A 112,076-nucleotide genomic window follows, 5' to 3' on the forward strand; every position below is an offset into this window, starting at 1 on the left:
GAAGAAGACGGTATCGGCGCCGAAGGCGTGCTGGACCACAGCCAGATGCTGACCGACCCGGAAGAAGCCGCCGACTTCGTCAAGAAGACCCAGGTCGACGCCCTGGCCATTGCCATCGGTACCAGCCACGGTGCCTACAAGTTCACCAAGCCGCCTACCGGTGACGTGCTGGCAATCGACCGCATCAAGGAAATCCACAAGCGTATCCCCAACACCCACCTGGTGATGCACGGTTCTTCCTCGGTACCACAAGAGTGGCTGGCGATCATCAACCAGTACGGCGGTGACATCAAAGAGACCTACGGCGTACCGGTTGAAGAAATCGTCGAAGGCATCAAGCACGGCGTGCGCAAGGTCAACATCGACACCGACCTGCGCCTGGCCTCCACCGGCGCCATGCGCCGCCTGATGGCGCAGAACCCGAGCGAGTTCGACCCGCGCAAGTTCTTCGGTGAAACCGTAAAAGCCATGCGTGACGTGTGCATCGCCCGTTACGAAGCCTTCGGCACCGCCGGCAATGCCTCGAAGATCAAGCCGATCTCCCTGGAAGGCATGTTCCAGCGTTACCTGAAAGGTGAGCTGGCCGCCAAGGTCAACTGAGCCACTGGCAGTTCTGAAAACCCGCAGAAATGCGGGTTTTTTTATGGCCGCCGGAACAGTACACGACCGCTGGTCGACTATCCTGGATTAATCCATTGATAGCGTTCTGATTGCATTGCGTGTTGCAACCTCGAGTCTAGAGTGTTAATCGGATTCACCTGCAAGTTGAAGTTGGTCACACAAGAGAAGCAGCATGGATGGCGCTTACCCTCAACCACCAGATGGCCACTCGGTTCTTTTGGTGGTAGACGATTACCCCGAAAACCTCATTAGTATGCGCGCCTTGCTGGCGCGCGAAAATTGGCAGGTGCTAACGGCCAGCTCTGGGAAGGAAGCCTTGGCCGCTTTGCTCGCACACGATGTCGACCTGGTCCTGCTGGACGTGCAGATGCCCGAGATGGATGGCTTCGAGGTCGCCCGGCTGATGCGCGGCAGCCAACGTACACGGCTGACCCCGATCATCTTTCTCACTGCCAACGAACAGTCAGACGCCGCCGTGCTGAAGGGGTATGCCAGTGGCGCGGTGGACTACCTGTTCAAGCCTTTCGATCCGCACATCCTCAAGCCCAAGGTGCAAGCCCAGCTGGATCAGCAGCGTAACCGGCGCATGCTGCAGCAACTCACTGGCGAGCTTGAGGCTGCCAGGGCCTTCAATGCCTCGATCCTGGAGAATGCCGCCGAAGGCATCCTGGTGATCGACGCGTGCGGTACCATCAGCTTTGCCAACCCAGCCATCTCACGGCTACTGGAAGCGCCGGTCGAGTTGCTGCAGGGCGTTGATCTGCTCGAGCTGGTGCAACTGCCCAACGCAACCCTGTGGAACGAATCCGACTTTTATCAGGCGTACCTCGGGCGGCGAATCTTCCGGGTACACGATGCTCATCTACGCACCAAGGGCGGCCATCTGGTGCCGGTGGCACTGTCCTGCGCGCCTCTGCCCGCCGATCAGAAGGCCATGGTGGTGACCGTGCTGGACATGTCGGTGGTGCGCAACCTGCACCAGCAGCTCGAATACCAGGCGGTGACCGACCCTCTTACCGGCTTGCTGAACCGGCGCGGTTTCTATCAGGCAGCAGAAGGCGTGCTGCTGCGCAACGAACGCTCGGACAAGGCCCAGGCCTTGATGTACATGGACCTGGACGGGTTCAAACGGATCAACGACTCGTTGGGTCACGAGGCGGGTGACCGCGTGTTGCGATGGGTGGCCGAACAGATCAAGGACTGCCTTGGCAATGAGGCGTTGCTTGCACGCATGGGCGGTGACGAGTTCACCGCACTGTTCGACAGCCTGCCTTACCCTGAGCAAGCCGGGCGCTTTGCCGAGCAGTTGCTCGAGCGCGTGTCTGTCCAGCAACAGGTGGAGGGCCTGGATATCTGCCTGGGCGTCAGCATTGGTATTGCCACCTACCCGGACTGCGGCGCCACGGTCGAAGGCATGCTGCGAGCGGCTGATGCGGCCATGTATGCCGCCAAACAGGCCGGGCGCCAGCAATACCGTTTCTATGATCAGGAGCTCAACGGCCGGGCGCGTTCGCGCTTGATGCTCGAAGACAGCGTACGCAATGCTGTCGCGGCCAACGACTTCAGCCTGGTCTATCAACCCCAGGTCGGCATTGCCGACGGGCAACTGCGGGGCTTTGAGGCGTTGCTGCGCTGGCAGCACCCCAGCGTCGGTGATGTGCCCCCAGGGTTGTTCATTCCGTTGCTGGAGGAGGCACGGCTGATCAATCGCCTGGCCGGCTGGATCTATCGCCAGAGTGCGGCGCAGCGCCAGGCCTGGCGGCAGCGCTTTCCCCCATCTCTGGTAGTCGCCATCAGCCTGAGCCGTGCGCAATTCACCCTGCCTGGCCTGGCCGAGGAGCTGCAGCGGGTGATTCATGACTACCAGCTCGACCCGGCGCAACTGGAGGTCGAAGTGGCAGAGACGTCGCTGATGTACAACATCGACGCGGCGATCAAGCAGGTCCACCGCCTGCGTGCGCTGGGTGTGCGCGTAGCGCTGGACGATTTTGGCGCTGGCGACTGCTCGCTACGCATGCTGCGCGACCTGCCGATCGACACCTTGAAGCTGGACCGGCACCTGGTGGCGCGCCTGCCCAGCTCGGCGGCGGACGCTGCGTTGGTGCGCAGTGTCATGGGCCTGTGTGAGGCCTATGGCATAACGGTCATCGCCGAGGGGGTTGAGACCCAGGCTCAGGCGGCCTGGCTCAAGGCCAATGGGTGTACCTATGTGCAGGGGTTTCTGGTCGCCCACCCGATGACCGCTGCCGACGCCAGCGGCTTTCCGGCATTTTTTTCCTGGCCGCGTCCGTGATTGGCTAGAATCGGCTTTTGTTACGCCGACCGCCGTGCCATGACCGTATTACGCTATTTGCAAGCCTACCCGCCGCATCTGCAGGAACAGGTGCGCCAGATGATCTACAGCGACCGCCTGGGCGACTATCTGCAGCGTCGATACCCCGGGCGACATGACGTGCAGAGCGACAAGGCGCTGTACAGCTATGCCCAGGCGCTGCGCCAGCAATACCTGCGCAGTGCGCCAAGCCTGGACAAGGTGCTGTTCGACAACCGCCTGGACCTCACTCACCGAGCACTGGGGCTCAACACTGTGGTGTCGCGGGTGCAGGGTGGCAACCTCAAGGCGAAGAAGGAAATCCGCATCGCGTCATTGTTCAAGGACGCGGCGCCGCAGTTTCTACGCATGATCGTGGTGCACGAACTGGCACACCTGCGTGAGCGCGATCACAACAAAGCGTTCTACCAGCTCTGCCAGCACATGGAGCCGGACTACCACCAACTGGAATTCGACCTGCGCGTGTACCTGACCTATCGGGAGCTGCCAGGTAATCTGTAAGGACCAAGCAGCATGGATGTGAGCAAGACCAAGAGCAGTTTCTATCGCCGCCTGTATGTGGCCTGGCTGATCGACAGCCAGACTGCCACCAGCGTGCCCGCGTTGATGGAGGCCACCGGCATGCCACGGCGCACGGCGCAGGACACCATTGCCGCCCTGGCAGACCTGGACATCGTCTGCGAGTTCGAGCAACAGGAAGGTGCGCGTAACCATGCCGGGCATTATCGCATCCATGACTGGGGCGCTATCGACAAGCAGTGGATCATCCAGAATCTGCGGCGGATACGGGAAGTACTGGGGTATCCGTGAACAATCGGGTGTCGCGAAAGGGGCGCAACGCGCTCCCGGCGCGCTCAGCCCTTACGCATTCCAATGTGCGCAATGTCGTCTTCCAGGTATTGCTCACCCACCACTTCAAACCCATGACGGGCATAGAACCCTTGCAGATGCGCCTGAGCCGACAAGTAAACTGGCACCCCCGGCCAGCAATGTTGTGCAGCTTCCAGCCCTTTGAGCAGCAACGGATGCCCCAGCTTCAGCCCGCGCGCCGCGGGTGAGGTCACCACGCGCCCGATGACCACCTCACCCCCTTGGGATTGCGGGTCGAGCAGGCGCAGGTAAGCCACCAGCTTGTCATCCTGCCAGGCCATCAGATGCAGGGTATCGCCCTTCAAGTCCTGGCCATCCACTTCCTGGTACGCGCAGCGCTGCTCGACCACGAAGACCTCGGTGCGCAATTGCAAAATGGCGTAGAGCTGGTCCTTGCTGAGGTCGGTGTGGTGTTTGCATAGCCAGTCGATGGACATGGGTGAACTCCTTGAATGGGACGTCGATCATCGCATGAGGTAGGCGCCTCGGCCAAAATAGAGGCTAAATGACACTATTGGCCGCTGCCCTGCACAAGCGCTTTGTGTAATCTCATCGGCAGTTGCAGACAAGACCACTTCACAGTGTGCGCCCTCCATCGCAGAAGGACTCGAGCATGCGGCCAGTGCTTTGTGTACTGGGTTTACTGGCAATGATGCTGGCAACGCCCGCCCCTGGGCGCGACAGGCTACGGTTGGTAGCGGACAGCTGGCCACCGTTCACCGATGTCAGTATGCCGGGCGGCGGCCTGGCAACCAGCATCGTCACCACGGCGCTGGCGCGCGCCGGCTACACGAGTGTCTTCGAAGAGGCGCCCTGGGCACGGGCGCTGCAGGGCGTGAGCAAAGGGCGCTACGACGTGCTGATCAACGCCTGGTACAACGATTCGCGGGCCAGCATCGGTCAGTTTTCCAACGCCTACCTGAGTAACCGCATTCGCCTGCTGCAGCGCAAGGGCGACACGGTGCGCTACAGGCGCCAGTCGGACTTGTATCCCTACAGCATTGCCGTGGTGCGGGATTACGCCTACTCCCCTGAGTTCGATGGCGACAACCGCCTGCACAAGGTGCCGGTGCGCAACTTTTCGTCGGCAGTACGCATGCTGGCGGCAGGCCGGGTGAACCTGGCGGTGGAGGATGAATACGTGGCGCTTTACAACCTGCAGCGCGAGCCCGAGCAGGTGCGCGAGGCGGTGGTGTTGGTCGAGCCACCCCTGAGTGAAAACACCTTGCATATCATGGTGAGCCTCAAGCACCCGGAACATCAGCAGATCGTCGAGCGGTTCGAGCGCAGCATCGCGGCCATGAAGGCAGACGGCAGCTATCAACGGCTACTGCGTCAGCATGGCTTCTGAGCGTCGTTGCCCGCCAAATGCCCGTGCAGCAACGCAGTGTCTCAGGCCGGCGCCGGCTCTTTGATCAAATGCCCAGCCAATGTCCGCAGTGGCCCTAACTGCCTGCAGATCAGCGCCAACTGGGTCTGTACCAAGCGCTGGTGCTCATCCAGCTCTTCAGGCATCTGCTCCAGGGCAGCGGCCAGGGCTTCTTCGGCGTCACTGTGGATCGCCACCGGCAGCCGCGCGGCCAAGCCGTTGGCGATTTCATCAAGGCTGGCAGCCAGTGTCTGCCCGGCACCCTCGATCAACTGTTCATGCACTTCGGCTGGCAGTGCCGTGTCCCGGTGTGCCCCCAGCCCTGAGAGATAGCTGAGCAAGGTGTGCGACAACACCAGGAAGCGGAAGCCCACGTCGGCTTCCTTACGGAAGTGCCCTGGCTCCATGAGCATGTTGGCCAGCGTAGTGGATAGCGCGGCGTCGGCGTTGTGCGCGTTGCGTCGGGCCAGCCGGTAGGCCAGGTCATCACGCTTGCCGTGGGCATACTGTTGCATGATCTGGCGCAGGTACTCGCTGGCGCAGGCCAGGGTGTTGGCCAGAACTTTGTTCAGCCGCCGCCCCTGCCAGTCGGGCAAGAACAGGAATACCGCCAGGATGGCGATCAGGCTACCTACCAGGGTATCGAACAGCCGCGGCAGGAACAGGCCATAGCCATCGCCGATCTGGTTGAAGCAGAACAGCACCATCAGCGTGATCGCCGCCGTGGCCAGGGTATAGCGGGTGGTGCGGTTGACGAAGAACACCACCCCGGCCACCACCGCGAACGCCGACTGGATAAGCGGGTTGGGGAACAGGTCGAACAGTGCCCAGCCGACCGTCAGGCCGATGGCCGTGCCGAAAATCCGCTGCACCAGCTTGCGCCGGGTGGCGCCGTAGTTGGGCTGGCAGACGAACAGCGTGGTAAGGATGATCCAGTAGCCTTGAGTCGGGTGGATCAGGTGCACCATGCCGTAGCCCACCGACAGCGCCAGCGACAGGCGCAGCGCATGGCGGAACAGCAGCGAGGTGGGGGTGAGCTGGGTGCGCAGGCGCTTCCAGACATCCTTGAGGTTGCGCGGCGAACGGTCGAGCAGGCTGCTGTCGCTGGCGTCGGCCAGGCTGTCCGGGTTGCTGGCGGCACCGAGCAGGCGGTCCAGCGTCGCGAGGTTGGCGGCCAGGGCGCGTAGCGAGCGCAACAGGCCGCGCCAGGCCGGGTTGCTCTGGATACGCAGGTGCTCCAGCGAGGCATTGAGGTCTTCCAGGGCCTCAGCGAAGCCGGTGGCTAGGACAAACGGCTGGCGCAGGCGTATCGAGCGCGCCAGCTCCTGGCAGGACGAACCCTGTTTGCGCAGCAGGCGCTGGCAGCGGAACATCACGTCGCTGTGGAAGAAGGCCTCGGTCAGGGCATTGTAGGGGTAGTGCGAGGCGCTGACCCGTTCGTGGATGTCCTGGGCCAGGAAGTACAGCTTGAGGTAGCGGCTGACCTTGGAGTTGGGCTGGCTGTTGCCGACCCGGTGCAGGATGATTTCCTTGGCGGCATTGAGCGCGGCCACCACCCTGCCATTTTGCTGGGCGAGCTCCAGGCGACGGGCCTCGATATCCAGGGTGCGGATCGGTTCGAACAGGCTGGCCTTGAGCTTGAGGTAAGTGCCCAACTCGAAAAACAGCCTGGCCAGGCTCTGCTGCACCGGCTGGTTGGAAAACAGCGCCTGCCACAACACCGACAGCAGCCCGTACCAAGTGGCGCCGGCCACCAGCAGCAAGGGTTCGTGCCAGAAGTCGGTGACTTCGCCGCCTCGCTGGTCCACGCCGATCATGGTGTAGACCGAAAGGATCAGCGTGGCCGAGGCGATCGCGCCGTAGCGTTCGCCCAAGGCGCCGAGCATGGTCAGGGAGAACGCCGCCAGGGCCAGGGACAGGGCGAAGACCCAGGGGTAAGGGAACAGCAGCTCCACCGACAGCGCGGCGATGGCGAAGCACACGAGGGTGACGAACAGCGCGCTGAGGCGGCCTTGCCAGCCATCATCGGTCTCGGCCAGGGCGCTGGCGATAATGCCGAGGAACAGCGGGATGAGCAGGCTCATCTCGTTCTGGTACCAGCACCAGGCCATGCTGCCGGTGAGCGCGATGGTGACGCGGATGGCGTAGCTGAACTTGTCTTGGCCCCACAGGCGACGCAATGAATGGCGGAACGAGCTCGATGACATGATGGCCTGCTGGCAGTAATCGAATGAATGCATTGCCGCACGGACCAGCAAGAAGCGTTCCGTGCTGCTGAATGGATTCTACTCTACACGAACTGCGCCGCAGCGTTGGCCGATGCCCAGGCCCACTGGAAATTGAACCCGCCCAGGTGGCCGGTGACGTCCAGGACCTCGCCAATGAAGTACAGCCCAGGGCTTTTCAAGGATTCCATGGTCTTGGACGACACTTCGCGGGTATCCACGCCGCCTAACGTCACTTCTGCGGTGCGGTAGCCTTCGGTGCCGGCCGGTACCACCTGCCAGGCTGCCAGTTGCTCGGCGATGCGCGTCAGCTCTGCGGGGGTGTATTGCTTCATAGGCCTGGACTCGAACCACTGCTCGGCCAGCAGGTTGGCCAGCTTGCGAGTGAACACTTCACCCAGCACGGTCTTGAGTTCAGCGTTGGCGCGCTCGCTTTGCTGTTGCTGCAGCCAGGCCAGTGCATCACGGTCGGGCAGCAGGTTGATCTCGACGGTGTCGCCGGCCTCCCAGAACGACGAAATCTGTAAGATCGCCGGCCCGCTCAGGCCGCGGTGGGTGAACAGCAGGTTTTCCCGGAAGCTGGTGCCATTGCAACTGGCGGTGCAGTCCAGCGAGGTGCCCGACAGCTCGGTGCACAATGCCTTGAGTTGGGGCTCGGTGATGGTGAACGGCACCAGTCCGGCGCGGGTTGGCAGCAGGGTGTGACCGAACTGCCGGGCCACTTGGTAGCCAAACCCCGTCGCGCCCAAGGTCGGGATCGACAGGCCACCGGTGGCGATCACCAGCGACTGGCAGGCGAACGGGCCGGCGCTGGTCTGCAACCAGTAGCCGTCTTCGGTTTTCTCGATCTGCTCGATGCGGGTTTCCATGCGCAGTTGGGCACCGGCGGCGTCGCATTCGGCCAGCAGCATGTTGAGGATGTCGCTGGCCTTGTTGTCACAGAACAGCTGACCAAGTTTTTTCTCGTGGTACGGCACGCCGTGCTTGGCGACCAGCTCGATGAAGTCCCACTGGGTGTAGCGGGCCAGGGCTGACTTGCAGAAGTGCGCGTTCTGCGAGAGGAAGTTGGCCGGCTCGGTATACATATTGGTGAAGTTGCAGCGCCCGCCGCCGGACATGAGGATCTTCTTGCCTGGCTTGTTGGCGTGGTCGAGCAGCAGCACCCGGCGGCCACGGCGGGCGCTGAGCTGGGCGCACATCAGGCCGGCAGCGCCGGCGCCGAGGATGATCACGTCGGTGGTGTGCACGGGGAAACCTCTTGCTATCAGGGGCCGCAGGGCAGGCGGTGAATAACGTGTGGGAGCGGGCTTGCCCCGCGAATGGGCCGCAAAGCAGCCCCAAGAGTATTTAGATAATTCGGACTTTAAGGGCGCGCCCCTTGATCTTGCCGTTGTTCAGACGCTGCATGGCCTGCTTTGCCAGCGCCCGCTCCACGGCCACGAATGCCTGGAAGTCGAAGATGGCGATCTTGCCCACCTGCTTGCCAGGGATACCCGCATCACCGGTGAGGGCGCCAAGGATGTCACCCGGGCGCAGTTTGTCCTTGCGCCCAGCCGCGATGCACAAGGTCGTCATCACTGGCAGCAGGGGCTCGCCACCTTTGTTTTTCAGACTGTCCAGCTGGTCCCAGCGCAACGGGCTTTTCTGCAGTGCCTCGATGGCCTGGGCGCGATGGCCTTCGGCCGGCGCCACGAGGCTGATGGCGATGCCTTTCTCGCCAGCGCGGCCAGTACGGCCAACGCGATGCACATGGATTTCGGCATCCCGGGCCAGCTCGACGTTGATGACCATGTCCAGGCCATCGATATCCAGGCCGCGGGCCGCCACGTCGGTAGCCACCAGCACCGAGCTGCTGCGGTTGGCGAACAGGGTCAGCACCTGGTCGCGGTCGCGCTGCTCGAGATCGCCATGCAGAGCCTGGGCGACGATGCCCTTGGCGGTCAGGTGGGCGACCACGTCTTCGCACTGCTGCTTGGTGAAGCAGAACGCCACACAGGACTGCGGGCGGTAGTGGCCGAGCACGCGAGTCACGGCTTCGAGGCGCTGCTGCGGATCGATCTCGATGAAACGCTGCTCGATCTGGTTGTCGGCGTGCAGGCTCTGGACCTTGACCTGCTGCGGCTTGCGCATGAAGTCAGCGGCCAGTTGCTCGATGCCAGCCGGGTAGGTGGCTGAGAACAGCAGGGTCTGGCGGCGCGAAGGGGTTTTACCGATGATGCTGGCGATGGCGTCGAAGAAGCCCATGTCGAGCATGCGGTCGGCTTCATCCAGTACCAGGGTATTGAGCCCGTCGAGCACCAGGGTGCCCTTGTCCAGGTGTTGCTGGATGCGGCCTGGAGTGCCGACGATGATGTGCGCACCGTGTTCCAGCGAGGCGATCTGCGGGCCGAGCGAAACGCCGCCGCACAGGGTGAGGATCTTGATGTTGTCCTCGGCGCGCGCCAGGCGGCGCAGTTCCTTGGCGACCTGGTCGGCAAGCTCGCGGGTCGGGCACAGGACCAGCGCCTGGCAGCCGAAGTAGCGCGGGTTGAGCGGGTTGAGCAGGCCGATGCCGAAGGCCGCGGTCTTGCCGCTACCGGTCTTGGCCTGGGCAATCAGGTCCTGGCCCTTGAGGATGACGGGCAGGCTCTGGGCCTGGATGGGCGTCATCGAGGCGTAGCCCAGGGCGTCCAGGTTGGCCAGCATGGCGGCGGACAGCGGCAGAGTGGCAAAAGCGGTGGATTCGGTGGTCACGAGGCGGGCCTGCGGTGCGAAGCGAAAAATGCCGCATAGTCTACCAGCCTCATGGCCATTCGCCCTACGACTCCATGTGCGGTTCCGGACGACGGGCACGCCTTCCGTCCGTCGGAGCCAGTTGCAGGAAGATCGCCGCCGCCAGCATGGCCATGACGCCGATGGTGACGAAGGTCAGCTGGAATGCGCCCAGGGTGGTTTCCACTCCATCGGCATTACCGGCCGCGGTGAAGCCGCCGAGCAGTGCACCAGCACACGCCACGCCCAGGCTCAGCGACAGCTGCGCGACCACCGACAGCAGGCTGTTGCCGCTGCTGGCGCTGGCGTCGTCGAGGTCGATCAAGGTCACTGTGTTCATGGCGGTGAACTGCAGGGAGTTCACCGCACCCAGCAGCGCCAGTTGCACCAGCAGCACGGCATATGGGGTCTGCTCGTTGACCAGGCCCAGGCTGGCCAACAGCAACCCCAGCAGCAGCGTGTTGCCGGTGAGGATGATGCGGTAGCCGAGCCGCTCGATCAGTGGCCGGGCAATCGACTTGGCGACCATCGCCGCTGCCGCCAGCGGAATCATGCTCATACCCGCCTGGGCTGGCGAGTAGCCCAGCGCCACCTGCAACAGCAGCGGTACCAGAAAGGGCAGGGCACCACTGCCCAAGCGCGCGAACAGGTTGCCGAGGATGCCGATGGCGAAGGTGCGCACGCGGAACAGGCTGGGTGAGAACAGGGGCTCGGGGTCGCGGCCGGCGCGTAGCCAGTACGCGGCCAGGCAGGCCATGCCGGCAAACAGCAGCAGCATGACCCGCAAGTGCGGCAGGTGCAGCTCGCCCAGGCCTTCCATGGCGATGGTGATCAGCACCATTGCTGCCCCGAACAGGATGAAGCCGGGGCCATCGAAGGTGGTGCGCTCGGTGCCGCGCAGGTCAGGGATGAACTTCCACACGGCGTAGCAGCCCAGCGCGCCCACGGGCAGGTTGAGCAGGAAGATCCAGTGCCAAGTGAGGATCTCGACCAGCCAGCCACCCAGCGTCGGGCCAAGCAGCGGCCCAAGCAGCCCAGGGATGGTGATGAAGCTCATGATCCGGACCAGCTCGGTACGCGGGTAGGCGCGCAGCACCACCAGGCGCCCGACCGGCAGCATCAGTGCGCCGCCCAGGCCCTGCACGACGCGGGCGAAGATCAGGAAACCGAGGCTGTTGGCCGCGGCGCACAGGAGTGAGCCGAAACTGAACAGCAAGATCGCGCTGAAGAAGATGCGCTTGGTGCCGAAGCGATCAGCAATCCATCCCGAGGCGGGAATCAGCAGGGCCACCGTGAGCATGTAGGCGATGATCACGCCCTGCATGCGCAGCGGATCTTCTTCTAGCGAGCGGGCCATGGCCGGCAGGGCGGTGTTGAGGATGGTGCCGTCCAGGGACTGCATGAAGAAGGCGATGGCTACCACCCACGGGATCCAGCGGGCGGTGACAGGGTCCAGCGGGGTGCGCACAGGCATGACGTCCTCTTTTGTCTGTGCCGGCCTCTTCGCGGGGCAAGCCCGCTCCCACAGGATCTCCACTGCCCTTTGATGTGGTGAGATCCCTGTGGGAGCGGGCTTGCCCCGCGAAAGGGCCGGTAATGCCAATCACAATGTCAGGGTCAGACCTTTGACCAGTGCCCCGGGCAAATGGCTCGATCCGGTACTGCGCTGGCCATAGGTACTGGTCGACAAGATCATCTCGCGCTCCTGGGTCAGGTCCTCCAGCTGGCTGCCCAGCAAACTGTACAGGCTGTCATCGAAGCGCATGGTGCTCACTGGCCCTTGGATCTGCCCGTTTTCCACCCAGAAGGTCGCGAACCGGGTCAGCCCGGTCATGCGCGCTGCCGGCAGGTCAGAGTAGTTCAGGTACCACAGGTTGCTGATGTAAAGGCCAGTGCCGAGCCGCTCAAGAACCTGTGCGCTGGCCAGGTTTCCCGCTGCCAGGCTCAGCGCACAGGGCGATTCGTAGCTGTCCGCGCCATTGGCCAGCAGCTCGAACTCGGCCGCACTGCGGGCGCAGATCAACCGTTGCTGCGCCTCGCCTTGCTGGATCAACGGCACATCCAGGCGTGGTGCGCCTTCATCGGAAAACGCCGGGCTCAGCGAGCCGCTGACCTGCTCGGTGAAACTCACCAGCGGGCTTAACCGTGCATCGCCGTTATACAGGCGTTGCAAGGCGCTGTTGCCGGTGGCGAGGGCCTGCGCGGAAAAACCGCCCCAGCACAGCATGCTGGCGATTTCGTCCATGGCCGCAGGCGCCAGATAGGCGCGGTAGCTGCCGGGTTTGAGGGTGACTGCCGGGCGGCCGAGGAAACCCAGTTGCTCCCGTGCCTGGCGCAAGCGTGCGATGAAGTCGTCGGCGCTCCACAGCTGGCCGGCATAGTTGGCCTTCACCGCCTGGCCATTTTCGTGGAACAGGCTCCAGTCGAAGTTGAAACTGTTGGCCTGGTGCCAGCCAAAGGCCCCGAACGAACTGGCGAAACCCCGACAGATCGGGCCGGCGGCGTAGATCCCGACCAGGTCCAGGTCGCCCGCTTCACGGTCGAGCAGGGCCAGTACTTCGTCCAGTTCGGGCAGGGAGTGGTCCTGTAGGCTGTGGCTGTGCCAGGCACTTTCGTCCAGGCGCAGGTAAGGGTCGAGGGCCAGCAGCGGCAAGGTCTGGCGCAGTTGCTCAAGCGCATCGCTCAGGCGTTGGCCATCCAGTTGCACGTCACCACTCAAGGTCACCTGCTGTTCCGCCTGGCGCCCATCGCGCACCAGCCGCAGCTGTGCGCTGGCCTGGCTCACTTCACCGGCCTGGCGCACCTTGGCGTGGTTGAAACGCACGAATTGCGACTGTTCTGCGCTGTAGCCCAGGGTGAACTGCTCGCCCGCTTGCAGGGCGGCGCGCACCGCCGCAACCAAGGCTTCGAAGGCGTGCTTCATCAGGCGTCTCCTCCGAATACATCGATCTGGCGAAACACACAGGCCGGCGAGGCGTGGCCGACCCGCACCACTTGATTGGGTTCGCCCTTGCCGCAGTTGGGCGTGCCCAGCACCTGGAAGGTACTGCGGTCGCCGACTGCCGACAGGTTGCGCCAGAACTGCGCGGAGATGCCACGGTAGTTGGGGTTCTTGACGACACCTTTGAGCTCGCCGTTCTCGATCAATTGGCCCCACTCGCAGCCGAACTGGAACTTGTTGCGTGCATCGTCGATGGACCAGGAGCGGTTGGTCCGCATCAGGATGCCGTGCTCGATACCCTGAATCAGTTGCTCCAGCGATTGATTGCCCGGCTCGATGTTGAGGTTGGCCATACGGTCGATCGGTGCTCGGTTCCAGCTGCAGGCCCGACTGTTGGCGACACCATCCAGGCCGGAGCGGAACTGCGACAGGGCACCGCCCAGCGGGCGCAGCAGCAGGCCATCACGGATGAGGAACTGCTTGCTCGCCTGGGTGCCATCATCATCGAAGCTGTAACTGGCCAGCTCTTCGCCGATGGTTGGGTCGAACGTCACATTGAGCAGTGGCGAGCCGTACTGCAAATGGCCGAAGTCGCTCGCTTTGACGAAGCTGGTGCCAGCGTAGTTGCGCTCGTCGCCGAGGATGCGGTCCATCTCCAGCGGGTGGCCGATGGACTCGTGGATCTGCAGCATCATCTGGTCAGGCATCAGCAGCAAGTCGCGCGCACCGCTGGGGGTGTTGGGCGCCAGCAGCAGTTGCATCGCTTCGTCGGCGACACGGCGGGCAGCGCCGACCAGGCCGCAACGTTCGACGATTTCGAAACCGCCCTGTTGGCCGAAGTTGTCCCGGCCCAGGCTTCGGCTCTGGCTGTCCCGGCCGTCGCTGGCGGTCACGCTCAGGCCTGGGAACAGAAAGCGCTGGGCGTGACGCAGCTCGGCCCCGGCGCTGTTCAGGTAGGTCTGCTCGACCAGGCTCTGGCCGAGGCTGGCCTGCCAGTCCACCAGCCGGCTGTCCTTTGGCACGCTTGCCGATTCGGCGGCAAGCAGGCCCAGGCAGTCGGCGAGCGTGGGCAAGGGCTGGTCGAAGTTGGGCGAAACGTGGTCGTGGCGGGCGCTGGTCACGGGTTGTTCGTGCAGGTCGAGCAGGCTTCTGGCAGCGATCTGCCGGGCCAAGCCTTCGGCCTGTTCCAGGGCTCGCTGCAGGCCTGCCTGGGACAGGTCAGCGGTGGCAGCGTAGGCTTCCACGCCCTGCACGCGCACCGTGAGCATGGCGCCTTCGTCCTGGCTGAAGAACGGCGGTTCGGTTACGTTGCGCCTGACCGAAAGCGCCTGGTGCGACTGCTTCACATGGCGCAGGGAAAACATCTCGGCCGTGCTGCGCAGCGCGTTGAAACGCTGGCGCAGCAAGGCGCTGGAATCGAACATGTGGGAACCTCCAAGTCAGTGGCGGCTCCCCCTAGAACCACCCCTCTTGCATGGCGAGGCAGGTGTCGTCACGTGCCTGGAGCAATGCCAGCTCATTATGGCAGCCCGGTACTTCCCAGGTCAGGAAATAACGCGCCGCCTGCAGCTTGCCCAGGTAGAAGTCACGGTCTGCGGCGTTGCCCTTGAGCAGGCCAAGCTCGGCATGGATCGCCTGTTCCAGCCAGCGCCAAGCAATAACGCTGTGGCCGAAGGCCTTGAGGTACAGGGCCGAGTTGGCCAGGGCGCCGGCAACCTTGCCCTGGGCCAGGTCGCCAAGCAGGGCCAGGGTGACGCTTTGCAGGCGGTTGACCAGTTGCTCCAGTGGCTGGCGCAGCGGGTCGAGGTTGGGGTGGTGGCTGGCGCGCTCCCCGGTAGTGGCGATCAGGCGGATCAGTCGCTTGAGGCCGGCGCCGTTGTGCTGCGCCAGCTTGCGACCGAGCAAGTCCAGCGACTGGATGCCCTCGGTACCCTCGTGGATCGGGTTCAGGCGGTTGTCGCGGTAGTACTGCTCCACCGGGTACTCGCGGGTGTAGCCGTGGCCACCGAGGATCTGAATCGCCAGCTCGTTGGCCTTCAGGCAGTATGCCGAAGGCCAGGATTTGACGATCGGGGTCAGCAGGTCGAGCAACTGCTGCGCCTGTTCTCGGGTGCTTTCGTCGGCGGCGGTCTGGGTGTCGTCGAACAGTCGCGCGGCGTAAAGCCCCAGGTCGAAGGCACCTTCTACGTAGGCTTTCTGCGCCAGCAGCATGCGCTTCACGTCAGCGTGGCCAATGATCGGCACTGCCGGGCTGTGCGGGTCCTTGTTGTCAGGCAGCCGGCCCTGCGGCCGCTGGCGTGCATATTCCAGGGAATACAGGTAGCCGGCGTAACCGAGCATCACCGCCCCCATGCCTACGCCGATACGCGCCTCGTTCATCATCTGGAACATGCAGGCCAGGCCCTGGTGCGGCTGACCCACCAGGTAGCCGACGCACTGGCCGTTGTCGCCGAAGTTCAGGGCGGTAGAGGTGGTGCCGCGCCAGCCCATCTTGTGGAACAGGCCCGCCAGCAGCACATCGTTGCGCGGGCCACAGCTGCCGTCCGGGTTGACGTGGTATTTGGGCACGATGAACAGTGAAATGCCCTTCACCCCGGGCGGTGCGTCGGGCAGCTTGGCCAGCACCATGTGCACGATGTTTTCCGACAGCTCATGATCGCCGCCGGAAATGAAGATCTTGTTGCCTTTGAGCCGGTAGCTACCGTCGCCCGCGGGTTCTGCGCGAGTGCGGATGTCGGCCAGCGACGAGCCTGCATGGGGTTCGGTCAGGGCCATGGTGCCGAAGAAGCGGCCTTCGATCATCGGCTGCAGGAACAGACGCTTCTGTTCCTCGGTGCCGAAGCTCTCGATCAGGTTGGCCGCGCCCATGGTCAGGAACGGGTAGGCCGTGGTGCCAGCGTTGGCGGCTTGGAAGTGGGCGAAGCAGGCTTGTGAGACCAGGCTGGGCAGTTGCATGCCGCCCACCTCGAAGTCGCGGTTGGCGTTGAGAAAGCCGGCTTCGAGAAAGGCATCGACCGCCGGTTTGACCTCGGCAATCAGCTCCGCGCGACCGTCCACATAGCGCGGCTCGTTCTCGTCGGCCTTGCGGTTGTGCGGGGCGAAGTACTTCTCGGCGATGGTGCGGGCCGTGGTCAGTGCCGCGTCGAAGGTTTCACGGCTGTGTTCGGCGAAGCGCGGGCGCTGGGTCAGGGCCTCGGCGTCGAGGACTTCGTACAGTTCAAAGGCGAGGTTGCGGGGGCTGAGCAGGGTCTCGGGCATGGGGGCGCTCCTGGGGCGGGCTTGGGCCGAGTCTAAGGTTGGCCTTTTGGGGATGGCCACCATCATTGATTCAGATGATGTTCAGCCACAGATTCTCCTGTTCAGAAAGGCATAGACGGGTTGATGAGGAACCTGTGGCCAGCTGTTGCTCGAGATCTCCTTGGTAAGCGCAACAGGAATATTCCTACGCGCTATACGGAACGCTTCTGCAACAGCAAGGATGGAAAGTGAGATAAATCTGTGGAGGTGTTCTATGGACAGGATTTGCAAGTGGCGCGACGCTTGGAAAGAAGACCTGGAAAATATTGAAGATCCGTTTTTTGCTCGTGCAGTAGTTGAAAAAGCATTGCAGAATAATATGACCTTGCCTGGGCTGTGCGATTTTTGGAGGGCTTGCAGTCTGCCTTTGGGGCAATCGGATAACGCAAAACTACGTGGAAGCTGATGATGAGTGGGCAATTACGGGGGAATCTTGGCACTGGCGTCCAGCTGTTCCTTGCGAGGAATATGAATATCGAAAGGGGGCATATTGATGCTCTCGAAAATAAATAAACACCAGCTTATGTTCTTGCTATGGGCGAGCATGGATGCGTTTTATATTGCCCTGTACTGTGTGCGTAGTATTGCTCGGGGTGCAGTCCCTTTTTGGTCGGATGTTAATAGTGGGCTTGAGGTGGTACGGAATTGGGGTGGCTCGGACGCTTTAATTTGGGCCGGGTTGCTTTTGCAAGTCTCAATTCTTGTGACATGTATTGGTTTTTTCAAGTATCAAAGATTGGTAGTGTTTTTGGCGGCGGCACAGATACCGTTAAGGATTTTTTTTGTTGTTCCGTCGATTTCGGTGGTTTTGCTTGTCCCCATGGTCATGGCGGAAATCAATAGTTGGCTATGGCTTGGGGGATTACTTGCCTCAGAGGTGATTAAGGGATGGAGCATCTGGTGGTTTTGCCGTACTTCGTGATATCGAGGTATGCGCCAAGGCATTCGCGCGCACATCCCACAGGCATGCGAGCTTCGCTCGCGGTGCGCCGCGCGGGCGGCGCTTGATTTCGCAGGCGCCACACATCCCAAGACAACCACCCATAAAAAAGGAGAGCCGAAGCTCTCCCTTTTCTTCAACAACCCCTAGCCTCAACCAATGGTCATCAGGCTGGCGTTACCGCCCGCCGCCGCAGTGTTCACACTCACCGCCCGTTCGATCACCAAGCGCTCCAGCGCAATCTGATGATCGCCGCTGGACAGCCCGTGCACACCGACGATCGCACCAGCGCGCTTGGCCACCTGCTGGCACACGCTGCGCAGCTGGTCCGAATCGCCATGGTGGATCACGGCATCGAACGCCACTTCATCCTTGTTCCAGTCCGCCACCAGCTTGACCTTGGCCTGCAGCTCTTTCGGCAGGCGGCCGCGCAGGGTCTTGCCAGGTTCGCCGTCCACCCACACCGCCGAGCTGCCGACTGCCAATACAGCAGCGAACTGCGCCAGCAGATCAGCCTCGTTATCCGCCAGGCACAGCACGTGCTCGCGTGGCAGGATGGTGTAGCTGTTGCGCTCGCCGGTCGGGCCTGGCAGCAGACGGGCGATGCCGCTCTGCGATTGGCCGGCAAACTGGGTGCACAGTGCCGCCAGTTCGGCCTGCTGGTTGTTCTCGGCCCAGGCCTTGAGGCTGTGCAGCGGCTTGATCAGCTGTTCGTGCAGGGTGCGGTCCGGCTTGCCTTCGCCATCCTGCTGCTGGAAGTGCCGGCCAATGGCGTCGGCCGGGCGGGTCGAGAGCAGGCGGTACAGGTACAGCGGGCCGCCGGCTTTCGGGCCGGTGCCGGACAGGCCTTCACCACCGAATGGCTGCACCCCGACCACTGCCCCGACGATGTTGCGGTTGACGTACATGTTGCCGGCATTGGCGTTTTCCACCACCTTGGCAATGGTTTCGTCGATCCGGGTGTGCACACCGAGGGTCAGGCCGTAGCCAGAATTGTTGATCTGCTCGATCAGCTGGTCGAGGTTGCGGCGGTTGTAGCGCACCACGTGCAGCACCGGGCCGAAGATCTCGCGCTTGAGCTCGTCGAAGCTGTCCAGCTCGATCAGGGTCGGCATGACGAAGGTGCCGCGCTTGACCTCGGCAGCATCGGCAATGGCCACCTGGTAGACCGAGCGGCCTTTCTCGCGCATGCCCTGGATGTGCTTCTCGATACCTGCCTTGGCTTCGGCGTCGATGACCGGGCCGATGTCCACGGCCAGGCGGTCTGGGTTGCCCAGGCGGCTTTCGGCCATGGCACCCTTGAGCATTTCCACCACACGATCGGCGGAGTCTTCCTGCAGGCACAGCACGCGCAGGGCAGAGCAACGCTGGCCGGCACTGTCGAAGGCCGAGGACACGACGTCGATCACCACTTGCTCGGTCAACGCCGACGAATCGACGATCATCGCGTTCTGGCCGCCGGTTTCGGCGATCAGCGGGATCGGCCGGCCCTGGTTGTCCAGGCGGCCAGCGACGTTGCGCTGCAGCAGCCGGGCGACTTCGGTAGAGCCGGTGAACATCACGCCCTTGACGCGCTCGTCACCAACCAGGCCGGCACCGACGGTTTCGCCGCGGCCTGGCAGCAGTTGCAGCACACCTTCGGGTATCCCGGCTTCGAGCAGCAGGCGCACGGCTTGGGCAGCGATCAACGGGGTCTGTTCAGCCGGCTTGGCCAGTACCGGGTTGCCGGCCGCCAACGCGGCGGCCACCTGGCCGGTGAAGATTGCCAGCGGGAAGTTCCACGGGCTGATGCACACGACCGGGCCAAGCGGACGGTGGGCGTCGTTGCTGAAGTCGTTGCGCGCCTGTACCGCGTAGTAGCGCAGGAAGTCTACGGCCTCGCGCACTTCGGCGATGGCGTTGGCGAAGGTTTTGCCGGCTTCGCGGATGAGCAGGCCCATCAGTGGCTGGATTTCGGCTTCCATCAGGTCGGCGGTGCGCTCGAGAATCGCGGCGCGTTCTGCCGGCGGGGTGGCCTGCCAGATCGGAGCAGCGTTGAGTGCGCACTGGATGGCATTGTCGACGTCGGCAACAGTGGCTTCCTGCACATGGCCGACCACGTCGCGGTGGTCGGCTGGGTTCAGAACCGGCGCGGCAGCCGCCTCGCTGGCGGCGCAGGCCAGCAGCGGGGTGGCCTTCCAGTCGTTGTGCGCGGTAGCCAGCATGGCGCAGGACAGCGACGCCAGGCGGTGTTCGTTGGCCATGTCGATACCGGCCGAGTTGGCCCGCTCGCTGCCATATAGCTCGCGCGGCAGCGGGATGCGCGGGTGCGGCAGGCCGATACTGCCTTCCTGGGTGCCCATGCGTTCGATGCTGGCGACCGGGTCGGCGACCAGTTCCTGGATGGAGATGGAATGGTCGGCGATGCGGTTGACGAACGAAGTATTGGCGCCGTTTTCCAGCAGTCGGCGGACCAGGTAGGCCAGCAGGGTTTCGTGGGTGCCGACCGGGGCGTACACGCGGCACGGGCGGTTCAGCTTGCCTTCGGAGACTTTGCCTACGACCTGTTCGTACAGCGGTTCACCCATGCCGTGCAGGCACTGGAATTCGTATTGACCCGGGTAGTAGTTCTGGCCAGCGATGTGGTAGATGGCCGACAGGGTATGGGCGTTGTGGGTGGCAAACTGTGGATAGATGGCTTCTGGCACGGCCAGCAGCTTGCGTGCACAGGCGACGTAGGACACGTCGGTGTACACCTTGCGGGTGTAGACCGGGTAGCCTTCCAGGCCTTCGACTTGGGCACGCTTGATTTCGCTGTCCCAGTAGGCGCCTTTCACCAGGCGGATCATCAGGCGGTGGCGGCTGCGCTTGGCCAGGTCGATGACGTAGTCGATCACGTACGGGCAGCGCTTCTGGTAGGCCTGGATGACAAAGCCGATACCGTTCCAGCCGGCCAGCGACGGCTCGAAGCACAGGCGCTCGAGCAGATCGAGCGACAGCTCCAGGCGGTCCGCCTCTTCGGCGTCGATGTTCAGGCCGATGTCGTACTGTTTGGCCAGCAGGGTTAGCGACAGCAGGCGCGGGTACAGCTCTTCCATCACGCGCTCGTACTGGGCGCGGCTGTAACGCGGGTGCAGTGCCGACAGCTTGATCGAGATACCTGGGCCTTCATAGATGCCCCGGCCATGGGACGCCTTGCCGATCGAGTGGATGGCCTGCTCGTAGGAGGCGAGGTACTTCTGCGCATCGTGCTCGGTCAGTGCGGCCTCGCCGAGCATGTCGTAGGAGTAGCGGAAGCCCTTGGATTCGAAGCGGCTGGCGTTGGCCAGGGCTTCGGCGATGGTCTCGCCGGTGACGAACTGCTCGCCCATAAGGCGCATGGCCATGTCGACACCCTTGCGGATCATCGGCTCGCCGCTCTTGCCGATGATGCGAGTGAGCGAGGAGGTAAGGCCGGATTCGTTATGGGTGGAAACCAGCTTGCCGGTCAGCAGCAGGCCCCAGGTGGCGGCGTTGACGAACAGCGACGGGCTGTTGCCCAGGTGCGGCTGCCAGTTGCCGTTGCTGATCTTGTCGCGGATCAGGGCATCACGGGTGCCTTTGTCGGGGATGCGCAGCAGGGCTTCGGCCAGGCACATCAGCGCCACACCTTCCTGCGACGACAGCGAGAACTCCTGCAGCAGGCCCTGAACGATGCCTGCGCGTCCGCCTGCGCTCTTTTGGTTGCGCAGCTTTTCGGCGATGCCGGCGGCCATCTTGTTGGTCGCCTCGGCCAATGGTGCGCTCAGGCGCGCCTGCTCCAGCAGCATCGGCACCACTTCCTGCTCTGGGCGGCGATAGGCGGCAGTGATGGCCGAGCGCAGTACCGACTGCGGCAGAATGCTTTCGGCAAACTCCAGGAAGCACTGATGCACCTGCTCTGGTTGTACATCGCCGGCGTCATCGGCAAGGCTGCTGGCGTGACCGTTGAGTTCGGTCAGGGTGGCACCACCCTCGAGCTTCTCCAGGTAATTGAAGATCGCTTGCTTGATCAACCAGTGCGGCGTGCGGTCAATGGACTGCGCAGCTGCTTTGAGTCGCTCACGGGTCGGGTCATCGAGTTTGACCCCAAGGGTGGTCGTCGCCATTTCTTATCCTCGTTATTGGCCACGGCTGTGGCCTAAGCTGGCGCCAAGAGTAGCTGTAGGACAATTCGGGTGCAACCAGGTGCAACCCGATTTTATCGAGGAAAAGGTGCAACTCATCGGGCGCCCAGGGTCGCGCCCCGAAATGCGTCGTTTTCGGTGAGTTTTATTCTGAAAAATCCGGTTTTTGCTCCAAATGGGAGCAAAAAAGCGGCATTAACTGAAAATGCACGAGCGGGTGCAACTTGCAAATGAAAAATGGTTGCACCCGCTTTACGTTGTTGCATAGGATGCGCCGCCTGGGTGCAACCGTCTCGCTGCGGTTGTGCATGAGATAAAAACAAACGCCAGGGCACACGCATGGGCAATCCAATCACGATCACCTTTGTGATCTACATCGCGGCAATGGTGCTGATCGGCTTCGCGGCTTATCGCTCCACCAAGAACCTTTCCGACTACATCCTCGGCGGCCGTAGCCTGGGCAGCGTGGTTACCGCGCTTTCCGCCGGCGCTTCCGACATGAGTGGCTGGCTGCTGATGGGCCTGCCGGGCGCCATCTACTTCTCCGGCCTGTCCGAAGCCTGGATCGCCATTGGCCTGACCGTCGGCGCCTACCTGAACTGGCTGTTCGTCGCTGGCCGCCTGCGCGTGCAGACCGAGCATAACGGCGATGCGCTGACCCTGCCGGACTACTTCGCTAGCCGCTTCGAAGACAAGAGTGGCCTGCTGCGGATCATCTCGGCGATCGTCATCCTGGTGTTCTTCACCATCTATTGCGCTTCCGGCATCGTCGCCGGTGCCCGCCTGTTCGAAAGCACCTTCGGCATGTCTTACGAGACCGCCCTTTGGGCCGGTGCCGCCGCGACCATCGCCTACACCTTCGTCGGTGGTTTCCTGGCCGTGAGCTGGACCGATACCGTGCAGGCCACGCTGATGATCTTCGCGCTGATTCTCACTCCGGTCATCGTGCTGATCTCCACGGGCGGCTTCGACACCACCCTGCTGGCCATTGAGGCGCAAAACCCGGCCAACTTCGACATGCTCAAGGGCGCTACCTTCATCGGCATCATTTCGTTGATGGGCTGGGGCCTGGGCTACTTCGGCCAGCCGCACATCCTGGCGCGCTTCATGGCTGCCGATTCGGTCAAGTCGATCGCCAATGCCCGCCGTATCTCCATGACCTGGATGATCCTGTGCCTGGCCGGTACCTGCGCCGTGGGCTTCTTCGGCATCGCCTACTTCTCCGCGAACCCTGAACTGGCGGGGCCGGTTACCGAGAACCACGAGCGTGTGTTCATCGAGCTGGCCAAGATCCTGTTCAACCCTTGGATTGCCGGTGTGTTGCTGTCGGCCATCCTGGCGGCGGTCATGAGTACCCTCAGCTGTCAGCTGCTGGTGTGCTCCAGTGCCCTGACCGAAGACTTCTACAAAGCCTTCCTGCGCAAGAACGCCTCCCAGGTCGAACTGGTGTGGGTGGGTCGCCTGATGGTGCTGGCCGTGGCCCTGATCGCCATCGCCATGGCCGCCAACCCGGAAAACCGCGTGCTGGGCCTGGTGGCCTATGCCTGGGCCGGCTTCGGTGCTGCCTTTGGTCCGGTGGTACTGATTTCGGTGCTGTGGAAAGGCATGACCCGTAACGGCGCGCTGGCCGGTATCGTGGTGGGTGCGGTGACCGTGATTCTGTGGAAGCAGATCGACACCTGGGGCCTGTACGAAATCATCCCGGGCTTCTTGCTTGCCAGCATCGCCATTGTGCTGGTGAGCAAGCTGGGCAGCCCGACGCAGGCGATGGTGCAACGTTTCGAGGCCGCAGACGCGGCGTATCACGCTGACAAGTAATAACGGTTGAAGGGGTGCCATCGCCGGCTTGTCGGCGATGGCGACAGCCAGGCCTGACTCCGCCTGCAAGGCAAGGTAAACTTGCCACCCCCGCAGGAGTTGCCATGAATTATCGTCACGCCTTCCACGCCGGCAACCACGCCGACGTTCTCAAGCACATCGTGCTGACCCGCCTCATCGCCCTGATGTCGCGCAAGGAACAGCCGTTCGCCTATATCGATACCCATGCCGGCCTCGGTCTTTATGACCTGCAAGGCGACCAGGCGACCCGTACCGGTGAATACCTCGAAGGTGTCGCGCGCCTGTGGAACCGTGATGACCTGCCGGCCGTGGCTGCCGACTACCTGCGCATCATCAAGCGCCTCAATGCCGATGGCGAGCTGCGCTACTACCCTGGGTCACCGGAGCTGGCTCGTCGCTTGATGCGGCAGCAAGACCGGGCACTGCTCAATGAGAAGCACCCCGAAGACGGGCCGCTGCTCAAGGAGAACATGAAGAAGGACCCGCGCGTAGTGGTCCACCTGGGCGAGGGTTGGCACGTGCCGCGTGCGCTGCTGCCGGTGCAGGAAAAACGCGCCATCATGCTGATCGATCCGCCCTTCGAGCAGGCCGATGAACTCAAGCGTTGCACCAGCTCGATGAAAGAGGCGATCGGTCGCATGCGCCAGACCGTCGCGGCCATCTGGTACCCGATCAAGGACCAGCGGTCACTGACCCGCTTCTACCAGGACCTGACCAGCACCGGTGCGCCGAAGCTGCTGCGGGTCGAGCTGTATGTGCACCATCAGGACAGTCCGCAGGGGCTCAACGGTTCGGGCCTTGCCATCGCCAACCCGCCGTGGGGGCTGGAAGAAGAGCTCAAGGAGTTGCTGCCCTGGCTGGCCAAGGAGCTGGCACAGACTGCGGGCAGCTACCGGATGGATTGGCTGATCGCCGAGTGATTCCCCACTGCAGGCCCCTGTAGGCGCGCGCCTTTTGCGATGCACGGCCGCGCCTAGAAGGGGGCGGTGTGTCTTTCGTGTTTGCGTTATAATCTCGCCCTTTAGCCGCCACCCGCCCACGAGGCCGCTGGCGCATCTCTACCGAATGAAGAGGCTAATCCCTTGGCATTGACGATTCTTGGCCTGTCCGGCGCCCTTAGCCATGACCCTTCCGCGGCCCTGTACATTGACGGCAAACTGATTGCCGCCGCCGAAGAAGAGCGCTTCGTGCGTGACAAGCATGCGAAGAACCGCATGCCTTACGAATCGGCGAAGTTCTGCCTGGAGCAGGCGGGTATCAAACCGTCCGACGTCGACGTGGTGGCCATCCCGTTCGCCCCGATCAGCCTGTTTGGCAAAGCCCGCTGGCACTATGCCAAGCGTTACTGGTACGCCCCGGACCGCGCCCTTGACGCCATCCTGATGGGCAACCGCCGCTACAAGCGCTACCGCAAGAAGATCGTCTGGTGCCTGGAGCAACTGGGCTTCGACCCGAAAAAGGTCAAGATCGAGCCGGTCGAGCACCACCTGGCCCACGCCTCCAGCGCCTACCACTGCTCGGGCTTCAAGGAAAAAACCGCGATCCTCGGCATCGACGGCAAGGGCGAGTACGCCACGACTTTCTTCGGCTATGGCGAAAACGGCAAGATCCACAAGATCAAGGAATTCTTCGACCCGGACTCGCTCGGCGGGCTTTATGGTGCGATCACCGAGTTCCTCGGTTTCGAGATGCTCGACGGCGAGTTCAAGGTCATGGGCATGGCGCCGTATGGCGATGCCAGCAAATACGACTTCTCGCGCCTGGCCAGTTTCGAGAACGGCGAGCTGGTGATCAACACCGAATACGCTAACGTCATTGGCCTGCGCCGCTATAAAGAGAAGGGCAAAGGCTTCTACTTCTCGCCGAAGCTGATCGAATGGCTGGGCCCCAAGCGTGAAGGCGACATCGCCGACGAGCCGTACATCCACTATGCGGCCAGCATGCAGGCGCTGTTCGAGAAGCTGGCCCTGCAGATGATCGACCACTACCTGGGCGACACCCTGCGAGAAACCGGCAAGCTGGCCTTCGCTGGCGGCTGCGCGTTGAACGTCAAGCTCAACCAGAAGATCATCGCCCGTTCCGACGTGAAGGAGCTGTTCGTCCAGCCGGCCTCCGGCGACGCCGGCACCGCAGTGGGTGCTGCCGCTTACGTTTCCCACGCCCGTGGTGTGCCGGTCGAGAAGATGGAGCACGTCTACCTCGGCCCGTCGTACTCCAACGAAGATGTGATCGCCGCCTGCGCCCGCCACCCGAACCAGCCAAAATGGCGCAAGCTGGAGAACATGCCCCAGCAGATCGCCAAGATCATGGTCGATGGCAACCCGGTCGCCTGGTTCCAGGGCCGCATGGAGTTCGGCCCGCGCGCCCTGGGTGGCCGTTCCATCATCGGCTGCCCGAGCGTTGAAGGCGTGGCCGACCGCATCAACCACCAGATCAAGTTCCGTGAGCGCTGGAGACCCTTCTGCCCGTCGATGCTCGACACCGTTGCACCGCAGATGATCAAGGTCGACCATCCGGCGCCATTCATGACCTTCACCTTCGAAGTGGCAGAAGAGTGGAAAACCCGCGTGCCGGAAGTGGTCCACGAAGACGGTACGTCGCGTGCCCAGGTGCTCAAGCGCGAGTACAACCCCCGTTACTACGACATGATGAAGGCGCTGGAAGACCTGACGGGCAACGGTGTGTCGCTGAACACCTCGCTGAACCGCCGTGGTGAACCGATGATCTGCTCGCCGACCGATGCCCTGAACATGTTCTTCGGCTCGGACCTGCAGTACCTGATCATGGAAGACATCCTGGTCGTCAAGGACGGCGCAGCCGCGTATGACCAGCCGCTCTGAACCGCGCATCCTGCAGTTCTGCCACGGCTATGACGGGCCGTTCCTCGACTGCGCCCGTCAGTATGCCAGCCTGTTCCAGGGCAGCGGCTACAAGGTCACTACGGTGTTCCTGACCGGCGCTGCCGACCCGCAGGTTGCGGCGGGCTGTGCGTCGGATGAGGTGCTGTTTCTCGAGTTCAGTTCCAAGGCGGTGCGCGGCCTGAAGTTGGGCGCCATTCGTGCCCTGCGAAGGATTGCCGGCGAACGTGATTTCAGCTTCTGCATCGCGCACCGTTTCAAGCCGATCTATGTGACCCTGCTGGCCACCGGCCTGCCGGTGATCGGCGTGCACCATGCGTTTGGTGATTACCAGCGCAAGGGGCGGCGGCTGTTCGCCAACCTGTTCAGCAAACGTTTGAGTTTGCTCGGCGTGTCGGATGCAGTGCGTGACGACATGCGCCGTTGCCTGGCCCAATGGCCGGCTGAACGTATCCAGACCCTGTACAACCGTATCGACATCCCGGCGCTGCAAGCCGCGCTGGTGCCCCGCGCTGAGGCGCGCCAGGCCCTGGGTCTGGATGCCCAGGCATGGGTTGTCGGTAATGTCGGCCGCCTCCACCCGGACAAGGACCAGGCAACACTGCTGCGTGGCTTTGCCGAGGCGCTGCCCGCACTGCCTGCCGGCGCCCGCCTGGCGATCCTGGGCAAAGGGCGCCTAGAAGGCACGCTCAAGGCGCTGGCTGCAGAACTGGGCATCGCCGGACAGGTCGACTTCCTTGGCCAGGTGCCGGATGCCCGCCGCTATTTCCAGGCATTCGATGTGTTTGCCTTGAGCTCCGACCATGAGCCGTTCGGCATGGTCCTGCTTGAAGCCATGGTCGCGGGCGTGCCCGTGCTGGCCACCGCCTGTGGCGGCGCTCGCGAGGTGGTCGAGGGGGTGGGCGTGCTGTTCCCGCTCGGTGATGCCGCGCAACTGGCGCAAGGGTTGAAGCATATGTCTTTGCTGGGCGAGCAGCAGCGTGAGGCCTGTGCCACGCACATGCTGCAGCGGTTGCATGAACGCTTTTCCGACCAAGCGGTGCGTGAGGCCTTCTGGCAGTTGCCGCAGGTGCGCGCGCTGGTGACGCAGGCATGATGCTCAACCCTATCCAGGCATTCCGTGAGCGCGGCTGGCAAGTGATCGATGCAGCGGTCTACGCCGAGGCGTGGGCACGATTCGGTGGTAGCGTGGCCACACATCCGCTGGTTATCGAGCAACTGGCCGACCTGGCGCAGATTCCCGTCCGGTACCTGGGCTGGCATCAGGCCGGCGAGCTGAAGGCTGCCATCCCGACCTGGGGGCGCCACCTGGCGCTGTCCAAGGACGTGCTCAAACGGGCCGGCAAAAAAGGCCTGTTCGATCTGGGCAATGCCGAAATCATCCTACCGGCCGCCGCTGATGCGGCGGCGCCCCTGCGCCATGCTGGGCGCTACCTGTCCGAATTCAACCAGGGGCGTTTCACTGGCCTGAAGGCGCAAGCTGAACAACTGGCCATGGCCCGCCCTCACGAAGACCTGTCGAAGAAGTTCCGCTACAACCAGCGCCGCGAGTTGCGCCTGCTGGAGGAGGCGGGGGGTGTGGTACGCCCGATCAACGACTTCAGCGCCATTGAAGTCGCCACCATGTACTGTGACCTGTTCCAGCGCCGCTGGGGGTTCCCGGCCACCGGTGCCGAGCGCATGGTCGACGTGCTGCAGCGCCTGCGTGAACTGCTGATCGGCTCGGTAGTGTTGCTGGACGACAACCCCATCGCCATCCAGTTGGTCTATCGCGTCGAAGCGCCGCACTGGATCAGCGTCGAATACGTCAACGGTGGCGTCGACCCCGAAACCAAGGCCTTCAGCCCCGGCAGCGTGCTCAGCTTCCTCAACACCCAGGCTGCCTGGGAAGATGCCCAGGCGCGCAACAAGCCGCTGCGGTTCTCGTTCGGCCGTGCCGACCGCGAGTACAAAGACCGTTGGTGCAACCCTGTGCCGGTGTTCCAGGCGTGAGCCGCAAGCAGCAGTTGCTCAAGCGCCACCGGCGCAACAAACGGCTGGGCCTGCTGGCCGGCTTGGTCGCACTTGGCGCCCTGGGCGTTTTTGTCTGGTGGTGGCTGCCGCTTGTGCTGCTGCCGCTGATTTGGGCCGCGCACGAAGCCTGGTTCGCTGACCATCTGTTCTATGCCCCAAGCGAAGATTATGTCTATCGCTTCGGCGAGCAGACCCGCGAGGCCGCTGTTGCCCTGCGTGGCGGGTTGCTCAAGGCCGACACCGTGTTGCACGGGGACGAGACCCTGATCCTCGAGGTTCGGGTGAAAAGTACAGGTCTGGGGCGTTTTCTCGATCCCCGTGTGGAGCTGCTGGGCGACGGGCTCAGCGATCGGCAGACCTTCGAGCGCGGTGTCGATGGGGTTCGTTTCCTCAACCTCACTGGGCTGGCAGAACCGCTGCAGGCGGGTACCTTGCGTCTGCGTGGGCGGCACTGTCAGCTGCAGGGCGAGCCCCGTCTGTGGGTGTCCCCCGGTATCGAGCTGCAGCGCCGACGGGTGATGGTGATCGCGCCCCACGCCGATGACGCCGAACTGGCGGCTTATGGCCTTTACAGCCAGGCCGACGAAACCTGGGTTGTTACCTTGACCGCTGGCGAGATCGAAGCCGAACATTATCAGCAGATGGGGCTGGGCAAGGCCGAGGCTGCTCGCCTGAAGGGCCGCTTGCGCGCCTGGGACAGCATCGCTGTGCCGCGTTGGGCGGGCGTGCCGGAGGCGCGTTGCGTGCAACTGGGCTACTTCTGCCTGCAGTTGCCCGCCATGCAGGCCGCGCCGGATCAGCCGGCAGCCTCGCGCGAGGCCGACATGGCCGATATCCGCCCGTTCCGCCAGTTCAACCCGTTCCCGTTGCCGGCCGACCATGATGGCGCGCCGACTTGGCAGAACCTGCTGGCCGACCTGCGCGCTCTGCTGGAAATGGCCAAGCCGCAAGTCCTTGTGATGCCGCACCCGCAGCTCGACCCGCACCCGGACCACATCTGTGCCCAGGCGGCGGTCATGGAGGCCCTGCGGGGCCTGGCATGGCAGCCGCAAACATTGCTGTGCTACGCCAACCACCTGCATGACAACGACCGCTGGCCGATGGGGGACAGCGGCGACGGTGTGGCCTTGCCACCGCAACAGGCCGCCGAAGACGCCTGGGCGCCATGCACGCTGGTGCTGGACCAGGCAACCCAGCGCGACAAGGCCATGGCCCTGGGCATGATGCACGACCTGCAACCCCCGGCGCCGTTCAAGCGCCGCCTGCGTCGCCTGTTGCAGCGTTGGCTGGCCGGGCGTCGGCCGTCGCCTTATGGGGAAAACGAGTTTTTCCGCAAGGCCGTGCGCCGGCATGAACTGTTCTGGCGACGTGAGCTGTAAGCAGCGCCATGGTTGACCGCGATGGCGCAGAGCGCCCAAGGAAAGCAATGAAAGTCCTATTTCTGGTGCAGAAGGAACAGCGGGCGATCCTCGATCGCCTGTACGACGGCGTCGCGGCCAATTGTGAGTGCGACTTGCGCTGGCTGACCAGCGAAGACCAGCGCAACCTGCGTCGCTACTTCAAGCGCGAGGTGCAGGTGGAGCGTTATGACCGCATCGTGTTCTTCCTGCGCTTCAAGCAAGAGATCCGCCAGGTGGGGTTCATCCGTACGGTGCCGAACCTGGTCATCCTCGAGCACGACGCCTATCAGAACTACATCCCCTGCAAATACACCGGTAAGTTCAGCGCCCATTACCGCCAACTGCCGTGGGCGCGGGTGATCAGCTCCGGTTACAGGGTCAGCGAGCGCCTGCGCCAGGAAGGCTTCGACGCGGTATTCGTGCCCAAGGGCTACGACGAGCAGTTGCTCACCGACCAGGGCCGCGAGCGCGATATCGAGCTGGCCTTCGTCGGCAGTACCAACAGTGTCGCCTACAGTGGCCGCAAGGCACTGCTCGACGAGCTGGGGCAGGTAGAGCACCTGGTGGTGACCCGTACAAAATCCGGCGAGGACTACTGCAATACGCTCAACCGGATCCGTTTCTTCGTCAGTGCCGATGTCGGCATGGGCGAGTACATGATCAAGAATTTCGAGGCCATGGCCTGCGGGTGCGTGTTGCTGGCGTTCGACCAGGGCGAAGCGGAAAACCGCGCCCTAGGCCTGCAGGACATGCACAACGTGGTGCTCTACGACACCATCCCGACGCTGCAGGCGAAGCTGCGCACTTTGCGTGACGACCCGGCCCTGGCGCGGCAGATTGCCGAAAATGGGCGCCATTTGGCGGTTTCCCGTTTCAGCTTTGGTGAAGTAGGCCGTAGCATCGTCGACCATATGCGCCCGGCGCTCAGGCCGCACCCACCTCTGTCCCCGTGGCAGCGGTTGCGGCTCAAGCTTGGCTTTTAATTTTAAAGAACTTTGGTTTTCACGGGCCGGGAACGCAAAGTCGATTGTCGTAACGCGGAGGGAGTCCGGTGCGCTTTTCTCAAGAGAGTGATGTCACGCTGGTTGTAACCAGCTGTGGCCGATTCGATCTGCTCAAGGAAACCCTTGAGAGTTTTGATCGCTATAACACTGCGCCCATACGTGAAGTATTCATTACCGAGGACTCCGGTGAGGATGCCGTGCATGCGGCCGTGCCGGAGCACTGGAAGCCCCACTGCACGGTGTTCGTCAACCGGCCCAAGCTCGGGCAGTTGGCGTCGATCGACCTGGCCTACAGCCAGGTCAAGACGCCCTACATCTTCCATTGCGAGGATGATTGGCGATTCTACCGCCAGGCGTTTGTCGAAGACTCCAAGGCCATTCTGGAAGCCAGCCCCGACCTGCTGCAGGTCTGGCTGCGCAGCCACGCCCATGACCTGGCGATCCACAGCCCCTACATCCATTTGGGCGAGCGCCGGTTGATCGCCGGGGTGCCGTGCTATCCGTTGCTGTCCGACAAAGCCGAGTGGCAGGCGTTCTCGCTCAACCCCGGCCTGCGCCGGCTAAGCGATTATCAGCGCTGTGCGCCATTTGCCGCCTATGCTGGTGAAAAGGCGCTGTCCCGGCGCTACGCTGAGTTGAACCTCAGCGCTGTCACCCTTGAGGGCGATGCGGTGCTGCACACCGGCTTTGGCAGCCATGTGACCGTGCCGGAGGAGGTGCAGCGCAAGGTCAAGCGGCGCCAGCGTGACCGGCTGAAGCTGGCAGTGGCACTGGTGGCAGGCGCTTTGATTGGTACGGGAATCGCTGTTTTTGTTCTCTGAATTCGCTGTCCCACCTGGCTTGCGCGGGAGAGGGGCGCTATCCCCATGAACATCGTCAACATGATGTGGGCGGGTGGTTCGCCGTACATGTCCATCCACAAGGTTCACCGCCAGGTTCTGTCTCACGCAGGTGCCGATGCGCGCATCAGCAACTGGCTGCTGCTGGGCAGCGGTCTGTACTACGGGCTGGGCTCCACGCGGGAATGGCACATGCCGCAACGCGCGCTCAAGGGGCGGCACCTGTGGCGCCTGCTGCGGCCGTGGTTGCGCTTGCGGCTGCGCAAGGCCCTGCTGGAGGCGCGGGCCGATGTGGTGCTGCTCGATGGTGTCGGCGTGGCACGGCTGGTGCTGCCAATGTTGCAACAGGTGCCCGGCGTGCGGGCCAAGGTGCTGTTCCATGGGCAGACACGGCTCAATGCCAGCGACGTTCGCCTGCTGTGCGCGTTGCCCGCTGACCGGCTGAGCATCGCTGCAGTCTCACAGACGCTCGCCCGGTCGCTGGAGCATGATCTGGGTCGCCCAGTGCAGACGCTGCGCATGGCCCTGGATCCCCACGCGTTTGCCGCGCCGTTGATGAGTCAGGCGCGTGCCCGGCAGGTTTTGGCCTTGCCCCAGGGGGGCGCGACAGTGTTGGGTGCCGTGGGCCGGCTGGTCGAAAGCAAAGGCTTCGAGATGCTGGTAGAAGCGTTTGCCATAGGCGCGGCGGGGCAACCGCATGTACACCTGGCGATCATTGGTGACGGCCCGCTACACGCCGATCTACAAGCCCGGATCAACGCATTGGGGCTGAATGGCCGGGTGCACGTGTGCGGCCATCACGACGACTTGCAGCTCCTGTACCGTGCGTTCGACTGGTTCATGGTGCCCTCGCGTTCGGAAGGGTTGGGGCTGGTGGTGCAAGAGGCGGTCATGGCCGATGTGCCGGTCATCTGCAGCGATCTGCCGGTATTCCGTGAGCAACTGGAAGAGGCCGGCTGTTATCTGCCCATTGATAGCGTAGAGGCCTGGGCCAAGGCGATCGAGCGCTGCGATGCCCTCAGCGCGGCGGCGTTGGCCGCCCGGCAGCGTCAGGCGCTGGCGCCGGAGGCGGCCTGGCAGGCGTTCAGCGACGGGTCGGCCAACCTGCTGCGCGGCTGAGGCTCAGCGCGCCAGCAAGGCCGCTTCGAAGTCGGAAAGGGGGAAGCGGTCGCCCAGGTTCTCCCGCTCGATGTAGCGCACCATGTGTTGCACGTTACGCCGCACCATGCGTGCCGACAGGGGCGGGCGCAGGAAGCGCATGTCGGCCACATCGATCAGGCCCAGGCGCTGGTCGGGGGTTACCACCACATTGCCCAGGTGCAGCGAGCGGAAGTAGATGCCACTGCGGTGCATCTGACGGATCAGCTCGATCAGGCGGGGTAGGTAGGTGGCCCAGCTGAAACCGGCTTCACGCGACATCTGCAGCAGTGTGCGCCCCGGCAGGGGGCGATACAGCACGGCCGTTCTGCCTGGCAGCTCCAGCTTGTGCTGGCTGATCACCTCAAGCGTGGGGATGCCTAATTGCGCAAGGCGCGCAGCGTTGTCGACGAAGCGCTGGGAGTAGGGCTTGAGCAGCGCGGATGAAATCAGGCGCTTGCGACGAAAAACCTTCAGGATATTTCCATCTTCAAGCAGGTAGACTTTGGCGCCATGACTGTCTGCCTCAAGTACCTGGGCGCCAAGTGTCAGCTGATCGAAGTCGACCTGGGTGAGCCGAGAGCATTGCATGAATTGAGCCTTGTCGTCTGGCGAGCAAAATGACCGGCAATAATGCCGAAAATAATGCCGTAGCACCACGTTGGTGTCTTTTGATTGTCGGGGAGAGCTGATGTTGTATGAAAAAAACTGGGCTCGGGTCTGGTTGGGTTTTGGTCTGGTCTGGTTTATTGCCGCCATTGCCCTGGCGCCCAGCAACAAGGTCTATCAACAAGGCCTGGTAGCTTTCCTGTGGCTGCCAACCCTGGTGCTGGCGTGGTCGGCGCGGGCCGTACTGGTGGAGGCCTGGCGTCGCCAGCCGGTGTTGTGGGGGGCGGTGATGCTGATGCTGGCGTGGGGCGCCATCAGCCTGGCCTGGTCTTCGGCTGAGGACCTGGGGCGCGAGGCCAAGCGCCTGCTCTACATCCTGGTCTTCCTGCTGGCGTTCCCCTTGCTGGCACAAGCCGGCCCCGCACGCATCCGCCACCTGCTGCAGCTGGGCAGCGGCCTACTGGCCGTTGCTGCACTGCTGTCGATCGTCCATTTCTATGCCTTGCAGGGCAACCCGCTGGTCGACCGGCTGGCGGGCATCGGTGAGATTTCGCACCCGATCCTGGGTGCCTACGTGGTGGGCGCGGCGGTTCTGCTCTTGCTTTATCAGTTGCCTCACCAGCGCGTTGCCCAACTCGCCTGGCTGGCGGCATTGGCCTGCCTGGGCGCGTTCGTGGTGCTCAGCCAGAGCCGGGGTGCCGTGCTGGCCTTACTGTTTACCGTGGTACTCGCACCGGTATGGTTCCGCGACCGGCACAGCCGGATGATCGCAATTGCGGCGGTCATTGCCACAGGCCTCGCCTTTTGCGTGATCTACGACGTGATCACCGCACGCGGTGCTTCATTCCGGCCGCAGATATTTGAAGTGGTGATGCAGATGATCGGCCAACACCCGTGGACGGGGTTGGGGCTGGGGGCGCCCTACAAGGTGAACGCGGCCGGCTTGCAGTTCGACCACACCCACAACATGTTCACCCACGTCGCGGTAGAACTGGGGCTGCCGGGGATGGTGATGTGGATTGCGATATGGCTGCTCACCCTGGGTGAAATCATCCGTGCGCGCCGCACGCTTTTGGGCAAGATCCTGCTTGGGCTGTGGATTTTTTCCACCCTGGCCATGCAGTTCGATGCCGCCAGCCTCACGGCAACACCCCGGGCAGAGTGGTTCATCAGCTGGCTGATCGTCGGCCTGGCCATGTTGTTGCCCTGGGGGCGTGCCGAAAATGACGCCTGTGGTAAAATTTCCGGTTCAACCTGAACAGCGAGCTCGATGATGGCCGAAACACCGCTACCAGCGGAGCACACCTCCAGCCTGAAGATCTACTTCCGGTTGCTGAGCTACGTGAAACCCTATGCCGGCATTTTTCTGCTGAGCATCGTCGGTTTCGTGATCTTTGCTTCGACCCAGCCCATGCTGGCCGGGATCCTCAAGTATTTCGTCGATGGCCTGAGCAACCCGCAGGCGGTGCTGTTCCCCAACGTACCGTACCTGCGCGACTTGCAGCTGCTGCAGGCAGTGCCGTTGCTGATTATCCTGATTGCCGCCTGGCAGGGGCTAGGCTCGTTCCTCGGCAACTATTTCCTGGCCAAGGTTTCCCTGTGCCTGGTGCATGACCTGCGTGTGGAGTTGTTCAACAAGCTGTTGGTGCTGCCCAACCGCTATTTCGATAACCACAACTCCGGGCACCTGATCTCTCGCATCACCTTCAACGTGACGATGGTGACCGGTGCTGCCACCGACGCGATCAAAGTGGTCATCCGTGAAGGCCTGACGGTGGTCTTCCTGTTCGCTTATCTGCTGTGGATGAACTGGCACCTGACCCTGGTGATGGTCGCCATCCTGCCGGTGATCGCGGTGATGGTGAGCGTTGCCAGCAAGAAATTCCGCAAGCAGAGCAAGAAGATCCAGGTGGCCATGGGCGACGTGACGCATGTCGCCTCCGAAACCATCCAGGGCTACCGCGTGGTTCGCAGCTTCGGTGGCGAGGCCTATGAGCAGCAGCGCTTCGGCCGCGCGAGCCAGAGCAATACCGACAAGCAGTTGCGCATGACCAAGACCGGCTCCTTGTACACGCCATTGCTGCAGCTGGTGATCTACAGCGCCATGGCCGCCTTGATGTTCCTGGTTTTGTTCATGCGCGGCGATTCCACCGCCGGTGACCTGGTGGCCTATATCACCGCCGCTGGCTTGCTGCCCAAGCCGATTCGCCAGCTGTCGGAAGTCAGTTCGACCATCCAGAAAGGCCTGGCCGGCGCCGAGAGCATCTTCGAGCAGCTGGACGAGCAGCCGGAGGTCGACAGCGGTACCGTGGAGAAGGCGCGGGTGGAAGGCCGCCTTGAGGTGCGCAACCTGAGCTTCACCTACCCAGGTACCGACCGCGAGGTGCTCAGCGACATCAGCTTCGTCGCCGAACCGGGGCAGATGATCGCCCTGGTCGGGCGCTCAGGCAGCGGCAAGTCGACCCTGGCCGGGCTGATTCCGCGCTTCTACCACCACGACAAGGGGCAGATTCTGCTCGATGGCGTGGAGATCGAGGACTACCGCCTGCGCAACCTGCGCCGACACGTCTCCCAGGTGACCCAGCATGTCACCCTGTTCAACGACACAGTGGCCAACAACATCGCCTATGGCGACCTGGCCGGCGCCCCACGCGCCGACATCGAGGCTGCGGCCGCCGATGCCTATGCCAAGGAGTTCGTCGACAAGCTGCCCAAAGGCTTCGATACCGAAGTGGGTGAGAACGGTGTGCTGCTGTCCGGTGGCCAGCGCCAGCGCCTGGCGATTGCCCGGGCATTGCTGAAAAACGCCCCGTTGCTGATCCTCGATGAAGCGACCTCGGCGCTTGATACCGAGTCCGAGCGGCATATTCAGGCGGCGCTGGACCATGTCATGCAAGGCCGCACCACGCTGGTGATCGCCCACCGCCTGTCGACCATCGAGAAGGCCGACCAGATCCTGGTGATGGATCAGGGCCGCCTGGTGGAGCGTGGCACCCATGCCGAGCTGTTGGCGGCCAATGGCTATTATGCCCGCTTGCATGCCATGGGCCTGGAAGAACCGGCAAAGGCCGATATCACCTGAGTTACCTGGATCGGGGCCGTAACGGCCCCGATTGTCACCGGAGTTTTCCCGGGGCCGATCTGGCCGTAAAGCCGTCGTTTACCCTGTGCTAATATCCTGCCCCTGTTCATTATTTCCATATGGGTTGCCCATGAAGTTGTCCATGCCGCGTTTCGATCAAGCCCCGGTATTGGTGGTCGGCGATGTCATGCTCGACCGCTACTGGCATGGCGGTACTTCACGTATTTCGCCAGAAGCGCCAGTGCCAGTGGTCAAGGTCGATCAGATCGAGGATCGCCCCGGCGGCGCGGCCAACGTTGCCTTGAACATCGCCGCCCTTGGCGCGCCTGCATCGCTGATCGGCGTGACCGGTCAGGACGAGGCCGCCGACAGCCTGGCCAATAGCCTCCAGGCCGCGGGGGTGCGTTCGGTGTTCCAGCGCATCGCGCACCAGCCGACCATCGTCAAGCTGCGGGTCATGAGCCGTCACCAGCAACTGCTGCGCATCGATTTCGAAGAGCCGTTCGCTACCGACCCGCTGTCGCTGGGCACGGAAGTCGAAAAACTGCTCGAAGGGGTCAAGGTGCTGGTCCTGTCCGACTACGGCAAGGGCGCACTGAAGAATCACCAGAGCCTGATCCAGGCCGCACGGGCCAAAGGCATTCCGGTACTGGCCGACCCCAAGGGCAAGGATTTTTCCATTTACCGGGGTGCCAGCCTGATCACCCCGAACCTCAGCGAGTTCGAGACCATCGTCGGCCGCTGCGCCGATGAGGCCGAGCTGGTCGCCAAGGGCCTGCAACTGCTGCTGGATCTCGACCTGGGGGCGTTGCTGGTAACCCGTGGCGAGCACGGCATGACCTTGCTGCGCACCGGCCAGCCGGCCTTGCACCTGCCTGCCCGTGCCCGTGAAGTGTTCGATGTTACCGGTGCCGGCGATACCGTCATTTCGACCCTGGCCGCTGCCATCGCCGCGGGTGAGGACTTGCCCCACGCAGTGGCCTTGGCCAACCTGGCCGCCGGTATCGTGGTGGGCAAACTGGGTACGGCCGCCATCAGTGCCCCCGAGCTGCGCCGGGCGATCCAGCGTGAAGAAGGCTCTGAGCGTGGTGTACTGGGCCTGGAGCAACTGTTGCTGGCCATCGATGATGCGCGCGCGCACAACGAGAAGATCGTCTTCACCAATGGTTGCTTCGACATCCTGCATGCCGGTCATGTGACCTATCTGGAGCAGGCGCGCGCGCAAGGTGATCGCTTGATCGTTGCGGTCAACGACGACGCTTCGGTTAGCCGCCTGAAAGGCCCTGGCCGCCCGATCAACAGCGTTGACCGGCGCATGGCCGTGTTGGCGGGGTTGGGGGCGGTGGATTGGGTGATCAGTTTTGCAGAAGGTACGCCGGAAAACCTGCTAAGCCAGGTCAAGCCGGATGTACTGGTCAAGGGTGGCGACTATGGTATCGACCAGGTGGTTGGCGCCGATATCGTCAAGGCCTATGGCGGTACTGTGAAGGTACTGGGGCTGGTCGAAAACAGCTCGACCACGGCGATCGTCGAAAAGATTCGCAAGCACTGAGACCGCGGGGGCTGCATGGCAGCCCCCGATGTCATTTGTGCAGTGAGGTACGTGCCCGCTTCAGCAGTTCCCGCGCCTTGTCGCCAAACCGTTGCAGGTGCGACGCCCGTACGGGCTTGCGCTCCACCAACCCCTGCTGCTTCACCCATTCCTTCCAGCGTATCCGCTCATCGCTGACCAGCCAGCCGTCCTGGCGCGCGAAGCTTTCGGCCAGATACAGCCCGCGGGTACTGGCCGGCACCAGTTCATCTTGTTTCAACGTGTACAGCTCAGCCAATGGCTTGCCGTCCTGCAAGGGCATCAGGTAAAGGTCCGGCCGTTTACGGTTGAGCCGCGCCACCAACTGATCGCCCTCCAGGCGTTCATCGACATGGAACAGGCTCAGCTTTTTCGCTTCCCTTGGTACCTGCAGTCGCATGTCGTAGATCAGTTGCAGCGATGCAGTGGGCAAATGCACATAGGCCCGCGGTCGCTCCAGCAGCGTGAGGTTGCCACAATGCACCGGCCGCGCAGCGCCAGACTGCGGTGTCAGCACGAAGGGCAGCGCTTCGCGGTAGTGCAGGGCGGCAGCGTAGGGCGCCGGTAGCCAGGTATCGTTGAAGCGCCCGCCCAGCCAGCCTTCCGGGGTTTCCAGCAGGCATTCTTCAGCAACTTCCTGCACGGCGGTGTGCAGCGGGAGGTTCAGCTCCTGCGCCGGTACGTAGCCAGAAATCAGTTTCAGCACCACATCGCCACGGTCTTGTCGGCGCTGACGCACCAATACCCAGTAATCGCGGTTCTGCCAATGCAGGGTAAGGCGTACCGAAACCCCCAGGTTGGCTAGCTCAGCCACGAAGTGCTGCGCGTCGGGCAACTGGATGGCTTTGCGCCGCTGCTGGGTTTGGGCAAAGTTCAGCGGCATACCGATACTCTGGTAGCTCAGCCCTTCGGGCGTAGCCTCGACATGCAGCGGCAGTGTCTTGAAGTTGCTCGGGTTCTTGCGGATCAGCGTTCGCGCCACGAGGCTCCTCCTTGCGTCGGGTCAGTCTCCGGGCCCTTGGCCCGGGCCACTCAATGCTGGCCCAGGATACGGGCGACGGTGGCCACGTTGTGGGCCAGGTGCAGCGGATTGATGGTGCCGACGATAGCACTGCTGACGCCCGGGTGGGCGAACAGCAGCTCGAAGCTTGCCTGAACCGGGTCTACCCCCGGGGCCAGACAGATATGCCCGCTGGCCAGCGCCTTCTTTACCAGGATGGCCTTGCCGTGTTCGGCAGCGTAGTCCAGTACCGGGCGTTCTGCCTGTTCGTTGAGGTTGTAGGTGACCATGGCGCAGTCGCCCTGCTCCAGTGCTTTGAGGCCACCGGCGGCGGTCTTGCCGGAGAGGCCGAAGCCGAGAATCTTGCCTTCCTGCTTGAGCGCGGCGAGGGTCTGGTAGACCTCCTGCTGTTCGAGAATCTCCAGGTCGTTGCCATCGGAGTGCACCAGCACCAGTTCGATGCGGTCTGTTTCCAGGCGGCGCAGGCTGCGCTCGACCGAGCGGCGCGTGTGGGCGGCACTGAAGTCGAAGCGTGAGTGGCCGTCTTCGAACTCCTCACCGACCTTGCTGACGATCACCCATTCCTCACGCTGGCCGCGCAGTAGTGGGCCCAGGCGTTCCTCGCTGCGACCATAGGCCGGAGCGGTGTCGATCAGGTTGATGCCCAGCTCACGGGCTTGGGCCAGCAACAGCCGGGCTTCATCATCGCCAGGGATGGTGAAGCCGGTGGGGTATTTTACGCCTTGGTCGCGGCCAAGCTTGACCGTACCCAGGCCCAGGGGGGATACCGTCAAGCCGGTGCTGCCCAATGGGCGGTGGAAGCCGTGCAGGGTTGGCAGGGTCATGGCAGCAGTTGCTCCCAGGCAGGCACGGCGAGCGGCGGGCGCGGCAGGTCGTGGAGGTCGGCCTGGGCACCTGGGCGGATACCGTCGCGCTCCAGAGTGGCCAGCACGCGATCACTGAAGTCGGGCGCCAGTGCCAGTTTGGTCGGCCAGCCCACCAACAGACGTTGCTGGTCGGCGAGGAAGGCGTTGTCCGGGCGCACCAGGCCGGATTGCGCAGGCTCGGCGCGGTCAACGCGCAGGGTGGCCCAGCGGACCAGGCTCTGGTCGACCCACGGCAGCAGATTGGCGATTTCCTTTTGCGCCGCAGCGATCTGTGCCGCTGGCTCGCGCGCAACGCCGTCGGCTTCGGCAAGGTCGCCACCGAGGTACCAGACCCATTGGCCATCGGCCGCTGGGTGCGTGGTGATGGTCACGCGGGGTTTGGTGCCACCGCCCAGGCAGTGGGCATACAGGGGTTTCAGGTTGGCGCCTTTGGCCATGACCATATGCAGCGGCCGGGTCTGCATGGCCGGCTGGTTCAGGCCCAGGGCGTGCAGCAATGCTTCGGTGCCCGCGCCAGCGCTGAGCACGATGCGCTGGGCGCGAATGTCGCGGTCATCCACGCGCAGGCCCACCAGCTGGTCGCCTTCGCGCAAGGGTTCGATATGTTCCCCGGCCAGCACGCTGTCGCCGGCCAGTTCGGCCAGGTTGGCCAACAGGCTGGGCACGTCGATGACCAGCTCCGCCAGGCGATAGACCTTGCCCTTGAAGGCACGGTCTTGCAGCGCCAGCGGCAGTTGTTCGCCCTTGACCTGTTCGACCCGGGTGCGCACAGCCTTGCTGGCGAAGAAACTGGTGAGGTTGCCGGCCAGGGTGCCAGGTGACCATAGATAGTGGGCATCGGAAAGCAGGCGGGTATGGCCGAGGTCCAACTCGCCGTTGCCGGCCAGGGCCTCACGCCAACGGCGTGGCATATCGGCAATGGCTTCCGAGGCTCCGGTCAGGGCGCCGTGCAGGGCGTACTTGGTGCCGCCGTGGATGATGCCCTGGGACTTGATGGTCTGCTCGCCGCCCAGGCTGGCACGTTCCACCAGCACGGTCGAGTAACCTAGGCGGCGCAGGCGCGCATTCAGCCACAGGCCTGCGACCCCGGCGCCGACGATCAGCACGTCAGTGGAAATGGCGGTTGGCATGGCGGTACCTCGAAGACTGGGACAGCTGGCAAGTATACAGGGTCGAGCCGGCATGAGCTTTGCGAGGGAGGCTTTGCCGCCCCGCACCCGCTCAGGCAATCATCAATGCCCGGCAGTCTTCGAGAACAGCTGAATCACCACCACGCCGCCAACGATCATCGCCATCCCCAGCATCGCCGGTACATCGAGCTTCTGCCCATAGATCACCAGGGCTGCCACGCTGATCAGCACGATCCCCAGCCCGGACCACACCGCATAGGCGATACCCACCGGAATGCTACGCACCACCAAGGTGAGCATCCAGAACGCGATCGCATAGCCGCACACCATCAGCAGCAACGGCAGCGGTGTGCTCAGGCCTTTCACGGCCTTCATGGAAGCGGTGGCGATGACTTCGGCACAGATGGCGATAGCAAGGTAGGTGTAGGCGTTCATGGTACGTTTCTCCGGTGACTGGTCGGGCATTCTAGACGTTACCTGGATGCGGTAAAGTCATTACCTATCGCTTATGGGGATAGGTTGATGGCCGAACAGTGGAACCTTGATCAACTGCGCATCTTCGTGCGCGTGGCCGAACTGCGGTCGTTTTCCGCCGTAGCGCGAGAGCAACGTCGTGCCCAGTCGACGATCAGCAGCGCCATCGCCCTGCTCGAAGCAGACCTGGGCGTAAGCCTGTTCGACCGCAGCAGTGGGCGCCAGCCCAAATTGACCGAAAACGGCAACGCATTGCTGGAGGATGCCCGCGAACTGTTGCGCCAGTGCGAACGACTGGACGGCCGCGCCCTGGCCTTGATGCGCGGGCAGGAAGCGTTACTGCGGGTGGCCCAGGACGAGGCGATGCCTTACCAGCCGGTCATCGACAGCCTCGACGAACTGGCCCGCCGTTATCCGTACCTGGAGGTGCAACTGGCCAGCGGGGCCCAAGGCGATGTCGCCCGCAAACTGGCGGAGCGGCGTGCCGACCTGGGCCTGTTCTTTCACCATGAAAGCATCCCCTCATCACTTGAGCGGCGGACCCTGGGCAGTGTGGAGATGGTCACGGTATGTGCGGTCGACCACCCGCTGGCGCGCCAGCGGCACGTCACCCGCCAGCAGTTGGCCCGTCATCGCCAGTTGCTGATTACCCCGCAGCAAAGCGGTTACCCGGGCGGTGAGGCCATCAGCCCGCAGGTGTGGCGTGCCGACAGCTTCTACGCCATGGCCGAGTTGCTGATGCGTGGCCTGGGCTGGGCTTGGCTGCCGAGGCATGTGGTGCAGTACCCCACCTACCAGGCGCACATGGTCGAACTGGCCACTCAATGGCGGCCACCGGCATTGGTCGTCGAACTGGCCTGGCGCCGGGACGAGCCGCTGGGCCCGGCCGCGCAATGGTTGGCCGAGCGCTTTGCAGTGCACCTGCGCGCGATCGGGTAAACTTCGCCGCCATGAACAGATCACTCTATACCCTGCTGTTTCACCTGGGCCTGCCGCTGGTTGCGCTGCGCCTGTACCTGCGTGCGCGCAAGGCGCCGGCCTATGGCCAGCGTATCGGTGAGCGCTTTGCCCGCAACCTGCCGGCCATGCGCCAGGGCGGCATATGGGTGCATGCCGTCTCGGTCGGCGAGAGCATCGCCGCGGCGCCCATGGTGCGCGCCTTGCTCAAGGCCTATCCGGACTTGCCGGTCACCCTCACCTGCATGACCCCCACCGGCTCAGAACGCATTCGCGCCCTGTTCGCCGATGAGCCGCGCATCCAGCATTGCTACCTGCCTTACGATCTGCCATGGGCGGCGGGGCGCTTTCTCGACCATGTGCGCCCGCGTCTGGGCATCATCATGGAAACCGAGCTGTGGCCCAACCACATCCACCAGTGCGCCAAGCGCGGCATCCCGGTGGCCTTGGCCAATGCACGGTTGTCCGAGCGCTCTGCCCGTGGCTATGCGCGTTTCGCCAACCTGACGCGACCGATGCTCGCCGAGATGAGCCTGATCGCGGTACAGACCGAAACCGAAGCGCAGCGCTTTCGCGACCTCGGCGCGCGTCCCGCATGCGTGCAGGTGACCGGCTCGATCAAGTTCGACCTGAAGATCGATGGGCAACTGCTGCCGCGCGCCAAGGCGCTGCGCGAACAGTGGGGTGCAGCCCAGCGCCCAGTGTGGATCGCCGCCAGCACCCATGAGGGTGAAGATGCTCTGATCCTGCAGGCGCATCAGCAGTTGCTGCAGGCGCATGGCGATGCTCTGCTGATCCTGGTGCCGCGCCACCCCGAGCGGTTCGATGCGGTGCATGCCTTGTGCGCTGAGCAGTTCACCACCGTGCGCCGCTCTGCCGGCGCTGCTGTCGACAGCCACGTCCGCGTACTGCTCGGCGATACCATGGGCGAATTGCTATTCCTCTATGCCCTGGCCGACATCGCCTTCGTCGGCGGCAGCCTGGTCGCCACCGGTGGCCACAACCCGCTGGAGCCAGCGGCGCTGGCATTGCCGGTGCTCATGGGGCCACATGTGTTCAACTTCCTCGAAATCAGCGCGATGCTGCGCGAGGCGGGGGCGTTGCAGCAGGTCGACAATGCCGATGGGCTGGCGGAAGCCGTGCGCCGGTTGATCGAGCTGCCGCAAGATGCCCAACGCATGGGCGAGGCGGGAAGGGCGGTGATGCAGGCCAATCAGGGGGCGTTGCAACGCTTGCTCGATGGGTTGGGCAAACTCATCGGCTGATACCTCGGGGCCGCTTTGCGGCCCTGTCGCGACAAAAGGCCGCCCCGACAACGATTGTGCGAAGCTCCAGGTCAAGGGCGACGCTCGAAGTTCTTGGCTGCGGCAGCCGCCAGGTCCGGTGGCAGGAAGTCCTTGTCCGGGTTGTAGTCGGGCTTGAGGTAGCGCTTCAGGTCTGCCAGGTCCTGTGGGCTCAAGGTCCCCGCTGCCTGCTTCAGGCTCAGGTTGTCGAGAATGTAGTCATAGCGGCTGTTGTTGTAGTCACGCACCGAGGTGTACAGCTGGCGCTGGGCATCGAGCACGTCGACGATGTTGCGAGTACCGACCTGATAGCCGATTTCGGTGGCTTCCAGCGCGCTCTGGTTGGACACGATCGATTGCTTGCGGGCCTGCACCTGCTCGACATCGGTGTTCACCGCGCGGTGCAGGTTGCGGGTGTTCTCCACCACCTGGCGGCGCAGGCTTTCGCGTTGCTGTTCACTCTGGTTCAGGCGCTGGTAGGCCTCGCGCACTTGCGAGCTGGTCAGGCCGCCGCTGTAGATCGGGATGTTCAACTGCAGGCCGATGGAGGTCTGCTCCACGTCTCCGCTGTAACGCACACCTGGCTGCGGCGCCGGATTGCTGAAACCGAGGTTGTCGTTGTCGCCTTTCTCGTAGCGTGCCACGGCATCGAGCGTTGGTGCGTGGCCGGCCTTGCGCTGGCGCAGGGTTTCTTCGGCGGCGGCAACGGCGTGGTTGGTCGCCAGCAGGTTGAGGTTCTGCCGCCCGGCGGTTTCCACCCAGGCCTTGGCGTCATTGGGGATCGGTACCTGCACGGGCAATGTATGGACCACGCCCTGGATGGCGGTGTACTCGCGGTTGGTCAGCGTCACCAGGGCTTCGAAGGCATCCTGCACCTGGCGCTCGGCAATGATCCGGTTGGCCCGGGCAGTGTCGTAGCTGGCCTGTGACTGCAAGACGTCGGTCTTGTCGGAGAGGCCGACGTCGAATCGTTCGTTGGACTGGTCCAGCTGGCGCTTGAACGCGGCCTCTTCGGCCTTGGTGGCAGCCAGGTTGTCCTGGGCGCGGAGCACGGCGAAGTAATTTTGCGCGGTTTGCAGGATCAGGTTCTGCTCGGTGGCCGACAGCTCCAGTGCCGCCTGTTCATTGACCGCCTCAGCCGCCTGCAACTGGAACCAGCGATCGGCGCGGAAGATCGGTTGCGACAGGGTCGCGCTCCAGGCATTGCCGCTGCGGTTGGAGGTGATCGACGGTTCATCGAACTTGGTGCGGCTATTGAGCATCTCGGCGCCGGCCGACAGGTTCGGTAACAGGCCGGCGCGGGCCTGGGGCACCACTTCGCGACGAGCGCCATAGTCGGCGCGGGCAGCGGCAAGGTCGGCGTTGTTGTCGACCGCTTCCTGGTAGACGCTGACCAGGTCGGTTTTCACCGTAGTGGGCACATCCGCTGCCCAGACCACTGCGTTGGACGCACAAGACACGGCTATCGCCAGTGAGAGTTTGCGCAGCATAGGGGCAATCCTTGTACGAAAGATAATTACTAAACTGTTGAGTTTTGAGCGATGAGGCAGTGTAGTGCCATGCGCACCCGGCAACAATCGTTGCCTGCGCCTTTCATCAGCCCTGTGTTCAACCTGCTTGGCTTTGCCGACCCCACCAGTCTAGACTGCGCATGTTCTTGTCGGGGTGCCTTGATGCAAAGGCTGAGATCGCAAAGTTGCGGATCCCGTTGAACCTGATCAGGTTAGCGCCTGCGTAGGGAACAAGATTGCTCGCCTTCCCGGGGAGCCTCTTGTGCCAGGTCCGGGATTGTCACAGCTCATGCAGCTCAAGGCACCTCCCCGTTTCCGGCACTGCACACCCGTCAAGGGGTGCGTCCGCGTCTTTCAGGTTCTCCCCGACATTCCACCGCTAGGAAGCTGTCTGGAGAGCCTGTGATGAGCAAACAAGAAAAAACGATCAACCTCAGCGAATCGGCGCAAGTCGATCAGCAGTCCGTGCAACCCTTCCCCCGTTCGCGCAAGGTGTATGTCGAAGGCTCGCGCCCGGACATTCGCGTGCCCATGCGCGAGATCAGCCTGCACGACACCCCCACCGATTTCGGCGGCGAATCCAATGCCCCGGTGTTGGTCTATGACACCTCCGGCCCGTACACCGACCCCAGCGTCATCATCGATGTGCGCAAGGGCCTGGCCGATGTGCGCTCGGTCTGGATCGACGCCCGTGGCGACACCGAGCGCCTGGGTGGTTTGAGCTCCAACTTCGGCCAGCAACGCCTGAACGACGCTGAGCTTGCCAAGCTGCGTTTCGCCCATGTGCGTAACCCGCGCCGGGCCAAGGCCGGTGCCAACGTCACGCAGATGCACTACGCCCGCCAGGGCATCATCACCGCCGAGATGGAGTACGTTGCCATCCGCGAGAACATGAAGCTGCAGGAGGCACGCGCCGCCGGTTTGCTCAGCCAGCAACACGCCGGCCACAGTTTCGGCGCAAGCATTCCGAATGCAATCACCGCTGAGTTCGTGCGTGAGGAAATTGCCCGCGGCCGCGCGATCATCCCGGCCAACATCAACCACCCTGAACTGGAGCCGATGATCATCGGCCGCAACTTCCTGGTGAAGATCAACGGCAACATCGGCAACAGCGCCCTGGGCTCCTCGATCGAGGAAGAAGTGGCCAAGCTGACCTGGGGTATTCGCTGGGGCTCGGACACCGTCATGGACCTGTCCACCGGCAAGCACATTCACGAAACCCGCGAGTGGATCATCCGCAACTCGCCGGTGCCGATCGGCACCGTGCCGATCTACCAGGCCTTGGAAAAGGTGGGTGGCGTTGCCGAGGATCTGACCTGGGAGCTGTTCCGCGACACCTTGATCGAGCAGGCCGAGCAGGGTGTGGACTACTTCACCATCCATGCCGGCGTGCTGCTGCGCTACGTGCCATTGACCGCCAAGCGCGTCACCGGCATCGTCAGCCGTGGTGGTTCGATCATGGCCAAGTGGTGCCTTGCCCATCATCAGGAGAACTTCCTGTACACGCACTTCGACGAAATCTGCGAAATCATGAAGGCCTACGATGTCAGCTTCTCGCTGGGTGATGGCCTGCGCCCGGGCTCGATCGCCGATGCCAACGATGCGGCGCAGTTCGGTGAGCTGGAGACCCTCGGCGAATTGACCAAGATCGCCTGGAAGCACGACGTGCAATGCATGATCGAAGGCCCGGGCCATGTGCCGATGCAGTTGATCAAGGAAAACATGGACAAGCAGCTGGAGTGCTGCGACGAGGCGCCGTTCTACACCCTCGGCCCACTGACCACCGACATCGCACCGGGTTATGACCACATCACCTCGGGTATCGGTGCCGCGATGATTGGCTGGTTCGGCTGTGCCATGCTCTGTTATGTCACACCCAAGGAGCACCTGGGGCTGCCGAACAAGGATGACGTCAAGACCGGCATCATCACCTACAAGATCGCTGCCCATGCCGCTGACCTGGCCAAGGGCCACCCGGGCGCGCAGATCCGTGACAACGCCTTGTCCAAGGCACGCTTCGAGTTCCGCTGGGAAGACCAGTTCAACCTGGGCCTGGACCCGGACACGGCACGCGCCTTCCACGACGAGACCCTGCCGAAGGAATCGGCCAAGGTGGCGCACTTCTGCTCGATGTGCGGGCCGAAGTTCTGCTCGATGAAGATTACCCAGGAAGTGCGTGAATACGCTGCCAACCAGCGCATCGAAGCGACCGATGTGTCGGTGGAAGAAGGCATGCGCGAACAGGCCGAGCGGTTCCGTCAGGAAGGCAGCCAGCTGTACAGAAAAGTGTAAGGCACTCCACAACCCCTGTAGGCGCGGGCTTGCCCCGCGAAAGCGTCAGCCAGGCCAGCACGACAGGTTGGCCCGACGCCTTCGCAGGCAAGCCCGCCCCCGCACTGGGGGCAGTGCTTATCTCAACATTTGCGGCGATCACAACAATGACTACCCCGAGCCATTTCTCTCCCGACCACCCGGTCCCTTCCAGCCAGCGCCCCTTCGGCGCCCGCGACCTGTTCTCGCTTTGGTTCTCCCTCGGCATTGGCCTGATGGTCCTGCAGGTGGGTGCCATGCTCGCCCCAGGCCTGGGCCTGGCTGGCGCTGTACTGGCCATCGCCCTCGGCACCGGCGTGGGTGTACTGCTACTGGGGGCGGCGGGGGTCATCGGCAGTGACACCGGCCTCTCCGCCATGGCCACCTTGCGCCTGAGCCTGGGCAGCCATGGCGCTCGCCTGCCGGCGTTGCTCAACCTCCTGCAACTGGTGGGCTGGGGCGCCTTCGAAATCATCGTCATGCGCGATGCGGCCAGCCTGCTCGGGGCGCGCACGTTCGGTGACGACAGCCTGTGGAACAGTCCGATGTTATGGACCCTGTGCTTCGGTGGCCTGGCCACCCTGCTGGCGGTCGCCGGGCCGCTGGCATTCGTGCGCAAGGTGTTGCGCAAATGGGGTATCTGGGTGTTGTTGGGCGCTTGCCTGTGGCTGACCTGGAACCTCTTTGCCAAGGCCGACCTGACTGCCCTGTGGCACCGTAGTGGCGATGGTTCGATGTCGCTGGCCGTAGGCTTCGACATCGTCATCGCCATGCCCTTGTCGTGGTTGCCGCTGATTTCCGATTACTCACGTTTCGCCCGCAGTGGCAAAGGTGTGTTCGGTGGCACTGTCCTGGGCTACTTCATTGGCAACACCTGGCTGATGAGCCTGGGTGTGGCTTACACCCTGGCCTTTGCGCCAGGTGGCGAGGTCAATGCGCTGTTGCTGGCCCTGGCGGGCGCCGGGATGGGGATTCCGCTGCTGCTGATCCTGCTGGACGAATCGGAGAAGGCATTTGCCGATATCCATTCGGCGGCGGTTTCAAGCGGCTTGCTGGTACGCCTGAAAGTCGAACACCTGGCCTTGGCCATCGGCGTGCTGTGCACCCTGATCGCCTTGCTGGCGCCGCTGGCCCAGTACGAGAACTTCCTGCTGTTGATCGGTTCGGTGTTCGCGCCGCTGTTCGGTGTGGTGCTGATGGACCACTACGTGATCCGTCGCCGCCATGCCCCTGCGCGGGTAGCGGGCCTGCATTGGCAGGCCTTGCTGGCCTGGGCAGTGGGGGTGGCGGCCTATCACACCATCGCCGCGCAAGCACCGGAGCTGGGCGCCACGCTGCCAGCACTGTTGCTGGCAGGTGGGCTGCATGCGCTACTGAGCCTCAGCCGCGCCCGGGAAACAGCTCGGGCTTGAGCACGCCGTTCAGGCGCGGGTAGGGGATTTTCAGCTCCACGTGGCCCATGGAGTAGGGCGCGATGGCATAGACTTCATATTTGACCACTACGGCGCCGTACGTCAGGGCGATGTGCGGCGACCGCTTGAATGGCCAGGTCTTGACGAACTCGGCGTCCTTGTCCATGCCGACGCTGATCAGCCAGGCACGGTGCGATTCTTCGACCGTCTTCCAGAACGTCTCTTCCTGGCCTGGCACCAGCATGTCCTGCAGGGTCAACACCTTGTCCTGCTTGCGCGAATAGTTGATGAATGCGCGCCCAGGCATGCCGTGCGCGCCGCCGCTGTCGAGGTAACTGGATAACTCGATGATCACCAGCCCGTCATGCTGCTCGCGTACCTTGGCTTGCAGGTAGCTGCTGTTGCGTTTGTCGGCGTTGGCCAAGTATTGCTGCTCGTAGGCCTGCAAGGTGCTGGGCGCGGTGCCATGCTGATTGTCTTCGGTCAGCTGCAGCAGGCGTTTCTCGACGATACCGTCGAGCTTCGGCAGGGCAGGGAAGTGGACCGTGTCGATGTTCACCAATGGGCAGTCGGTTTCGCTGCATCCGGGTTTCACATGTTCCCAGGCGTCGCGTTTGACCTCGAGGGGCGCGCGGTAATTAGGGCTGAACAGGCTCTGGCAGGCACCCAGTGCCAGGGCCAGCACAGCCACGGAAGTCAGTTTGACAAGTGTCATGATGATCCTTGCAGAACAGGGAAAGTCGGCCTTTGACCGTCTGCGCGGCCTTCAGTTCGCCACTAAGCTAACAGAGACAGGACGCGCTGTCCCGACTGCGCGAACGGTTGCCGGAAAGGGGTGAAACAGGCAGGCGTGCAGAGTAGGATGGCGCGATGCGGTATCAGAGGTCATGAGGATTTCCATGTCAGACACGTTCAATTCAGTGCCCAAGGGCTTCCAGATCATCGAGCGGGCCAATTGCTTCCAGGGCTTTTACAAGCTCGACAAGCTTCGCCTGCGCCATGAGCTTTTTGCCGGGGGCATGGGCCGGGAGATCAGCCGCGAACTGTTCGTGCGCCACGACGCCGTGTGTGTGCTGCCCTATGACCCTCAGCGTGATGAAGTGGTGCTGATCGAGCAGTTTCGCGTCGGTGCGCTGGGCAAAGCCGACAACCCGTGGCTGATCGAGATGGTCGCGGGGCTGATCGACAAGGATGAACAGCCTGAAGAGGTGGCGCATCGTGAAGCCCAGGAGGAAGCCGGGCTGACCTTCAGCGCGCTGTGGCCGATGACCCGCTACTTCCCGTCGCCCGGCGGCAGCGATGAGTACGTTCACCTGTTCCTTGGTCGCTGCAGCAGCGAAGGCGCCGGCGGCCTGCACGGTCTGGAAGAAGAGGGCGAGGACATCCGCGTGCGTGTCTGGTCGTTCGAGGATGCCTTGCACGCTGTGCGCGATGGGCGCATCTGCAATGCGGCGACCATCATCGGCTTGCAATGGCTGGCGCTCAACAGAGATGAAGTTCGAGGTATGTGGAAGTGAACCTGCTGCGTGAGCGTTATCGCGTCGATCTGGCCGGGCTGCAAGCAGCCTGCGAGGCCAACTACGCCCGGCTCATGCGGCTGTTGCCAGACATGCGCACTACCCAAAGCTCGCGGCGCATCGGCATGACCCAGGGCGACCAGATGCTGGGTGTGCTGGTACTTGATGTGGTGCTGGCCTGCCCGTACACCACCACCCTGCGGGTTCGCCAGGAGCACAGTCTACCCTGGCTGCCGGTGCCGCACCTTGAAGTGCAGGTTTATCACGATGCGCGCATGGCCGAAGTGGTCAGTGCCGAGCATACCCGGCGCCTGCGCAGCATCTATCCGTACCCCAACGAGGCCATGCACCAGCCCGATGAAAAGGCCCAGCTCAACCTGTTCCTCGGCGAATGGCTGAGCCACTGCCTGGCCTGCGGTCACGAACTGGCAAGTGTGCGCTGAAATGTGATGCCGGTCGGTTTCGAGTGTTTGCTCGCAACCATTCCCCCGCCATAATTCATGCTGAATCCGCATGAGGAGACGGCCGGTGCCGCACCCATCCCCATCCCAGGCACCCGTCTACGTGGTGCAATTGACCGACCCGCACCTGTTCGCCGACCCCGCAGGCACGCTGCTGGGCCTCAAGACTCGCGACAGCCTGCGCCACGTGATCGCTCAGGTGCGTCGCGAGCAACCGCGCATCGACCTGCTGTTGTGCACGGGCGATCTGTCACAGGATGGCAGTGTCGCGTCGTATCAGGCGTTCCGCGCGCTGACCAGCGAGTTCGCCGCGCCGGCGCGCTGGTTGCCGGGTAACCACGATGAAGCCAAGGTGATGGCCGTGGTGGCGCCCGAGCTGGTGCAGGCGGTCACCGACATTGGCCAATGGCGGGTGGTGATGCTCAATTCTGCGGTGCCGGGGGCGACCCATGGGCAGCTTGAGCAAGACCAGTTGCAGCTACTCAACGACGCCCTGCAGTCAGCGGGCGAGCGCCATTGCCTGGTGTGCTGTCACCATCAGCCGGTGGACATCGGCTGTGCCTGGATTGCGCCGATCGGCTTGCGCAATGGCGCTGAACTGCTGCAGCGGTTGAAGGGTTATCCACAGGTCAAGGCACTGCTCTGGGGGCATATTCATCAGGAATGGGACGAGCTGCGTGATGGCGTGCGCCTGCTGGCTACGCCCTCGACCTGCATCCAGTTCGCGGCGCGCAGCGAAGACTTCAGGGTGAGCGAGGAGCAACCGGGGTATCGCTGGCTGCGTCTGCACCCCGACGGGCGGGTGGAGACCGGGGTGGAGCGGGCCCGGGACTTCGAGGTGAGGCTCGACTTCGACAGCCCAGGCTACTAGCCGCAGGCAGTTATCCGCGGGCGGGGGTTGAGCTGCTGGCAACTTGAAGAAATTGTTGCGAAACCCCCGTCGCTGCGCCAAAACACGGCGAACACGCTACACTGCGCATCCCTGCGCCTGCACCATCGGGCGCGAAGCCAAAGATTCCGGGGGCAGCATGTCGGGTTCAATCCTCTATATCCATGGCTTCAACAGCTCGCCGCTTTCGACCAAGGCGCGCCAGCTCGAGGCCGTGATGCAGCAGCTAGGGCTGTCGGCTCAGTTGCGCGTTCCCGCCTTGCACCATCACCCACGCCAGGCCATCGCGCAGCTCGAAGCCGCCATCGCCGAGCTAGGTGCCCCCCTGCTGGTCGGCAGTTCGCTCGGCGGCTACTATGCCACCTATCTGGCCGAGCGCCACGGCTTGAAGGCCCTGTTGGTCAACCCTGCGGTAACCCCGCACAAACGCTTCGACGGCTACCTGGGCACCCAGCGCAACCATTACACCGATGAAACCTGGGAGCTGACACACGACCACGTGCAGGCGCTGGCCGAGCTGGAAGTCCCGGCACCCGAGGCTCCAGGCCGCTATCAGGTGTGGTTGCAGACCGCCGATGAAACCCTGGATTATCGCCACGCCGAGCGCTTTTACCGTGCCTGTGCCTTGCGTATCCAGGCCGGTGGTGACCACAGTTACCAAGGCTTTGCCGAGCAGATGCCGGCGCTGCTTGCCTTTGCCGGGATTGCCCGCGGGCAATATGCGGCGCTCGATTTTTCTGTATTTTGATCTTTTTTGCATTCACCAGACTGACGACGAGAACCCATGGCCAATCCCAGCGCTAGCGCCTATAACGCAGACGCCATCGAAGTCCTCTCGGGCCTTGACCCGGTCCGCAAGCGGCCGGGCATGTACACCGATACCAGCCGGCCCAACCACCTGGCCCAGGAAGTCATCGACAACAGTGTCGACGAAGCCCTGGCGGGCCACGCCCGTTCGGTGCAGGTCATTCTCCACGCCGACCATTCGCTGGAGGTCAGCGACGATGGCCGCGGCATGCCGGTGGATATCCACCCCGAAGAGGGTGTGTCCGGGGTCGAGCTGATCCTCACCAAGCTGCACGCTGGCGGCAAGTTCTCTAACAAGAACTACCAGTTTTCAGGCGGCCTGCACGGTGTGGGCATCTCGGTGGTCAACGCCCTGTCGACCCAGGTGCGGGTGCGCGTCAAGCGCGACGGCAATGAGTACCAGATGACCTTCGCCGATGGCTTCAAGGCCAGCGAGCTGGAGGTGGTGGGCAGCGTCGGCAAGCGCAACACCGGCACCAGCGTGTACTTCAGCCCTGATCCGAAGTACTTCGATTCGCCGAAGTTTTCCATCAGCCGCCTCAAGCACGTGCTCAAGGCCAAGGCCGTATTGTGCCCGGGCCTGCTGGTCAGCTTCGAGGACAAGGCCAGCGGCGAGAAGGTCGAGTGGCACTACGAGGATGGCCTGCGCTCCTACCTGGTGGACTCGGTCAGCGAGTTCCAGCGCCTGCCGGACGAGCCGTTCTGCGGCAGCCTGGCCGGCAACAAGGAAGCCGTGGACTGGGCCTTGCTGTGGCTGCCCGAAGGCGGTGACAGTGTTCAGGAAAGCTACGTCAACCTGATCCCCACCGCCCAGGGCGGCACCCACGTCAACGGCCTGCGCCAGGGCCTGCTCGATGCCATGCGCGAGTTCTGCGAGTTCCGCAACCTGCTGCCGCGCGGGGTCAAGCTGGCACCGGAAGACGTGTGGGAGCGTATTACCTTCGTCCTGTCGATGAAGATGCAGGAACCGCAGTTCTCCGGGCAGACCAAGGAGCGCCTGTCCTCGCGCGAGGCTGCGGCGTTCGTTTCCGGCGTGGTCAAGGACGCCTTCAGCCTGTGGCTCAATGCGCACCCTGAGCTAGGTATGCAATTGGCCGAACTGGCCATCAGCAATGCCGGCCGTCGCCTCAAGGCGAGCAAGAAGGTCGAGCGCAAGCGTATTACCCAAGGCCCGGCATTGCCCGGCAAGTTGGCCGACTGTGCCGGCCAGGACCCGATGCGCGCCGAGCTGTTCCTGGTCGAGGGCGATTCTGCCGGTGGCTCGGCCAAGCAGGCGCGGGACAAGGAGTTCCAGGCGATCCTGCCGCTGCGCGGCAAGATCCTCAACACCTGGGAAGTGGACGGCGGCGAAGTCCTGGCCAGCCAGGAAGTGCACAACATCGCCGTAGCCATTGGCGTGGACCCCGGTGCCGCCGATTTGTCGCAACTGCGCTATGGCAAGATCTGCATCCTCGCCGACGCCGACTCCGACGGCCTGCATATCGCCACCTTGCTGTGCGCCTTGTTCGTCCAGCATTTCCGCCCGCTGGTCGAGGCCGGCCATGTGTACGTCGCCATGCCGCCGCTGTATCGCATCGACCTGGGCAAGGAGATCTACTACGCCCTCGACGAGGCCGAGCGGGACGGTATCCTCGACCGTCTGGTGGCCGAGAAGAAGCGCGGCAAGCCGCAGGTGACGCGATTCAAGGGCCTGGGTGAAATGAACCCGCCACAACTGCGCGAAACCACCATGGACCCGAACACGCGGCGCCTGGTGCAGCTGACCCTGGACGACCTGCAAGGCACCACTGAAATCATGGATATGCTGCTGGCCAAGAAGCGCGCTGGCGACCGCAAGAGCTGGCTGGAGACCAAAGGCAACCTCGCCGAGGTCCTGGTTTGATTCGTCTGTTCGCCGCCGCGTTTCTCGCGTTGGTTGCCCTGCCGAGCCTGGCAGGCAACTGGCCCGAGCTGAAACTGGCTTCAGAGCATCCGGTCGACGGCATGCGCGGTGGCAACCTCTCGGGGCTGGCCATGTGCCGCGGAGCCCTGTGGGGTGTTTCCGACCGTGATGACGACCGTATCTACCGTTTCGACCAGCAAGCGACGACATGGCGCGCGCAGCCGCTGACGTTCACCCCGCCACCGGTACCGGAGAGCGGCTTGCCCTGGGGCCTTAAGGTGCGCAACTGGGCGGCGTCGTACATCCGCGGTGGCGAGCTGGATTACGAAGGCATCACCTGCGATCAGGCCGGTAACTTCTATCTGGTCAGCGAGGCCCATGCGGCGGTGCTGCAACTGCCGGTCGAAGGCGAGCCCGACTGGCTGAAAATCGACCCGGCCATGGTGCGCCAGGCCCGTGGCAGTGGCATGCTGCTGCACTTCAATGCCTTGTTCGAAGGTCTTGCGATCAACCCGGCAGGTGATCGCCTGTGGCTGGCCGCCGAGCGCGAGCGTCGCGGTCTGGTGGCCATCGAGCGGCAGCAGTCGGTGTGGACCTGTGGGCGCAGTTGCGTCCTGCTGAGCGAGGCTGGCGTCGAGATGCAGCCGCCACAGATGCCCAATGCCCGTGCGCTTTCGCGTGATTTCGCCGACCTGGCCTGGTTCGAGGGCAAGCTGTTCACGCTCGAGCGCAACGCCTTCCGCGTCTGCCGTCGTGATGCCGACAGCGGCAAGGTCGAGCGCTGCTGGTCGTTCGCCGCAGAAGCTCTGGTCCCTGAGCGCCGCTACGATCAGCCGTTCGGCCTGGCAGAAGCCCTGGTGATCGATGCCAAGGGTGCCTGGATTGGTATCGACAACAACAACGGTGACCGCGCCGATGGTGAAGGCCGGCCGATCGTCTGGCGCTTCGAGGCACCGGAAGGTGGCTGGAGTGCCAGGCCATGAGTCAGCCAGCCGGCAAGCGGGCCGGCAGGGTACTGATGATCGTCGCCTGGGCGGCGGCAATGTTCCTGGCCACGCGCTTTTTCGGGCAGTGGGAAGCGCGTGAGCGCAACCCCAATACCCAGGTGCAGTCCGAGCATGGCGAAGGTTTTATCGAAGTGCGCCTGCTGGGCAATGACCAGGGCCACTTCGTGATGGATGGCGCGATCAATGGCCAGGGGGTGCATTTCATGCTCGACACCGGCGCCACCGACGTCGCGGTCCCCGAAACGCTGGCCGGCGACCTGCGCTTGCAGCGGGGCAGCCCGGTCACGCTCAGCACGGCGAACGGTCGTACCGAAGGCTACCGCACCCGCCTGGACAGTGTGCAACTGGGCGACATCCACTTGCGGGACGTGCGCGCCCTGGTCGTGCCCGGGCTCGATGGCCAGACGGTGCTGCTGGGCATGAGCGCCCTGAAACAACTTGAATTTACCCAGCGCGGCGGCACCATGCTGCTGCGCCAGAACCTGAAATGACGAGGCCCGCATGAGCGACTCACTGGAACTCAGCCTCGACGGCGTTGAACGCCGTTCACTGGCTGACTTCACCGAACAGGCCTACCTCAACTATTCCATGTACGTGATCATGGACCGGGCCTTGCCGCACATCGGCGACGGCCTCAAGCCTGTGCAACGACGCATCGTCTATGCCATGAGCGAGTTGGGGCTCGATGCCGATGCCAAACACAAGAAGTCGGCGCGCACCGTCGGCGACGTGCTCGGCAAGTTCCACCCCCATGGCGACTCGGCTTGCTACGAAGCCATGGTGCTGATGGCGCAGCCGTTCAGCTACCGCTATACGCTGGTCGATGGGCAAGGTAACTGGGGGGCCCCGGACGATCCGAAGTCGTTCGCCGCCATGCGTTATACCGAGGCACGCCTGTCGCGCTACTCCGAAGTGTTGCTCGGCGAGCTGGGCCAAGGCACCGTGGACTGGGTGCCGAACTTTGACGGCACCCTGCAGGAGCCGGCTGTGCTGCCGGCGCGCCTGCCGAACATCCTGCTCAACGGCACCACGGGCATCGCCGTGGGCATGGCCACCGACGTGCCGCCGCACAACCTGCGCGAAGTGGCCAGCGCCTGCGTGCGCCTGCTCGACGAGCCCAAGGCCACCCTCGAGCAGTTGTGCGAGCACATCCAGGGCCCGGACTACCCGACCGAAGCCGAGATCATCACGCCCCGTGCCGAGATCCTCAAGATCTACGAAAGCGGCCGTGGTTCGATCCGCATGCGTGCCGTGTACCGGGTCGAGGATGGCGACATTGTCGTCACCGCCTTGCCGCACCAGGTATCCGGGGCCAAGGTGCTGGAGCAGATTGCCGCGCAGATGCAGGCCAAGAAACTCCCGATGGTCGCCGACCTGCGTGACGAGTCGGACCACGAGAACCCTTGCCGTATCGTCATTATCCCGCGTTCCAACCGCGTGGACGCCGACGAGCTGATGCAGCACCTGTTCGCTACCACCGACCTGGAAAGCAGCTACCGGGTCAACGTCAACATCATCGGCCTGGACGGTCGACCGCAGCTGAAAAACCTGCGTGCATTGCTGCTGGAGTGGCTGCAATTCCGCATCGGTACCGTTCGTCGCCGCCTGCAGCACCGCCTGGACAAGGTCGAGAAGCGCCTGCACCTGTTGGAAGGTTTGCTCACAGCGTTCCTCAATCTGGATGAAGTGATTCACATCATTCGCACCGAGGAGCATCCCAAGCAGGCCCTGATCGCCCGTTTCGACCTGACCGAAATCCAGGCCGATTACATTCTCGAAACCCGCCTACGCCAACTGGCGCGCCTGGAAGAGATGAAAATCCGCGGCGAGCAGGACGAGTTGCTCAAGGAGCAGGCCAAGCTGCTGGCGCTGCTCGGCAGCGATGCCAAGCTGCGCAAGCTGGTCCGCAGCGAATTGATCAAGGACGCCGAAACCTACGGCGACGACCGCCGTTCGCCGATCGTCGAGCGGGCAGAGGCCAAGGCGCTGTCGGAAAACGAACTGATGCCGACCGAGCCGGTCACCGTGGTGTTGTCGGAAAAGGGCTGGGTGCGCTGCGCTAAAGGTCACGATATCGACGCCACCGGCCTGTCCTACAAGGCAGGCGATGGCTTCAAGGCCGCAGCCGCGGGGCGCTCCAACCAGTTTGCCGTACTGATCGACTCCACCGGGCGCAGTTATTCGGTAGCGGCCCATACCCTGCCATCGGCGCGTGGCCAGGGCGAGCCGCTGACTGGGCGCCTCGCGCCTCCGCCGGGCGCCACCTTCGAATGCGTGCTGTTGCCGGAAGACGATGCGTTGTACGTGGTGGCTTCTGATGCGGGCTATGGCTTCGTGGTCAAGGGTGAAGACCTGCAAGCCAAGAACAAGGCCGGCAAGGGGCTGCTCAGCCTGCCGAACGGGGCCAAGGTCATCAGCCCGCGCCCGGTGGCCAACCGTGAACAGGACTGGCTGGCGGCAGTGACCACCGAGGGCCGCTTGCTGGTGTTCAAGGTCGCCGATCTGCCCCAGTTGGGCAAAGGCAAGGGCAACAAGATCATCGGCGTGCCCGGTGATCGGGTCGCCAGTCGTGAAGAATATGTTACAGACTTGGCGGTGATCGCCGAGGGTGCGACCCTTGTACTGCAAGCGGGCAAGCGTACCCTGTCGCTGAAGCCGGACGACCTTGAGCATTACAAGGGTGAACGCGGTCGGCGCGGCAGCAAGCTGCCACGCGGCTTCCAGCGTGTCGACGGGTTGCAGGTCGAAGCGCCGGCGTAATGTTGTGAAATGTCTGGGGCGGCAATTTCAACGCCGTTCCAGGCAGAAATGCTGGAGTCGGACCGACATTTCGCGGATGATAGTGCCCCTGCGGTGCCAGCGTGGCTGTGTGCCCGATTGAATTTATATCAGTATCACTGCGGTAAGCCTGGTGGCGACCGCCTGGATGGGATGAATGAAATTTCTGCGCCTTCCATTTGCGCTGTTGATGACGGGCTTGCTAGGGCTGGGTGGGTGCAGCATGCATCAGCCGGTTGCCCTGTATCAGCTCGACAGCGGTGATCCTGGCCAGCCTTCACAGAGTGCAGGCATGGCCGTGGTGCTCGGCCCGGTGTCGGTCGCCGATTACTTGCAGCGCGAAACATTCTTGCAACGTCAAGCCGATGGTAGCCTGAGTTCGGCGACCGACGGTCGTTGGGCCGGCAGCCTGTCGGCGGATATCGACCAGTTGCTGGTACGCCAACTCGCCTGGCGCCTGGACAGCCAGCGCGTGGTGCTGGCGCCGGCCAGCACCGGCTTCTCGCCTGATGTGCAGGTATTGCTGTCGATCACCCGCCTGGATTCCGGCAAGAACCAGCCGGCGATTCTAGACGCCCAATGGCGTTTGCTCGATCGTCGCGGCAATGTCCGTGACAACCGTATCGTTCACCTCGAGCAGCAGCACGAGGGGACCGAGTCTTCGCAAGTGCAGGCCCAAGGCCAATTGCTGCAGAAGCTGGCAGAGCAACTGAGCACGGCGGTCAAGCCACTGGCTAATCAGCCGGCGGTTGCCGAAGAGGCACCCAAGCGGCCCGCCGCTCCGGTACAGGTCAAAAAAGAGCCAGAGAAGTCGAAGATCCCCATGGCTTCGCCGATTCGCACAGATATGGAAGTCTATCGGTTCTGATGGTTCCGCCAGGCGCAAAAAAGCCCGCACATGTGCGGGCTTTTTTGTGGGGCTTGTCCCGTCCTGAAGTTAGCGGACAGCCTGCAGGAGCAGGTTGACCCGCCTAAGTATCAGGCCCGGCGCTCGTGCATGCGCGCCAACTGGCGCTCCAGCATCGATGGGTAAGGCTCCATCAATCGCTCCACACAGCATGCCCCCTCAGGGCTGGCGATTGGCCGAATCCGCGCGCGCTGGCGAATCAGTGCGTCATCGCTGATCTGCCGCTCGACCAGCAGCAGGTTGCGGCTGTGTTGCGACAGCGCCAGAGCGTCCTGGGCTTTCTCGGCCATCAACAGGTCGACCTGCTCCAGCCCCTGCAGGTCATCGCCCAAGGCCAGGCCAAGCTGTAGTTGCAGAGTAATGCCGCTGTCGGCCACCTCGATCTGCAGGGCGTGGCCCAAGGCGCGCAGCAATTCGCCACAGCAGATGGCATTGGTCAGGTAGTCCTCGCCGCAGTCGCGGCTGTGGAACAGCACCAGCGTACTGCCGTCGTTGAGCGTGTGGGTTTCACCTTCGTACAGTGAAGCTGCCTGTTCCAGGCAGTCGCGATAACGCTCCAGCAACTCGGTCAGGCGCGTACGTGGCAGGCGGCGCAGTTGCTCCTGAGAGCCCAGCTGCACGGCCAACACTGCGCTGTTCTGCGGCTCGTCCGACTCGACCACGGCCGCCTTGGGCGCGCTTTCTTCGTCCAGCAGTCCCGCGAAGGCTGCGTCGTCTTCGTCTTCGTCTGCTTGCGCTGCTGAGACCTTGGCGCACGGTGCGGGCTTGGCGGGTGGCGCGGCTTCGTGCAGATCGTCGAAGTCGTCCTCGTCCTCTTCTTCCTCAGGCTCGGGCTCGGGCTCTGGCGGTGGCGGCGGGGCCAGGCGCGCGTGCAACTGGCGGGCAATGTCGCCGATCTCATCCTGGCGGTCGATCGCCGGAGTGTAAGGGTGCGGGTCGCGTAGCCACACGCGCAGTTGCAGCAGCGGCAAGGTGATGTGACGGCCTTGGCGCAGGCTCAGGCTCAACGCCAGGGCCAGCAGGATCGCCCCCAGGATGCCCATGCTTTGCAGGCTGATCAGCATCGGCTGCTGGAACTGGCTCATGTCCAGGCTGATGCGCAACTGCCCGGCGGTAACGTCCTGGAAGGTGATCTTGGTCTGGTACAGGCCCTCTGCCTCACCCAGCAGGCTATTGCGGGGGCGCTGGCCAGCCTCGGCGAGGATGCGGTTGTCCACGCTGTAGATCGCCGCATGGGCAACCAGCGGGTTTTTCACCAGGTTGCCCAGCAGTACGTTGAGGCTGAGGATGTCGTTGGACACCAGCAGCTCAGTCGCCGAGGTGGCGGTCTGGGTGGTCAGGCTCTGGCCAAGGGCGTCCGCCTGTTCGTGCATGGCCTGCTTGAACTGCAGGCCCATCACACAGGCATAGATCACCAACGCCAGCGCCACCAGGAAAATGTTGGTGCTGGCGATGCGCAGTGCCAGTGGAATGCGACGTTGGCGCAGGGCACGGAAGATCATGAGGAAGAAGTTGTCTGGTTTGACGGGCGTGGGCCGGTTCACAGAGCGCGGCTCTTAATGGCATAAAAGTGTTGCGCAGTATAGCGACCCCGGTTTTGTCGGCAAAGTATCGTTGGCGCCCGATGGTCATGGAAAATCGGTAGAATGCGCATTTTTCATCGAAATCGGAGCCCGGTCTTGCGCGAAATCGTTCTGATCAACATCACCGGTGAGGACCGTCCCGGTCTCACCGCCGCCATCACCGGCGTCCTGCTCCAGGGCGGTGTGAACATCCTCGACATCGGCCTGGCGGTCATGCACGGCACGCTGTCGTTCGGCATTCTGGTCGATATTCCGGACAACGAAGTGGCCACCAGCCTGTTGCAGAGCGTGCAATCCAAGGCCCATGAGCTGAACCTGCAGGCCCGCTACACGCCGATTTCCGAGGCAGATTACCAGCACTGGGCCGATGGCCAGGGCGAGGCGCGCTACATCGCCACACTGCTCAGCCGCAAGATCACCCCTGAGCAGTTGCAACGGGTCAGTGCGATCATCAGCCAGTATGGCCTGACCATCGAGCGTATCGAGCGTTTGTCCGCCCGTGTTGCGCTCAATGGCCAGAGCGAGAAAGGCAAGGGCGCCATCGAAATCTCGGTGCGCGGCGAGCCGAGCGATGCCCAGGCATTGCGCGCCGACTTCTTCGCGGTATCTGAAGCGCTAGATATCGACATCGCGTTCCAGAAGGACGACCTGTTCCGCCGCAATCGCCGCCTGGCGGTTTTCGACATGGACTCGACGTTGATCGAGGCCGAGGTCATCGATGAGCTGGCCAAGGCGGCCGGTGTCGGCGAGCAGGTGGCGGCCATCACCGAGCGTGCGATGCGTGGCGAACTGGACTTCCGCGCCAGCTTCAAGGAGCGCATGGCGCTGCTCAAGGGCCTGGATGTCAGCGTGCTGGACGAGATCGGGGCGTCCCTACGCCTGACAGAAGGTGCCGAGAACCTCTTCGCCGAACTCAAGCGCCTGGGCTACAAGACTGCCATCCTCTCCGGCGGTTTTACCTACTTCGCCAAGCAGGTGCAGGCACGCCTGGGCATCGACTATGTGTTCGCCAACGAGCTGGAAGTGGTGGATGGCAAAGTGACTGGCGTGGCCGTGGAGCCGATCGTCGATGCTCAGCGCAAGGCCGATTTGCTGCAGCAGTTGGCCATCGAAGAGGGTCTGCAACTGGAACAGACCATTGCCGTCGGTGATGGGGCCAACGACCTGCCGATGCTGGCGCTCGCGGGCCTGGGTGTGGCGTTCCGTGCCAAGCCGCTGGTGCGCCAGTCGGCCAAGCAGGCCATTTCGACCCTTGGGCTGGATGGTGTGCTGTATCTGCTGGGGCTGCGTGACCGCGACGCCCGCGGTTGATCTGAGAAGCCGGGGCTGCAAGGCAACCCCGGCGTCCATCACGGCTGTGCCGGTAGCGCCAGCAGCTCGCCCATGCGGGTAGCCGAGCCTGCGCCCAAGGTTTCAGCCCACTTCACCTGCTCCGGCCCGAACAGCACGATGGCCGTAGAGCCCAGCTTGAAGCGGCCCAGCTCCGCACCCTTTTCCAGGTGGATTGGCGCGCGGCTGCCTTCGTCATAGCGGAATGTCTTGAGCTCACGCTTGGGCGGCGTGACCAGCCCTGCCCAAACGGTCTCGATCGAGGCAACGATCATCGCACCGACCAGCACCACGGCCATCGGCCCACGTTCGGTGTCGAACAAGCACACCACACGCTCGTTGCGGGCGAATAGCTCAGGGACGTTTTCTGCGGTGGTCTGGTTGACCGAGAACAGGCGGCCTGGCACGTACACCATTTCGCGCAGGGTGCCGGCCAGCGGCATGTGCACGCGGTGGTAATCCTTTGGCGACAGGTAGATGGTGGCGAACTCACCGCCCATGAACGGGGCGGCCAGGGCCGGGTCGCCGCCGAGCAGCTCCAGGGCACTGAAGCTGTGGCCCTTGGCCTGGAAGATGCGGCCGTGCTCGATTGGGCCCAACTGGCTCACGGCACCATCGGCCGGGCAGAGGATTGCGCCCGGGGTTTCGTCCAGTGGGCGCGCACCTGGCTTGAGGGCGCGGGTGAAGAAGGCGTTGAAATGCTCGTAGGCAGTGAGGTCTTCGACCAGCGCTTCGCTCATGTTCACTTGGTAGCGCTTGGCAAACCAGGCGGTGAAGGCATTCTTGAACCAGCGCGCGCGGCACTCGGCAACGCAGCCGGCGAGCCGCGACAGCAGGTGGTGCGGCAGCAGGTACTGGCTGATGATGAACAAACGGGATTTCATGCAGGTTCCTTAAACTTCTACAGGCGTGTCCGGGTGGTTGCCCCATTCGCTCCACGAACCGGCGTAGGCCTTGATGCGTGGGTAGCCGAGGGCCTTGGCCACCAGGTAGGTGAAACCGGAGCGGCGGTGGGTCTGGCAGTGGGTGATCACTTCCTTGTCAGGGGTGATGCCCAGTTGCTGCAGGACTTCAGCGATGTCCTTGCGGATGCGCAGGTGGTCATTGAGGTCCATGCCGGCGGTCCATTCAAAATTGATCGCACCGGGAATATGCCCGCCCTTGGCTGCCAGCACCTTCTCGCCGGTGTATTCCTGGGGGCCACGGGCGTCCCAGACGACCAGATCGTCGGCACCCAGGCGGCTTTGCAGGTATTCACGGGTGGCGGTCGGTTCGTCGTGCAACTGCAGGCGTACAGGCGTGGTCGCCGGCGCCGGCACGTCGGTTGAAAGCGTGTCCGCAGGCCAGGCCTGGATGCCGCCATTGAGGTAGTGGTAGGCCTTGTGGCCGATGACATCGAGCATCCAGATGAAGCGCCCGGCCCAGCCACCGCCCTCATCGTCGTAAACCACATAGACCGCGTCATCGCGGTGGCCGAGTTCGCCGAACAGTTTTTCCAGGTCGCCAATGGTCGGCAGCAGCCCAGGTGCGGGCGGCAGGCCAAGCTGGGTGCGCTTGCCTTCGACGAAGCGGGCGCCGGGGATGTGCCCGCTGACATAGCGGTTGGCGCTGCTAAGGTCGACCAGGATCAGTTGTGGTGAATCCAGGCGCTGCAGCAGGTCCGCAGGTTCTATCACCAGCGGCAGTCCGGCAAAGTCATTCATCCACGGTCTCCAGTGTGGAAAGAGGGGCGATTGTAGCGCAAGGGTCAGCCATTGCGGTTGGCAAACACGGCCAGGGCACGCTCGATGCATTGCGCGGTTTTACCGAAGGCCTGCACGCTGACATCGGCCAGCGGTTTGCCGCCCTGGTCGGCCACCACCAGCATCAGCACCTGGTCATTGACCGCCAGTGAGCGCAGCAGCAGGTGCTCGCTCCGGAAGAAAGCCCGCAGGGGCGCCGGGAGCAGGGCTGCGAACTGGGCGTGGTTGTCAGGCGTCAGGCGCAGTTGCGCCGCCTGGCCCATCAGCTTCTGCAGCAGCTTGCTTTGCGGTACGGGCAGGGCCATGGCGGCAGCTTCTTTGGGCACGCCGGCAGTCTGCTGTACGCGCAGGTACTCGCTGGCCTTGTCAAAGCTCAGCAGCATGATGCGCTGCATGCCACAGGCCAGCAGGGCCTCGCGTGCCTGGGTAGCCAGGTGGACCGCGTTGGCGAATGGGCTGGGCTGGGCCAGAAGCTCCTGGCACAACGTGCGCCAGCGGCCCAGTGCCTCGCTGGACGGTGGCGGCGGTGTCAGCATATCGGGGTGCGGGCGGCGCTGCTGCCACGGCCAGAGCAGCGCTTCTGCAGGGTGGAACAGCGCATGCCGGGCGTGGCGACGGGCGCTGGCAGCAGCCTGCTGGTGAACCTGTTGTTGCACGTCTTCCAGTGAGGTTTGCAGGTACAACGCGGTCAGCAACTGCCAGCGCAGCAGGTGCGGGTTGTCCCAGCCCACTTGAGCCGCCAGGGCCAGGTTGTTGGCCAGCAAAACGGTATTGGCCGGCTGGTTGAACCAGCGGCGCAGGCCGGGCGCCTCGTCCAGCCGGTGCTGCTGGCTCAGCAAGTCTTCGTCGCGGGCGATGCTCAGCACCTGGCCCAGTTGCTCACGTTCCTCAAGCAGTAACCGGTAGCCCTGGGTGACCCACTGCGACAGGCGCCAGTGCTCGGCCATGGCTTTGCACAGCGCCATGATGCGCACGCCAAACAGCTCAAGTTCGACTTCGGCAGCCTCTTCGCCCTTGTGGATCACTCGAAGCTCCCAGGTGTCGAGCAGCTTGGGGTAGGCCAGGGCCATTGGCCACAGGGGTGATAGGAACAGCAGGCTGCCCCAGTGGATTTCCTGCCACAACCGTGCCAGGCGGCTGGCGAACAACCCGCTGGCCTGCTGCGCGGCGTGCTGGCTGATCAGCAGAAACTGGCGCAGCACGGGCGGGATGTCGTCGTCCGGCAGGGCAGGCAAGCGGTTGAGCAGCTCCCGGGTGCGCGCCAGGCCCAGGCGATTGAGGGCAATTTCCAGGCTTTCAGCGGGTTCGGCCTGGCTGGCGTTGGCCGGGTGATTGGCTTCGCGCATCACCGACAGCACCAGGGCCGGGCTGTCCTGCATCAGTTCGGCGATGTCACGCAGGGAGCGGCGGCTATCGTTGATGGCGCTCGAGACCCGGTCATAACTCTGCTTTGGCACCGGTACGCGAATACCGTCCAGCAGCTTTACCCAGGCCTCTAGCGTACGCGGATTCTGAGTGGGCACCTTGGTTTCCATTGGCATTTTGACATCAGTCCGAACTGGCTTTTCGCTTTTAGTGGCTATAGTCTGGCGCAGATCTGCCGATAAGTAGAAGAAGAGTTTTAAAGCTCACGTTCCTCACCCTGACCACGACAGCAAGTGCTTTGAACCTATGGCTAAAATTATCGGCATCATCGTCGTATTCGCGAGCGTGCTCGGCGGGTATGTGCTCTCTCACGGCAAGATCGCGGCGCTGATCCAGCCGTTCGAAGTGCTGATCATCGGCGGTGCGGCCTTTGGCGCGTTCCTGCAGGCCAACCCTGGTTACATGACCATGCATGTAATCAAGAAGTCGCTGAAGATGTTCGGGACCCGGTTCACCCATACGTTCTATCTGGAAGTATTGGGCCTGGTATACGAGATCCTCAACAAGAGCCGTCGTGAAGGCATGATGGCCATCGAAAGCGATATTGAAGATGCCGCGGCCAGCCCGATCTTCGCCAAGTACCCTGCGGTGCTCGGTGACGAGCGCATGACGGCATTCATCTGCGACTATCTGCGCATCATGTCCACCGGCAACATGGCACCTCACGAACTCGAAGGCCTGTTCGACATGGAACTGCTGAGCATGAAGGAAGAGCTCGAGCACCCGTCCCATGCGGTCAACGGCATTGCCGACGGCATGCCAGGTTTCGGTATCGTTGCGGCGGTACTGGGTATCGTGGTGACCATGGCGTCGCTGGGTGAGGGCGACCAGAAGTCGATCGGCTTGCACGTGGGGGCCGCGCTGGTCGGTACCTTCTTCGGTATTCTTGCCGCCTATGGCTTCTTTGGTCCGCTGGCCAACGCCCTGCGCCATGACGCCAAGGAAGAAATCAACGTGTACGAGGCGATCAAGGCCTCGCTGGTGGCCTCGGCCTCCGGCATGCCACCATCGCTGGCCGTGGAATTCGGGCGCAAGGTGCTTTACCCAACGCACCGTCCGAGCTTTGCCGAGCTGGAACAAGCGGTCCGCGGTCGCTAAGCCATGGAGAACAATCAGCCCATCATCATCAAGCGCGTCAAGCGCTTTGGCGATGGCCACCATGGTGGCGCCTGGAAGATCGCATTCGCTGACTTCGCCACGGCCATGATGGCGTTCTTCCTGGTGCTGTGGTTGCTGTCCACGGCGACCCCGGAGCAGAAGATCGCCATTGCCGGTTACTTCAAGGACCCAATCGGTTTCTCCGAGAGTGGCACGCCCTACATCATCGACCTGGGCGGTTCGCCGCAGCTGGCACCGGAAAAGACCATCAACCCGGAGCAGAAGTCCGAGCCGACGCCTGACACCAGCATCCAGCTGGACAAGGATCAGGTCGAGACCATGGCCGAACAGGTCGAGCGTGAGCGCCTCGAGTTGCTGCTGCAGGAGTTGCAGAACAAGGTTGAGGAAAACCCGCAACTGCAGAAGTTCAAGGACCAGATCCTCTTCGAGATCACCCAGGACGGCCTGCGCATCCAGATCATGGACGCGGAAAACCGGCCGATGTTCGACATCGGCAGCGCGCGTTTGCAGCCGTATTTCGAAGACATCCTGCTGGCCATGGCCGACACCATCAAGGCCGTTCCGAACAAGATCAGCATCAGTGGCCATACCGATGCCAAGCCTTATTCGGGAGCCGGCGAGTTCGGCAACTGGGAGCTGTCTGCCAACCGCGCCAACGCGGCACGCCGTGCGCTGGTCGCCGGTGGCTATCCAGATGGCCAGGTGGCGCGGGTGGTCGGTTATGCCTCGTCGTCGCTGTTCGACCGGGAGAACCCGTTCAACCCGGTCAACCGGCGTATCGACATCATCGTTCTGACCAAGAAGGCCCAACGCAACATCGAGGGCGAGCAAGGGACGCCAGAGGCTGCGCCTGCACAGCCGGATGCTCAGCCAGCAGCGCCTGAGGGGGCTGAGGGTACGGCACCCGGTGCTTCCGCCGCACCTGGCGCCGGAGATCAGCCCATGCAACCGCGTGAGTTGCGTCAGAAGCTGAACATCTTCGAAGATGGCGTGCTGAAAATGGATCAAGCCCAGGATCAGTAAGCCCTGGCGGGCCGCCCAGCGGCCCCGACCCATTCAAAACCCCCGGCGGATCTTGGCTTTCAGGTCCGCGTGGAAAAAATCCGCATTGTCCCTGTCGCTGCAGCCGCCCCGCACCCCCGGCAGGGCCATGGCCCGGGCGAACGTGCATTCATCGTGATACGCCCGCACAAACAGGTCGATATGCGCCTGCTTGCGCATTACCGGCCATTTGCCCAGGCAATCGGGTAGCGCGGCGTCACTTCGGTAGTACAAACCCACCCGCCGGCAGGCCATGACCGCAGCCCCTAGCAGCCAGGCTGTCCACCAGTCCTCGGCGGCGCTTTCGGGCAGCAGGCCGATCCAATGGGTGGCGTGGTTCATGTGCTGGCAGAAGCTGCCGAAGAGGTCTTCGCTGGTCTGCCCTGCGCTGTCAAGCAGCACCAATTGCGCGGTGATCCCTTCCAGCAGCAGGCGCTCATTGAGAATAAAGGCGTCAAGCCTCTGTTCGTGGCGATAACTGATGAAAACCGGCATGGTGGTTGCCCTCCCTGATAGATGTCATGACCATCGGGGAAAGCCGCAAGCTGGACAATAGATGACGGAAAAACCGGAGCGATCCTACGTGCTCCGGTAATTTTTCCTACAAATCAGTAACTTTCTTCCGGCAGGCTGGCAATAATCGAGCGGTAGCTGTTCATGCGCTGCGGTTTGATTCGGCCGTCGTCCAGTGCCTTGAGCAGGGCGCAACCTGGCTCGCGATCATGTTTGCAGTCGCGGAAGCGGCACGTGCCGAACAGGTCTCGGAACTCGATGAAGCCATCTTCCACGTCGCTACGGCTGACGTGGCCAAGGCCGAATTCACGGATACCCGGCGAGTCGATCAGGTCACCGCCATTGGGGAAATGGTAGAGGCGTGCGGTAGTGGTGGTATGCGTGCCTTGGCCTGACCATTCGGAAAGGTCGCCTACACGCGTGCCGGCGTCAGGCAGCAAGCTGTTGACCAGGGACGACTTGCCGACGCCTGACTGTCCGACGAACACGCTGATGTGGCCGTCCAGCATCTGTTGCAAGCGCTGCATGCCGTCACCGTGGTGCGCCGAAACCTCCAGCAGCGGGTAGCCCAGCTCGCGGTATACCTCGAGCAGGGCGTGCAGGGCCGGGCCGTTCTCGTCATCGATCAGGTCGGCCTTGTTCAGCAGCAGCAGCGGGCGGATGCCGGCGTGCTCGGCTGCGACCAGGTAGCGGTCGATCAGGTTCGGATGCGGCTCTGGGGCTGGCGCGAAGACGATCACGATCAGGTCGACGTTGGCGGCCACCGGCTTGAGCTGGCCGTGATTGTTTGGCCGGCACAGTTCGGTGCTGCGGGGCATCTGCGCGACGATCACGCCAATGCCCTGGTTGCCGGCGCGCCAGACGACGCGGTCACCAGTGACCAGGGCCGGCAGGTTGGCTCGCAGGTGGCAGCGGAACACCTGGCCTGCGGTTTCGCCGTCCTGCGCCTCGACCTCCACCTGCACACCGAAGTGGGCAATCACCAGGCCCAGTTGCTCCGGCCCCAGGTCGCCACCCTCCAGCTCGTGCAGCACATGTTGCTCGCGTTTGGCGGCGCGAGCGGCGCGCTCGTTCTGGATTTTTTCGATACGCCAGTTCTGGCGGCGATTGAGCTGGCGTTTGGCCATGTAGGTTCCGTGGTGGGCAGGATGAAAACGGCAGGCAGTTTAGCACGACGGGCAGTGGACCATTCTGGTTACCTTTGCACCGCGAATGCGCAGGCCTCTGCCGCTAGGCTACTATGACGGCCTATACGAGGAGCCCTTTCATGCACAACCCACAGAACCTGATCTGGATCGATCTGGAAATGACCGGCCTGGATCCGGACCATGACGTCATCATCGAGATGGCCACCATCGTCACCGACAGCGAACTCAATACCCTGGCCGAAGGCCCGGTGATCGCCATCCACCACAGCGACGACGTGCTGGCACGCATGGATGAATGGAATACCCGCACCCATGGCGCATCAGGGCTGACCCAGCGTGTGCGCGAGAGCAAGGTCAGCATGGCCGAGGCCGAAGCGCAGACCATCGCTTTTCTCGAGCAGTGGGTGCCCAAAGGCAAGTCGCCGATCTGCGGCAACAGCATCTGCCAGGACCGCCGCTTCCTCTATCGCCACATGCGCAACCTGGAAAACTACTTCCATTACCGCAATCTCGATGTTTCCACCTTGAAAGAGCTGGCTGCGCGCTGGGCGCCGCAGGTGCGTGACAGTTTCAAGAAGGGCAGCACCCACCTGGCGCTGGACGATATCCGCGAGTCCATTGCCGAGCTGCGCCATTACCGCGAGCACTTCATCAAGGTGTGAGCCGCAAGGGCGCAGATAAACTGCCTGCGCCCCCTTTTGGTGCCCTGGGCAACTGGTTAGACTGCGCGCCTTTCCCGCACGGACCCGCGCCATGTTGTTGATGCTCTACCTTGTCGCCATCACCGCCGAGGCCATGACCGGCGCCCTGTCAGCCGGCCGCCGCGGCATGGATTGGTTTGGTGTGGTGCTGATCGCCTGCGTCACCGCCCTGGGGGGCGGCTCGGTGCGTGACGTGCTGCTCGGCCACTACCCGCTGACTTGGGTAAAACACCCGGAGTACCTGGTGCTGACCAGCTTTGCTGCGCTGCTGACGATTTTCATCGCGCCGATGATGCGCCGCCTGCGCTCGCTGTTTCTGGTGCTCGACGCCCTGGGGTTGGTGGCCTTTACCCTGATTGGGTGTATGACTGCGCTGGAGATGGGGCAGGGCATGCTGGTGGCGTCGATCAGTGGGGTGATTACCGGGGTGTTTGGCGGAATCTTGCGGGATATTTTCTGTAACGATATTCCGTTGGTGTTCCGCCGTGAGCTGTATGCCAGCGTGTCGTTCGCGGCCGCCTGGTTCTACCTGGGGTGCGTGTATTTCAAGGTGCCGGCTGAGCAGGCCATGCTGCTGACCTTGTTTGGTGGATTTCTGGTGCGGCTTTTGGCGATCCGGTTCCATTGGGAAATGCCGAAGTTTCACTACAACGACCAGCAGTGACATAGCGCAGGCTGCTCCGTAGCAACGCCTGCAAAAAGCCTGCGCCTTCAGGCCTGGCGCGCCTGGTGCTGCCCCAGGGCCCACTCCACATGCTCGCGCACCAGCTCCGACGGGTCCTCCCGTCGCGCTTTCAATGCCTCCAGCACCGGAATCGTCGAAGGCGCATTGCCCAGGCCCACCGCCAGGTTGCGCAGCCAGCGCTCATACCCCGCCCGCCGCAGCGGCCCACCCTCGGTCTTGCGCAAAAAGGTCTTTTCGTCCCACAGAAACATCTCGGCCAGTTCGGCATTCTCCAGGCCATGCCGCGGCTGGAAGTCGTTTTCCTGTGTTGGCCGGGCAAAGCGGTTCCAGGGGCAGACGATCTGGCAATCATCGCAACCGAACACCCGGTTGCCCATCATTGGGCGCAACTCGACGGGGATGGCGCCCTTGAGCTCGATGGTGAGGTAGGAAATGCAGCGCCTGGCGTCCAGCACGTAAGGCCCGACGAAGGCCTTGGTCGGGCAGATGTCCAGGCAGGCCTGGCAGCGCCCGCAGTGCTCGCTGGCATGGGCATCGTCCACCGGAAGCGGCAGGTCGACGAACAGTTCGGCCAAGAAGAAGTAGCTGCCCGCCTTGCGATTGAGCAGCAGGGTGTTCTTGCCGATCCAGCCCAGCCCGGCCTGCTCGGCTATGGCTTTTTCCAGCACGGGCGCGCTGTCGACGAAGGCCCGGTAGCCGAACGGGCCGATGTCTTCCTGAATGCGATCGGCCAGGTGCTGTACGCGTTTGCGCACCAGCTTGTGGTAGTCCCGGCCGAGGGCATAGCGTGACACGTAGGCCTTTTCTGGCTGGGCCAGGCGTTGTGCCATCTGCGTGTGGCCAGGCAGATAGTCCATGCGTAGAGAAACCACGCGCACCGTACCGGGGATGAGCTGGTCGGGATGGGCACGTTTGCTGCCATGTGCGCCCAGGTATTCCATCTCGCCCTGGTAGCCGGCCTCAAGCCAGCGTTGCAGGTGATGTTCGTGTTCGCCAAGGTCGACCCCGGCGATGCCAACGTGGGCAAAACCGAGTTCGCGGCCCCAATCCTTGATGGACAGGGCCAGTGCGGCGAGGTCAAGTGTGCAGGCGGACATGGATGGGCAGGCAATACGGGCTCAGGTGCGTATAATTCTGCCAGACATTGGAGCCTTTGACCCCATGCCCCAGACCAAACACCCAAGCCATGCCCCGCAACTGCTCAGCAGCGTGGCCGTCGCGCACCTGCCTGCAAGGCCCGCACATGCCCATAAAGGCGACTTTGGCCATGTGCTGGTGGTGGGCGGCGACCTGGGGACCGGTGGTGCAGTGCTGCTCAGCGCCGAGGCTGCCTTACGATGCGGCGCGGGGCTGGTCAGTGTGGCGACGCGGCCCGAACACGTCGCTGCAGGCCTTACGCGCATGCCTGAGTGCATGTGCCTGGGGGTCAGTTCGGCCAACCAACTGATAGGTGTGCTGGAGCGCGCCTCGGTGCTGGTGGTCGGCCCGGGCCTGGGCCAGGCCGCCTGGGGGCGTAGCCTGTTGTCGGCGGTAGCCAATGCCGAGCGGCCACAGGTGTGGGATGCCGATGCGTTGAATCTGCTGGCGCGCACACCGCTGGCATTGCCCAGTGGCAGTATCCTCACCCCACACCCCGGGGAGGCGGCGCGGCTGCTGGGTATCTCCACCGAGGCGGTACAGGCCGACCGGCCAGGGGCGGCGCGCAAGCTGGCGCGCCGCTATGCCAGCGTCTGTGTGCTTAAAGGGGCCGGTACGCTGGTGGCCGACCCTGCGGGCCAACTGGCCTTGTGCGAGCGCGGGCACCCGGCGATGGCCGGGGCAGGCTTGGGCGATGTGCTGACCGGCGTGCTGGCGGCGCTGCTGGCGCAGGGGCTGGATGCCTGGCAGGCCGCGTGTCTTGGGGTATGGCTGCATGCCTGTGCGGGCGAGCGCCTCGGCGTCAAAGGTAGAGGGCTGGCGGCCGGTGATCTGGCGCCGGTCATTCGTGAGTTGTTGGAGGAGCATTCTGCGTGTCTGGCATAACCCTGTTTCTGGCCGATGAAGCGGCCACTGTCGCATTTGGCGCAACCCTGGCCGAGGTGACCGGCGGTCACGGCGTGATCTTTCTCGAAGGCGACCTGGGCGCTGGCAAAACTACGCTGTCCAGAGGCTTGATCCGCGGCCTGGGCCATACCGGTGCAGTGAAAAGCCCCACCTTCACCGTGGTCGAGCCATACGAAATCGGTGAGGTGCGGGCCTTCCATTTCGACCTGTACCGCCTGGTCGATCCGGAGGAGTTGGAGTACATGGGCATTCGTGACTACTTCGAGGGCGACCCGCTGTGCCTGTTCGAGTGGCCACAAAAGGGGGCGGGCGTTTTGCCAAAGCCTGACCTGACCATTACCATAAGCCCCCAAGCGGGCGGACGCTCGCTGAACCTTTCGCCGCAGGGGGCTCGCGGCGAGGCCTGGTGCACTGCGCTGGCCAAACACTAAAAACAGAAAGTGGGGTAGGTATGCGCATACGCGCACTGGTCGCTGTCGTTGGGCTGCTGTTGACAGCGGTGACCGTTGACGCTCTGGCCGTCACTCAAGTCAAGAGCATGCGCCTGTGGCGCGCGCCGGACAACACGCGGCTGGTCTTTGACCTGTCTGGCCCCGTGCAGCATAGCGTCTTCACCCTCAGCGCACCCGATCGCCTGGTCATCGACATCAACGGTGCGACCCTGGCCGCGCCGCTGAACGTGTCCACCTCGAACACGCCGATCAGCAGCGTGCGCTCTGCTCAGCGTACGCCCACCGACCTGCGGGTGGTGGTCGACCTGAAGAAGTCGGTGACGCCCAAGAGCTTCACCCTGGCGCCCAATGCCCAGTACGGCAACCGCCTGGTGGTCGACCTGTACGATCAGGAGGCCGACGCCATTGCCGCGACTGCCCCTGCAACACCGCCGACGCCGGTGCAAACCCCCGCGACCACGCCGGCTGTTCCGGTGACCCCCACGCAGCCTGCGATCAAGCTGCCGCCGGTGCCCAGTGGCAAACGTGACATCGTGGTCGCCATCGATGCCGGCCACGGCGGTGAAGACCCGGGTGCCTCCGGCTCACGCGGCCAGCACGAAAAAGACATCGTGCTGCAGATCGCCAAGGAGCTGCAGCGTCAGATCAATGGCGAGAAGGGCTACCGCGCCGAGCTGACCCGTACCGGTGACTACTTCATCCCGCTGCGCAAGCGTACCGAGATCGCGCGCAAGAAAGGCGCCGACCTGTTCATCTCCATCCACGCCGACGCCGCGCCCTCGCGTGCCGCCTTTGGCGCTTCGGTGTTCGCCCTGTCCGACCGCGGTGCCACCTCCGAGACGGCGCGCTGGCTGGCCGACACGGAAAACCGCTCTGACCTGATCGGTGGTGCCGGCAACGTCAGCCTCGACGACAAGGACCGCATGCTGGCCGGGGTGCTGCTCGACCTGTCGATGACCGCAACGCTCAGCTCCAGCCTCAATGTTGGGCAGAAGGTGCTGGGCAACATGGGGCGCGTCACCTCGCTGCACAAGCAGCGCGTGGAGCAGGCAGGCTTCATGGTGCTCAAGTCGCCTGACATCCCGTCGATCCTCGTCGAAACCGGGTTCATTTCTAATAACAATGAAGCCGCCAAGCTGGCGACTGCCAGCCACCAGCAGGCCCTGGCCCGCTCGATACATACCGGTGTGCGCCAGTACTTCCAGCAGAACCCGCCGCCCGGCACCTACATCGCCTGGCTACGCGACAGTGGCAAGATCGCCCAAGGCCCGCGTGAACATACCGTGCGCCCTGGCGAGACCCTGGCAATGCTTGCGGTGCGCTACCAGGTCAGCGTGGCCAGCCTGCGCAGTACCAACAGCCTCAAAACCGATGAGTTGAAGGTCGGTCAGCACCTGGATATCCCTGCTACCACACTGGCCTCGCAGCAATGAGCGGCGGTTCGCGCATTCAGCTGCTCAGCCCGCGGCTGGCCAACCAGATTGCCGCTGGTGAGGTGGTCGAGCGCCCAGCGTCGGTGGCCAAGGAGCTGTTGGAAAACAGCCTCGACTCCGGTGCGCGGCGCATCGATGTCGAAGTCGAGCAGGGCGGCGTCAAGCTGCTGCGGGTGCGGGATGATGGCAGCGGTATCTCCGCCGACGACCTGCCATTGGCCCTGGCCCGTCACGCCACCAGCAAGATCCGTGAGCTGGAGGACCTCGAAGGGGTGTTGAGCCTGGGCTTTCGTGGCGAGGCCCTGGCCTCCATCAGCTCGGTGGCGCGCCTGACCCTGACCTCACGCACCGCCAGCGCCCCCGAGGCGTGGCAGGTCGAGACCGAGGGCCGTGACATGACGCCTCGGGTGCAGCCTGCGGCGCACCCGGTCGGGACCTCGGTGGAAGTGCGCGACCTGTTCTTCAATACCCCGGCCCGGCGCAAGTTCCTCAAGGCCGAGAAGACCGAATTCGATCACCTGCAGGAAGTCATCCGCCGTCTGGCCCTGGCCCGCTTCGATGTTGGCTTCCACTTGCGGCACAACGGCAAGAGCATCCTCAGCCTGCACGAAGCGCACGACGAGACCGCCCGTGCACGGCGGGTCGGTGCAATCTGCGGCCCAGGCTTCATGGAGCAGGCGCTGCCGATCGATGTCGAGCGCAACGGCTTGCGTCTATGGGGTTGGGTCGGCCTGCCGACGTTCTCGCGCAGCCAGGCAGACCTGCAGTATTTCTTCGTCAACGGCCGTGCAGTGCGCGACAAGCTGGTTGCCCATGCGGTGCGCCAGGCGTATCGCGATGTGCTGTTCAATGGCCGTCACCCGACCTTTGTGCTGTTCCTTGAGCTCGAGCCCAACGGGGTCGATGTCAACGTCCACCCGACCAAGCACGAAGTGCGTTTTCGCGAAGGGCGCTCGGTTCACGACTTCCTGTATGGCACCTTACACCGTGCCCTGGCCGATGTGCGGCCGGAAGATCAACTGGCCGCGCCCGCCACGGCCGCCGAGATCGTCCGGCCCACGGGCCAACAGGCGGGTGAGTTCGGGCCTCAGGGCGAGATGCGCCTGGCCTCGCCGGTGCTCGAGCAGCCCCAGGCGCAGCCACATTCGATTTCCAACGGTGGCAGTGGCGCGGGTTACCAGTATCAGTACACCCCGCGCCCCGCTCAGCCGCTGCCAACGGCCGAGGCGCAGGCGGTCTATCGCGAGTTCTACAAGCCACTGAACGACGGCGTGGCCGCGCCAGCAGCGCTGCCAGAAAGCCAGGGCGACATCCCGCCGCTGGGCTATGCGCTGGCGCAGCTCAAGGGTATCTATATCCTTGCCGAGAACGCCGTCGGGCTGGTCCTTGTGGACATGCACGCTGCCCACGAGCGGATCATGTACGAGCGGCTCAAGGTAGCCATGGCCAGTGAAGGCCTCAGTGGCCAGCCGCTGCTGGTGCCTGAAACGCTGGCGATGAGCCAGCGCGAAGCCGATTGCGCCGAAGAGCACGCCCAGTGGTTCCAGCGACTGGGCTTCGAACTGCAGCGCCTAGGCCCGGAAACCCTTGCGATCCGCCAGATCCCGGCCCTGCTCAAGCAGGCCGAGGCCAATCGCCTGGTCCAGGACGTGCTGGCGGACCTGATGGAATACGGCACCAGCGACCGCATCCAGGCGCACATCAACGAGTTGCTCGGGACCATGGCCTGCCACGGCGCGGTACGCGCCAATCGGCGCCTGACCCTCCCCGAGATGAACGCCCTGCTGCGCGACATGGAAAACACCGAACGCAGTGGCCAGTGCAACCACGGCCGGCCAACCTGGACCCAGATGGGCCTGGACGATCTGGACAAACTTTTCCTGCGCGGTCGATGACATGAGCGGCAAGCCCCCAGCGATATTCCTCATGGGCCCGACGGCGGCCGGCAAGACCGACCTGGCCATCGAGCTCACCAAAGCCCTGCCATGCGAGTTGATCAGTGTCGATTCGGCGCTGGTCTATCGCGGCATGGACATCGGCACTGCCAAGCCTTCCAGGGAAGTGCTGGCAGCCCATCCGCACCGGCTGATCGACATTCTCGACCCGGCCGAGAGCTATTCGGCCGCGCAGTTTCGTACCGACGCCCTGCAAGCCATGGCCGAGATCACGGCGCGCGGCAAGGTTCCGCTGCTGGTCGGTGGCACCATGCTCTATTACAAGGCGCTGATTGAGGGCCTGGCCGACATGCCGGCGGCCGATGCCGCAGTGCGGGCCGAGCTGGAAGCCCAGGCAGAGGCACTGGGGCTGGCCGAACTGCACCGGCAGTTGGCCGAAGTGGACCCGGTTTCGGCGGCACGCATCCACCCCAACGACCCTCAGCGTGTCATTCGCGCCCTGGAAGTCTACCGGGTAAGCGGCCAGAGCATGACAGCCCATCGCCAGCGTCAATTCGCGGAAAGTAGCGGCGCAGACGCAGGCGCTGACGGTCATTTGCCCTATACTGTCGCGAGTTTGGCGATTGCACCTACAGATCGTCACATTTTGCATCAGCGAATTGCGCTACGATTTTCGCAGATGCTGGAACAGGGCTTCATCGACGAGGTCCGATCGCTGCGAGCCAGAAGTGACTTGCACGCCGGGCTGCCGTCTATACGGGCAGTGGGGTATCGGCAGGTCTGGGATTACCTGGACGGCAAGCTGAGTGAGAATGAGATGCGTGAACGCGGTATCATTGCCACCCGGCAGCTGGCCAAGCGGCAATTCACCTGGTTGCGTGGCTGGCCCGACGTGCACTGGCTCGACAGCCTGGCCTGCGACAATCTGTCCCGCACCTTGAAATACCTGGGGACCGTCTCCATATTGAGCTGAGTCCCTGCTGATTGCCGTCTATTCTTGCGAAGGGGCGGCATAACTTATCGATTTCTTTGATTTTCTACTATTGATCCTTACAGGAGTGCGGCATATGTCAAAAGGGCATTCGCTACAAGACCCTTACTTGAACACCTTGAGAAAAGAAAAGGTCCCGGTTTCGATCTATCTGGTCAACGGGATCAAGCTGCAGGGCTCGATCGAATCGTTCGACCAGTTCGTGGTGTTGCTGAAGAACACCGTCAGCCAGATGGTCTACAAGCACGCCATTTCGACCGTGGTCCCTGCGCGTCCGGTTCGCCTGCCAAGCCCGTCCGATTCCGAACACGGCGACAGCGAGCCAGGCAACGCCTGATAGGAGCCTGCATTGTTCTTTGAGCGCCACGGTGGTGGTGAGCGGGCGTTGCTCGTTCACTTGGAAGGTCAGAACCCTGAGGCGCGCGAAGACCCGCAGGAGTTTCAGGAACTGGCATTGTCGGCAGGCGCCGACATCGTCTCGTTGGTCACAGTGGCTCGGCATCAGCCAACGGCCAAATACCTGATTGGCAGCGGCAAGGTCGAGGAATTGCGCGACCTGGTCAGCGCCGAACAGGTAGACCTGGTGATTTTCAATCACACGCTTACGCCCAGTCAGGAACGCAACCTCGAGCGTGTCTTCGAGTGTCGCGTGCTCGACCGTACCGGGCTCATCCTCGATATCTTCGCCCAACGGGCGCGTACCCATGAAGGCAAGCTGCAGGTCGAACTGGCCCAGCTCGAGCACATGAGCACGCGGCTGGTGCGCGGCTGGACTCACCTTGAGCGGCAAAAAGGCGGTATCGGCCTGCGCGGCCCAGGGGAAACTCAGCTCGAAACCGACCGCCGGCTGCTGCGGGTGCGTCTGCGCCAGATCAAGGGGCGCCTGGAGAAGGTGCGCAGCCAGCGTGAGCAGGCTCGCCGAGGCCGTCGCCGTGCGGACATTCCGTCGGTCTCGCTGGTGGGTTACACCAACGCCGGCAAGTCCACGCTGTTCAACGCCCTGACCGAATCAGAGGTTTATGCCGCCGATCAACTGTTCGCCACGCTCGACCCGACCCTGCGCCGGCTTGAGCTGAACGACCTGGGACCGATCGTGCTGGCCGACACCGTGGGCTTCATTCGCCACCTGCCGCACAAGCTGGTCGAGGCATTTCGGGCTACGCTCGAAGAGTCGAGCAACTCCGACCTGCTGCTGCATGTGATCGATGCTCATGAGCCAGAGCGCATGGAGCAGATCGAGCAGGTGCTGGCGGTATTGAGCGAGATCGGTGCCGAAGGCTTGCCGATCCTCGAGGTCTATAACAAACTCGACCTGCTCGAAGATGTCGAGCCGCAGATCCAGCGTGATGCCGACGGCAAACCGGAACGGGTCTGGGTATCGGCACGCGATGGGCGTGGCCTGGAGTTGGTCGGCCAGGCGATTGCCGAGTTGCTGGGGGATGATCTGTTTGTCGGCACCCTGTGTCTTGAGCAGCGTTTTGCCCGCTTGCGCGCGCAATTCTTTGCCCTGGGTGCCGTGCAGAGTGAAGAGCATGACGAGGAAGGGCGCAGCCTGCTGAGTGTGCGACTGCCCAGGGTCGAGTTGAATCGCCTGGTCAGCCGTGAAGGCATGGAGCCGCAAGTGTTTGTCGAGCAACACACTTTGCAATAAATGCCTGGCGAGGTCGCCGGGCAGCAGTGGCAGGCATTCTGTAGCATTGGACGGCGCGCCGTGGGCGCGTCTTTGCTTTATCAGATGGAGAGCGCTATGGCTTGGAACGAGCCGGGTGGCAACTCGAACAATCAGGATCCCTGGGGCGGTCGCCGTGGTGGCGGCGGCGGTGGCGACAAAAAAGGTCCGCCGGATCTGGACGAGGCCTTCCGCAAACTGCAGGACAGCCTGAACGGCATGTTCGGCAGTGGCAAGAAACGTGGCGGCGGTGACCGCAATGTCGGCAAGGGCGGCGGCTTCGGCCTGCTGGGCATCGGCCTGGCGGTGCTGGCTGCAATCTGGCTGTACAGCGCCGTGTACGTGGTCGACGAGCAGGAGCAGGCTGTGGTGCTGCGCTTCGGCAAGTACTATGAGACGGTCGGTCCCGGCCTGAACATTTACTTCCCGCCTATCGATCGCAAGTACATGGAAAACGTCACGCGCGAGCGTGCCTACACCAAGCAGGGCCAGATGCTCACCGAAGACGAGAACATCGTCGAAGTGCCACTGACCGTTCAGTACAAGATCACCAACCTGCAGGACTTCGTGCTCAACGTCGACCAGCCCGAGGTGAGCCTGCAGCATGCGACCGATAGCGCCCTGCGCCATGTGGTGGGTTCCACCTCGATGGACCAGGTGCTGACCGAGGGCCGTGAGCAGATGGCCGTGGATATTCGCGAACGCCTGCAGCGCTTCCTCGACAACTACCGTACCGGTATCACCGTTACCCAGGTCAACGTACAGAGCGCGGCAGCCCCGCGTGAAGTGCAGGAAGCCTTCGACGACGTGATCCGTGCTCGCGAAGATGAGCAGCGTGCCCGCAACCAGGCCGAGTCCTACGCCAATGGCGTGGTGCCGGAAGCCCGTGGTCAGGCCCAGCGCATCATCGAGGACGCCAACGGTTACCGCGATGAAGTCATCGCCCGCGCCAAGGGTGAGGCAGACCGCTTCACCAAGCTGGTCGGCGAATACCGCAAGGCTCCTGACGTGACCCGTCAGCGTCTGTACCTGGAGACCATGCAAGAGGTCTACAGCAACTCGAGCAAGGTCCTGGTGGCAACCAAGGACGGGCAGAACAACCTGCTCTACCTGCCGCTGGACAAGATGATCGAAGGCAGCCGCAACACGTCCGCGCCAACCAGCAGTGTGTCGCCATCGGCTAACGATGCGGCAGTACGTGCGGCGCAGGACCTGCAACAGCAACAGCAGCAGCTGCGTACTAGGGAGAGCCGCTGATGAGCAATAAATCGCTGATCGCCCTGATCGTCGCTGTGGTGTTGGCCGTGGTGGCCTGGAACAGCTTCTACATCGTGGCCCAGACCGAACGTGCGGTACTGCTGCAGTTCGGCCGCGTAGTCCAGGCGGATGTCCAGCCGGGGCTGCATGTGAAGGTTCCTTATGTGAACCAGGTGCGCAAGTTCGATGCACGCCTGATGACCCTCGACGCCCCGACCCAGCGGTTCCTCACCCTGGAGAAGAAAGCGGTGATGGTCGACGCCTACGCCAAGTGGCGCGTCAAGGATGCCGAGCGTTTCTACACCGCCACTTCCGGCCTCAAGCAGATCGCCGACGAGCGTCTGTCGCGTCGTCTGGAAAGCGGCCTGCGTGACCAGTTCGGTAAACGTACCCTGCATGAAGTGGTTTCCGGTGAGCGTGATGCGTTGATGGCTGACATCACCGCGTCGCTAAACCGCATGGCCAACAAGGAGCTGGGTATCGAGGTGGTCGATGTCCGCGTCAAGGCCATCGACCTGCCGAAGGAAGTCAACCGCAGCGTGTTCGACCGCATGAGCACTGAGCGTGAGCGGGAAGCCCGTGAGCACCGTGCCAAGGGTAACGAGCTGGCCGAAGGTATCCGTGCCGATGCTGACCGTCAGCGCCGTGTACTGCTGGCCGAAGCCTACCGTGAAGCTGAAGAGACGCGTGGTGATGGCGACGCCCAGGCGGCTGCCATCTATGCCAAGGCCTACACCCAGGACGCCGATTTCTATGCGTTCTACCGTAGCCTGCAGGCATACCGCGAAAGCTTCTCCAGCAAGAGCGACGTGCTGGTCCTGGATCCGAAGAACGAGTTCTTCCGCTTCCTGGACAAGAGCAAGCCCTGATGCTCTGATCGGGAGCCACCCCGCCTGGCAGCTAAAACACCAGGCGGGGTGCATCCTGATTGAAAAGGGGTGTATGATGAGGCAGCCGGGAAATTTCCCGGCTTTTTTGCGTCTGCAAGGTTGATTGGCAAACCGCCGGTTGACGGTTTGGTCAGGTCGCAAGGCAATTCGAGGGTATTGGGTACGGTGGTAGCGCTGGGATCAGTGCTGCCCGCTGCTGTGCGCCAATGCCTGCTTTACTGACGGCTCGCCTGCTGGCAAGCCGCCCGGACCAGAGGGGAAATGGCGTAATGGCAACGGTAGACCGCTGGCTGCTGCCAGATGGCATCGAGGAAGTACTGCCACCTGAGGCTGCGCGCATCGAGATCGCGCGCCGTCAGGTGTTGGACCTGTTCCAGAGTTGGGGTTACGAACTGGTCGTCACCCCGCATATCGAGTACCTGGAGTCGCTGTTGACCGGCGCTGGCCAGGACCTGGATCAGCGCACCTTCAAGGTGGTCGACCCGCAGTCCGGCCGCCTGATGGGCTTCCGTGCCGACTTCACCCCGCAGGTGGCGCGAATCGACGCCCACACCCTGCGCCGTGAAGGCCCGAGCCGCCTGTGCTATGCCGGCAGCGTGCTGCACGCCCAGCCGCGTGCCCTGTCCACCTCGCGCAGCCCCATCCAACTGGGTGCCGAGCTGTACGGCGACGCTAGCCCGACCAGTGATGTCGAAGTCATCAGCCTGATGCTCGCCACCCTGCAACTGACCGATGTCGCCGATGTGCACATGGACCTCGGACACGTTGGTATTTACCGTGGCCTGGCGCGTGCCGCTGGCCTGTCGGGTGCGGTCGAGCAGCAGTTGTTCGACGCCCTGCAGCGCAAGTCGGTCGATGAAGTGCAGGCACTGACCGCAGACCTGCCGAAGGACCTGGGCAACATGCTGCGCGCCCTGGTCGAGTTGTGCGGTGGCCGCGAAGTGCTGGCTGAAGCCCGTGTGCGCCTGGGCCGTGCCCCGGCCAGCGTGCTGGCGGCGCTGGACGACCTGTTGGCGATCGCCGATCGGCTGGCCTCGCGCTACCCGCAACTGCCGTTGTACTTCGACCTCGGCGAGCTGCGTGGCTACAACTATCACACCGGCGTGGTGTTCGCCGTATTCGTTCCGGGCGAGGGTCAATCGATCGCCCAGGGCGGTCGCTACGACGACATCGGTGCCGACTTTGGCCGGGCACGCCCGGCCACCGGTTTCTCCACGGATTTGAAGACCCTGGTCACACTGGGGCGAGCGGAGGTCGTATTGCCAACTGGCGGCATCTGGATGCCTGACAGTGGCGACGCGGCCCTCTGGCAGCAGGTCTGCCAGTTGCGCACCGAGGGCCAGCGTGTGGTCCAGGCCCTGCCTGGCCAGCCGTTGAGTGCTGCTCTCGAGGCGGATTGTGATCGGCAATTGATTCAGCAAGACGGGCGCTGGCAGGTTCTGCCGCTGACCCAATGAGTTTCTGCGTCGGCAGTAGGCCGGCAACCAAGTTTGCGTGAATGAGGACCAATGTAATGGGTAAGAATGTCGTCGTCCTGGGCACCCAGTGGGGTGATGAGGGCAAAGGCAAGATCGTTGATCTGCTGACCGAACATGCTGCCGCCGTAGTGCGCTACCAGGGTGGCCACAATGCGGGCCACACCCTGGTGATCAACGGTGAAAAAACCGTTCTGCACCTGATTCCGTCCGGCATCCTGCGTGAAGGCGTACAGTGCCTGATCGGCAACGGCGTGGTCGTTGCTCCGGATGCCCTGATGCGTGAAATCACCAAGCTGGAAGAGAAGGGCGTACCGGTGCGCGAGCGCCTGCGCATCAGCCCGGCTGCTCCGCTGATCCTGTCGTACCACGTGGCCCTGGACCAGGCCCGCGAGAAGGCCCGTGGCGAAGCCAAGATCGGCACCACCGGCCGTGGTATCGGCCCAGCCTACGAAGACAAGGTTGCACGCCGTGGCCTGCGCGTTGGCGACCTGTTCCACCGTGAGCGTTTTGCCGCCAAGCTGGGTGAGCTGCTGGACTACCACAACTTCCAGTTGGTGAACTACTACAAAGAGCCGGCCATCGACTTCCAGCAGACCCTGGACGAGTGCATGGCCTACGCCGAGCAGCTCAAGCCGATGATGCTCGACGTCACCGCCGAGCTGCACAACCTGCGTCGCGCCGGCAAGGACATCATGTTCGAAGGTGCCCAGGGCTCGCTGCTGGACATCGACCACGGCACCTACCCGTACGTCACCAGCTCCAACACCACTGCCGGTGGTATCTCCACCGGTTCCGGCGTTGGCCCGATGTACCTGGATTACATCCTGGGTATCACCAAGGCCTACACCACTCGCGTAGGTTCCGGTCCGTTCCCGACCGAGCTGTTCGACGAGACCGGTGCCACCCTGGCCAAACGTGGCCACGAGTTCGGCTCCACCACTGGCCGTGCCCGTCGTTGCGGCTGGTTCGATGCCGTCATCCTGCGTCGCGCCATCGACGTCAACAGCATCTCGGGCATCTGCCTGACCAAGCTGGACGTGCTGGACGGCCTCGAGACCATCAACATCTGCGTTGGCTACAAGAACGAGAACGGCGCCGTCATCGACGCACCGTCCGATGCCGACAGCTACATCGGCCTGGAGCCGGTGTACGAAGAGATGCCAGGCTGGAGCGAGTCGACCCTGGGTGCCAAGACCCTGGAAGAGCTGCCACAAGCTGCGCGCGCTTACATCAAGCGCATCGAGGAGCTGACAGGCGCGCCGATCGACATCATCTCCACCGGCCCGGACCGCAACGAGACCATCGTGCTGCGTCATCCGTTCGCCTGATCTGCCCTCGAGGCTGATCTGACGCCGCGGCCCTGAAAGGGGTCGCGGCGTTTTTGTTTATGGGCAGTCCTGTTCAGGAAGGTACTGCTAGACCTTGGCGTTTATCCCTGCTGTGCTCGGCACAACCCTTGCTGTAAGAAGTTTCTGTAGATGCCATCAAAATAGTGGCGCCAGAAAGCACGAGGGTTTCACCGTGTCTGCCATCCTCTCACTGTTACGAAGCCGCCTGTTACGGCCTGTGTTTGTTGCCCTTGGTATCGCCCTTTTGGTGCAGGTGCTGGTTGCCGTTGCGCTGACCCGAAGCACGGTCACCGCCCTTGAGGCCGACTTGGGCGAGCGCCTGGGCAATGACAGCCGCAAGCTTGCCGGCGAGCTGGACCAGGCAGGGCAAGATGTGCGCACAAGCCTTGAGGGGCTGTCCAGCAGCACCCGCCAGCGCCTAAGCGCAGGCCTGTCCGAGCGCTTGCACAGTGAGCAGCAACAACTGCGCACAACGCTGGAAAAGAACCTGAAGGACTCGGCCAACGACATGGCCGAATTGCTGGCTTCGGTTGCCCCGCGGGCGATCTGGGACAACGACGTGCCGATGCTCTCCGACTTCGCCCGCCGCGCCCAGCGCAACCCGAACGTCTTGTTCGTGATCTATGACGACGCCCAGGGCCAGCACCTGACCCGTTACCTGAACCGGCAGAATCCGATCAACCAGGCCTTGATCGAAAAAGGCCAGGGCGAACGTGCCTTGGACAAGGTGCTCGAGGCTGCCCGCCGCGACCCTTCGGTGTATTTCGTCGAAGCGTCGATCAGCCCCAATGGTGCCGAAATCGGCAAGGTCTTGATGGGTGTGTCTACCGCTGGAGTCGATCAGGAGCTCAAGGCGCTGGATCAGCGCTTCAACGCCTTGATCGCCAGTGGCGAACAGCTGGTAGGCGACAGCCTTGGGGCTGCCGCGGCTGACAGCGGCAAGGCCCTGCGTGAGCGCCTGGAAGCGGCGCAGAGCAGCGCCACGGCCATGCAGTCCAACACCGCCGCGACCGTGCGCGATGCCGCCGACGAACTGCGCTGGCGCATTGGCCTGGGGCTGGTGGTGGTTGGCCTGGGCGTTTTGCTGGTGGTGGCGCTGGTGCTCGGCCGTCGCGTGCTCAGCAAGCTACGTCTGCTGATTGCTGCGCTCAATGACCTGGCTGCTGGCGAAGGCGATTTGACCAAGCGCGTCAACCTCGACAGCCGTGACGAGATCGGCGACATGGCCTCGGCGGTCAACCGCTTCGTCGACAAGCTGCAGCCGATTGTCCGCGAGGCGGGCGAAGTGGCGCAGCGTACGGGCGTTGAGATTGGCACCATGGCACAGCGCAATGCCGGCGCCGATGCTGCCGCCGCACTGCAACGCGATGAAGTGGCTGCCAGCCTGCGCGACCTGTCGAGCATGGCCGATGAGGCTCAGGCGGAAAGCCATGCCATGCAGGCGGCGCTGCAGCAGGTGGTGGACATCCGTCAGGCGACCGATGAGAACAGCCGGGCTTCGACGCAACTGGCAGGCCTGATCGAGAACCTTGCAGGGCAGGTCGATACGGGGTCCCAGGTGATCGAGCGGCTGGCCAAGCAGAGTGAACAGATAGAAGTGGTGCTGACGGTGATTCACGGTATTGCCGAGCAGACCAATCTGCTGGCGCTAAACGCTGCCATTGAGGCCGCGCGTGCCGGCGAAACGGGGCGTGGGTTTGCCGTGGTGGCCGACGAGGTGCGGGCGCTGGCGAGCAAGACGCAAAGCTCCACCGGCGACATCCAGGCACACATTGCAGCCTTGCAGAAGGGCGCCAAGGAGGCCGTGACAACCATTGGTCAGGCGGGCCTGAAGGCCAGCGAAGGCCTGTTGGTGCTGCGCGATAACGAGCGTCGCCAGCAGTCGGTGCAGGCGGCGGTGGAGCAGGTGCATGCCGCGATTGGCCTGGCCACCCGGGCGGCAGAGCAGCAGGCGCAGGGCGCGCAGGCGGTACGCGGGCGGGTGCAGAACATCCATGCCCAGGCCGAACGTTCGGCTGAAGTGGTCATGCAGACCACCGCCAGCAGTAAGGTCCTCGACGACCTGGCCGCGCAGCTGCGCGCCAGCCTGGGCCAGTTCAGGGCCTGATACGTCAAGGTGCTGGAGTGATCCCTTTGGGGGATCATCCAGCCCTTTGGAGTACGCTGTCGTGCAGAGAGCTGAGTCCGTAAGCGGTCCGCGAACCTCTGGAGGCAACGGTCTTGCTCAAAAGCTAAGAGCTAGCGCGATCTCTGTGGGAATGGGCTTGCCCCGCTAACATGGGCCAAAGCCCGTGCCATCCACAACCATTGGCCCACGGTTTGATTGTGCAAGGATGCTGCGCAGCACAGCCTGCCAATCAACCCCTGTCCCGAGGCACTGCGAAGCGGCCAGTACCGCCAAACATTTTCGTACTCGCGCCAGGCGACTTTATCACCATGTTTGTAGGTGATTTCCGAATTTAACCCACTTCGCCCCGCTACCATTGCGCCGCCGATCCCATGGAACTAGGGTGAGTCGGATCCTGAGCACTACAGCGAATGCCCCGCTTATCTCCAGGAGCAACCCAAAAAAGACGATGTCCGAACATCGTCCCGATCAGCCCGATTTTTACCAAGGAGAGGTAAACATGGCTTTCGACGCCTACATCCAGATCGATGAAATCGCTGGCGAAGCGCTGGACGAGCAATTCACCAACTGGATCGAGATCCTGGGCTACAAATTCGGTGCCAACCAAAGCACCTCCGCTACCGCCAGTTCCGCCGGCGGCGCTTCTTCAGGTCGTACCACCCTAACCAACTTCACCTTCACCAAGTACCTCGACAGCGCAAGCTGCAAACTGCTTGAAGCGAGCTGTGCAGGCCAGCACTTCAAGGAAGTGAAGCTCGTGGTGTGCCGCGCCAGTACCGACAAGCTCAAGTACTACGAAGTCGTGCTCGAAGAAGTGATTATTGCCGACTATGCCCAGAGCGCCAGTTCCGGTGTGCCGATGGAGGTAGTACAGCTCAACTACGGACGGATCAAAACCACCTACACGCGGCAGAAGCGCCTCGACGGCAGTGCCGGTGGAAACGTGACGGGTGGATGGGACCGTATCAATAACAAGAAGTATGCGTGAGGTGCGACCATGTCCGAGGCACGCAGCTTCATTAATTCGCACGCGCAGTCGTATGAGTCTCTGAAGGCCGACACCCCGATGTCGGCCAATCAGCGAGCCAAATTCGATGTACTGAATGCTCATATCGCCAATGGCGTAGTTGTTGGTGGGGAGCTGGTGATTGTGGGCGACCCGAATACACCGTCATGTACGAGTCATGAAGCATTTTTGATGGCGAAGGCGGCGGGGATACACCACCAGCTTGAAATCAATGGCGCAGGCGTAGATGATTTTTTTCTGGATAACTACGAGATGTTGAAAAGCTTGCTCGCCCATGCGTCGATGGGGGTGGGAGCTGTGAGCGATGGGTGGCACAGGCACCTTGAGGCAATCAAGAGAACGTTGGAAGAAATTGAGATATTACATCGGGACTATTTGAAAAGCGGGACGCTGAAAGCACGCGACGAATTTTATGCTAAGAGGATGGTATTGTTCGTCAGGTTGGAAGAGCAGTTGAACAAAATGGCTGCTTACGGTTCAGGGCTGCGCAATAAAGGCGCGATGAAAAGAACTCTGGAGATTTCCACCAAGAGCTACCTTCATGCAGGTGAAATTGCTGGGTATGCGGAGAAAGTTGCTGGGGTTTCGAAAGCAGCAAATTTGATAAAGTCGGGTACTTACATCGGCTTGGGGCTCGACGTAGCTTCAACAGGTTTGAGTATCCATCATGCCTGTACATTCGGACGTCCAGAAGACTGCAGGAAGGCCAGGTATGTGGAGGGCGGCTCTCTGCTTGGTAGTACGGGGGGATCGTTCGCTGGAGGGGCGATTGGTGGGCCTCTAGGTGGAGCAGGGTGTGTAATGTTCCTCGGGATAGCGACAGGCGGCCCGGGGGCCCTCGCGTGCACTGTGATCGGAGGTGCTATTGGTGGCGCTGCAGGCGGTTGGGTCGTGGGAGATCTCGGCGAGATGTTAGGTGAGTTGTTGTATGAGGTAACTCAATGAATGACTTCGACCTCAGATGGTTAGGCTTTCCTTTGATGATGGCCATGTTCGTAGTGATGGCTGTATGGATATATGTTTCGGTTCGCTATGTGAATTACATAGAGTCGTTGCTTTCCAATAGTTCGATGGTTTCGGGCAACAAGAGGATTTTTGGCCATGCGGGCTTGCTGGGTAAAATAATGCGTACCGGTTCAGTATCTCTTTTATTATCAATGCGGGCGCTTTGTGTTCGTAAGGGAGTGCTGGATGTTGAAGATGTGAAAAAATTTCCTGAACGATTGCGGTGTATGCTTGTTGGGTTATGGTTTTTTCAAGCTGCTATTTTTTTGTCACTCCTTGCGCTTTGGGGATGGTTGCGATTGGTAGGCAATTGATCTTGGAAATGTTAATAGTCCGTAAGGTTGTGTTGCTAGCGGTCCAGGCTGCCCGGACCCTTTTTCAAGTCTTGTTGAAATACATGTGCGTAGTTAGTAGATAAACCAGCAGCCCCGACACCACAATCAGCAGCAGCGCATAGCGCACCGCCGCCGCAAACTCGACAAAATGGCCGCGTGCGGATCAGGTTGCAGCGCTAGACACTGAGAACTAATGTGGATCGGGCTTGAAGGCTCTCGGCAAACGTCGCCGCTTACTTCAGGATCGGCTTGAGTCTTTGCTTTCAAACTGCAAAATGGTTATCGAAAACAAGGCTATCTATCATCAAGAAAGTCTGATCGGTAAGGTGGTTCGGGTTTGGGCGATATCAGTTATGTTGTTCATGCCTAGACTTTACGCTTGGAAAGGCTTGGTGGATTTGGATGAGGTAAGAACAGTCCCGCTCAAGCTGAAAACTCTACTTTTGATTGTATGTCCGACATTTTTTGGGCTGTTTGGTGTTTTGGTGAGTATGCGCTCTTGGCTGCATTAATAGATTGCTACGGCGATTAGTATTTAATGTGCCTTGTCGAAAACCCAGGCTGGTCACCAGCCTGGGCGAGCACTCAGGCTTTATTCAAATACATCCGCGTGGTCAGCAAATACACCGGCAACCCCGACACCACGATCAACAACGCCGCATAGGGCGCCGCCGCCGCAAACTCGACGTTGGCCGTATGCGCCCAGACTTCGGTTGCGAGGGTGGTCATACCCGTCGGGCTGAGCAGCAGGGTTGCGGTCAGCTCCTTCATGGCATCAAGGAACACCAGCGCAAACGCCGCCGCCAGCGCCGGGAAGATGATCGGCAAGGTTACCCGGCAGAACGCCGCAAAGCTGCTGGCTCCCAAGGTACGGGCCGCTTCTTCGAGGGTTGGCGATGCCTTGTTCAGTGCAGTGCGTACCGGCGCTTGTGCCAGTGGCAGGAACAGCAGCGCATATGCCAGCAGCAAAAGTGCGGTGGTCTGGTACAGCGCCGGCACGTAGTGCAGCGAGAACACCACCAGGGTCAGCGCGATCACCAGGCCGGGCAGGGCGTGCAGCAGGTACGGCAGGCGCTCGGCCCAGATCGCCAGGCGGCCTTTGTAGCGCACCACCAGGAAGCTGACCGGTAGTGCCAGCAGCACGCAGAAGCCTGCGCCACCCAGCGACACCGACAGCGAAGTCAGTAGTGCCTTACTGATCGCCGCCACCGGGAAGGCGGCTGACGAACCCACGCTCAGCCAATAACCCAGCATGGCCAGAGGAATGCCGCTGCCGAGAATCGCCAGGCCCAGGCAGAACAGTTGCGCCAACGGCATCCAGCCACGCAGGCGCACGGGCTGCCCACGGCGTGCCACGCCCTGGCCGATACGTACATGGCGGGCCTTGCCGCGCACGCGCATTTCCAGCCAGAGCATGGTCAGGCACATCGCCAACAGCACCGCCGACAGCATGGCGGCGTTGGCGTTGCTAAATTCCAGTTCGAACTGCTGGTAGATTGCCGTGGTGAAGGTCTGCAGGCCAAGGATCGACAGAGCGCCGAACTCCACCAGCATGTGCAGGGCGATCAGCAATGCGCCACCCAGCATCGACGGCCACAGCAGCGGCAGGGTGACCTTGGTGAATACGCCCCATCGGCTGCAGCCCAGCGTACGTGCCGACTCTTCAAGCGAAGTGTCGAGGTTACGCAGGGTGGCAGCTACCGGCAGGAATATCAGCGGGTACTTGGACAGCGCCATGACCAAGATCGCGCCGCCCAGTCCTTCGAAATCCGAGCTCAGCGACACCCAGGTGAAGCTGCTGACGAACGACGGCACGGCAAAGGGCAGGCACAGCACCACGCCCCACAGCCGGCGGCCCGGCAGGTTGCTGCGTTCCAGCAACCAGGCCAGGGCCAGGCCAACGACCATGCATGCCAGCGTCACGCCGACCATCAGCATCAGGGTATTGCGCATCAAGCCCCAGACGAACGGGCGCCAAAGCAGGTGCAGGGCTTCGCGCCAGCCGGCCTCCCAGGCTTTCATGGCGACGTACAGCAGCGGCAGCAGGCTCATCGCCACCAGAAACAGCACAGGCAGCACCACCCAAATGGAGGGGCGCTTGCGGCGCGGTACGAAGCGTACCGGCACCGGCTCGGACAGGGCAGCAGTCATCAGAGCAGGCCGACCTCGCGTTCAAGCTCCAGCGCTTCCTCGGCATTGCCCAGGTCGGCCGGGGAAATCTTCGGCGGGCGCAGCTCTTCGAATGGCTTAAGGCCACGGTCAGAGACCATACCCTTGTGCAGCGGGTACTCGGCGGTGGTCTGGGTAATCACGCGCTGGCCTTCTTCACTGGCCATCCAGTTGAGCAGGGCTTGGGCTTGCTTCGGATGTTTGCTGGCCTTGACCGCCGCGGCGCCGGAGATCGTCACCAGGCCACCGGCATCGCCATCGGCCAGGTAATACAGTTTGGAATCCAGTTTGCCGCGCTCGCGCTCCAGGGCGTACCAGTAGTAGTTGTTCACCAGTACGGCGGCGACTTCGCCTTTCTCCACGGCCTTTAGTGCGACCATGTTGTTGGTGTAGGTCTTGCCGAAGGCTTTGAGGCCGGTGAGCCACTCTTCGGCAGCGTCACGCCCGTGCATCTTGAGGATGGCCACGGCTTGTTCCTGGAAGGCGCCACTGGTAGGCACGAAGCCGACCTTGCCATCCCACTCGGGGTCAGCGAAGTCCATGACCGATTGCGGCAGGTCTTTCTCGTCGATCTTCTTCGGGTTGAACACCACGACGCGGGTGCGGGCGGTGACGCCCATCCATGTGCCGTTGGCCGCGACGTATTCCTTGGGCAGCATGTTCAGCGTGGCGTCATCGATCTTTGCCAGCAGGCCCAGCTCACCCAGGTTGTTCAGCGGTGGGGACTCTTCGGTATAGATGATGTCGGCCGGCGAGCGGTCGCCTTCCTCGATGATCTGGCTGGCCAGCTGGTTGCTGCTGCCCTTGCGGATATTGATGTGGATGCCGGTCTTGGCCTCGTAGGCCTTGGCGATGGCTTCGCCGATTTCCTTGTGCTGACCGTTGTACATGGTCAGGGTGACCGGGTCGTCTGCCATGGCGGCCGGAGCGCCGATCACCAGGCTCAGAACAGCGGCGGCCAGGGTGCGCATCAGCGGTTGCGGACGGATCGTCATGCGGGTACTTCCTCGCTTACGGCTACATATTTGGAAACAATGGTAAACGAAATCGTTTCTCAAGTGGCCGGGTGAGGAGAAATTCATGGGCAGACCATTGTCGAGGCGTCTGGCCATGGCGGGGAGGGCACCGCAAAAATTGCAGGCAAGAAAAAACCCACTAGCAAGCTAGTGGGTTTTTGTATGGTGCCCAGGAGAAGACTCGAACTTCCACGACCGTTAAGTCACTGATACCTGAAACCAGCGCGTCTACCAATTCCGCCACCTGGGCAAAGCTTTACATCATCTGGTGAAGGCGACTATCGTTCGCTTCACACAGTAGTAACAGATCCTTGGTCATCTATTACTTGAAAATACTTGGTGCCCAGGAGAAGACTCGAACTTCCACGGCCGTTAAGCCACTGATACCTGAAACCAGCGCGTCTACCAATTCCGCCACCTGGGCACACATTCGAGACTACAAGATGCTTTACAGCGCCCTTCATCTCTACTACAACTTCGGGGTTGTCCGTCGTTGTGGTGCGCACTATACGGACGCTCCCGAGGGCTGTAAAGCCCCCAACCCAAAAAAAATTCAAAAAATTCAACTTGTTGATTCCACACGCCTATTGCTGCTTGCCGGACATGCTGCTGGGGCTGTCCAAGCCTGACATTTCCGGTTTCAATAGGCCTATGCCAGAATTCATATCTATATACCCCAAGGTGAACCCCTTCTGATGGCCGATTGGCAATCCCTCGATCCCGAGGCCGCTCGCGAAGCGGAAAAATACGAAAACCCTATCCCCAGCCGTGAGCTGATCCTGCAGCGCCTCGCCGACCGTGGCGAACCGGCCGCACGCGAGGAGCTGGCGGCCGAGTTCGGTCTTTATGAAGAAGACCAGATCGAAGCCCTGCGCCGTCGCCTGCGGGCCATGGAGCGTGACGGCCAGCTTATCTATACCCGGCGCGGCACCTATGCCCCGGTAGACAAGCTGGACCTGATCTGCGGCCGTGTCTCTGGCCACCGCGATGGTTTTGGCTTCCTTATCCCTGACGACGGCAGTGACGACCTGTTCCTCAGCCCCTCGCAGATGCGCCTGGTGTTTGATGGCGACCGCGCCTTGGCCCGTGTTTCCGGGGTCGACCGCCGTGGCCGCCGTGAAGGTGTGCTGGTCGAAGTCATCTCACGTGCCCACGAAAGCGTGGTCGGCCGCTACTTCGAAGAAGGTGGCATCGGCTATGTGACGCCGGACAACCCGAAGATCCAGCAGGAAGTGCTGGTGACCGCTGGTCGTAACGGCGGGGCCAAGATCGGTCAGTTCGTCGAGATCAAGATCACCCACTGGCCAACCCCGCGCTTCCAGCCCCAGGGCGATGTGGTCGAAGTGATCGGCAATTACATGGCGCCGGGCATGGAGATCGACGTTGCCCTGCGCAGCTATGACATCCCCCACGTCTGGCCCAAGGACGTGATCAAGGAAGCGCGCAAGTTCCGCTCTGAAGTCGAGGAGAAGGACAAGGAAAAGCGTATTGACCTGCGCCATCTGCCGTTCGTCACCATCGACGGCGAGGACGCCCGCGACTTCGACGACGCCGTCTATTGCGAGCCGCTGGGCAAGCTGCGCCTGTTCTCCGGTGGTTGGCGCCTGTATGTGGCCATTGCCGACGTGTCCAGCTATGTGCGCCTGGGCTCGGCCCTGGATGTCGAGGCTCAGCAGCGCGGCAACTCGGTGTACTTCCCCGAGCGTGTGGTGCCGATGCTCCCTGAGGAGCTGTCCAACGGCCTGTGCTCGCTGAACCCGCATGTCGATCGCCTGGCCATGGTCTGCGAAATGACCATCAACAAGGCCGGCCAGATGGTCGACTACCAGTTCTACGAAGGGGTGATCCATTCCCATGCCCGCCTGACCTACAACAAGGTCAGCAGCATGCTCGAGCATGCCCGCACCCGTGAAGGCAAGGCACTGCGCGAGGAGTACAACGAGGTCCTGCCGGACCTGAAAAACTTGTACAACCTCTACAAGGTGCTGGTGGATGCCCGTCATGCCCGTGGTGCCATCGACTTCGAAACGCAGGAAACCCGCATCATTTTTGGCGACGACCGCAAGATCGCGGAAATCCGCCCGACCGTGCGCAACGATGCCCACAAACTGATCGAGGAATGCATGCTGGCGGCCAACGTCGCCACCGCCGAATTCCTGCACAAGCACGGTGTGCCAGCCCTGTACCGCGTGCACGACGGCCCGCCGCCGGAGCGCCTGGAAAAACTGCGCGCCTTCCTCGGTGAGCTGGGCTTGACCCTGCACAAGGGCAAGGACCCGTCGCCGAAGGACTACCAGGCCCTGTTGGCAAGCATTGCCGAGCGCCCGGACTTCCACCTGATCCAGACGGTGATGCTGCGCTCCCTGAGCCAGGCGGTGTACAGCACCGACAACAACGGCCACTTCGGCCTGAACTACGAGGCCTACACCCACTTCACCTCGCCGATCCGTCGTTACCCCGACCTGCTGGTGCACCGCGCCATCCGCAGCATCATCCGGTCCAAGGTCGATACCCCGCACGTCAAGCGTGCCGGCGCCATGAGCATCCCCAAGGCGCGCATCTATCCGTACGACGTGAACACCCTCGACCAGCTCGGCGAACAGTGCTCGATGACCGAGCGCCGTGCCGACGAGGCCACCCGCGACGTGGTCAACTGGCTCAAGTGCGAGTACATGAAGGACCGCGTGGGCGAGACCTTCCCGGGTGTGATCACTGCGGTGACCGGTTTTGGCCTGTTCGTCGAACTGACCGATATTTATGTGGAAGGCCTGGTGCACGTCAGTGCGCTGCCCGGTGACTACTACCACTTCGACCCCGTGCACCACCGCCTGTCGGGTGAGCGTACCGGGCGCAGCTTCCGCCTGGGCGATACCATCGAGGTCAAGGTCATGCGGGTCGACCTCGACGAACGCAAGATCGACTTCGAGGTGTCCGAGCAGCAGCTTGCCGCCCCGGTCGGCCGCAAGGGGCGTGGTGCGGCGCCGGCCACCGAGAAAGGTGAGCAGCCGCCTGTGGTCGAGGCCAAGGCCACGCCCAAGCCACGCAGCCGCAAGAGCGAAACCGCCGAGGCGTACTTCCCGAAAGACGCCGTGCAGCGTAACGCTGAAGTGCGCAAAAGCCGCGAGATGAAAAAGGCGCTGATGAGCGAGGCGCGCACTGGCGGGCATTCCAGCAGCAAGTCGGACAAAGGCGGCAAGGCGTCCGGCAAACCGACCAAGCACCGTAAAGGCCCGCCGAAATCCGGCGCGCCACGTAAAAGCAAGAGCAAGTCATGAGTCAGTTGGAAAAGATCTACGGCGTGCACGCCGTGCAGGCGCTGTTGCAGCACCATCCTAAGCGGGTCAAGCAGATCTGGCTGTCGGAAGGGCGCAGCGAGCCGCGCATCCAGGCGTTGCTGGCACTGGCGGCAGAAAACCGCATAGCGGTAGGCCAGGCCGAGCGCCGTGAGCTGGATGCCTGGGTCGAAGGTGTGCACCAGGGCGTGGTTGCCGAGGTCAGCCCCAGCCAGGTATGGGGCGAGCTGATGCTCGAGGAACTGCTCGAGCGCACCGAAACCCCGCCGCTGATCCTGGTGCTGGACGGTGTTACCGACCCGCACAACCTGGGTGCCTGCCTGCGCACCGCCGATGCCGCAGGTGCCACGGCGGTGGTGGTGCCCAAGGACAAGTCGGCCACCCTGACGCCGGTCGTGCGCAAGGTGGCCTGTGGTGCGGCGGAAGTGATTCCGCTGGTGGCCGTGACCAACCTTGCTCGCACCCTGGAAAAACTCCAGCAGCGCGGCCTGTGGGTGGTCGGCACCGCCGGCGAGGCCGAGCAGGAAATCTACCAGCAGGACCTGACCGGGCCACTGGTGATGATCATGGGTGCAGAAGGCAAGGGCATGCGCCGGCTGACCCGCGAGCACTGTGATTTCCTGGTCAAGTTGCCGATGTCCGGTAGTGTCAGCAGCCTGAACGTGTCGGTGGCGACAGGGGTTTGCCTGTTCGAGGCAGTGCGCCAGCGTCAGGCCAAGCGCTGACCTTTCGCGTGTAGCGGGCCTGTCGCCGGCTTGCCGCCGACGGGGCCCGCCCAGGTATTAAAGTGTTTCCGGCTGTTCAAATAATCGCCAATCACCTTGCTTGTCAGGCACGCCTTCTCTACAATTGCGCCCCTTGCCGAGCTGGCAGGCGCTGATGTGCCTCCCCTCCATGGCAAGACATACAGTGTCATTCACTCCTTGTCTGACCAGATTCGCTGGCAGACTACTAACCCGTAAGGAGCATTCATGCGTCATTACGAAATCATCTTCCTGGTTCACCCGGACCAGAGCGAGCAAGTCGGCGGCATGGTTGAGCGTTACACCAAGCTGATCGAAGAAGATGGTGGCAAAATCCACCGCCTGGAAGACTGGGGCCGTCGTCAACTGGCCTACGCAATCAACAATGTTCACAAGGCTCACTACGTGATGCTGAACGTTGAGTGCACCGGCAAGGCCCTGGCCGAGCTGGAAGACAACTTCCGCTACAACGATGCCGTGATCCGTAACCTCGTCATCCGTCGCGACGAAGCCGTAACCGGTCAGTCCGAGATGCTGAAGGCCGAAGAGAACCGCAGCGAGCGCCGTGAGCGTCGTGAGCGTCCTGAGCATGCTGACTCCGCCGAAGGCGATGACAGCAATGACAGCGACTCCAGCGATAACGCTGACGAGTAATCCACGGACCTTTTGAGGAGCCTATTACATGGCACGTTTCTTCCGTCGTCGTAAATTCTGCCGCTTCACTGCTGAAGACGTGAAAGAGATCGACTTCAAAGATCTCAACACCCTGAAAGCTTACGTATCCGAAACCGGCAAGATCGTTCCAAGCCGTATCACCGGTACCAAAGCTCGTTATCAGCGTCAGCTGGCTACCGCTATCAAGCGCGCCCGCTTCCTGGCCCTGCTGCCCTACACCGACAGCCACGGCCGCTGAGACCGGGTCGTCGACAAGTAGTAAGGGATAAGCATGCGAGCGTTGGCTGATTTCATCATGCGCGGTCGTGTGCAGGCCACCCTGGTGGTGGTCGTGAGTGCAGTGTTACCGCTGCTGTTCTGGTTGAGTGCCGCTGCCGGGAGCCTCGTGCTTCTGCGGCGCGGGTTCAAGGACGCTTCAATGGTTATCGCCATCGGCCTTTTGCCGGCGGTGGTGATCTGGAGCTTTGGCGATCCGAGCACCTTGCTGGTGCTGTTGGGAACGCTGGGGCTGGCCGCCTTGCTGCGTGCCGGGCATTCCTGGAGCCGGGTGTTGTTGTCCAGTGTTGTGTTGGGGTTGGTCTACAGCCTCATCCTGGACGCGGTGCTGCGCGACACCTTCGAGGTGCTGGCAAAGGCGCTTTCCGAAGCGCTGCCGCAGGTCGAAGGCAAGCCGGTAATCCCCGGTGAGCTGATCGGCCCTGTGCTGGTTGCTTCCACAGCGGTAATGCTGCAGTTGTTCAGCGTGCTGGCGTTGATGCTGGCGCGTTATTGGCAGGCTGCGTTGTACAACCCTGGAGGCTTCGGTCGCGAGTTTCGTGAACTGAAGTTGCCGCGGGTGGTCATGCTGGTCCTGGTTGCCGCGATGGTGTTGGGCCCGTTCATCGGTCCGCAGTTCATCGTCCTGGCGTCAGCGTCCAGCCTGGTGCTCGTCCTGGCCGGCATCGCCTTGATGCATGGGCTGGTGGCCCAGGGCCGACTGGCCGGGTTCTGGCTGGTGGGCATGTACGTGACGTTGCCGCTGATCATGCAGCTGATTTATCCGTTACTCGTGGTTTTGGCCATTGTCGACAGCCTGATTGATTTTCGCGGTCGCAAGTCCCCTGAGGGGAATGACTCCGCGAACGGTGAAGGTTAAAAGTTAAGAGGTTTTACCAAATGGAACTGATCCTGCTGGAAAAAGTCGCCAACCTGGGCAACCTGGGCGACAAAGTAAAGGTTAAGGCTGGTTACGGCCGTAACTTCCTGCTGCCATTCGGCAAGGCCACCGTTGCCAACGCCGCCAACCTGGCTGCGTTCGAAGAGCGTCGCGCCGAGCTGGAAAAAGCAGCTGCTGACCGTAAAGCTTCGGCTGAAAGCCGTGCTGCCCAACTGGCCGAGCTGGAAGTGACCATCACTGCCACCGCTGGCGACGAAGGCAAGCTGTTCGGTTCGATCGGCACCCACGACATCGCTGACGCCCTGACCGCCTCCGGCGTTGAAGTGGCCAAGGCTGAAGTTCGTCTGCCGAACGGCACCATCCGTCAAGTTGGCGAATACGACGTAGCCGTGCACCTGCACAGCGACGTTGAAGCCACCGTACGTGTGGTCGTCGTAGCTGCCTAAGCTGCGCTGACTGGCTAGCCCCTGGCGGGCTTGCCGGTTAACATCGGGCACGTCCTGTTCTTTACAGGCCGTGCCCTTTGTCTTTTTCATCCTCCAGAATTCTTTCGTGGCCATGAACGAGATCACCAATCCCGAACAGCTAGACCTGCAGACTGCTGCCCTCAAGGTGCCGCCGCACTCCATCGAGGCCGAACAGGCCGTGCTGGGTGGCCTGATGCTGGACAACAACGCCTGGGAGCGAGTGCTGGACCAGGTTTCGGACGGTGATTTCTATCGGCATGACCACCGCCTGATCTTCCGTGCCGTGCACAAGCTGGCCGATGCCAACCAGCCGTTCGACGTTGTCACCCTGCACGAGCAACTGGACAAGGAAGGCCTGTCGAGCCAGGTCGGCGGCCTGGCCTACCTGGCCGAGCTGGCCAAGAACACCCCGTCGGTGGCCAACATCAAGGCCTACGCTGCGATCATTCGTGAGCGTGCGACCCTGCGCCAGCTGATCAGCATCAGTACCGACATCGCCGACAACGCCTTCAACCCGCAAGGGCGCAACGCCGAAGAGATCCTCGACGATGCCGAACGGCAGATCTTCCAGATCGCCGAGGCACGGCCGAAAACCGGTGGCCCGGTGGGTGTCAACGAACTGTTGACCATGGCCATCGATCGCATCGACACGCTGTTCAACTCCGATAGCGACATCACCGGTGTTTCCACCGGCTTCACCGACCTGGACGAGAAAACCAGTGGCTTGCAGGCCGCTGACCTGGTCATCGTCGCTGGCCGTCCGTCGATGGGCAAGACCACATTCGCCATGAACCTGGTGGAAAACGCCGTGCTGCGGACCGACAAGGCGGTGCTGGTGTTCTCCCTCGAGATGCCAGGCGAATCGCTGATCATGCGTATGCTCTCGTCCTTGGGCCGTATCGACCAGACCAAGGTGCGTTCCGGCCAATTGGACGACGACGACTGGCCGCGCCTGACCTCGGCGGTCAATCTGCTCAACGACCGCAAGCTATTCATCGACGATACCGCCGGTATCAGCCCTTCGGAGATGCGCGCACGTACCCGTCGCCTGGCCCGTGAGCACGGCGAAATCGCCATGATCATGGTCGACTACCTGCAGCTGATGCAGATTCCTGGGTCGGCCGGTGACAACCGGACCAACGAGATTTCCGAGATTTCCCGCTCCCTCAAGGCCCTGGCCAAGGAATTCAACTGCCCGGTCATCGCCCTGTCGCAGCTGAACCGCTCGCTGGAACAGCGCCCCAACAAACGCCCGGTGAACTCCGACTTGCGTGAATCGGGTGCAATCGAGCAGGACGCCGACGTGATCATGTTCGTGTACCGGGACGAGGTGTACCACCCGGAGACCGAGCACAAGGGCGTGGCGGAAATCATCATCGGTAAACAGCGTAACGGCCCCATCGGCTTCGTACGCCTGGCGTTTATCGGTAAGTACACTCGCTTCGAGAACCTTGCGCCGGGGATGTACAACTTCGACGATGACGAGTAACGGCCGTTCTCATTACGCTGCGCATAACTTGCTGCGTTAGCAGGGACCCTGTGGGAGCGGCTTCAGCCGCGGAATCCACCGCGGTGGCTGGCATCGGCTACGCCGGTATTCGCGGCTAAAGTCACTCCCACAGGATCACCACAACTTTCAGGCTTGCACAGTACCTGTGGGAGCGGGCTTGCCCCGCGAAAGGGCCGGCCCAAGTTTCAGAGAACTTTCAGGGGATTGAACAATGACAAGAGAAGACACTGACTCACTGTCACAAAGAAGGTGCTGATGGATGATGCTGAGTTGGGGATGAAGCAGTGAGGGCTTGGCTTCAGGTTGCATGAAGGCTGCCAGGTGTTCGCCGCAGCGGTTTCAGCGCCTATGAGATCGAGCGCCGCCCGCGCGGCGCTTCGCGGGGCAAGCCCGCTCCTACCGTCTGTTTCGGGCCAGTCACTTCTGTGGGGGCATCGCTGACCGCCTCGTTTGATCCCTTTGATATCGGCTGCGCCGCTGCTGTTTCTCAATCTCCAGCCATGCACCCGGGGGTGCGCGGCCCGAAACAGACAGTGGGAGCGGGCTTGCCCCGCGAAGCGCCGCGCGGGCGGCGCTCGGTCTCACAGGCGCTGAAAGTGTTGTGGCGAACACCGGGCAACCCCACCACACCCCTCAAGCCAACAACCCACCAATCCCCACGAAGACAGTCGGATTTGGTCAAAATTTGTGCTATATTCCGCGCCCGCGATTTCCCTGCACACCAGAACCGGTCACTGACATGCAAGCAGCCAAACCACTCTACGACTATCCCAAGTACTGGGCCGAATGCTTCGGGCCAGCACCGTTCCTGCCGATGAGCAGGGAGGAGATGGATCTGCTCGGCTGGGACTCCTGCGACATCATCATCGTGACCGGTGATGCCTACGTCGACCACCCGTCGTTCGGCATGGCCATCATCGGCCGTCTGCTGGAAGCCCAGGGCTTTCGCGTGGGCATCATTGCCCAGCCGAACTGGCAGTCGAAAGACGACTTCATGAAGCTTGGCGAGCCGAACCTGTTCTTCGGCGTCGCGGCCGGCAACATGGACTCGATGATCAACCGCTACACCGCGGACAAGAAGATCCGCTCCGACGATGCCTACACCCCTGGTGGCCTGGCCGGCAGCCGTCCGGACCGCGCCAGCCTGGTGTACAGTCAGCGCTGCAAGGAAGCCTACAAGCATGTGCCGATCGTACTCGGCGGCATCGAGGCGTCGCTGCGCCGCATCGCCCACTACGACTACTGGCAGGACAAGGTTCGTCACTCGATCCTGATCGACGCCAGCGCCGACATCCTGCTGTTCGGCAACGCCGAGCGTGCAGTGGTCGAGGTGGCCCAGCGCCTGTCCAACGGCGAGAAGATCGAGACCATCACCGACGTGCGCGGCACCGCCTTCATACGCCGTGACACCCCGCAAGGCTGGTACGAGATCGACTCCACGCGCATCGACCGCCCAGGCCGCGTCGACAAGATCATCAACCCGTACGTGAACACCCAGGACACCCAGGCCTGCGCCATCGAGCAAGCCAAGGGCGACCAGGAAGACCCGAACGAAGCCAAGGTCGTGCAGATTCTCGACAGCCCGAGCGTGACCCGGGAAAAGTCGGTGATCCGCCTGCCTTCGTTCGAGAAGGTGCGTAACGATCCCGTACTCTATGCCCACGCCAACCGCGTGCTGCACCTGGAGACCAACCCGGGCAACGCCCGCGCGCTGGTGCAGAAGCATGGCGAAGTGGATGTGTGGTTCAACCCGCCACCCATCCCCATGAGCACCGAGGAAATGGACTATGTGTTCGGCATGCCTTACGCCCGTGTGCCGCACCCGGCCTATGGCAAGGAGCGCATCCCGGCCTACGAAATGATCCGCTTCTCGGTGAACATCATGCGCGGCTGCTTCGGCGGCTGCACATTCTGCTCGATCACCGAGCACGAAGGCCGGATCATCCAGAACCGCTCGCAAGAGTCGATCCTCAACGAGATCGAGGAGATGCGCGACAAGGTACCGGGCTTCACCGGCGTGGTTTCCGACCTTGGCGGCCCGACCGCCAACATGTACCGGATCGCCTGCAAAAGCCACGACATCGAGAAGCACTGCCGCAAGCCGTCTTGCGTGTTCCCCGGCATCTGCGAGAACCTCAACACCGACCACAGTTCGTTGATCGAGCTGTACCGCAAGGCCCGTGCCTTGCCGGGCGTGAAGAAGATCCTGATTGCCTCGGGCCTGCGCTACGACCTGGCTGTGGAGTCGCCGGAGTACGTCAAGGAACTGGTCACCCACCATGTTGGCGGCTACCTCAAGATTGCCCCGGAGCACACCGAGCGTGGCCCGTTGGACAAGATGATGAAGCCAGGCATCGGTACCTATGACCGCTTCAAGCGCATGTTCGAGAAGTTCTCCAAGGAAGCGGGCAAGGAGCAGTACCTGATCCCGTACTTCATCGCTGCCCACCCGGGCACCACCGATGAAGACATGATGAACCTGGCCCTGTGGCTCAAGGGCAACGGCTTCCGCGCCGACCAGGTGCAGGCGTTCTACCCGTCGCCGATGGCCTCGGCCACGGCCATGTACCACTCGGGCAAGAACCCGTTGCGCAAGGTCACCTACAAGAGTGAAGGGGTGGAGATCGTCAAGAGCGATGAGCAGCGCCGCTTGCACAAGGCCTTCCTGCGCTATCACGATCCGAAGGGCTGGCCGATGCTGCGAGAGGCGCTGCAGCGCATGGGCCGTGCCGACTTGATCGGCCCGGGCAAGCACCAGCTGATCCCGCTGCACCAGCCGCAGACTGACACGTACCAGAGCGCTCGCCGCAAGAATTCGACCCCGGCCGGCAGCCATAAGGTGGGCAAGGACCAGAAGATTCTTACCCAGCATACGGGCCTGCCACCGCGTGGCAGTGATGGCAGCAACCCGTGGGACAAGCGGGAGAAGGCCAAGGCTGAAGCGTTCGCCCGCAACCAGCAGGCGGCCAAGGAGCGCAAGGAAGCGGCCAAGGGTGGTGGCGGCAAGGGTAAGAAGCCGCGTCAGCCCGTCATTCCGCGCTGAACCGGGGACCGCGAAGCGGTCCCGGCATGTCAGCCTTCAATCAGGTTGCTTGTCGACCCACTTGGGCAGCACCGGCGCCTCGAACCGCTCCATCCCGTCCAGTAGCGCATCGGCCTGCTGCTCAAGTAGCAGCATCGCCCGATGCTGCCGCCGCACGAAGCCTTCTTCGACAATATGGTCGAGGAAACCACCCAGCTTCTCGTAGAAGCCATTCACATCCAGTAAGCCCAACGGCTTGGCGTGATACCCCAGTTGGCCCCAGGTCCACACTTCAAACAACTCCTCCAGCGTGCCCAGGCCCCCTGGCAGGGCGATGAAGGCGTCGCTCAGCTCGGCCATGCGTGCCTTGCGCGCGTGCATGCCGTCCACCACTTCCAGGCGGGTCAGGCCACGGTGGCCGATTTCAGCGTTCATCAGGCTCTGGGGAATGATCCCGATCACTTCGCCGCCAGCCGCCATGGCTGCGTCGGCGACCGTGCCCATCAGGCCGACGGCGCCGCCGCCATACACCAGGGTCAACCCGCGACGGGCGATGGTCTGGCCCAGCGCGACGGCGGCTTCACGATAAGCCGGGTTGGCACCGATGCTGGCGCCGCAGAATACACAAACGGAACGTACAGGCATTGCTCATCTCCAGTCACATGCGTGCACAGGGTACGGCCGATGCCTGCGCGTTCCAAGGCTGCTTTCACTCTGGGCGGGAGAATTCGCAGATAGCGCCGCTGGCGCCGTGAGCGTAGGCAGCAAGCAGACTGTTCATGAAACTTGAGAGGGACATTGCAATTGCTCCTAAATGAGAGGTTGTCCCATCGTCTATTAAAAGGGCATGATGTGCTCTTAGATTGGTTGTATACAATCCATTGAACAATTCTACTGGCTGGCCACTTGACACCCTCTTGACGCATATCAGCAAGGGGAGCGTTGGCTTCAGGCAGTCTCGCAATTGATAAAACCCTGCCAAGGAGATTCATGATGTTTGCGAAAGCTGTAGCGGTATCCCTGCTGACCCTCGCCAGCGCCTCTGTCTTCGCAGCCGAGTGCTCGGTAACTGTCGAATCGACGGACCAGATGTCCTATACCACCAAGGAATTCACCGTCGACAAGAGCTGCAAGGAATTCACCGTCAAACTCACCCACTCCGGCAACCTGCCGAAGAACGTCATGGGCCACAACCTGGTGATCAGCAAGACTGCCGACATGCAGGCCATTGCCAGTGAAGGCATGACCCAGGGCATCGACAAGGGCTACTTGAAGGAAGACAACGCCAACATCATCGCCCACACTGCGATGATCGGCGCGCCAGAGAAAGAAACCGAAGTGAAGTTCGACACTTCCAAGCTGGAAGCCGGTGGCGATTACAGCTTCTTCTGCACCTTCCCGGGCCACATCTCGATGATGAAGGGCAAGGTCGTCGTAAAGTGATGACTGTTTGAAACCAGGGGAGGGCTTCGCCCTCCTTTCGCGGGCAAGCCCGCTGCCACAGGCACCCCACTAAACGCGCTTTAAGTAGGGGTACTGTGGGGGCGGGCTTGCCCGCGAAGCTTTTATGGGGCGAATGGTAATTCGCGCTTGTGCTGGGTCTTGCGGTAGGTAGCCACGATGATGTCGAACGCGGCCTGATCCACCGGCTGCCCCTGCAGGAAGGCGTCGATCTGCTGGTAGGTCACGCCATGCGAGGCCTCGTCCGGCTTGCCCGGTTCCAGGTCTTCGAGGTCCGCAGTCGGCACTTTCTCCACCAGCGCCTGCGGTGCGCCAAAGCTGCGTGCAATCGCCCGCACCTGGTGCTTCACCAAGCCACTCAGCGGCGCCAGGTCGCAGGCACCATCACCAAACTTGGTAAAGAAGCCCATCACCTTACTCCCCCCAAAATAGTGCCCAATACATCGATGGTAAAGGGTCCTGCTGGTATGGGTGAGGTGTGCATAATCCATAGCCTGCACAACAAAGAAAAAAATTTCAAACAGTCCAATCGCGTCGGCCTTGCTTGAAATACAGGCACGGTGAGATTGCCTGATGGGGCATAATGAATCGGTTATCACGAGGTGCTGCGACAGGTAGGGCGTGGTTCCCCTGTGAGCGTTGGGTGACTGGAGAAGCTCTCCTCAGGAGCCGTTCGGTGGAACATCAGTTGAGCCACCAATATGTATTTCATTCATGGATCTAGCTCAACCTCCGCTGAGAAGCTTTGGCCCAAGGCGCAGAATCTCGTAGATCCCACGTAAGGCCTTTCTGGAGGACCCATGGAGCAGCGTTTGAGAGTGGTAATGGCCCAGTTGAACATCCGCGTCGGAGATGTTCACGGTAACGTCGAGAAAATCATCGAGGCGGCTCATAAGGCTCGGGATAAGGACGGCGCTCAGGTCATCGTCTTCCCAGAGCTGACCCTTTGCGGTTACCCGCCTGAGGATCTACTCCTTCGCTCTAGCATGCAGAGCCGCATTGAGAAAGCGCTTGAGCGCGTTCGAGAAGCGGCGCGTGGCATCGTCATCATCATTGGCTTCCCATGGGTTGAAGCCGGTTCTCGATACAATAGCTGCGCGGTCATTTCAGATGGAGAAGAGATCGCGCGCTATTACAAACAGCGGCTGCCCAATTACCGTGTGTTTGATGAGAAGCGCTATTTCGAGTCAGGCAGCGGCCCATGCGTCGTCAACCTGTTTGGCATCCAGGTAGGGATCACTATCTGCGAAGATATTTGGTTCTCGGAGCCCCTCAAGCAGGCCTGTGATGCTGGAGCGCAGATCATGCTGACGCTTAATGCGTCCCCATTCCACCGGGGTAAGCAAGCCGAGCGTGAAGAGCTTCTTGCTCAGCGAGCCCGCGAATGTGCAATCCCGATGATTTATGTGAATCAGGTCGGTGGTCAGGACGAACTGGTATTTGACGGCAACAGCTTTGTTGTTGACGGTAGTGGCAAGGTCACCCAGCGCGCTCCAGCGTTCGAAGAGGGATTGTTCGTAGCTGACTTCCAATGCTCAGAGAGCGCCTTGGAGCCAGTTCCTGGTGTTGTGACTGATCTACTGAGTCTGGAAGCCAGTGTGTACCAGGCATTGGTTGCGGGGGTACGTGACTACGTTCAGCGCAATGGTTTTAAGGGTGTAGTTCTTGGGCTCTCTGGTGGGATCGACTCGGCACTCTGCCTAGCGGTTGCGGCTGATGCGTTGGGAGCCCAGAACGTCGAGGCAGTCATGATGCCTTACCGCTACACCGCTCAGATGAGCCAAGACGATGCCAAGGAAGAGGCAGAGATCCTTGGCGTCAAATATAGCGTTTTGCCAATTGCTCCGATGGTAGAGGCTTTCCTTGAGACGCTTGCACCCGAGTTCGAAGGGCTGGCTAAAGACACGACGGAGGAGAACCTTCAGGCACGGTGTCGCGGCACGATGCTCATGGCCATCTCTAATAAAAAGCGCTATCTCGTACTTACTACTGGTAATAAGAGTGAGATGGCCGTCGGCTACGCGACACTCTATGGAGACATGGCGGGCGGATTCGATGTTCTGAAGGATGTGCCCAAGACGCTTGTATTTAAGCTTTGCGAGTACCGCAATACTTTGGGGTATGTGATCCCGCAACGAGTAATCGACCGTCCGCCATCAGCAGAACTTGCCCCTGATCAGAAAGACGAAGACTCGCTGCCGCCTTATCCAGTACTGGATGAGATCTTGCGTCTGTACATTGAGCAGGACCTGTCCGCTGACGCTATCATCGAGCATGGCTTTGACGCTGAGATAGTGCGTAAGGTGATACGTCTGGTAGATCTGAACGAATATAAGCGTCGGCAAGCAGCAGTAGGGCCGAGAATCACTGAGCGTGGGTTTGGGCGAGATCGCAGATATCCCATTACCTCCGGTTGGCGTATTGGGGACTGATACTCTGTTCTTAAGACGGTAGATAGGCTCTAAGCTGGATATTGGTAAGCCTATCTACCTGCCTAACTTCTCACTAGCCGGGTTTATAATTACTGGCATGTAGCTCACAATTGAGTGAGGCGATCTGTGAACGAGTATGATTTTTCAAGGCTGAACGACAAAGAGTTCGAGGTTTTTTGTACTGATCTGCTCAGTGCAAGGGAAGGCGTGAAGTTTGAAAGATTCAAGCCGGGACGTGACGGTGGAGTTGATGGGCGCTACTTTAAGTCTGAGGGTGATGAGTGGGTTCTTCAATGTAAGCATTGGGTTTCGACGCCTTTAGAAAAGCTTGTTAGGCATATTGATGAGTCTGAAAGTCGGAAAGTTACACGGTTGGCACCAAGTCGTTATATTTTAGCGGTCTCTCACTCGCTCTCGCTAAATGATAAGAAGATCTTGATGCAGAAGCTTTCGCCTTTTGTTCTGTCTCCAGAAGATATACTTGGGCGAGAGGATTTGAATGATGTCCTGGCAAAGCATCCAGATGTTGAAAAACGACACTATAAGCTTTGGATTGCTAGCTCCAATGTCTTGAGCTATTTCTTCAATAAACCCATGCATGATAGAAGTCAGTTTGAGATCGAAGAGATCATGGACGCTTCTAAACTATATGTTCCTACTCTCAATCATAGTGAAGCGCTTGAGAAGCTAGAGTCTACCAAGGTCGTGATAATTACTGGCCCTGCTGGTATTGGTAAGACGACTTTGGCGGGGCAGCTGATTTTGCAGTATGTTGCGCAGGGCTTTGAGCTTTCAGTTATTTCTGACGATATTAAAGAGGCTGAAGGGGCTTTTAACCCTGATTCAAAGCAGATTTTTTATTTTGACGATTTTTTAGGTCGTAACTACTTGGAAGCGCTCTCGGGGCATGAGGGGGCGAAAATTGTCAAATTCATTAGTCGTATAGTCAAAGACTCAAAAAAGCGATTTGTGTTGACGTCTCGAACTACTATCCTTAACCAAGGAAAGATTCTAAATGACGTATTTCATAACTCAAATGTAAGTCGCAATGAATTTGAGGTAACGCTAGCGTCCATATCGAAAATGGATAAGGCTCGAATTCTCTATAATCATATTTGGCATTCTGATTTGGGTGGCGATTATGTTGAGGAACTATACTCGCATAAACGTTATCGAACCATTATTGATCATCCAAATTTTAACCCTAGATTGATTAGGTTCATTACCGACGCTCAGCGATTGGAAAGTGTCCCGTCAAGCTTATACTGGTCACATGCAACTGCATTGCTGAACAACCCTTCCCAGGTCTGGGATCATCCGTTCCAAGCGCAGCTTGACGACTGCGGTCGTACTCTGGTTCTACTGGTTGCAATGAATGGCCGCCTAATAACTGAGTCTGAGCTTTCAGAAGCATTCTCGCGTTTCTTATCTGACCCAAGTGCAGCTAGTCTCACAGGTAAGAAGGATTTCATATTAAATCTTCGCCATCTTTCTGGCTCAATGCTCACTAGATTTGTAGCTGGTGAAAGTCATACCTTTATTCGATTGTTCAATCCTTCTTTGGGGGATTTTGTGATCAACAGATACGCAAGCAATGGGCCTGCTTTGCGGCAATGCTTCGGTAGTCTTAAGACAGTTTCCTCTCTGAGGACCTTGAAAGACATGTCGGATAACAAAATAATCAAAAATGAAATGGCTGTGGACGTAGTTCGCCATGTCTTTGCATGTGTCTCGGAAATGAATTTCCTGGGATGTGATTCGGAGTTTATTGCTCACTTGTGCATTGTCAGGTCTGAGCTTATAAGACCTTTTTGTACTTCAGATGATAATCTTCTAAAAGCGATTGATTTCGTTGCTGGTGAGAAGTGTGGGCGATCATTTGAATCGTCAGCGCGACTCCTTTTGTGGGGGATGCGTAGGGGGCTTGTTACTAAGGATTTGGTCGAATTATTCTTGGATGGTGCTTTTGATAATGATCCTCATCATCAAGAATTATTGACGTTATCGCAAATCGTTAGATGCTTTGATATATCTGGGAATGAATCGCTCTACGAAAGGTATGACGAGGTTGTTACAGAGCATTTGATTGCAACAGTTGAAGACGAGTTTCCGGAGTCTGAGATTTTTTCTGATTGTAGTACGCGGCATGAAGCCAGAAGAAAGATGATGGGGATAATGGATGAGCGGGCGCTTGAGCTGGGGGCGATTGATCCATCAAGCGTTGCCGATAGCGTTGTTGGCTCTGTGAATGTTGATAAATATTACGACAAATATTTTTATGAGGAAGAACATGAGCCTGACTACTATTCCTATCGGGAACAGCGAATTAGTTCGCCGGTGTCTTCTTTTATAGCCATTGACCCAATTGATGACTTGTTTTCACGCGATTGATTATTTGCGACTTCATTTACGTGGTAGTAGCTGATTAGTGGTCGTTTTTGTCAAACCATCCTCTGGCTCACTCTGCCGTCGTCCCCGATGCTGCTTTTTGACGACCACTTGGCTACCTATCTCACACTTGGCTCTCAGGGATCGAAAGCTGTATCGCTGTCACTGAGAGCGTCCCCTGGCCACCAAAGCCTTTGGTGCTAAGATTTGTGGTTTGGCAGCAGCTTCACATGAGATTATCCTTCAGGAGGAACGCATGGGTGCGGAGACTTCTATCGTATTCACGCTGGGCAGAGGAAGTCTCTCTGGTCTCATCTAAATATTGAAACTATGCTTTCTTTGGGGGTTTTGTGAGTGACGTAACAGGTGCTCGTGGTGAGTTCAGTGTGGGCTTCAGCATGATGCGGGACGTTAATGGGAAACCTTTGTTTTTTGTGAGGCACTTGGGTGAGAAAGCGAATTTACTTGATTTTATGGTAAACTTGCTTGACGGGGATGAACAAGAGACTGGAGAGTTTTTTATGATCCAAGTCAAATCAACAAAGGCAGCAAAATCAACAGGAAGTATCCCTGCTAGATTCAAAGCTGCTGAAGTAAGTGCTGCACATAGTCGGAAGGTTCCTGTTTACCTTGTGGCTGTTGATGATGCGCCGGGCCGTAATAGAGAAATATTCTTTATTGCAATTGATAAAAATAGACATGCTGGTGTTTCTCTCGTGCCAAGACTGCACGATCTCAATTGTGATGTGACGCTGGAATCGCTACGTGACGAGGTTCGAGCACACCATGCGAGCAAACTTGATAACTTTGTATCTAAATTTGGGGTCGATAAATGACTAGCCCTGTGCGCGTGGAACGCGCCAAACTTGCTGTTTCGCTTGCGCTTGCCTATAAAGACTTCGAGGTTTATAGAGATGTACGCGCTGGTGAGCATTATTTCGATATAAAGGCTGAAAAGCTTGTTGGAGATAAATATGACACCTTCTACGTATTGATCGAAGTGGTGCCGAATACGCCTAGATTTAGTATAAAGTTGGCAAGTGAGACGAGGCGATTGTCAGAAGTCGTAAAGCGACCTGTTTATTTTGTAAGGATAAAGGACAATGCTGCTGAGGTGATGCTTGATCCTAGGCTTCAAAAGCGAGTTCTATTCCCGGCTACAACAAGACTGCTGGACATGCCAGACTTTGGCCCAAGTCTATAATAACCGTAAATTCTCTAGCCTTGGGCAATTGCAGGCAGCTACGCGATTAATCAAATTCAGTGAGAGGCACCATGCATCAAAATTTAACGGAAGAGGAGATGCGCCAAGCGCTTTTTGGATCTGCCGAGAAGACAGCCAGCGCTACGCAGAATCATCAAGCCCCAGCCAAGGCCAAGAGTAAGATGTCAAAGTCTTATACGCCAGGGCTTACGGTGGTCTTACACGTCGGTAATGATTTTGAAGGGCAGAGGTTTGAGTTTATATACCAAGCAGACACGTTGAGTTCCCTTCTGGCTCAGCAAAACGCTTTGAAGGTAGCAAGAAAGAAATATCGATACGCTGAAGTCGTCTCGGTAGCACCTATGTAGGCTGACGACCAATTCCTGCGATTGGGCTGCTGACTCCTCCGGGAGCGTCAGATGGCCACCGCAGTCAAAAGCCATGTGCTGATTTCTAATCTTCAGCCGAGACCTTTCCGTTCTGCTCCTTGTAGCGTAAGGACTGAGCTTGACTCGATGGGATGAGCAAGAATTTTTGCAACAATCCGAGCAAGGCTTTGTTGCCCTGCCACCACCCGCGAAGGTGGTTTCACAGGGGGCCGAGGGTCTGAACAAGCTCCATCAGCTCGACTAGGGCCTCCCTCGCAACCACAGTAGCTTCTTCTCCTGCTGATTCCGCCTCAACCAAAGCGACGAGCGATACGGCACCTATGCCTAGGACGTCCGCCAGCCCCACGATTGTGGAAAGAGACGGCGAATACTGGCCTCGTTCGAGCATGCGGATGTAACGCTCGCTGACGACCGAGGAGAAGTCCTCCTGGGTCATTCCCTTCAGCAACCGCAGGCGCTTGAACGCTAGGCCGAAAGCCAGGTTGTTCTCCATTTTCGCGTGCTCAAAACGGAGCATTCAACACCTTGCGCGCCTCCCCGAACAGGAAGTATGCTTCCGATCATTGTTACCGGAACAATACTTCCGGTGCGACAGTGGCGCCGATCTGCCTGCATCGTGCCCGCTCGCAGCCGCCCTGATGAGGTTGGCCAGGGCGCACGCAGAGAGGCCGTTTGATGATCCATTCAGGACCTCACCAAGGAGGCGGTTGTGGAAAAACGCGATGAAGATGAGCTGATAGGTCGATATTCCGAGTTGTTTAGGCAAAGCGCGCAAAACCCTGTTGGGGTGCCCTATTGGGGTGTTCAATGCGATGTAGGCTGGTATCCCCTAATCGATAGGTTGTGCTCGAAAATCCAAGGCAGGATTAATAATCTCAAATCCCCAGAAGTGACAATCATACAAATCAAAGAGAAGGATGGAAGCCTGAGAGTCAGCTACCACGGTGGTGATGATTACATTGCAGGCTTGATAGATATGGCGCAGGAGTTATCCAGTTGCATTTGTGAGGTGTGTGGCTGCTCTGGAGCTAAAAAGAAGCTATTACTCGGCTGGATTAAAACGCTATGTGAAAGCTGCGAGAAAAAATTAAACGAAGGGATATAGATAATGCTCCTCACTCATCCTGCTGCGCTTAAAAAGTCGTTTATGAATGATAGCAAACATCACGAGTGGCGGTTCGTGATTTTAGGATTCAACAGTCCTTGGATTCATGTGACCCAGACTGTTCTGAAAAAAGGCAAAGCAGTAGAAAGCAAAACGCTAATAGTCACTGATCCGTGTGAATTGCATAATATGCATAAAAGTATTAGTGCGGAAGTGTGCTATGAGGAGGCGTATCTCATAACCTCAGCTCACATCAATCAGTCGTGGGGATGCAATCAGAACTTGCTGAAGCAAATAGACCGAGTTGTCGAGCATACAGAGGACCACATCAATATCTACCATGTCTACACGGTCGACAATGGCAGAAAACTGCTATCGAGTGCTCCGCTCGTAGAGCCGGATAGCCGCAGCGTTACGACCCTCTATGAAGCACCTGTAGAGGTTGCGCGCCGCTGGACTCAGCAAGAAACAATATGCAATACCCGCCGATTAGAAATTCTGCGTGCTGCGTCAACGCTACATGGTGGGGACCCAGGGAATCTCCGAACAAGCCTTCAGTTATGCGAGAATCCCCGCAACACCTGATCCGAGCCGCCCATGAGCCAGATGAGCTTTTCCGACTTTGAGTACGCCGGCAAGCGCAAGCAAACCCGCCGAGAGCGCTTCCTCGCCGAAATGGATCAGGTGGTGCCCTGGGCAGGCCTGCTGGAGCTGATCGAACCGTTCTACCCCAAGGCCGGCGGCGGTAGAAAACCCTATCCTCTGGAAACCATGC

Annotated in this window: 97 protein-coding genes, 2 tRNA genes, 2 pseudogenes and 1 riboswitch (1 of these 102 only partly in view); of the genes and pseudogenes, 70 read left to right on the forward strand and 31 right to left on the reverse strand. The window is 61.7% G+C overall.

Annotation, left to right across the window (positions count from 1 at the left end):
* The 4 genes from fba to L6D80_RS08555 form a co-directional block, all read left to right on the forward strand.
* Positions 1-600, forward strand: the 3' portion of a protein-coding gene (gene fba, locus L6D80_RS08540) for a class II fructose-bisphosphate aldolase (RefSeq protein ID WP_008093958.1). It extends 465 nt beyond the left edge of the window; the window shows 600 of its 1,065 coding nt (coding positions 466-1,065); its start codon lies beyond the left edge, outside the window; it ends in the stop codon at positions 598-600.
* A 193-nt stretch (positions 601-793) separates the two neighbouring features.
* Positions 794-2,914 (forward strand): putative bifunctional diguanylate cyclase/phosphodiesterase, encoded by a 2,121-nt coding sequence (locus L6D80_RS08545; RefSeq protein WP_176512552.1) that lies wholly within the window; start codon positions 794-796, stop codon positions 2,912-2,914.
* 39 nt (positions 2,915-2,953) lie between these two features.
* Positions 2,954-3,454: a M48 metallopeptidase family protein gene (locus tag L6D80_RS08550; RefSeq protein ID WP_176512551.1), complete on the forward strand. Its 501-nt coding sequence runs from the start codon at positions 2,954-2,956 to the stop codon at positions 3,452-3,454.
* 12 nt (positions 3,455-3,466) lie between these two features.
* On the forward strand, positions 3,467-3,763 hold the full coding sequence (locus L6D80_RS08555) for a winged helix-turn-helix domain-containing protein (protein ID WP_054900286.1): 297 nt from the start codon (positions 3,467-3,469) through the stop codon (positions 3,761-3,763).
* A 44-nt stretch (positions 3,764-3,807) separates the two neighbouring features.
* On the opposite strand, the gene L6D80_RS08560 is transcribed toward L6D80_RS08555, so the two are convergent.
* On the reverse strand, positions 3,808-4,260 hold the full coding sequence (locus L6D80_RS08560; protein WP_054900285.1) for a GNAT family N-acetyltransferase: 453 nt from the start codon (positions 4,258-4,260) through the stop codon (positions 3,808-3,810).
* Positions 4,261-4,436: 176 nt separating this feature from the next.
* Between L6D80_RS08560 and L6D80_RS08565 the strand changes: the two genes are divergently transcribed.
* Positions 4,437-5,174, forward strand: a complete 738-nt coding sequence (locus tag L6D80_RS08565; RefSeq protein WP_054900284.1) for a substrate-binding periplasmic protein — start codon at positions 4,437-4,439, stop codon at positions 5,172-5,174.
* A gap of 41 nt (positions 5,175-5,215) precedes the next feature.
* Here L6D80_RS08565 and yccS read toward each other — a convergent pair whose 3' ends face one another.
* From yccS to L6D80_RS08600, 7 genes are all read right to left on the reverse strand, one after another.
* The gene (gene yccS, locus L6D80_RS08570) at positions 5,216-7,399 is read right to left on the reverse strand and encodes a YccS family putative transporter (RefSeq protein WP_054900386.1); all 2,184 of its coding nucleotides are present in this window, start codon (positions 7,397-7,399) and stop codon (positions 5,216-5,218) included.
* 83 nt (positions 7,400-7,482) lie between these two features.
* Positions 7,483-8,664, reverse strand: a complete 1,182-nt coding sequence (locus L6D80_RS08575) for a BaiN/RdsA family NAD(P)/FAD-dependent oxidoreductase (RefSeq protein WP_176512550.1) — start codon at positions 8,662-8,664, stop codon at positions 7,483-7,485.
* A 100-nt stretch (positions 8,665-8,764) separates the two neighbouring features.
* Entirely contained in the window at positions 8,765-10,102 is a 1,338-nt protein-coding gene (gene dbpA / locus L6D80_RS08580; RefSeq protein ID WP_232963978.1) for an ATP-dependent RNA helicase DbpA, read from the reverse strand.
* A gap of 112 nt (positions 10,103-10,214) precedes the next feature.
* Positions 10,215-11,642 (reverse strand): multidrug transporter subunit MdtD, encoded by a 1,428-nt coding sequence (mdtD, locus tag L6D80_RS08585; protein ID WP_054900281.1) that lies wholly within the window; start codon positions 11,640-11,642, stop codon positions 10,215-10,217.
* A 129-nt stretch (positions 11,643-11,771) separates the two neighbouring features.
* On the reverse strand, positions 11,772-13,091 hold the full coding sequence (locus tag L6D80_RS08590; RefSeq protein WP_176512549.1) for a TldD/PmbA family protein: 1,320 nt from the start codon (positions 13,089-13,091) through the stop codon (positions 11,772-11,774).
* Positions 13,091-14,533 (reverse strand): TldD/PmbA family protein, encoded by a 1,443-nt coding sequence (locus L6D80_RS08595; RefSeq protein WP_176512548.1) that lies wholly within the window; start codon positions 14,531-14,533, stop codon positions 13,091-13,093. The genes L6D80_RS08590 and L6D80_RS08595 overlap by 1 nt, the downstream gene beginning before the upstream one ends.
* 31 nt (positions 14,534-14,564) lie before the next feature.
* Entirely contained in the window at positions 14,565-16,367 is a 1,803-nt protein-coding gene (locus tag L6D80_RS08600; protein ID WP_176512547.1) for an acyl-CoA dehydrogenase, read from the reverse strand.
* A 253-nt stretch (positions 16,368-16,620) separates the two neighbouring features.
* Here L6D80_RS08600 and L6D80_RS08605 point away from each other — a divergent pair, with 253 nt between their 5' ends.
* Together L6D80_RS08605 and L6D80_RS08610 are read left to right on the forward strand one after the other, a co-directional pair.
* Positions 16,621-16,812 (forward strand): hypothetical protein, encoded by a 192-nt coding sequence (locus L6D80_RS08605; RefSeq protein ID WP_176512546.1) that lies wholly within the window; start codon positions 16,621-16,623, stop codon positions 16,810-16,812.
* Positions 16,813-16,899: 87 nt separating this feature from the next.
* The gene (locus L6D80_RS08610) at positions 16,900-17,328 is read left to right on the forward strand and encodes a hypothetical protein (RefSeq protein ID WP_223849205.1); all 429 of its coding nucleotides are present in this window, start codon (positions 16,900-16,902) and stop codon (positions 17,326-17,328) included.
* A 170-nt stretch (positions 17,329-17,498) separates the two neighbouring features.
* Here L6D80_RS08610 and putA read toward each other — a convergent pair whose 3' ends face one another.
* Both putA and L6D80_RS08620 read right to left on the reverse strand, forming a co-directional pair.
* Positions 17,499-21,452 carry a trifunctional transcriptional regulator/proline dehydrogenase/L-glutamate gamma-semialdehyde dehydrogenase gene (gene putA / locus L6D80_RS08615; protein WP_176512544.1) on the reverse strand — a complete coding sequence of 1,318 codons (3,954 nt, stop codon included), beginning with the start codon at positions 21,450-21,452 and terminating at the stop codon, positions 17,499-17,501.
* A gap of 113 nt (positions 21,453-21,565) precedes the next feature.
* Positions 21,566-21,811, reverse strand: coding sequence for a hypothetical protein (locus L6D80_RS08620; protein ID WP_176512543.1), 246 nt, complete (start codon positions 21,809-21,811; stop codon positions 21,566-21,568).
* Here L6D80_RS08620 and putP point away from each other — a divergent pair.
* The 9 genes from putP to L6D80_RS08665 all read left to right on the forward strand — a co-directional run bounded on the left by putP (position 21,810) and on the right by L6D80_RS08665 (position 32,542).
* Positions 21,810-23,288: a sodium/proline symporter PutP gene (gene putP, locus L6D80_RS08625; RefSeq protein WP_054900275.1), complete on the forward strand. Its 1,479-nt coding sequence runs from the start codon at positions 21,810-21,812 to the stop codon at positions 23,286-23,288. The two genes, L6D80_RS08620 and putP, sit on opposite strands and share 2 nt — an antisense overlap.
* Positions 23,289-23,392: 104 nt before the next feature.
* The gene (locus L6D80_RS08630) at positions 23,393-24,229 is read left to right on the forward strand and encodes a 23S rRNA (adenine(2030)-N(6))-methyltransferase RlmJ (protein ID WP_054900274.1); all 837 of its coding nucleotides are present in this window, start codon (positions 23,393-23,395) and stop codon (positions 24,227-24,229) included.
* A gap of 162 nt (positions 24,230-24,391) precedes the next feature.
* Positions 24,392-26,149, forward strand: coding sequence for a carbamoyltransferase family protein (locus L6D80_RS08635; RefSeq protein ID WP_054900273.1), 1,758 nt, complete (start codon positions 24,392-24,394; stop codon positions 26,147-26,149).
* Positions 26,133-27,263, forward strand: coding sequence for a glycosyltransferase (locus L6D80_RS08640; RefSeq protein WP_054900272.1), 1,131 nt, complete (start codon positions 26,133-26,135; stop codon positions 27,261-27,263). Before L6D80_RS08635 ends, L6D80_RS08640 begins: the two co-directional genes overlap by 17 nt.
* Positions 27,263-28,159 carry an antimicrobial resistance protein Mig-14 gene (locus L6D80_RS08645; protein WP_176512604.1) on the forward strand — a complete coding sequence of 299 codons (897 nt, stop codon included), beginning with the start codon at positions 27,263-27,265 and terminating at the stop codon, positions 28,157-28,159. Before L6D80_RS08640 ends, L6D80_RS08645 begins: the two co-directional genes overlap by 1 nt.
* Positions 28,156-29,559, forward strand: coding sequence for a PIG-L deacetylase family protein (locus L6D80_RS08650; protein ID WP_176512542.1), 1,404 nt, complete (start codon positions 28,156-28,158; stop codon positions 29,557-29,559). Before L6D80_RS08645 ends, L6D80_RS08650 begins: the two co-directional genes overlap by 4 nt.
* A gap of 47 nt (positions 29,560-29,606) precedes the next feature.
* The gene (locus L6D80_RS08655; RefSeq protein ID WP_054900270.1) at positions 29,607-30,563 is read left to right on the forward strand and encodes a glycosyltransferase family protein; all 957 of its coding nucleotides are present in this window, start codon (positions 29,607-29,609) and stop codon (positions 30,561-30,563) included.
* Between the two features lie 68 nt (positions 30,564-30,631).
* On the forward strand, positions 30,632-31,405 hold the full coding sequence (locus tag L6D80_RS08660; protein WP_054900269.1) for a glycosyltransferase family protein: 774 nt from the start codon (positions 30,632-30,634) through the stop codon (positions 31,403-31,405).
* 45 nt (positions 31,406-31,450) lie between these two features.
* Positions 31,451-32,542 (forward strand): glycosyltransferase, encoded by a 1,092-nt coding sequence (locus L6D80_RS08665; RefSeq protein ID WP_176512541.1) that lies wholly within the window; start codon positions 31,451-31,453, stop codon positions 32,540-32,542.
* A gap of 3 nt (positions 32,543-32,545) precedes the next feature.
* On the opposite strand, the gene L6D80_RS08670 is transcribed toward L6D80_RS08665, so the two are convergent.
* The gene (locus tag L6D80_RS08670) at positions 32,546-33,151 is read right to left on the reverse strand and encodes a BUD32 family EKC/KEOPS complex subunit (RefSeq protein ID WP_054900267.1); all 606 of its coding nucleotides are present in this window, start codon (positions 33,149-33,151) and stop codon (positions 32,546-32,548) included.
* 100 nt (positions 33,152-33,251) lie between these two features.
* Here L6D80_RS08670 and L6D80_RS08675 point away from each other — a divergent pair, with 100 nt between their 5' ends.
* The 3 genes from L6D80_RS08675 to hldE all read left to right on the forward strand — a co-directional run bounded on the left by L6D80_RS08675 (position 33,252) and on the right by hldE (position 37,803).
* On the forward strand, positions 33,252-34,427 hold the full coding sequence (locus L6D80_RS08675) for an O-antigen ligase family protein (protein ID WP_054900266.1): 1,176 nt from the start codon (positions 33,252-33,254) through the stop codon (positions 34,425-34,427).
* A 15-nt stretch (positions 34,428-34,442) separates the two neighbouring features.
* A complete protein-coding gene (gene msbA / locus L6D80_RS08680) occupies positions 34,443-36,251 on the forward strand; it encodes a lipid A export permease/ATP-binding protein MsbA (RefSeq protein WP_054900384.1) in 1,809 nt (602 codons plus the stop codon).
* A gap of 130 nt (positions 36,252-36,381) precedes the next feature.
* Complete coding sequence (gene hldE / locus L6D80_RS08685) at positions 36,382-37,803, forward strand: bifunctional D-glycero-beta-D-manno-heptose-7-phosphate kinase/D-glycero-beta-D-manno-heptose 1-phosphate adenylyltransferase HldE (RefSeq protein WP_054900265.1); 1,422 nt, start codon at positions 36,382-36,384, stop codon at positions 37,801-37,803.
* Positions 37,804-37,834: 31 nt separating this feature from the next.
* Here the strand turns inward: hldE and L6D80_RS08690 are convergent, their stop codons facing one another.
* The 4 genes from L6D80_RS08690 to L6D80_RS08705 all read right to left on the reverse strand — a co-directional run bounded on the left by L6D80_RS08690 (position 37,835) and on the right by L6D80_RS08705 (position 41,273).
* Positions 37,835-38,803 carry a metal ABC transporter ATPase gene (locus L6D80_RS08690; protein WP_176512540.1) on the reverse strand — a complete coding sequence of 323 codons (969 nt, stop codon included), beginning with the start codon at positions 38,801-38,803 and terminating at the stop codon, positions 37,835-37,837.
* A 50-nt stretch (positions 38,804-38,853) separates the two neighbouring features.
* The gene (locus L6D80_RS08695; protein ID WP_054900263.1) at positions 38,854-39,666 is read right to left on the reverse strand and encodes an aldo/keto reductase; all 813 of its coding nucleotides are present in this window, start codon (positions 39,664-39,666) and stop codon (positions 38,854-38,856) included.
* A complete protein-coding gene (locus L6D80_RS08700) occupies positions 39,663-40,838 on the reverse strand; it encodes an NAD(P)/FAD-dependent oxidoreductase (RefSeq protein ID WP_054900262.1) in 1,176 nt (391 codons plus the stop codon). Before L6D80_RS08700 ends, L6D80_RS08695 begins: the two co-directional genes overlap by 4 nt.
* 102 nt (positions 40,839-40,940) lie before the next feature.
* A complete protein-coding gene (locus L6D80_RS08705; protein ID WP_054900261.1) occupies positions 40,941-41,273 on the reverse strand; it encodes a DMT family transporter in 333 nt (110 codons plus the stop codon).
* A gap of 87 nt (positions 41,274-41,360) precedes the next feature.
* On the opposite strand from L6D80_RS08705, the gene L6D80_RS08710 reads away from it, so the two are divergent.
* Entirely contained in the window at positions 41,361-42,251 is an 891-nt protein-coding gene (locus L6D80_RS08710) for a LysR family transcriptional regulator (protein WP_176512539.1), read from the forward strand.
* 11 nt (positions 42,252-42,262) lie between these two features.
* Positions 42,263-43,534 (forward strand): lipid IV(A) 3-deoxy-D-manno-octulosonic acid transferase, encoded by a 1,272-nt coding sequence (waaA, locus tag L6D80_RS08715; RefSeq protein ID WP_176512538.1) that lies wholly within the window; start codon positions 42,263-42,265, stop codon positions 43,532-43,534.
* 71 nt (positions 43,535-43,605) lie between these two features.
* Here the strand turns inward: waaA and L6D80_RS08720 are convergent, their stop codons facing one another.
* The gene (locus L6D80_RS08720) at positions 43,606-45,042 is read right to left on the reverse strand and encodes a TolC family outer membrane protein (protein WP_054900259.1); all 1,437 of its coding nucleotides are present in this window, start codon (positions 45,040-45,042) and stop codon (positions 43,606-43,608) included.
* Positions 45,043-45,203: 161 nt separating this feature from the next.
* Positions 45,204-45,310, forward strand: a riboswitch (TPP riboswitch).
* 158 nt (positions 45,311-45,468) lie between these two features.
* On the opposite strand from L6D80_RS08720, the gene thiC reads away from it, so the two are divergent.
* Together thiC and cytX are read left to right on the forward strand one after the other, a co-directional pair.
* Complete coding sequence (gene thiC / locus L6D80_RS08725) at positions 45,469-47,355, forward strand: phosphomethylpyrimidine synthase ThiC (protein WP_176512537.1); 1,887 nt, start codon at positions 45,469-45,471, stop codon at positions 47,353-47,355.
* 146 nt (positions 47,356-47,501) lie between these two features.
* Positions 47,502-48,785: a putative hydroxymethylpyrimidine transporter CytX gene (gene cytX / locus L6D80_RS08730; RefSeq protein ID WP_176512536.1), complete on the forward strand. Its 1,284-nt coding sequence runs from the start codon at positions 47,502-47,504 to the stop codon at positions 48,783-48,785.
* On the opposite strand, the gene L6D80_RS08735 is transcribed toward cytX, so the two are convergent.
* Entirely contained in the window at positions 48,754-49,500 is a 747-nt protein-coding gene (locus tag L6D80_RS08735) for an RsiV family protein (protein ID WP_176512535.1), read from the reverse strand. The two genes, cytX and L6D80_RS08735, sit on opposite strands and share 32 nt — an antisense overlap.
* Before the next feature lie 184 nt (positions 49,501-49,684).
* Here L6D80_RS08735 and L6D80_RS08740 point away from each other — a divergent pair, with 184 nt between their 5' ends.
* The 9 genes from L6D80_RS08740 to L6D80_RS08780 all read left to right on the forward strand — a co-directional run bounded on the left by L6D80_RS08740 (position 49,685) and on the right by L6D80_RS08780 (position 58,994).
* A complete protein-coding gene (locus L6D80_RS08740; protein WP_054900255.1) occupies positions 49,685-50,302 on the forward strand; it encodes an NUDIX domain-containing protein in 618 nt (205 codons plus the stop codon).
* Positions 50,293-50,745 (forward strand): DUF1249 domain-containing protein, encoded by a 453-nt coding sequence (locus tag L6D80_RS08745; protein WP_054900254.1) that lies wholly within the window; start codon positions 50,293-50,295, stop codon positions 50,743-50,745. The genes L6D80_RS08740 and L6D80_RS08745 overlap by 10 nt, the downstream gene beginning before the upstream one ends.
* A gap of 70 nt (positions 50,746-50,815) precedes the next feature.
* Positions 50,816-51,634: a 3',5'-cyclic-AMP phosphodiesterase gene (gene cpdA, locus L6D80_RS08750; RefSeq protein ID WP_176512534.1), complete on the forward strand. Its 819-nt coding sequence runs from the start codon at positions 50,816-50,818 to the stop codon at positions 51,632-51,634.
* Positions 51,635-51,791: 157 nt separating this feature from the next.
* Positions 51,792-52,400, forward strand: a complete 609-nt coding sequence (locus tag L6D80_RS08755) for a YqiA/YcfP family alpha/beta fold hydrolase (protein WP_054900252.1) — start codon at positions 51,792-51,794, stop codon at positions 52,398-52,400.
* Between the two features lie 36 nt (positions 52,401-52,436).
* Complete coding sequence (parE, locus tag L6D80_RS08760; RefSeq protein WP_054900251.1) at positions 52,437-54,341, forward strand: DNA topoisomerase IV subunit B; 1,905 nt, start codon at positions 52,437-52,439, stop codon at positions 54,339-54,341.
* On the forward strand, positions 54,338-55,324 hold the full coding sequence (locus L6D80_RS08765; RefSeq protein WP_054900250.1) for an esterase-like activity of phytase family protein: 987 nt from the start codon (positions 54,338-54,340) through the stop codon (positions 55,322-55,324). The genes parE and L6D80_RS08765 overlap by 4 nt, the downstream gene beginning before the upstream one ends.
* The gene (locus tag L6D80_RS08770; RefSeq protein WP_176512533.1) at positions 55,321-55,839 is read left to right on the forward strand and encodes a retropepsin-like aspartic protease family protein; all 519 of its coding nucleotides are present in this window, start codon (positions 55,321-55,323) and stop codon (positions 55,837-55,839) included. The genes L6D80_RS08765 and L6D80_RS08770 overlap by 4 nt, the downstream gene beginning before the upstream one ends.
* A gap of 10 nt (positions 55,840-55,849) precedes the next feature.
* Positions 55,850-58,108, forward strand: coding sequence for a DNA topoisomerase IV subunit A (parC, locus tag L6D80_RS08775; RefSeq protein ID WP_054900248.1), 2,259 nt, complete (start codon positions 55,850-55,852; stop codon positions 58,106-58,108).
* A gap of 175 nt (positions 58,109-58,283) precedes the next feature.
* Positions 58,284-58,994 carry a PqiC family protein gene (locus tag L6D80_RS08780; RefSeq protein WP_054900247.1) on the forward strand — a complete coding sequence of 237 codons (711 nt, stop codon included), beginning with the start codon at positions 58,284-58,286 and terminating at the stop codon, positions 58,992-58,994.
* Positions 58,995-59,104: 110 nt separating this feature from the next.
* On the opposite strand, the gene L6D80_RS08785 is transcribed toward L6D80_RS08780, so the two are convergent.
* On the reverse strand, positions 59,105-60,577 hold the full coding sequence (locus L6D80_RS08785; RefSeq protein WP_176516725.1) for an AhpA/YtjB family protein: 1,473 nt from the start codon (positions 60,575-60,577) through the stop codon (positions 59,105-59,107).
* 135 nt (positions 60,578-60,712) lie between these two features.
* Here L6D80_RS08785 and serB point away from each other — a divergent pair, with 135 nt between their 5' ends.
* Entirely contained in the window at positions 60,713-61,927 is a 1,215-nt protein-coding gene (gene serB, locus L6D80_RS08790) for a phosphoserine phosphatase SerB (RefSeq protein ID WP_176516723.1), read from the forward strand.
* A 38-nt stretch (positions 61,928-61,965) separates the two neighbouring features.
* On the opposite strand, the gene asd is transcribed toward serB, so the two are convergent.
* The 3 genes from asd to L6D80_RS08805 are packed head-to-tail and all read right to left on the reverse strand — an operon-like array spanning position 61,966 to position 65,228.
* On the reverse strand, positions 61,966-62,829 hold the full coding sequence (gene asd, locus L6D80_RS08795) for an archaetidylserine decarboxylase (RefSeq protein ID WP_176516721.1): 864 nt from the start codon (positions 62,827-62,829) through the stop codon (positions 61,966-61,968).
* 9 nt (positions 62,830-62,838) lie between these two features.
* Positions 62,839-63,648 (reverse strand): rhodanese-like domain-containing protein, encoded by an 810-nt coding sequence (locus tag L6D80_RS08800; RefSeq protein ID WP_176516719.1) that lies wholly within the window; start codon positions 63,646-63,648, stop codon positions 62,839-62,841.
* Positions 63,649-63,692: 44 nt separating this feature from the next.
* Entirely contained in the window at positions 63,693-65,228 is a 1,536-nt protein-coding gene (locus tag L6D80_RS08805; RefSeq protein WP_176516717.1) for an HDOD domain-containing protein, read from the reverse strand.
* Between the two features lie 130 nt (positions 65,229-65,358).
* Between L6D80_RS08805 and motA the strand changes: the two genes are divergently transcribed.
* Positions 65,359-66,210: a flagellar motor stator protein MotA gene (gene motA / locus L6D80_RS08810; protein ID WP_176516715.1), complete on the forward strand. Its 852-nt coding sequence runs from the start codon at positions 65,359-65,361 to the stop codon at positions 66,208-66,210.
* Between the two features lie 3 nt (positions 66,211-66,213).
* Entirely contained in the window at positions 66,214-67,254 is a 1,041-nt protein-coding gene (gene motB, locus L6D80_RS08815; RefSeq protein WP_176516713.1) for a flagellar motor protein MotB, read from the forward strand.
* Between the two features lie 33 nt (positions 67,255-67,287).
* Here the strand turns inward: motB and L6D80_RS08820 are convergent, their stop codons facing one another.
* A complete protein-coding gene (locus L6D80_RS08820; RefSeq protein ID WP_054900240.1) occupies positions 67,288-67,767 on the reverse strand; it encodes a hypothetical protein in 480 nt (159 codons plus the stop codon).
* 113 nt (positions 67,768-67,880) lie between these two features.
* A complete protein-coding gene (gene rsgA, locus L6D80_RS08825) occupies positions 67,881-68,912 on the reverse strand; it encodes a small ribosomal subunit biogenesis GTPase RsgA (RefSeq protein ID WP_176516711.1) in 1,032 nt (343 codons plus the stop codon).
* 140 nt (positions 68,913-69,052) lie between these two features.
* Here rsgA and orn point away from each other — a divergent pair, with 140 nt between their 5' ends.
* Both orn and L6D80_RS08835 read left to right on the forward strand, forming a co-directional pair.
* Entirely contained in the window at positions 69,053-69,595 is a 543-nt protein-coding gene (gene orn / locus L6D80_RS08830) for an oligoribonuclease (protein ID WP_176516709.1), read from the forward strand.
* A gap of 91 nt (positions 69,596-69,686) precedes the next feature.
* Positions 69,687-70,298 carry a trimeric intracellular cation channel family protein gene (locus tag L6D80_RS08835; RefSeq protein ID WP_054900237.1) on the forward strand — a complete coding sequence of 204 codons (612 nt, stop codon included), beginning with the start codon at positions 69,687-69,689 and terminating at the stop codon, positions 70,296-70,298.
* Between the two features lie 47 nt (positions 70,299-70,345).
* Here the strand turns inward: L6D80_RS08835 and queG are convergent, their stop codons facing one another.
* Positions 70,346-71,416, reverse strand: a complete 1,071-nt coding sequence (gene queG, locus L6D80_RS08840) for a tRNA epoxyqueuosine(34) reductase QueG (protein ID WP_176516707.1) — start codon at positions 71,414-71,416, stop codon at positions 70,346-70,348.
* A 64-nt stretch (positions 71,417-71,480) separates the two neighbouring features.
* On the opposite strand from queG, the gene L6D80_RS08845 reads away from it, so the two are divergent.
* The 17 genes and pseudogenes from L6D80_RS08845 (at position 71,481) to L6D80_RS08920 (ending at position 88,783) form a co-directional block, all read left to right on the forward strand.
* Positions 71,481-72,341 carry an NAD(P)H-hydrate dehydratase gene (locus L6D80_RS08845; RefSeq protein WP_176516705.1) on the forward strand — a complete coding sequence of 287 codons (861 nt, stop codon included), beginning with the start codon at positions 71,481-71,483 and terminating at the stop codon, positions 72,339-72,341.
* Positions 72,329-72,793, forward strand: coding sequence for a tRNA (adenosine(37)-N6)-threonylcarbamoyltransferase complex ATPase subunit type 1 TsaE (tsaE, locus tag L6D80_RS08850; RefSeq protein WP_054900234.1), 465 nt, complete (start codon positions 72,329-72,331; stop codon positions 72,791-72,793). The genes L6D80_RS08845 and tsaE overlap by 13 nt, the downstream gene beginning before the upstream one ends.
* A 20-nt stretch (positions 72,794-72,813) precedes the next feature.
* Complete coding sequence (locus tag L6D80_RS08855) at positions 72,814-74,247, forward strand: N-acetylmuramoyl-L-alanine amidase (protein ID WP_054900233.1); 1,434 nt, start codon at positions 72,814-72,816, stop codon at positions 74,245-74,247.
* Entirely contained in the window at positions 74,244-76,142 is a 1,899-nt protein-coding gene (gene mutL / locus L6D80_RS08860; RefSeq protein ID WP_054900232.1) for a DNA mismatch repair endonuclease MutL, read from the forward strand. The genes L6D80_RS08855 and mutL overlap by 4 nt, the downstream gene beginning before the upstream one ends.
* Before the next feature lies 1 nt (position 76,143).
* On the forward strand, positions 76,144-77,115 hold the full coding sequence (miaA, locus tag L6D80_RS08865; protein WP_054900231.1) for a tRNA (adenosine(37)-N6)-dimethylallyltransferase MiaA: 972 nt from the start codon (positions 76,144-76,146) through the stop codon (positions 77,113-77,115).
* Between the two features lie 94 nt (positions 77,116-77,209).
* Positions 77,210-77,470 (forward strand): RNA chaperone Hfq, encoded by a 261-nt coding sequence (gene hfq / locus L6D80_RS08870; RefSeq protein ID WP_003258160.1) that lies wholly within the window; start codon positions 77,210-77,212, stop codon positions 77,468-77,470.
* 12 nt (positions 77,471-77,482) lie between these two features.
* Positions 77,483-78,784 carry a ribosome rescue GTPase HflX gene (gene hflX, locus L6D80_RS08875; protein WP_176516702.1) on the forward strand — a complete coding sequence of 434 codons (1,302 nt, stop codon included), beginning with the start codon at positions 77,483-77,485 and terminating at the stop codon, positions 78,782-78,784.
* 96 nt (positions 78,785-78,880) lie between these two features.
* On the forward strand, positions 78,881-80,059 hold the full coding sequence (gene hflK / locus L6D80_RS08880; RefSeq protein ID WP_176516695.1) for an FtsH protease activity modulator HflK: 1,179 nt from the start codon (positions 78,881-78,883) through the stop codon (positions 80,057-80,059).
* A complete protein-coding gene (hflC, locus tag L6D80_RS08885) occupies positions 80,059-80,928 on the forward strand; it encodes a protease modulator HflC (protein WP_054900228.1) in 870 nt (289 codons plus the stop codon). The genes hflK and hflC overlap by 1 nt, the downstream gene beginning before the upstream one ends.
* 290 nt (positions 80,929-81,218) lie before the next feature.
* Positions 81,219-82,406 (forward strand): ATP phosphoribosyltransferase regulatory subunit, encoded by a 1,188-nt coding sequence (locus L6D80_RS08890; RefSeq protein WP_176516693.1) that lies wholly within the window; start codon positions 81,219-81,221, stop codon positions 82,404-82,406.
* A gap of 56 nt (positions 82,407-82,462) precedes the next feature.
* Entirely contained in the window at positions 82,463-83,755 is a 1,293-nt protein-coding gene (locus L6D80_RS08895) for an adenylosuccinate synthase (protein WP_054900226.1), read from the forward strand.
* 1,009 nt (positions 83,756-84,764) lie between these two features.
* A pseudogene (locus tag L6D80_RS30525) lies at positions 84,765-84,977 on the forward strand (methyl-accepting chemotaxis protein); the annotation flags it as partial.
* A 201-nt stretch (positions 84,978-85,178) separates the two neighbouring features.
* Positions 85,179-85,883: a methyl-accepting chemotaxis protein gene (locus tag L6D80_RS30530; RefSeq protein WP_414706530.1), complete on the forward strand. Its 705-nt coding sequence runs from the start codon at positions 85,179-85,181 to the stop codon at positions 85,881-85,883.
* 520 nt (positions 85,884-86,403) lie between these two features.
* Positions 86,404-86,892: an Hcp family type VI secretion system effector gene (locus tag L6D80_RS08905; RefSeq protein WP_176516691.1), complete on the forward strand. Its 489-nt coding sequence runs from the start codon at positions 86,404-86,406 to the stop codon at positions 86,890-86,892.
* 9 nt (positions 86,893-86,901) lie between these two features.
* Entirely contained in the window at positions 86,902-87,876 is a 975-nt protein-coding gene (locus L6D80_RS08910; RefSeq protein ID WP_176516688.1) for a hypothetical protein, read from the forward strand.
* Positions 87,873-88,250, forward strand: coding sequence for a hypothetical protein (locus L6D80_RS08915; protein ID WP_176516686.1), 378 nt, complete (start codon positions 87,873-87,875; stop codon positions 88,248-88,250). The genes L6D80_RS08910 and L6D80_RS08915 overlap by 4 nt, the downstream gene beginning before the upstream one ends.
* A gap of 227 nt (positions 88,251-88,477) precedes the next feature.
* Positions 88,478-88,783 (forward strand): hypothetical protein, encoded by a 306-nt coding sequence (locus tag L6D80_RS08920; protein WP_176516684.1) that lies wholly within the window; start codon positions 88,478-88,480, stop codon positions 88,781-88,783.
* Between the two features lie 73 nt (positions 88,784-88,856).
* On the opposite strand, the gene L6D80_RS08925 is transcribed toward L6D80_RS08920, so the two are convergent.
* The 4 genes from L6D80_RS08925 to L6D80_RS08940 form a co-directional block, all read right to left on the reverse strand.
* Complete coding sequence (locus L6D80_RS08925) at positions 88,857-90,422, reverse strand: ABC transporter permease (RefSeq protein ID WP_054900223.1); 1,566 nt, start codon at positions 90,420-90,422, stop codon at positions 88,857-88,859.
* The gene (locus L6D80_RS08930) at positions 90,422-91,435 is read right to left on the reverse strand and encodes an extracellular solute-binding protein (RefSeq protein WP_054900222.1); all 1,014 of its coding nucleotides are present in this window, start codon (positions 91,433-91,435) and stop codon (positions 90,422-90,424) included. Before L6D80_RS08930 ends, L6D80_RS08925 begins: the two co-directional genes overlap by 1 nt.
* A gap of 184 nt (positions 91,436-91,619) precedes the next feature.
* A tRNA-Leu gene (locus L6D80_RS08935) sits at positions 91,620-91,706 on the reverse strand.
* Positions 91,707-91,793: 87 nt separating this feature from the next.
* Positions 91,794-91,880 (reverse strand) — tRNA-Leu (locus L6D80_RS08940).
* Positions 91,881-92,151: 271 nt separating this feature from the next.
* Between L6D80_RS08940 and rnr the strand changes: the two genes are divergently transcribed.
* From rnr to L6D80_RS08980, 8 genes are all read left to right on the forward strand, one after another.
* Positions 92,152-94,731 (forward strand): ribonuclease R, encoded by a 2,580-nt coding sequence (gene rnr / locus L6D80_RS08945; RefSeq protein WP_176516682.1) that lies wholly within the window; start codon positions 92,152-92,154, stop codon positions 94,729-94,731.
* Entirely contained in the window at positions 94,728-95,474 is a 747-nt protein-coding gene (gene rlmB / locus L6D80_RS08950; protein WP_054900220.1) for a 23S rRNA (guanosine(2251)-2'-O)-methyltransferase RlmB, read from the forward strand. Before rnr ends, rlmB begins: the two co-directional genes overlap by 4 nt.
* Before the next feature lie 246 nt (positions 95,475-95,720).
* On the forward strand, positions 95,721-96,146 hold the full coding sequence (rpsF, locus tag L6D80_RS08955) for a 30S ribosomal protein S6 (protein ID WP_003249557.1): 426 nt from the start codon (positions 95,721-95,723) through the stop codon (positions 96,144-96,146).
* A 28-nt stretch (positions 96,147-96,174) separates the two neighbouring features.
* Positions 96,175-96,405 carry a 30S ribosomal protein S18 gene (rpsR, locus tag L6D80_RS08960; protein WP_003249563.1) on the forward strand — a complete coding sequence of 77 codons (231 nt, stop codon included), beginning with the start codon at positions 96,175-96,177 and terminating at the stop codon, positions 96,403-96,405.
* 33 nt (positions 96,406-96,438) lie between these two features.
* Positions 96,439-97,302 (forward strand): YybS family protein, encoded by an 864-nt coding sequence (locus tag L6D80_RS08965; RefSeq protein ID WP_176516680.1) that lies wholly within the window; start codon positions 96,439-96,441, stop codon positions 97,300-97,302.
* 20 nt (positions 97,303-97,322) lie between these two features.
* Positions 97,323-97,769, forward strand: coding sequence for a 50S ribosomal protein L9 (rplI, locus tag L6D80_RS08970; RefSeq protein WP_008101037.1), 447 nt, complete (start codon positions 97,323-97,325; stop codon positions 97,767-97,769).
* A gap of 112 nt (positions 97,770-97,881) precedes the next feature.
* On the forward strand, positions 97,882-99,279 hold the full coding sequence (dnaB, locus tag L6D80_RS08975) for a replicative DNA helicase (protein WP_054900381.1): 1,398 nt from the start codon (positions 97,882-97,884) through the stop codon (positions 99,277-99,279).
* A 760-nt stretch (positions 99,280-100,039) separates the two neighbouring features.
* Positions 100,040-102,343: a YgiQ family radical SAM protein gene (locus L6D80_RS08980; protein WP_176514950.1), complete on the forward strand. Its 2,304-nt coding sequence runs from the start codon at positions 100,040-100,042 to the stop codon at positions 102,341-102,343.
* A gap of 36 nt (positions 102,344-102,379) precedes the next feature.
* Here the strand turns inward: L6D80_RS08980 and L6D80_RS08985 are convergent, their stop codons facing one another.
* The gene (locus L6D80_RS08985) at positions 102,380-102,967 is read right to left on the reverse strand and encodes an LOG family protein (RefSeq protein ID WP_176514948.1); all 588 of its coding nucleotides are present in this window, start codon (positions 102,965-102,967) and stop codon (positions 102,380-102,382) included.
* Between the two features lie 348 nt (positions 102,968-103,315).
* On the opposite strand from L6D80_RS08985, the gene azu reads away from it, so the two are divergent.
* Positions 103,316-103,765 (forward strand): azurin, encoded by a 450-nt coding sequence (azu, locus tag L6D80_RS08990; RefSeq protein WP_054900216.1) that lies wholly within the window; start codon positions 103,316-103,318, stop codon positions 103,763-103,765.
* A gap of 122 nt (positions 103,766-103,887) precedes the next feature.
* Here azu and nadE read toward each other — a convergent pair.
* Positions 103,888-104,199 (reverse strand): annotated as a pseudogene (nadE, locus tag L6D80_RS08995) (NAD(+) synthase); the annotation flags it as partial.
* A gap of 384 nt (positions 104,200-104,583) precedes the next feature.
* Here nadE and L6D80_RS09000 point away from each other — a divergent pair.
* The 4 genes from L6D80_RS09000 to L6D80_RS09015 all read left to right on the forward strand — a co-directional run bounded on the left by L6D80_RS09000 (position 104,584) and on the right by L6D80_RS09015 (position 109,807).
* Positions 104,584-106,215 (forward strand): NAD+ synthase, encoded by a 1,632-nt coding sequence (locus L6D80_RS09000; protein ID WP_173891261.1) that lies wholly within the window; start codon positions 104,584-104,586, stop codon positions 106,213-106,215.
* Positions 106,216-106,341: 126 nt separating this feature from the next.
* Positions 106,342-108,606, forward strand: coding sequence for an nSTAND3 domain-containing NTPase (locus L6D80_RS09005; protein ID WP_173891260.1), 2,265 nt, complete (start codon positions 106,342-106,344; stop codon positions 108,604-108,606).
* Between the two features lie 347 nt (positions 108,607-108,953).
* A complete protein-coding gene (locus L6D80_RS09010) occupies positions 108,954-109,439 on the forward strand; it encodes a DUF4365 domain-containing protein (RefSeq protein ID WP_156747498.1) in 486 nt (161 codons plus the stop codon).
* Positions 109,436-109,807 (forward strand): hypothetical protein, encoded by a 372-nt coding sequence (locus L6D80_RS09015; protein ID WP_173891258.1) that lies wholly within the window; start codon positions 109,436-109,438, stop codon positions 109,805-109,807. The genes L6D80_RS09010 and L6D80_RS09015 overlap by 4 nt, the downstream gene beginning before the upstream one ends.
* A gap of 588 nt (positions 109,808-110,395) precedes the next feature.
* Here L6D80_RS09015 and L6D80_RS09025 read toward each other — a convergent pair.
* Positions 110,396-110,713, reverse strand: a complete 318-nt coding sequence (locus L6D80_RS09025) for a helix-turn-helix domain-containing protein (protein WP_082916832.1) — start codon at positions 110,711-110,713, stop codon at positions 110,396-110,398.
* Between the two features lie 192 nt (positions 110,714-110,905).
* Here L6D80_RS09025 and L6D80_RS09030 point away from each other — a divergent pair, with 192 nt between their 5' ends.
* The 3 genes from L6D80_RS09030 to L6D80_RS09040 form a co-directional block, all read left to right on the forward strand.
* Positions 110,906-111,301 (forward strand): hypothetical protein, encoded by a 396-nt coding sequence (locus tag L6D80_RS09030; RefSeq protein WP_173891257.1) that lies wholly within the window; start codon positions 110,906-110,908, stop codon positions 111,299-111,301.
* A 3-nt stretch (positions 111,302-111,304) separates the two neighbouring features.
* Positions 111,305-111,886: a hypothetical protein gene (locus L6D80_RS09035; protein ID WP_236183037.1), complete on the forward strand. Its 582-nt coding sequence runs from the start codon at positions 111,305-111,307 to the stop codon at positions 111,884-111,886.
* Positions 111,887-111,898: 12 nt separating this feature from the next.
* A partial coding sequence (locus L6D80_RS09040; RefSeq protein WP_473811945.1) for a transposase occupies positions 111,899-112,076 on the forward strand: 178 nt, incomplete at its 3' end.

This window comes from Pseudomonas ceruminis, assembly GCF_021602025.1.
Classification (GTDB): Bacteria; Pseudomonadota; Gammaproteobacteria; order Pseudomonadales; family Pseudomonadaceae; genus Aquipseudomonas; species Aquipseudomonas ceruminis.

Bases quoted from the DNA above. Each gene is read 5' to 3' on its own strand.
- L6D80_RS08890 (WP_176516693.1), top strand. From the start codon at position 81,219: ATGGCAACGGTAGACCGCTGGCTGCTGCCAGATGGCATCGAGGAAGTA.
- L6D80_RS08700 (WP_054900262.1), bottom strand. From the start codon at position 40,838: ATGCCAACCGCCATTTCCACTGACGTGCTGATCGTCGGCGCCGGGGTC.
- hldE (WP_054900265.1), top strand. From the start codon at position 36,382: ATGAAGTTGTCCATGCCGCGTTTCGATCAAGCCCCGGTATTGGTGGTC.
- cytX (WP_176512536.1), top strand. From the start codon at position 47,502: ATGACTACCCCGAGCCATTTCTCTCCCGACCACCCGGTCCCTTCCAGC.
- L6D80_RS08605 (WP_176512546.1), top strand. From the start codon at position 16,621: ATGGACAGGATTTGCAAGTGGCGCGACGCTTGGAAAGAAGACCTGGAA.
- L6D80_RS08845 (WP_176516705.1), top strand. From the start codon at position 71,481: ATGCCCCAGACCAAACACCCAAGCCATGCCCCGCAACTGCTCAGCAGC.
- L6D80_RS08560 (WP_054900285.1), bottom strand. From the start codon at position 4,260: ATGTCCATCGACTGGCTATGCAAACACCACACCGACCTCAGCAAGGAC.
- mutL (WP_054900232.1), top strand. From the start codon at position 74,244: ATGAGCGGCGGTTCGCGCATTCAGCTGCTCAGCCCGCGGCTGGCCAAC.
- L6D80_RS08665 (WP_176512541.1), top strand. From the start codon at position 31,451: ATGAACATCGTCAACATGATGTGGGCGGGTGGTTCGCCGTACATGTCC.
- L6D80_RS09035 (WP_236183037.1), top strand. From the start codon at position 111,305: ATGCTCCTCACTCATCCTGCTGCGCTTAAAAAGTCGTTTATGAATGAT.
- rnr (WP_176516682.1), top strand. From the start codon at position 92,152: ATGGCCGATTGGCAATCCCTCGATCCCGAGGCCGCTCGCGAAGCGGAA.
- L6D80_RS08565 (WP_054900284.1), top strand. From the start codon at position 4,437: ATGCGGCCAGTGCTTTGTGTACTGGGTTTACTGGCAATGATGCTGGCA.
- L6D80_RS08710 (WP_176512539.1), top strand. From the start codon at position 41,361: ATGGCCGAACAGTGGAACCTTGATCAACTGCGCATCTTCGTGCGCGTG.
- L6D80_RS08695 (WP_054900263.1), bottom strand. From the start codon at position 39,666: ATGACCCTGCCAACCCTGCACGGCTTCCACCGCCCATTGGGCAGCACC.
- putA (WP_176512544.1), bottom strand. From the start codon at position 21,452: ATGGCGACGACCACCCTTGGGGTCAAACTCGATGACCCGACCCGTGAG.
- L6D80_RS08670 (WP_054900267.1), bottom strand. From the start codon at position 33,151: ATGCAATGCTCTCGGCTCACCCAGGTCGACTTCGATCAGCTGACACTT.
- hflK (WP_176516695.1), top strand. From the start codon at position 78,881: ATGGCTTGGAACGAGCCGGGTGGCAACTCGAACAATCAGGATCCCTGG.
- L6D80_RS08820 (WP_054900240.1), bottom strand. From the start codon at position 67,767: ATGCCGGTTTTCATCAGTTATCGCCACGAACAGAGGCTTGACGCCTTT.
- L6D80_RS08770 (WP_176512533.1), top strand. From the start codon at position 55,321: ATGAGTCAGCCAGCCGGCAAGCGGGCCGGCAGGGTACTGATGATCGTC.
- cpdA (WP_176512534.1), top strand. From the start codon at position 50,816: ATGAGGAGACGGCCGGTGCCGCACCCATCCCCATCCCAGGCACCCGTC.
- hflC (WP_054900228.1), top strand. From the start codon at position 80,059: ATGAGCAATAAATCGCTGATCGCCCTGATCGTCGCTGTGGTGTTGGCC.
- L6D80_RS08595 (WP_176512548.1), bottom strand. From the start codon at position 14,533: ATGTTCGATTCCAGCGCCTTGCTGCGCCAGCGTTTCAACGCGCTGCGC.
- L6D80_RS08780 (WP_054900247.1), top strand. From the start codon at position 58,284: ATGAAATTTCTGCGCCTTCCATTTGCGCTGTTGATGACGGGCTTGCTA.
- dnaB (WP_054900381.1), top strand. From the start codon at position 97,882: ATGAACGAGATCACCAATCCCGAACAGCTAGACCTGCAGACTGCTGCC.
- miaA (WP_054900231.1), top strand. From the start codon at position 76,144: ATGAGCGGCAAGCCCCCAGCGATATTCCTCATGGGCCCGACGGCGGCC.
- L6D80_RS08895 (WP_054900226.1), top strand. From the start codon at position 82,463: ATGGGTAAGAATGTCGTCGTCCTGGGCACCCAGTGGGGTGATGAGGGC.
- azu (WP_054900216.1), top strand. From the start codon at position 103,316: ATGTTTGCGAAAGCTGTAGCGGTATCCCTGCTGACCCTCGCCAGCGCC.
- motA (WP_176516715.1), top strand. From the start codon at position 65,359: ATGGCTAAAATTATCGGCATCATCGTCGTATTCGCGAGCGTGCTCGGC.
- dbpA (WP_232963978.1), bottom strand. From the start codon at position 10,102: ATGCTGGCCAACCTGGACGCCCTGGGCTACGCCTCGATGACGCCCATC.
- orn (WP_176516709.1), top strand. From the start codon at position 69,053: ATGCACAACCCACAGAACCTGATCTGGATCGATCTGGAAATGACCGGC.
- motB (WP_176516713.1), top strand. From the start codon at position 66,214: ATGGAGAACAATCAGCCCATCATCATCAAGCGCGTCAAGCGCTTTGGC.
- yccS (WP_054900386.1), bottom strand. From the start codon at position 7,399: ATGTCATCGAGCTCGTTCCGCCATTCATTGCGTCGCCTGTGGGGCCAA.
- L6D80_RS08555 (WP_054900286.1), top strand. From the start codon at position 3,467: ATGGATGTGAGCAAGACCAAGAGCAGTTTCTATCGCCGCCTGTATGTG.
- L6D80_RS08910 (WP_176516688.1), top strand. From the start codon at position 86,902: ATGTCCGAGGCACGCAGCTTCATTAATTCGCACGCGCAGTCGTATGAG.
- waaA (WP_176512538.1), top strand. From the start codon at position 42,263: ATGAACAGATCACTCTATACCCTGCTGTTTCACCTGGGCCTGCCGCTG.
- L6D80_RS08755 (WP_054900252.1), top strand. From the start codon at position 51,792: ATGTCGGGTTCAATCCTCTATATCCATGGCTTCAACAGCTCGCCGCTT.
- rpsF (WP_003249557.1), top strand. From the start codon at position 95,721: ATGCGTCATTACGAAATCATCTTCCTGGTTCACCCGGACCAGAGCGAG.
- L6D80_RS08905 (WP_176516691.1), top strand. From the start codon at position 86,404: ATGGCTTTCGACGCCTACATCCAGATCGATGAAATCGCTGGCGAAGCG.
- rplI (WP_008101037.1), top strand. From the start codon at position 97,323: ATGGAACTGATCCTGCTGGAAAAAGTCGCCAACCTGGGCAACCTGGGC.
- L6D80_RS08705 (WP_054900261.1), bottom strand. From the start codon at position 41,273: ATGAACGCCTACACCTACCTTGCTATCGCCATCTGTGCCGAAGTCATC.
- L6D80_RS08620 (WP_176512543.1), bottom strand. From the start codon at position 21,811: ATGCGTGTGCCCTGGCGTTTGTTTTTATCTCATGCACAACCGCAGCGA.
- L6D80_RS08805 (WP_176516717.1), bottom strand. From the start codon at position 65,228: ATGCCAATGGAAACCAAGGTGCCCACTCAGAATCCGCGTACGCTAGAG.
- L6D80_RS08720 (WP_054900259.1), bottom strand. From the start codon at position 45,042: ATGCTGCGCAAACTCTCACTGGCGATAGCCGTGTCTTGTGCGTCCAAC.
- rpsR (WP_003249563.1), top strand. From the start codon at position 96,175: ATGGCACGTTTCTTCCGTCGTCGTAAATTCTGCCGCTTCACTGCTGAA.
- L6D80_RS08915 (WP_176516686.1), top strand. From the start codon at position 87,873: ATGAATGACTTCGACCTCAGATGGTTAGGCTTTCCTTTGATGATGGCC.
- L6D80_RS08930 (WP_054900222.1), bottom strand. From the start codon at position 91,435: ATGACGATCCGTCCGCAACCGCTGATGCGCACCCTGGCCGCCGCTGTT.
- rlmB (WP_054900220.1), top strand. From the start codon at position 94,728: ATGAGTCAGTTGGAAAAGATCTACGGCGTGCACGCCGTGCAGGCGCTG.
- msbA (WP_054900384.1), top strand. From the start codon at position 34,443: ATGGCCGAAACACCGCTACCAGCGGAGCACACCTCCAGCCTGAAGATC.
- L6D80_RS09015 (WP_173891258.1), top strand. From the start codon at position 109,436: ATGACTAGCCCTGTGCGCGTGGAACGCGCCAAACTTGCTGTTTCGCTT.
- mdtD (WP_054900281.1), bottom strand. From the start codon at position 11,642: ATGCCTGTGCGCACCCCGCTGGACCCTGTCACCGCCCGCTGGATCCCG.
- L6D80_RS08545 (WP_176512552.1), top strand. From the start codon at position 794: ATGGATGGCGCTTACCCTCAACCACCAGATGGCCACTCGGTTCTTTTG.
- thiC (WP_176512537.1), top strand. From the start codon at position 45,469: ATGAGCAAACAAGAAAAAACGATCAACCTCAGCGAATCGGCGCAAGTC.
- L6D80_RS08655 (WP_054900270.1), top strand. From the start codon at position 29,607: ATGAAAGTCCTATTTCTGGTGCAGAAGGAACAGCGGGCGATCCTCGAT.
- L6D80_RS08630 (WP_054900274.1), top strand. From the start codon at position 23,393: ATGAATTATCGTCACGCCTTCCACGCCGGCAACCACGCCGACGTTCTC.
- L6D80_RS08800 (WP_176516719.1), bottom strand. From the start codon at position 63,648: ATGAATGACTTTGCCGGACTGCCGCTGGTGATAGAACCTGCGGACCTG.
- L6D80_RS08550 (WP_176512551.1), top strand. From the start codon at position 2,954: ATGACCGTATTACGCTATTTGCAAGCCTACCCGCCGCATCTGCAGGAA.
- L6D80_RS08835 (WP_054900237.1), top strand. From the start codon at position 69,687: ATGTTGTTGATGCTCTACCTTGTCGCCATCACCGCCGAGGCCATGACC.
- hfq (WP_003258160.1), top strand. From the start codon at position 77,210: ATGTCAAAAGGGCATTCGCTACAAGACCCTTACTTGAACACCTTGAGA.
- L6D80_RS08735 (WP_176512535.1), bottom strand. From the start codon at position 49,500: ATGACACTTGTCAAACTGACTTCCGTGGCTGTGCTGGCCCTGGCACTG.
- L6D80_RS08590 (WP_176512549.1), bottom strand. From the start codon at position 13,091: ATGAAGCACGCCTTCGAAGCCTTGGTTGCGGCGGTGCGCGCCGCCCTG.
- L6D80_RS08740 (WP_054900255.1), top strand. From the start codon at position 49,685: ATGTCAGACACGTTCAATTCAGTGCCCAAGGGCTTCCAGATCATCGAG.
- L6D80_RS30530 (WP_414706530.1), top strand. From the start codon at position 85,179: ATGGCCGATGAGGCTCAGGCGGAAAGCCATGCCATGCAGGCGGCGCTG.
- L6D80_RS08985 (WP_176514948.1), bottom strand. From the start codon at position 102,967: ATGCCTGTACGTTCCGTTTGTGTATTCTGCGGCGCCAGCATCGGTGCC.
- L6D80_RS09025 (WP_082916832.1), bottom strand. From the start codon at position 110,713: ATGCTCCGTTTTGAGCACGCGAAAATGGAGAACAACCTGGCTTTCGGC.
- L6D80_RS09000 (WP_173891261.1), top strand. From the start codon at position 104,584: ATGGAGCAGCGTTTGAGAGTGGTAATGGCCCAGTTGAACATCCGCGTC.
- L6D80_RS08980 (WP_176514950.1), top strand. From the start codon at position 100,040: ATGCAAGCAGCCAAACCACTCTACGACTATCCCAAGTACTGGGCCGAA.
- asd (WP_176516721.1), bottom strand. From the start codon at position 62,829: ATGAAATCCCGTTTGTTCATCATCAGCCAGTACCTGCTGCCGCACCAC.
- putP (WP_054900275.1), top strand. From the start codon at position 21,810: ATGGGCAATCCAATCACGATCACCTTTGTGATCTACATCGCGGCAATG.
- L6D80_RS08640 (WP_054900272.1), top strand. From the start codon at position 26,133: ATGACCAGCCGCTCTGAACCGCGCATCCTGCAGTTCTGCCACGGCTAT.
- parE (WP_054900251.1), top strand. From the start codon at position 52,437: ATGGCCAATCCCAGCGCTAGCGCCTATAACGCAGACGCCATCGAAGTC.
- L6D80_RS08855 (WP_054900233.1), top strand. From the start codon at position 72,814: ATGCGCATACGCGCACTGGTCGCTGTCGTTGGGCTGCTGTTGACAGCG.
- L6D80_RS08925 (WP_054900223.1), bottom strand. From the start codon at position 90,422: ATGACTGCTGCCCTGTCCGAGCCGGTGCCGGTACGCTTCGTACCGCGC.
- L6D80_RS08965 (WP_176516680.1), top strand. From the start codon at position 96,439: ATGCGAGCGTTGGCTGATTTCATCATGCGCGGTCGTGTGCAGGCCACC.
- L6D80_RS08600 (WP_176512547.1), bottom strand. From the start codon at position 16,367: ATGCCCGAGACCCTGCTCAGCCCCCGCAACCTCGCCTTTGAACTGTAC.
- L6D80_RS08610 (WP_223849205.1), top strand. From the start codon at position 16,900: ATGCTCTCGAAAATAAATAAACACCAGCTTATGTTCTTGCTATGGGCG.
- L6D80_RS08645 (WP_176512604.1), top strand. From the start codon at position 27,263: ATGCTCAACCCTATCCAGGCATTCCGTGAGCGCGGCTGGCAAGTGATC.
- queG (WP_176516707.1), bottom strand. From the start codon at position 71,416: ATGTCCGCCTGCACACTTGACCTCGCCGCACTGGCCCTGTCCATCAAG.
- rsgA (WP_176516711.1), bottom strand. From the start codon at position 68,912: ATGGCCAAACGCCAGCTCAATCGCCGCCAGAACTGGCGTATCGAAAAA.
- parC (WP_054900248.1), top strand. From the start codon at position 55,850: ATGAGCGACTCACTGGAACTCAGCCTCGACGGCGTTGAACGCCGTTCA.
- L6D80_RS08675 (WP_054900266.1), top strand. From the start codon at position 33,252: ATGTTGTATGAAAAAAACTGGGCTCGGGTCTGGTTGGGTTTTGGTCTG.